The organism is Streptomyces sp. MBT53 (genome assembly GCF_016654115.1).
In the GTDB taxonomy this organism is placed as follows: domain Bacteria; phylum Actinomycetota; class Actinomycetes; order Streptomycetales; family Streptomycetaceae; genus Streptomyces.
The window spans coordinates 57,672-169,775 of record NZ_JAEQAZ010000001.1; the positions used below are offsets into that span (position 1 = coordinate 57,672).

General features: G+C 70.1%; 116 protein-coding genes (2 of these 116 running past the window's edge). 73 read left to right on the forward strand and 43 right to left on the reverse strand.

Annotated elements, in window-relative coordinates; all coding sequences use genetic code 11:
* The 5 genes from glgB to JHN45_RS00255 all read right to left on the reverse strand — a co-directional run.
* Positions 1–351: the start of a 1,4-alpha-glucan branching enzyme gene (gene glgB, locus JHN45_RS00235; protein WP_200709053.1), read on the reverse strand. 1,845 nt of this gene lie to the left of the window's left edge; the window shows 351 of its 2,196 coding nt (coding positions 1–351); its start codon is at positions 349–351; its stop codon lies off the left edge, out of view.
* A gap of 5 nt (positions 352–356) precedes the next feature.
* On the reverse strand, positions 357–1,718 hold the full coding sequence (locus JHN45_RS00240) for a maltokinase (RefSeq protein WP_200709054.1): 1,362 nt from the start codon (positions 1,716–1,718) through the stop codon (positions 357–359).
* A 28-nt stretch (positions 1,719–1,746) separates the two neighbouring features.
* On the reverse strand, positions 1,747–3,465 hold the full coding sequence (gene treS, locus JHN45_RS00245; RefSeq protein WP_201047506.1) for a maltose alpha-D-glucosyltransferase: 1,719 nt from the start codon (positions 3,463–3,465) through the stop codon (positions 1,747–1,749).
* Positions 3,462–5,453 (reverse strand): alpha-1,4-glucan--maltose-1-phosphate maltosyltransferase, encoded by a 1,992-nt coding sequence (locus tag JHN45_RS00250; RefSeq protein WP_201047507.1) that lies wholly within the window; start codon positions 5,451–5,453, stop codon positions 3,462–3,464. The genes treS and JHN45_RS00250 overlap by 4 nt, the downstream gene beginning before the upstream one ends.
* A gap of 72 nt (positions 5,454–5,525) precedes the next feature.
* Positions 5,526–5,840: a DUF5133 domain-containing protein gene (locus tag JHN45_RS00255; RefSeq protein WP_201047508.1), complete on the reverse strand. Its 315-nt coding sequence runs from the start codon at positions 5,838–5,840 to the stop codon at positions 5,526–5,528.
* A gap of 298 nt (positions 5,841–6,138) precedes the next feature.
* Here JHN45_RS00255 and JHN45_RS00260 point away from each other — a divergent pair, with 298 nt between their 5' ends.
* Both JHN45_RS00260 and glgX read left to right on the forward strand, forming a co-directional pair.
* Entirely contained in the window at positions 6,139–6,642 is a 504-nt protein-coding gene (locus tag JHN45_RS00260; protein ID WP_201047509.1) for a pep a2, read from the forward strand.
* 23 nt (positions 6,643–6,665) lie between these two features.
* Complete coding sequence (glgX, locus tag JHN45_RS00265; protein WP_201047599.1) at positions 6,666–8,774, forward strand: glycogen debranching protein GlgX; 2,109 nt, start codon at positions 6,666–6,668, stop codon at positions 8,772–8,774.
* A 3-nt stretch (positions 8,775–8,777) separates the two neighbouring features.
* On the opposite strand, the gene JHN45_RS00270 is transcribed toward glgX, so the two are convergent.
* Complete coding sequence (locus tag JHN45_RS00270; protein WP_200716728.1) at positions 8,778–9,581, reverse strand: VOC family protein; 804 nt, start codon at positions 9,579–9,581, stop codon at positions 8,778–8,780.
* A gap of 144 nt (positions 9,582–9,725) precedes the next feature.
* On the opposite strand from JHN45_RS00270, the gene JHN45_RS00275 reads away from it, so the two are divergent.
* The 4 genes from JHN45_RS00275 to JHN45_RS00290 all read left to right on the forward strand — a co-directional run bounded on the left by JHN45_RS00275 (position 9,726) and on the right by JHN45_RS00290 (position 12,569).
* Complete coding sequence (locus JHN45_RS00275) at positions 9,726–10,181, forward strand: MarR family transcriptional regulator (protein ID WP_200716729.1); 456 nt, start codon at positions 9,726–9,728, stop codon at positions 10,179–10,181.
* Entirely contained in the window at positions 10,178–11,044 is an 867-nt protein-coding gene (locus tag JHN45_RS00280) for an ATP-binding cassette domain-containing protein (protein WP_200716730.1), read from the forward strand. The genes JHN45_RS00275 and JHN45_RS00280 overlap by 4 nt, the downstream gene beginning before the upstream one ends.
* The gene (locus JHN45_RS00285) at positions 11,004–11,864 is read left to right on the forward strand and encodes an ABC transporter permease (RefSeq protein ID WP_201047510.1); all 861 of its coding nucleotides are present in this window, start codon (positions 11,004–11,006) and stop codon (positions 11,862–11,864) included. Before JHN45_RS00280 ends, JHN45_RS00285 begins: the two co-directional genes overlap by 41 nt.
* A 189-nt stretch (positions 11,865–12,053) precedes the next feature.
* Positions 12,054–12,569 (forward strand): hypothetical protein, encoded by a 516-nt coding sequence (locus JHN45_RS00290; protein WP_200716717.1) that lies wholly within the window; start codon positions 12,054–12,056, stop codon positions 12,567–12,569.
* 25 nt (positions 12,570–12,594) lie between these two features.
* Here the strand turns inward: JHN45_RS00290 and hemC are convergent, their stop codons facing one another.
* The 10 genes from hemC to JHN45_RS00340 all read right to left on the reverse strand — a co-directional run bounded on the left by hemC (position 12,595) and on the right by JHN45_RS00340 (position 24,712).
* Complete coding sequence (hemC, locus tag JHN45_RS00295) at positions 12,595–13,530, reverse strand: hydroxymethylbilane synthase (protein WP_200716718.1); 936 nt, start codon at positions 13,528–13,530, stop codon at positions 12,595–12,597.
* A gap of 73 nt (positions 13,531–13,603) precedes the next feature.
* Positions 13,604–14,611, reverse strand: a complete 1,008-nt coding sequence (locus JHN45_RS00300) for a questin oxidase family protein (RefSeq protein WP_200716719.1) — start codon at positions 14,609–14,611, stop codon at positions 13,604–13,606.
* Positions 14,612–14,728: 117 nt separating this feature from the next.
* Positions 14,729–16,291 carry a glycosyl hydrolase family 65 protein gene (locus tag JHN45_RS00305; protein WP_200716720.1) on the reverse strand — a complete coding sequence of 521 codons (1,563 nt, stop codon included), beginning with the start codon at positions 16,289–16,291 and terminating at the stop codon, positions 14,729–14,731.
* 77 nt (positions 16,292–16,368) lie between these two features.
* Positions 16,369–17,145: an NPP1 family protein gene (locus JHN45_RS00310; protein ID WP_200716721.1), complete on the reverse strand. Its 777-nt coding sequence runs from the start codon at positions 17,143–17,145 to the stop codon at positions 16,369–16,371.
* A gap of 136 nt (positions 17,146–17,281) precedes the next feature.
* Positions 17,282–18,256 carry an ATP-dependent DNA ligase gene (locus JHN45_RS00315; RefSeq protein WP_201047511.1) on the reverse strand — a complete coding sequence of 325 codons (975 nt, stop codon included), beginning with the start codon at positions 18,254–18,256 and terminating at the stop codon, positions 17,282–17,284.
* Between the two features lie 226 nt (positions 18,257–18,482).
* Positions 18,483–19,172, reverse strand: coding sequence for a response regulator transcription factor (locus tag JHN45_RS00320; RefSeq protein WP_201047512.1), 690 nt, complete (start codon positions 19,170–19,172; stop codon positions 18,483–18,485).
* Positions 19,169–20,380: a sensor histidine kinase gene (locus JHN45_RS00325; protein WP_201047513.1), complete on the reverse strand. Its 1,212-nt coding sequence runs from the start codon at positions 20,378–20,380 to the stop codon at positions 19,169–19,171. The genes JHN45_RS00320 and JHN45_RS00325 overlap by 4 nt, the downstream gene beginning before the upstream one ends.
* A gap of 145 nt (positions 20,381–20,525) precedes the next feature.
* On the reverse strand, positions 20,526–22,730 hold the full coding sequence (locus tag JHN45_RS00330) for an MMPL family transporter (protein WP_201047514.1): 2,205 nt from the start codon (positions 22,728–22,730) through the stop codon (positions 20,526–20,528).
* 154 nt (positions 22,731–22,884) lie between these two features.
* Positions 22,885–23,529 (reverse strand): response regulator transcription factor, encoded by a 645-nt coding sequence (locus JHN45_RS00335; RefSeq protein WP_026178736.1) that lies wholly within the window; start codon positions 23,527–23,529, stop codon positions 22,885–22,887.
* Between the two features lie 22 nt (positions 23,530–23,551).
* Positions 23,552–24,712, reverse strand: a complete 1,161-nt coding sequence (locus JHN45_RS00340) for a sensor histidine kinase (protein WP_200716357.1) — start codon at positions 24,710–24,712, stop codon at positions 23,552–23,554.
* 202 nt (positions 24,713–24,914) lie between these two features.
* Between JHN45_RS00340 and JHN45_RS00345 the strand changes: the two genes are divergently transcribed.
* The 4 genes from JHN45_RS00345 (at position 24,915) to JHN45_RS00360 (ending at position 27,545) form a co-directional block, all read left to right on the forward strand.
* Positions 24,915–25,097, forward strand: coding sequence for a hypothetical protein (locus tag JHN45_RS00345; protein ID WP_200716356.1), 183 nt, complete (start codon positions 24,915–24,917; stop codon positions 25,095–25,097).
* Between the two features lie 294 nt (positions 25,098–25,391).
* Positions 25,392–26,108, forward strand: coding sequence for a response regulator transcription factor (locus JHN45_RS00350; RefSeq protein WP_200716355.1), 717 nt, complete (start codon positions 25,392–25,394; stop codon positions 26,106–26,108).
* A gap of 127 nt (positions 26,109–26,235) precedes the next feature.
* Positions 26,236–26,979: a DUF6082 family protein gene (locus JHN45_RS00355; protein ID WP_201047515.1), complete on the forward strand. Its 744-nt coding sequence runs from the start codon at positions 26,236–26,238 to the stop codon at positions 26,977–26,979.
* A 260-nt stretch (positions 26,980–27,239) separates the two neighbouring features.
* Entirely contained in the window at positions 27,240–27,545 is a 306-nt protein-coding gene (locus JHN45_RS00360) for a hypothetical protein (protein ID WP_201047606.1), read from the forward strand.
* A 26-nt stretch (positions 27,546–27,571) separates the two neighbouring features.
* Here the strand turns inward: JHN45_RS00360 and JHN45_RS00365 are convergent, their stop codons facing one another.
* The gene (locus JHN45_RS00365) at positions 27,572–28,471 is read right to left on the reverse strand and encodes a DMT family transporter (RefSeq protein ID WP_236583017.1); all 900 of its coding nucleotides are present in this window, start codon (positions 28,469–28,471) and stop codon (positions 27,572–27,574) included.
* Between the two features lie 68 nt (positions 28,472–28,539).
* Here JHN45_RS00365 and JHN45_RS00370 point away from each other — a divergent pair, with 68 nt between their 5' ends.
* The 9 genes from JHN45_RS00370 to JHN45_RS00410 all read left to right on the forward strand — a co-directional run bounded on the left by JHN45_RS00370 (position 28,540) and on the right by JHN45_RS00410 (position 36,372).
* Positions 28,540–29,394: a LysR family transcriptional regulator gene (locus JHN45_RS00370; RefSeq protein WP_201047516.1), complete on the forward strand. Its 855-nt coding sequence runs from the start codon at positions 28,540–28,542 to the stop codon at positions 29,392–29,394.
* Between the two features lie 85 nt (positions 29,395–29,479).
* The gene (locus tag JHN45_RS00375; protein ID WP_200712658.1) at positions 29,480–30,130 is read left to right on the forward strand and encodes a GntR family transcriptional regulator; all 651 of its coding nucleotides are present in this window, start codon (positions 29,480–29,482) and stop codon (positions 30,128–30,130) included.
* Positions 30,131–30,191: 61 nt separating this feature from the next.
* Complete coding sequence (locus JHN45_RS00380) at positions 30,192–30,977, forward strand: PIG-L deacetylase family protein (protein ID WP_201047517.1); 786 nt, start codon at positions 30,192–30,194, stop codon at positions 30,975–30,977.
* A gap of 2 nt (positions 30,978–30,979) precedes the next feature.
* On the forward strand, positions 30,980–31,684 hold the full coding sequence (locus tag JHN45_RS00385; protein WP_200712660.1) for a 4-carboxy-4-hydroxy-2-oxoadipate aldolase/oxaloacetate decarboxylase: 705 nt from the start codon (positions 30,980–30,982) through the stop codon (positions 31,682–31,684).
* On the forward strand, positions 31,681–32,814 hold the full coding sequence (locus JHN45_RS00390; protein WP_201047518.1) for a 4-oxalomesaconate tautomerase: 1,134 nt from the start codon (positions 31,681–31,683) through the stop codon (positions 32,812–32,814). The genes JHN45_RS00385 and JHN45_RS00390 overlap by 4 nt, the downstream gene beginning before the upstream one ends.
* Complete coding sequence (locus JHN45_RS00395) at positions 32,795–33,745, forward strand: catechol 2,3-dioxygenase (RefSeq protein WP_201047519.1); 951 nt, start codon at positions 32,795–32,797, stop codon at positions 33,743–33,745. Before JHN45_RS00390 ends, JHN45_RS00395 begins: the two co-directional genes overlap by 20 nt.
* Before the next feature lie 125 nt (positions 33,746–33,870).
* Positions 33,871–35,208, forward strand: a complete 1,338-nt coding sequence (locus JHN45_RS00400) for an aromatic acid/H+ symport family MFS transporter (protein ID WP_200712663.1) — start codon at positions 33,871–33,873, stop codon at positions 35,206–35,208.
* Between the two features lie 167 nt (positions 35,209–35,375).
* On the forward strand, positions 35,376–35,945 hold the full coding sequence (locus JHN45_RS00405; RefSeq protein ID WP_200712664.1) for a hypothetical protein: 570 nt from the start codon (positions 35,376–35,378) through the stop codon (positions 35,943–35,945).
* Between the two features lie 49 nt (positions 35,946–35,994).
* A complete protein-coding gene (locus tag JHN45_RS00410; RefSeq protein ID WP_307783011.1) occupies positions 35,995–36,372 on the forward strand; it encodes a hypothetical protein in 378 nt (125 codons plus the stop codon).
* Positions 36,373–36,379: 7 nt separating this feature from the next.
* On the opposite strand, the gene JHN45_RS00415 is transcribed toward JHN45_RS00410, so the two are convergent.
* Positions 36,380–37,209 (reverse strand): IS5 family transposase gene (locus tag JHN45_RS00415; RefSeq protein WP_374195583.1). Its coding sequence is split into 2 segments (ribosomal slippage): positions 36,380–36,880 and positions 36,883–37,209, totalling 828 coding nucleotides; the frame shifts between segments, so codons are not numbered across the junction.
* Between the two features lie 67 nt (positions 37,210–37,276).
* Complete coding sequence (locus JHN45_RS00420; protein ID WP_200712665.1) at positions 37,277–37,690, reverse strand: cupin domain-containing protein; 414 nt, start codon at positions 37,688–37,690, stop codon at positions 37,277–37,279.
* A 233-nt stretch (positions 37,691–37,923) separates the two neighbouring features.
* Here JHN45_RS00420 and JHN45_RS00425 point away from each other — a divergent pair, with 233 nt between their 5' ends.
* The 12 genes from JHN45_RS00425 (at position 37,924) to JHN45_RS00480 (ending at position 49,063) form a co-directional block, all read left to right on the forward strand.
* A complete protein-coding gene (locus JHN45_RS00425; RefSeq protein WP_201047601.1) occupies positions 37,924–38,496 on the forward strand; it encodes a carboxymuconolactone decarboxylase family protein in 573 nt (190 codons plus the stop codon).
* A complete protein-coding gene (locus tag JHN45_RS00430) occupies positions 38,493–39,995 on the forward strand; it encodes a sugar ABC transporter ATP-binding protein (protein ID WP_201047521.1) in 1,503 nt (500 codons plus the stop codon). The genes JHN45_RS00425 and JHN45_RS00430 overlap by 4 nt, the downstream gene beginning before the upstream one ends.
* Complete coding sequence (locus JHN45_RS00435; protein ID WP_201047522.1) at positions 39,992–41,005, forward strand: ABC transporter permease; 1,014 nt, start codon at positions 39,992–39,994, stop codon at positions 41,003–41,005. The genes JHN45_RS00430 and JHN45_RS00435 overlap by 4 nt, the downstream gene beginning before the upstream one ends.
* 38 nt (positions 41,006–41,043) lie before the next feature.
* Complete coding sequence (locus JHN45_RS00440; RefSeq protein WP_201047523.1) at positions 41,044–41,994, forward strand: sugar ABC transporter substrate-binding protein; 951 nt, start codon at positions 41,044–41,046, stop codon at positions 41,992–41,994.
* Between the two features lie 179 nt (positions 41,995–42,173).
* On the forward strand, positions 42,174–43,085 hold the full coding sequence (locus JHN45_RS00445; protein WP_200712669.1) for a LysR family transcriptional regulator: 912 nt from the start codon (positions 42,174–42,176) through the stop codon (positions 43,083–43,085).
* A 98-nt stretch (positions 43,086–43,183) separates the two neighbouring features.
* Complete coding sequence (locus JHN45_RS00450) at positions 43,184–44,101, forward strand: VOC family protein (protein WP_201047524.1); 918 nt, start codon at positions 43,184–43,186, stop codon at positions 44,099–44,101.
* 39 nt (positions 44,102–44,140) lie between these two features.
* Positions 44,141–45,589, forward strand: coding sequence for an NAD-dependent succinate-semialdehyde dehydrogenase (locus tag JHN45_RS00455; protein WP_201047525.1), 1,449 nt, complete (start codon positions 44,141–44,143; stop codon positions 45,587–45,589).
* A 6-nt stretch (positions 45,590–45,595) separates the two neighbouring features.
* Positions 45,596–46,366, forward strand: a complete 771-nt coding sequence (locus tag JHN45_RS00460) for a fumarylacetoacetate hydrolase family protein (RefSeq protein ID WP_200712672.1) — start codon at positions 45,596–45,598, stop codon at positions 46,364–46,366.
* Positions 46,363–46,734 (forward strand): VOC family protein, encoded by a 372-nt coding sequence (locus JHN45_RS00465; protein ID WP_200712673.1) that lies wholly within the window; start codon positions 46,363–46,365, stop codon positions 46,732–46,734. The genes JHN45_RS00460 and JHN45_RS00465 overlap by 4 nt, the downstream gene beginning before the upstream one ends.
* A 26-nt stretch (positions 46,735–46,760) precedes the next feature.
* The gene (locus tag JHN45_RS00470) at positions 46,761–47,546 is read left to right on the forward strand and encodes an alpha/beta fold hydrolase (RefSeq protein WP_200712674.1); all 786 of its coding nucleotides are present in this window, start codon (positions 46,761–46,763) and stop codon (positions 47,544–47,546) included.
* Entirely contained in the window at positions 47,543–48,031 is a 489-nt protein-coding gene (locus JHN45_RS00475; RefSeq protein WP_201047526.1) for a heme-binding protein, read from the forward strand. The genes JHN45_RS00470 and JHN45_RS00475 overlap by 4 nt, the downstream gene beginning before the upstream one ends.
* A gap of 3 nt (positions 48,032–48,034) precedes the next feature.
* A complete protein-coding gene (locus tag JHN45_RS00480; RefSeq protein ID WP_201047527.1) occupies positions 48,035–49,063 on the forward strand; it encodes a methionine synthase II (cobalamin-independent)-like protein in 1,029 nt (342 codons plus the stop codon).
* Positions 49,064–49,108: 45 nt separating this feature from the next.
* Here the strand turns inward: JHN45_RS00480 and JHN45_RS00485 are convergent, their stop codons facing one another.
* Complete coding sequence (locus JHN45_RS00485; protein ID WP_200712677.1) at positions 49,109–49,396, reverse strand: putative quinol monooxygenase; 288 nt, start codon at positions 49,394–49,396, stop codon at positions 49,109–49,111.
* A gap of 257 nt (positions 49,397–49,653) precedes the next feature.
* Between JHN45_RS00485 and JHN45_RS00490 the strand changes: the two genes are divergently transcribed.
* The 5 genes from JHN45_RS00490 to JHN45_RS00510 all read left to right on the forward strand — a co-directional run bounded on the left by JHN45_RS00490 (position 49,654) and on the right by JHN45_RS00510 (position 56,153).
* Positions 49,654–51,102 carry an aldehyde dehydrogenase gene (locus JHN45_RS00490; protein WP_201047528.1) on the forward strand — a complete coding sequence of 483 codons (1,449 nt, stop codon included), beginning with the start codon at positions 49,654–49,656 and terminating at the stop codon, positions 51,100–51,102.
* Positions 51,103–51,135: 33 nt separating this feature from the next.
* Entirely contained in the window at positions 51,136–52,344 is a 1,209-nt protein-coding gene (gene lhgO / locus JHN45_RS00495) for an L-2-hydroxyglutarate oxidase (protein WP_201047529.1), read from the forward strand.
* A gap of 121 nt (positions 52,345–52,465) precedes the next feature.
* A complete protein-coding gene (locus JHN45_RS00500; RefSeq protein ID WP_019069943.1) occupies positions 52,466–53,326 on the forward strand; it encodes an amidohydrolase in 861 nt (286 codons plus the stop codon).
* Between the two features lie 13 nt (positions 53,327–53,339).
* A complete protein-coding gene (locus tag JHN45_RS00505) occupies positions 53,340–55,052 on the forward strand; it encodes a thiamine pyrophosphate-dependent enzyme (protein WP_201047530.1) in 1,713 nt (570 codons plus the stop codon).
* Between the two features lie 21 nt (positions 55,053–55,073).
* Positions 55,074–56,153: an Ldh family oxidoreductase gene (locus tag JHN45_RS00510; RefSeq protein ID WP_201047531.1), complete on the forward strand. Its 1,080-nt coding sequence runs from the start codon at positions 55,074–55,076 to the stop codon at positions 56,151–56,153.
* Between the two features lie 68 nt (positions 56,154–56,221).
* Here JHN45_RS00510 and JHN45_RS00515 read toward each other — a convergent pair whose 3' ends face one another.
* The 3 genes from JHN45_RS00515 to JHN45_RS00525 form a co-directional block, all read right to left on the reverse strand.
* Positions 56,222–57,157, reverse strand: a complete 936-nt coding sequence (locus JHN45_RS00515; RefSeq protein WP_201047532.1) for an alpha/beta hydrolase fold domain-containing protein — start codon at positions 57,155–57,157, stop codon at positions 56,222–56,224.
* A 230-nt stretch (positions 57,158–57,387) separates the two neighbouring features.
* Positions 57,388–58,395, reverse strand: a complete 1,008-nt coding sequence (locus JHN45_RS00520) for a M56 family metallopeptidase (protein WP_201047533.1) — start codon at positions 58,393–58,395, stop codon at positions 57,388–57,390.
* Positions 58,396–58,399: 4 nt separating this feature from the next.
* Positions 58,400–58,825: a BlaI/MecI/CopY family transcriptional regulator gene (locus tag JHN45_RS00525; RefSeq protein WP_201047534.1), complete on the reverse strand. Its 426-nt coding sequence runs from the start codon at positions 58,823–58,825 to the stop codon at positions 58,400–58,402.
* Positions 58,826–58,954: 129 nt separating this feature from the next.
* On the opposite strand from JHN45_RS00525, the gene JHN45_RS00530 reads away from it, so the two are divergent.
* The 4 genes from JHN45_RS00530 (at position 58,955) to JHN45_RS00545 (ending at position 62,838) form a co-directional block, all read left to right on the forward strand.
* Positions 58,955–60,463, forward strand: a complete 1,509-nt coding sequence (locus tag JHN45_RS00530) for a glycosyltransferase (protein WP_236583018.1) — start codon at positions 58,955–58,957, stop codon at positions 60,461–60,463.
* On the forward strand, positions 60,460–61,203 hold the full coding sequence (locus tag JHN45_RS00535; RefSeq protein WP_201047535.1) for a polysaccharide deacetylase family protein: 744 nt from the start codon (positions 60,460–60,462) through the stop codon (positions 61,201–61,203). Before JHN45_RS00530 ends, JHN45_RS00535 begins: the two co-directional genes overlap by 4 nt.
* Positions 61,204–61,622: 419 nt before the next feature.
* Complete coding sequence (locus tag JHN45_RS52685) at positions 61,623–62,207, forward strand: hypothetical protein (protein ID WP_236583055.1); 585 nt, start codon at positions 61,623–61,625, stop codon at positions 62,205–62,207.
* Between the two features lie 109 nt (positions 62,208–62,316).
* Positions 62,317–62,838 carry a MarR family winged helix-turn-helix transcriptional regulator gene (locus tag JHN45_RS00545; protein WP_200711180.1) on the forward strand — a complete coding sequence of 174 codons (522 nt, stop codon included), beginning with the start codon at positions 62,317–62,319 and terminating at the stop codon, positions 62,836–62,838.
* Between the two features lie 34 nt (positions 62,839–62,872).
* Here the strand turns inward: JHN45_RS00545 and JHN45_RS00550 are convergent, their stop codons facing one another.
* Entirely contained in the window at positions 62,873–63,934 is a 1,062-nt protein-coding gene (locus JHN45_RS00550; RefSeq protein ID WP_201047536.1) for a dihydrodipicolinate reductase, read from the reverse strand.
* A gap of 94 nt (positions 63,935–64,028) precedes the next feature.
* Positions 64,029–64,694: a TetR/AcrR family transcriptional regulator gene (locus tag JHN45_RS00555; RefSeq protein ID WP_201047537.1), complete on the reverse strand. Its 666-nt coding sequence runs from the start codon at positions 64,692–64,694 to the stop codon at positions 64,029–64,031.
* Between the two features lie 145 nt (positions 64,695–64,839).
* Here JHN45_RS00555 and JHN45_RS00560 point away from each other — a divergent pair, with 145 nt between their 5' ends.
* From JHN45_RS00560 to JHN45_RS00585, 6 genes are read left to right on the forward strand one after another with little or no spacing between them, the layout of a single operon-like run.
* Positions 64,840–66,120, forward strand: coding sequence for an acyl-CoA dehydrogenase family protein (locus JHN45_RS00560; protein ID WP_200711182.1), 1,281 nt, complete (start codon positions 64,840–64,842; stop codon positions 66,118–66,120).
* Entirely contained in the window at positions 66,117–67,139 is a 1,023-nt protein-coding gene (locus JHN45_RS00565) for a phosphotransferase family protein (protein ID WP_201047538.1), read from the forward strand. The genes JHN45_RS00560 and JHN45_RS00565 overlap by 4 nt, the downstream gene beginning before the upstream one ends.
* Complete coding sequence (locus JHN45_RS00570; protein WP_201047539.1) at positions 67,136–68,107, forward strand: NADPH:quinone oxidoreductase family protein; 972 nt, start codon at positions 67,136–67,138, stop codon at positions 68,105–68,107. Before JHN45_RS00565 ends, JHN45_RS00570 begins: the two co-directional genes overlap by 4 nt.
* Positions 68,097–68,948 carry an acyl-CoA dehydrogenase family protein gene (locus JHN45_RS00575; RefSeq protein WP_201047540.1) on the forward strand — a complete coding sequence of 284 codons (852 nt, stop codon included), beginning with the start codon at positions 68,097–68,099 and terminating at the stop codon, positions 68,946–68,948. The genes JHN45_RS00570 and JHN45_RS00575 overlap by 11 nt, the downstream gene beginning before the upstream one ends.
* On the forward strand, positions 68,945–70,093 hold the full coding sequence (locus tag JHN45_RS00580; protein ID WP_201047541.1) for an acyl-CoA dehydrogenase family protein: 1,149 nt from the start codon (positions 68,945–68,947) through the stop codon (positions 70,091–70,093). Before JHN45_RS00575 ends, JHN45_RS00580 begins: the two co-directional genes overlap by 4 nt.
* Before the next feature lie 21 nt (positions 70,094–70,114).
* Positions 70,115–70,933 (forward strand): enoyl-CoA hydratase, encoded by an 819-nt coding sequence (locus JHN45_RS00585; protein ID WP_200711187.1) that lies wholly within the window; start codon positions 70,115–70,117, stop codon positions 70,931–70,933.
* 22 nt (positions 70,934–70,955) lie between these two features.
* On the opposite strand, the gene JHN45_RS00590 is transcribed toward JHN45_RS00585, so the two are convergent.
* The 4 genes from JHN45_RS00590 to JHN45_RS00605 are packed head-to-tail and all read right to left on the reverse strand — an operon-like array spanning position 70,956 to position 74,155.
* The gene (locus tag JHN45_RS00590) at positions 70,956–71,756 is read right to left on the reverse strand and encodes an SDR family oxidoreductase (protein WP_201047542.1); all 801 of its coding nucleotides are present in this window, start codon (positions 71,754–71,756) and stop codon (positions 70,956–70,958) included.
* Between the two features lie 24 nt (positions 71,757–71,780).
* Entirely contained in the window at positions 71,781–72,602 is an 822-nt protein-coding gene (locus JHN45_RS00595) for an NAD(P)-dependent oxidoreductase (RefSeq protein WP_201047543.1), read from the reverse strand.
* Complete coding sequence (locus tag JHN45_RS00600) at positions 72,599–73,126, reverse strand: nuclear transport factor 2 family protein (protein ID WP_201047544.1); 528 nt, start codon at positions 73,124–73,126, stop codon at positions 72,599–72,601. The genes JHN45_RS00595 and JHN45_RS00600 overlap by 4 nt, the downstream gene beginning before the upstream one ends.
* Before the next feature lie 6 nt (positions 73,127–73,132).
* Complete coding sequence (locus JHN45_RS00605) at positions 73,133–74,155, reverse strand: zinc-binding dehydrogenase (protein WP_201047545.1); 1,023 nt, start codon at positions 74,153–74,155, stop codon at positions 73,133–73,135.
* 128 nt (positions 74,156–74,283) lie between these two features.
* On the opposite strand from JHN45_RS00605, the gene JHN45_RS00610 reads away from it, so the two are divergent.
* The gene (locus JHN45_RS00610) at positions 74,284–74,880 is read left to right on the forward strand and encodes a TetR/AcrR family transcriptional regulator (protein WP_200711192.1); all 597 of its coding nucleotides are present in this window, start codon (positions 74,284–74,286) and stop codon (positions 74,878–74,880) included.
* A 31-nt stretch (positions 74,881–74,911) separates the two neighbouring features.
* On the opposite strand, the gene JHN45_RS00615 is transcribed toward JHN45_RS00610, so the two are convergent.
* Genes JHN45_RS00615 through JHN45_RS00635 form a run of 5 tightly spaced genes read right to left on the reverse strand, consistent with a single transcriptional unit; the run spans position 74,912 to position 79,043 of the window.
* Positions 74,912–76,141, reverse strand: a complete 1,230-nt coding sequence (locus JHN45_RS00615) for an amidohydrolase family protein (RefSeq protein ID WP_201047546.1) — start codon at positions 76,139–76,141, stop codon at positions 74,912–74,914.
* Between the two features lie 6 nt (positions 76,142–76,147).
* The gene (locus tag JHN45_RS00620) at positions 76,148–76,468 is read right to left on the reverse strand and encodes a hypothetical protein (protein WP_200711194.1); all 321 of its coding nucleotides are present in this window, start codon (positions 76,466–76,468) and stop codon (positions 76,148–76,150) included.
* Entirely contained in the window at positions 76,455–77,720 is a 1,266-nt protein-coding gene (locus JHN45_RS00625; protein ID WP_200711195.1) for an aromatic ring-hydroxylating dioxygenase subunit alpha, read from the reverse strand. The genes JHN45_RS00620 and JHN45_RS00625 overlap by 14 nt, the downstream gene beginning before the upstream one ends.
* A 4-nt stretch (positions 77,721–77,724) precedes the next feature.
* On the reverse strand, positions 77,725–78,342 hold the full coding sequence (locus JHN45_RS00630) for a carboxymuconolactone decarboxylase family protein (RefSeq protein WP_200711196.1): 618 nt from the start codon (positions 78,340–78,342) through the stop codon (positions 77,725–77,727).
* The gene (locus JHN45_RS00635) at positions 78,339–79,043 is read right to left on the reverse strand and encodes an SDR family NAD(P)-dependent oxidoreductase (protein WP_200711197.1); all 705 of its coding nucleotides are present in this window, start codon (positions 79,041–79,043) and stop codon (positions 78,339–78,341) included. Before JHN45_RS00635 ends, JHN45_RS00630 begins: the two co-directional genes overlap by 4 nt.
* A gap of 236 nt (positions 79,044–79,279) precedes the next feature.
* On the opposite strand from JHN45_RS00635, the gene JHN45_RS00640 reads away from it, so the two are divergent.
* The 14 genes from JHN45_RS00640 to JHN45_RS00705 all read left to right on the forward strand — a co-directional run bounded on the left by JHN45_RS00640 (position 79,280) and on the right by JHN45_RS00705 (position 92,266).
* Positions 79,280–80,011 (forward strand): SDR family oxidoreductase, encoded by a 732-nt coding sequence (locus tag JHN45_RS00640; protein ID WP_201047547.1) that lies wholly within the window; start codon positions 79,280–79,282, stop codon positions 80,009–80,011.
* The gene (locus JHN45_RS00645) at positions 80,008–81,447 is read left to right on the forward strand and encodes an aldehyde dehydrogenase family protein (protein ID WP_201047548.1); all 1,440 of its coding nucleotides are present in this window, start codon (positions 80,008–80,010) and stop codon (positions 81,445–81,447) included. Before JHN45_RS00640 ends, JHN45_RS00645 begins: the two co-directional genes overlap by 4 nt.
* The gene (locus tag JHN45_RS00650) at positions 81,444–82,649 is read left to right on the forward strand and encodes a CaiB/BaiF CoA-transferase family protein (RefSeq protein ID WP_234468144.1); all 1,206 of its coding nucleotides are present in this window, start codon (positions 81,444–81,446) and stop codon (positions 82,647–82,649) included. The genes JHN45_RS00645 and JHN45_RS00650 overlap by 4 nt, the downstream gene beginning before the upstream one ends.
* A gap of 41 nt (positions 82,650–82,690) precedes the next feature.
* The gene (locus JHN45_RS00655) at positions 82,691–84,055 is read left to right on the forward strand and encodes an ABC transporter substrate-binding protein (protein ID WP_200711200.1); all 1,365 of its coding nucleotides are present in this window, start codon (positions 82,691–82,693) and stop codon (positions 84,053–84,055) included.
* Between the two features lie 59 nt (positions 84,056–84,114).
* The gene (locus tag JHN45_RS00660) at positions 84,115–84,309 is read left to right on the forward strand and encodes a ferredoxin (protein ID WP_200711201.1); all 195 of its coding nucleotides are present in this window, start codon (positions 84,115–84,117) and stop codon (positions 84,307–84,309) included.
* Between the two features lie 35 nt (positions 84,310–84,344).
* Positions 84,345–85,721: a cytochrome P450 gene (locus JHN45_RS00665; RefSeq protein ID WP_201047549.1), complete on the forward strand. Its 1,377-nt coding sequence runs from the start codon at positions 84,345–84,347 to the stop codon at positions 85,719–85,721.
* Positions 85,718–87,379: an OB-fold domain-containing protein gene (locus JHN45_RS00670; protein WP_200711203.1), complete on the forward strand. Its 1,662-nt coding sequence runs from the start codon at positions 85,718–85,720 to the stop codon at positions 87,377–87,379. Before JHN45_RS00665 ends, JHN45_RS00670 begins: the two co-directional genes overlap by 4 nt.
* Positions 87,376–88,293, forward strand: coding sequence for an alpha/beta hydrolase (locus JHN45_RS00675; protein ID WP_201047550.1), 918 nt, complete (start codon positions 87,376–87,378; stop codon positions 88,291–88,293). The genes JHN45_RS00670 and JHN45_RS00675 overlap by 4 nt, the downstream gene beginning before the upstream one ends.
* Positions 88,290–88,856, forward strand: coding sequence for a DoxX family protein (locus JHN45_RS00680; RefSeq protein WP_200711205.1), 567 nt, complete (start codon positions 88,290–88,292; stop codon positions 88,854–88,856). Before JHN45_RS00675 ends, JHN45_RS00680 begins: the two co-directional genes overlap by 4 nt.
* Entirely contained in the window at positions 88,856–89,707 is an 852-nt protein-coding gene (locus JHN45_RS00685) for an NAD(P)-dependent oxidoreductase (protein ID WP_201047551.1), read from the forward strand. The genes JHN45_RS00680 and JHN45_RS00685 overlap by 1 nt, the downstream gene beginning before the upstream one ends.
* A 70-nt stretch (positions 89,708–89,777) precedes the next feature.
* Positions 89,778–91,073: a cytochrome P450 gene (locus JHN45_RS00690; RefSeq protein WP_201047552.1), complete on the forward strand. Its 1,296-nt coding sequence runs from the start codon at positions 89,778–89,780 to the stop codon at positions 91,071–91,073.
* Positions 91,070–91,258 (forward strand): ferredoxin, encoded by a 189-nt coding sequence (locus JHN45_RS00695; protein WP_200711208.1) that lies wholly within the window; start codon positions 91,070–91,072, stop codon positions 91,256–91,258. Before JHN45_RS00690 ends, JHN45_RS00695 begins: the two co-directional genes overlap by 4 nt.
* 30 nt (positions 91,259–91,288) lie before the next feature.
* Positions 91,289–91,600, forward strand: a complete 312-nt coding sequence (locus JHN45_RS00700; protein WP_201047553.1) for a DUF1330 domain-containing protein — start codon at positions 91,289–91,291, stop codon at positions 91,598–91,600.
* A gap of 93 nt (positions 91,601–91,693) precedes the next feature.
* Entirely contained in the window at positions 91,694–92,266 is a 573-nt protein-coding gene (locus JHN45_RS00705) for a TetR/AcrR family transcriptional regulator (RefSeq protein ID WP_201047554.1), read from the forward strand.
* Here the strand turns inward: JHN45_RS00705 and JHN45_RS00710 are convergent.
* Genes JHN45_RS00710 through JHN45_RS00720 form a run of 3 tightly spaced genes read right to left on the reverse strand, consistent with a single transcriptional unit; the run spans position 92,232 to position 94,760 of the window.
* Positions 92,232–93,029, reverse strand: a complete 798-nt coding sequence (locus JHN45_RS00710; protein WP_307783012.1) for an alpha/beta hydrolase fold domain-containing protein — start codon at positions 93,027–93,029, stop codon at positions 92,232–92,234. The two genes, JHN45_RS00705 and JHN45_RS00710, sit on opposite strands and share 35 nt — an antisense overlap.
* Positions 93,022–93,741 (reverse strand): enoyl-CoA hydratase/isomerase family protein, encoded by a 720-nt coding sequence (locus tag JHN45_RS00715; protein WP_200711211.1) that lies wholly within the window; start codon positions 93,739–93,741, stop codon positions 93,022–93,024. Before JHN45_RS00715 ends, JHN45_RS00710 begins: the two co-directional genes overlap by 8 nt.
* A 5-nt stretch (positions 93,742–93,746) precedes the next feature.
* Positions 93,747–94,760 (reverse strand): ferredoxin--NADP reductase, encoded by a 1,014-nt coding sequence (locus JHN45_RS00720; RefSeq protein ID WP_201047555.1) that lies wholly within the window; start codon positions 94,758–94,760, stop codon positions 93,747–93,749.
* 64 nt (positions 94,761–94,824) lie between these two features.
* Between JHN45_RS00720 and JHN45_RS00725 the strand changes: the two genes are divergently transcribed.
* Genes JHN45_RS00725 through JHN45_RS00765 form a run of 9 tightly spaced genes read left to right on the forward strand, consistent with a single transcriptional unit; the run spans position 94,825 to position 104,307 of the window.
* Positions 94,825–96,363, forward strand: coding sequence for an AMP-binding protein (locus JHN45_RS00725; protein ID WP_201047556.1), 1,539 nt, complete (start codon positions 94,825–94,827; stop codon positions 96,361–96,363).
* Between the two features lie 35 nt (positions 96,364–96,398).
* On the forward strand, positions 96,399–97,577 hold the full coding sequence (locus tag JHN45_RS00730; RefSeq protein WP_201047557.1) for an amidohydrolase family protein: 1,179 nt from the start codon (positions 96,399–96,401) through the stop codon (positions 97,575–97,577).
* Entirely contained in the window at positions 97,574–99,001 is a 1,428-nt protein-coding gene (locus JHN45_RS00735; protein WP_200711214.1) for a FadD3 family acyl-CoA ligase, read from the forward strand. The genes JHN45_RS00730 and JHN45_RS00735 overlap by 4 nt, the downstream gene beginning before the upstream one ends.
* Positions 98,998–100,599 carry a methylmalonyl-CoA mutase family protein gene (locus JHN45_RS00740; RefSeq protein ID WP_201047558.1) on the forward strand — a complete coding sequence of 534 codons (1,602 nt, stop codon included), beginning with the start codon at positions 98,998–99,000 and terminating at the stop codon, positions 100,597–100,599. Before JHN45_RS00735 ends, JHN45_RS00740 begins: the two co-directional genes overlap by 4 nt.
* Entirely contained in the window at positions 100,599–100,997 is a 399-nt protein-coding gene (locus tag JHN45_RS00745; RefSeq protein ID WP_200711216.1) for a cobalamin B12-binding domain-containing protein, read from the forward strand. Before JHN45_RS00740 ends, JHN45_RS00745 begins: the two co-directional genes overlap by 1 nt.
* A 31-nt stretch (positions 100,998–101,028) precedes the next feature.
* Positions 101,029–101,985 carry an LLM class F420-dependent oxidoreductase gene (locus JHN45_RS00750; RefSeq protein WP_201047559.1) on the forward strand — a complete coding sequence of 319 codons (957 nt, stop codon included), beginning with the start codon at positions 101,029–101,031 and terminating at the stop codon, positions 101,983–101,985.
* Positions 101,982–103,040, forward strand: a complete 1,059-nt coding sequence (locus JHN45_RS00755; RefSeq protein WP_201047560.1) for a CaiB/BaiF CoA-transferase family protein — start codon at positions 101,982–101,984, stop codon at positions 103,038–103,040. Before JHN45_RS00750 ends, JHN45_RS00755 begins: the two co-directional genes overlap by 4 nt.
* A complete protein-coding gene (locus JHN45_RS00760) occupies positions 103,037–103,492 on the forward strand; it encodes a VOC family protein (protein WP_201047561.1) in 456 nt (151 codons plus the stop codon). Before JHN45_RS00755 ends, JHN45_RS00760 begins: the two co-directional genes overlap by 4 nt.
* Positions 103,489–104,307 (forward strand): SDR family oxidoreductase, encoded by an 819-nt coding sequence (locus JHN45_RS00765; protein ID WP_200711220.1) that lies wholly within the window; start codon positions 103,489–103,491, stop codon positions 104,305–104,307. Before JHN45_RS00760 ends, JHN45_RS00765 begins: the two co-directional genes overlap by 4 nt.
* A 12-nt stretch (positions 104,308–104,319) precedes the next feature.
* Here the strand turns inward: JHN45_RS00765 and JHN45_RS00770 are convergent, their stop codons facing one another.
* From JHN45_RS00770 to JHN45_RS00780, 3 genes are all read right to left on the reverse strand, one after another.
* Positions 104,320–104,490 (reverse strand): hypothetical protein, encoded by a 171-nt coding sequence (locus JHN45_RS00770; RefSeq protein WP_374192752.1) that lies wholly within the window; start codon positions 104,488–104,490, stop codon positions 104,320–104,322.
* Between the two features lie 137 nt (positions 104,491–104,627).
* Entirely contained in the window at positions 104,628–105,380 is a 753-nt protein-coding gene (locus tag JHN45_RS00775; RefSeq protein ID WP_201047562.1) for an SDR family NAD(P)-dependent oxidoreductase, read from the reverse strand.
* Positions 105,381–105,385: 5 nt separating this feature from the next.
* Positions 105,386–106,147: an SDR family NAD(P)-dependent oxidoreductase gene (locus tag JHN45_RS00780; protein ID WP_200711223.1), complete on the reverse strand. Its 762-nt coding sequence runs from the start codon at positions 106,145–106,147 to the stop codon at positions 105,386–105,388.
* A gap of 66 nt (positions 106,148–106,213) precedes the next feature.
* On the opposite strand from JHN45_RS00780, the gene JHN45_RS00785 reads away from it, so the two are divergent.
* From JHN45_RS00785 to JHN45_RS00795, 3 genes are read left to right on the forward strand one after another with little or no spacing between them, the layout of a single operon-like run.
* Positions 106,214–107,635, forward strand: a complete 1,422-nt coding sequence (locus tag JHN45_RS00785) for a class I adenylate-forming enzyme family protein (protein WP_201047563.1) — start codon at positions 106,214–106,216, stop codon at positions 107,633–107,635.
* A complete protein-coding gene (locus JHN45_RS00790; RefSeq protein WP_201047564.1) occupies positions 107,628–108,776 on the forward strand; it encodes a thiolase family protein in 1,149 nt (382 codons plus the stop codon). The genes JHN45_RS00785 and JHN45_RS00790 overlap by 8 nt, the downstream gene beginning before the upstream one ends.
* A gap of 48 nt (positions 108,777–108,824) precedes the next feature.
* Positions 108,825–109,586 (forward strand): SDR family NAD(P)-dependent oxidoreductase, encoded by a 762-nt coding sequence (locus JHN45_RS00795; protein ID WP_201047565.1) that lies wholly within the window; start codon positions 108,825–108,827, stop codon positions 109,584–109,586.
* Between the two features lie 9 nt (positions 109,587–109,595).
* Here JHN45_RS00795 and JHN45_RS00800 read toward each other — a convergent pair whose 3' ends face one another.
* The 3 genes in view from JHN45_RS00800 to JHN45_RS00810 are tightly spaced (at most 42 nt apart) and all read right to left on the reverse strand, a layout consistent with a single transcriptional unit that may run on beyond the window.
* Positions 109,596–110,399 (reverse strand): acyl-CoA thioesterase II, encoded by an 804-nt coding sequence (locus tag JHN45_RS00800; RefSeq protein WP_201047566.1) that lies wholly within the window; start codon positions 110,397–110,399, stop codon positions 109,596–109,598.
* A 42-nt stretch (positions 110,400–110,441) separates the two neighbouring features.
* Positions 110,442–111,227 (reverse strand): acyl-CoA dehydrogenase family protein, encoded by a 786-nt coding sequence (locus JHN45_RS00805; protein WP_201047567.1) that lies wholly within the window; start codon positions 111,225–111,227, stop codon positions 110,442–110,444.
* A gap of 2 nt (positions 111,228–111,229) precedes the next feature.
* Positions 111,230–112,104, reverse strand: the 3' portion of a protein-coding gene (locus JHN45_RS00810) for an acyl-CoA dehydrogenase family protein (RefSeq protein WP_201047568.1). Its footprint extends 241 nt past the window's final position; only the last 875 of its 1,116 coding nucleotides appear in the window; its start codon lies beyond the right edge, outside the window — the gene reads right to left on this strand; the stop codon is at positions 111,230–111,232.

A 112,104-nucleotide genomic window follows, 5' to 3' on the forward strand; every position in this document is an offset into this window, starting at 1 on the left:
GCCGAGCGCGGGGAGGAAGCGGTACGGGTCGTCCACCTCGTCTTCCTCGCCCTCCGCGTACGACACCAGCAGCGTGTACGCCGGGATCGCGTCGAGCGGCAGCACGCCGGAGAAGAGACCGCTCCCTTCCGAGGCGAGCGCGTTGCGCATGCCGTCGATCACGACACTCACGGCCCGGGCGTACGGCCGTAGGGCCCGGAAGGCGATCCCACCCGGAACCGGACGCGCGCCGAGCAGCGCGTGCGGGTCGTGGTGGGCGCCCGAGAGCAGGCGCTCGCGGTCGGCCTGGTCCAGCGGAAGGGACACGGCGGGGCCGCCCGCCTCCGAAGGTGAAGTGTCGCGCAGGGCCACGGAGTTCAGCCTCCTCGGACGGCGAGTCGCTCGATCGCCGCCATGGGTACGGGAAGCCAGTCCGGGCGGTGTCTGGCCTCGTACAGCACTTCGTAGACCGCGCGATCCGTCTCGTAGGCGCGCAGCAGAGCATGCTTGGTGCGGGGGTCCCAGCCGGCCCGGGCCGCGTAGCCCGCACAATAGGCCTCCCGGCAGCGGCGCGCCCACTCGGGCCGCCAGGGACGGCGCTGGCGGGCCGCGTAGTCGAAGGACCGCAGCATCCCGGCGATGTCCCGTACCGGGGACTGCGCGCTGCGCCGCTCCGCCAGCGGCTTGGACGGCTCGCCCTCGAAGTCGATGACGAACCAGTCGTGGCCGGCCCGCAGCACCTGTCCGAGATGCAGATCGCCGTGGATGCGCTGGGCGGGCGGCCCGGCGTCCCGGCCGACCAGCGCGCCGAACGCGGTCCGCAGCCCCGGCGCGAACGGCCGCAGCGCGGGAACGGAGTGCGCGGCGGCCTCCAGACGCTCGGTCATCGCGGCGGCCGTTCGGTCGTTGTCCCCACAGGCGCCGGACGGAAAGGCCGCGGCCAGCGCCAGATGGACATCCGCCGTGGCCTGTCCCAACTCATGGGCCTCGGTGGTGAATTCGTCACCGACGGAGAGTGCGCGCAGCGCCAGCGCCCAGCCGTCGGAGGCGTCCGGCAGGAAGGGCTGGAGCACACCGAGCGTCGCGGCCCGCGGCTCGACCGTCCCGAACCACGCCACCGGCGCCGGGACCCGGGTGCAGCCCTGCGCGGCCAGGGCCCCCGGCAGTTCCAGGTCCGGGTTGATACCGGGCTGGATACGCCGGAACACCTTCAGGATGAACCGATCGCCGTACACCAGCGAGGAGTTGGACTGCTCTGCGTCCAGCAACCGGGGCGCGAGTCCGGCGGGCACCGACACCGACGGGTCCGCCTCGAAGCGCAGGGGACCCGCCGTACCGGGGTGCCGCAACCGCTCCAGCAGCAGTTCGGCCGACCGAGGGTCCTGCAAGGCGTCGTACACCGCGAGTCCGGCCAACGGGCCCTCGTGCACACGGCCGATGAAGGCCCGGGCGAGCCGCGGCGAGACGTGTTCCCTTACGCCGAGCAGGAGTTGATAGCAGTCGCCGGGCGGGGGAGTGCCGCCCGGCGTGGGAACCGCCGTGTGGGACGCGTGGACCAGCAGATGGAGGCAGCCGGGGAACAGTTCCGTGGTGGACAGCACGTCGAGGTCGGCCACCGGCCGGTCCTTGCCCGCGAACCAGCGCTGCCCGGGCAGCCATTCGCGCAGCAGCCCGGTGAGCGTGGCCGGAGGCCGGTCGACGCCGGGGCTGCTCGGTCGGAGGGGTGCGGTCTTCGGCATGGTGACGCGTCCTTTCGCGGGCACATCCTCAAAGTCGTCGGCCGTTGCGGGGAGCGGCCCGGGAGAGCCGGAACCAGTAGAAGCCGTGCCCCGCGAGTGTCAGCAGATACGGCAGTTCACCGATCGCGGGGAACCGCACCCCGCCGATCAGCTCCACGGGATGCCGTCCGTCGAACTCCCGCAGATCCAGCATGGTCGGCTGCGCGAACCGGGAGAAGTTGTGCACACAGAGCACGAGGTCGTCCTCGTACTCGCGCAGGAACGCGATCACCGCCGGGTTCGTCGACTGGAGCTCCGTGTAGGTGCCGAGGCCGAACGCCGGGTTCTGCTTGCGGATCTCGATCATGCGGCGCGTCCAGTGCAGCAGCGAGGAGGGCGACGACATCGACGCCTCGACGTTGGTGACCTGGTAGCCGTAGACGGGATCCATGATCGTCGGCAGGAAGAGGCGCCCCGGATCGCAGGAGGAGAAGCCCGCGTTGCGGTCGGGCGTCCACTGCATGGGGGTGCGGACGGCGTCGCGGTCGCCGAGCCAGATGTTGTCGCCCATGCCGATCTCGTCGCCGTAGTAGAGGATCGGCGAGCCGGGGAGGGAGAGCAGCAGGGCGGTGAACAGCTCGATCTGGTTGCGGTCGTTGTCCAGCAGGGTCGCCAGGCGCCTGCGGATCCCGATGTTGGCGCGCATGCGCGGGTCTTTCGCGTACTCGGCCCACATGTAGTCGCGTTCCTCGTCGGTGACCATCTCCAGGGTCAGCTCGTCGTGGTTGCGCAGGAAGATGCCCCACTGGCAACTCGACGGGATCGCGGGGGTCTTGGCGAGAATTTCCGAGACGGGATACCTGGACTCGCGGCGAACGGCCATGAAGATGCGGGGCATGACGGGGAAGTGGAACGCCATGTGGCATTCGTCGCCGCCGCTCTGGAAGTCGCCGAAGTAGTCGACGACGTCCTCGGGCCACTGGTTCGCCTCCGCCAGCAGCACCGTGTCCGGATACATCGCGTCGATCTCACGGCGGACGCGCTTCAGGAAGTCGTGACTGGCGGGCAGGTTCTCGCAGTTGGTGCCTTCGGCCGCGAAGAGGTACGGCACGGCGTCGAGGCGGAAGCCGTCGATGCCCAGGTCCAGCCAGAAGCGGAGGGCGGCCAGGATCTCTTCCTGCACGGCCGGGTTCTCGTAGTTGAGGTCCGGCTGGTGGGAGAAGAAGCGGTGCCAGAAGTACTGCTTGCGGACGGGGTCGAAGGTCCAGTTGGAGGCTTCGGTGTCGACGAAGATGATGCGGGCGTCGGGGTACTGCTTGTCGTCGTCGGCCCACATGTAGTAGTCGCCGTAGGGGCCTTCGGGGTCTTTTCTGGACTCCTGGAACCACGGGTGCTGGTCGCTGGTGTGGTTCATGACGAAGTCGATGATGACCCGCATGCCCCGCTGGTGCGCGGAGTCCACGAACTCGACGAAGTCCGCGAGGTCCCCGAATTCGGGGAGGACGGCGGTGTAGTCGGAGACGTCGTAACCGCCGTCGCGGAGCGGGGATTTGAAGAACGGCGGGAGCCAGAGGCAGTCGATGCCGAGCCACTGGAGGTAGTCGAGTTTGGCGGTGATGCCCTTGAGGTCACCGATGCCGTCGCCGTTGCTGTCCTGGAAGGAGCGGACCAGGACCTCGTAGAAGACGGCGCGTTTGAACCACTCGGGGTCCCGGTCCTTGGCGGGAGTGTCCTCGAAGGTGTCGTGGACCGGTTCGTTGACAGTCATGAAGCTCTTGACCCTCCGCTCTGTGTGGACCGCCGGACGTGGAACACGTGCGCCGGAGCCCGGCCGGGTTCCAGACGCACATAGTTGGTCCTGCCCCACTGATAGGACTCACCCGTCAGTTCGTCGTGCACCGACATGGATTCGTGTGATTCCAGGCCGAGTTGCGGCATGTCCAACGAGACCGTGGCCTCCTGGGTGTGGTGCGGATCGAGGTTGACGACCACCAGAACCGTGTCCACGCCCGTCGTCTTGCTGTACGCGATCACCGCGTCGTTGTCCGTCCGGTGGAAGCGGAGATTCCTGAGCCGGCGCAGTGACGGGTGGCGACGCCGGATCGCGTTGAGCGACGAGATGAGGGGAGCGATGCTACGGCCCTCACGCTCGGCGGACTCCCAGTCGCGGGGCCGGAGTTGGTACTTCTCGGAATCGAGATACTCCTCGCTGCCCGGCCGGAGAGCGGAGTTCTCGCAGAGTTCGTAGCCGCTGTAGACACCCCAAGTTGGGGAGAGGGTGGCGGCCAGGACGGCCCGCAGTTCGAAGGCGGGCCGGCCGCCGTGCTGGAGGAACTCGTGGAGGATGTCGGGGGTGTTGACGAAGAAGTTGGGCCGCATGTAGGCGGCCGCCTCGCCCGACAACTCGCTCAGGTACTCGGTGAGTTCCTGTTTGGTGTTGCGCCAGGTGAAGTAGGTGTACGACTGCTGGAAGCCGACCTGGGCGAGGGTGGCCATCATCGCGGGGCGGGTGAACGCCTCGGCCAGGAAGATCACGTCCGGGTCGGTGGCGTTGATGTCGGTGATGACCCGCTCCCAGAACACGACCGGTTTGGTGTGCGGGTTGTCCACGCGGAAGATCCGCACGCCGTGGTCCATCCAGTGCCGCAGCACCCGCACGGTCTCCGCGACCAGGCCGTCCAGGTCCCGGTCGAAGGCGATGGGGTAGATGTCCTGGTACTTCTTCGGCGGGTTCTCCGCGTACGCGATCGTCCCGTCGGGGCGGTGGTGGAACCACTCCGGGTGCTTGTCCACCCACGGGTGGTCCGGCGAGCACTGCAACGCGAAGTCCAGCGCGATCTCCAGGCCCAGCTCACCGGCGCGCGCGACGAAGGCGTCGAAGTCCTCCAGCGTGCCCAGTCGCGGGTGGATCGCGTCGTGGCCGCCCTCGGGGGAGCCGATCGCCCAGGGCACACCGACGTCCTCGGGCCCGGCGGACAGCGTGTTGTTCGGCCCCTTGCGGAAAGCCGTTCCGATGGGATGGATCGGCGGCAGATACACCACGTCGAAGCCCATCGCCGCGATCGCGTCGAGTCGCCGCGCTGCCGTGCGGAACGTGCCGTGGGGCTCGGCGGCCGTGCCCTCGGAGCGCGGAAAGAACTCGTACCAGGAGCCGTAGAGCGCCCGCTCCCGCTCCACCAGCAACGCGCGCGGCTCGGAGGCCGTCACCAACTCCCGTAGCGGATACCGCTCCAGCGCCCCCTCCACCTCCGGCGTCAGCGCGGCCACGAACCGTGTCCCCACCGGCAGTGAGTCGTCGCGGAGCGTCTCCGCGGCGGCCAGTACCGCAGCCCGTGCCGGTCCCTCGGGCACCCCGGTGGCGGCGCGCGCGTGCAGTTCCGCGCCCTCCTCCAGCATCAGACCGACGTCGATGCCGGCCGGGATCTTGATGCGGGCGGCCCGGCGCCAGGTGGCGATGGGATCGCCCCAGGCCTCCACGACGTAGGACCAACGGCCTGTCGTGGCCGGGGTGACCTCGGCACCCCAGCGGTCGCTGCCGGGGGCGAGTTCGCGCATCGGGGTCCACGGGCCGGGGCGGCCGTCGGGGTCGTGGAGAACGACGTTCGCGCCGATCGTGTCGTGGCCCTCGCGGAACACGGTGGCGGTGACCTGGAACAGCTCGCCGACCACCGCCTTGGCCGGGCGCGCGCCGCTGTCCACGGCCGGGCGTACGTCGCGTACCGGAATGCGGCCGATCGGTGCCGGGGTCGCGTTCATGGGTCTCACCTCCGCCGTGCTCGTGGTCGGGCTGTTCACCCGGTGGGGGGCCAAGCTGCGCCGGAAGGGGGACTACCTTCCGGCCGGGGAACGCCGGTCGACGGTGACGGCGGCGGTGACGGGTGGCCCGCGGTGCACGACAGGCGTCGTACGGGGGCGTCCGTTCTGCTCCTGGAGGTACGAGCCCACGCTGCTGCTCAGATAGCGTTCGGCGGCTTCCGAGGCCTCGCGCGCGCAGCGCTTCCCCATCAGCACGCACAGGGTGTAGCCCGAGTCCTCGAAGGTGGCCCGCGCTGTCCGGTCGCCCGGCGACGCGAGCATCACGCGTTCCCACACCCGGTAGCGCCGCAGTTGGCGGGCCACTTCGGCTTTGGCGGGTAGCAGCATGGCGCTGTTCACCTTCCGCCTCGGCGGACCGCGTTTCCCGACCATCGGGGTGCGGCCGTGCGCGGAGCGGCATGGCTCCGGCACGGCAGTCGAGGCTTTCACTCATGGTGCACAGGTGATGACCAAGCGTCTTGTTGGATCTTCAACTACCTCATGGGTCGCTCGTGTTGCACGAATGGACTAACGCTCGCACTCTGGAGCTGACTCAGAAGCGATCAGTGCTCACGCTTCGTGTTCGGGGCCCCGGCCCCGCAGGGCGAGGGGAAGCGCGAGCTTCGCCGGTAGGGAGCCAACGAAGATGAAGACCGCAGTGCCCTGCTACTACCACCTCGACGTGGAAGTCAGTCCGGAACGGGTCGGGCAGGTCGGGCGCATCCTGGCCGCCCATCTCCGCCTCTGGGACCTGGACGTTCTCGTGGACCCCGTCTGTCGCGGCGCCGAGCTGCTGCTGCGGGCCATCGACGAGCACGCCACGGACAAGGACACGTCGATCGAGCTCTGGTGGAACGGCCAGCACCTGATCACCGCCATCGGCGACAACGACCCCGATCTGCGCCCGGACCAGGATCTGCGTGCCTGTCTCGCCCGGATCGCCGCGATGAGCGACGGCTGGGGCTGCTGCGCCACCGACACCGGAAGCAAGGTCATCTGGTTCTCGCAACGCGCCCCCAGCGGCGAACGCGTCCCGCGCGTCCCCACGACTCCCGCGCCGCGCCTGCGGGAGATGCTCCGGCTGCCCCGCGCGCTGCCGGCCGCGCTGCCGGCCCGCCCGGCGCGTGGCGTCCTGGAGGACGCCCGGTGACCGCGAGCCCGCGCCGGAAAGGGGTGTCCGTGTGGAGCGGGCACCCCTCTCCATTGGGTGCCTCCTACGACGGGAAGGGCACCAACTTCGCCCTCTTCAGCGAGGTCGCCGAACGCGTCGACCTCGTCCTCGTCGAGGACGACGGCAGCCACCGGAACATCCGGCTGACCGAGGCGGACGGCTTCGTGTGGCACTGCTATCTGCCGGGCATCGGTCCCGGGCAGCGCTACGGCTACCGGGTGCACGGTCCGTGGGCTCCGGCCGCCGGACACCGCTGCAACCCGGCGAAGCTGCTCCTCGATCCGTACGCCCGGGCGGTGGACGGACAGATCGACAACGACCCCTCGCTGTACGAGCGTTCGGCCGGACCCGCCCCCGGCGACAGCGCCGGGCACGGCATGCTCGGCGTGGTCACCGACCCCGCCTTCGACTGGGGCGACGACCGCCCGCCCCGCCGCCCGTACGCCGACACCGTGATCTACGAGGCCCATGTGAAGGGGCTGACCCGCACCCACCCGGAAGTCCCGGAAGAACTCCGGGGCACCTACGCGGGACTCGCGCACCCGGCTGTCGTCGACCATCTCGTCTCGCTCGGGGTGACCGCCGTCGAGCTGATGCCGGTGCACCAGTTCGTGCAGGACGGGGTGCTCCAGGACCGCGGCCTGTCCAACTACTGGGGCTACAACACGATCGGCTTCTTCGCGCCCCACAACGCCTATGCCGCACACCGCGAACGAGGCGGGCAGGTGACCGAGTTCAAGGCGATGGTGAAGGCCCTGCACGCCGCCGGGCTCGAAGTCATCCTCGACGTCGTCTACAACCACACCGCCGAGGGCAACGAGAAGGGCCCCACCCTTTCCTTCCGGGGCATCGACAATGCCTCCTACTACCGCTTGGTGGACGGCGATTGGGGCCACTACTACGACACGACGGGCACCGGGAACAGTCTGCTGATGCGGCACCCGTACGTGCTTCAGCTCATCATGGACTCGCTGCGCCACTGGGTCACCGAGATGCATGTGGACGGCTTCCGCTTCGACCTCGCGGCCACGCTGGCACGGCAGTTCCACGAGGTGGACCGGCTGTCGGCGTTCTTCGACCTGATCCAGCAGGACCCGGTGATCAGCCGCGTCAAACTCATCGCCGAGCCGTGGGACGTGGGGGAGGGCGGCTACCAGGTCGGCAACTTCCCGCCGCTGTGGTCGGAGTGGAACGGCAAGTACCGGGACGCCGTACGGGACTTCTGGCGCGGCGGCGAGCACACGCTCGGCGAGTTCGCGTCCCGGCTCACCGGCTCCTCCGACCTGTACCAGCACAGCCGGCGCCGACCGCGCGCCAGCGTCAACTTCGTCACCGCGCACGACGGGTTCACCCTGCGCGACCTGGTCTCGTACAACGACAAGCACAACGAGGCCAACGGGGAAGGGAATCGGGACGGCGAGAGCGGCAACCGGTCCTGGAACTGCGGCGCGGAGGGGGAGACGGACAACCCCGCCGTGCTGGAACTGCGCGCCCGCCAGCAGCGCAACTTCCTTGCCACGCTGATCCTTTCGCAGGGCATCCCGATGCTCGGCCACGGCGACGAACTGGGCCGCAGTCAGCGCGGCAACAACAACGCCTACTGCCAGGACAACGAAGTCTCCTGGATCGACTGGGAGTTGACCGACGAGCAGCGTGAACTCGCCGCGTTCACGCGGTATGTCATCGGGCTGCGCGCCGCCCATCCCGTGCTGCGCCGCAGACGCTTCTTCCGCGGCGAGACCGCCGTGCACCCCGGACAGCCGCTCCCCGACCTGGTGTGGCTGCTGCCCGACGCCCGCGAGATGACCGACCGCGACTGGCAGCGCTCCGACGCGCACTCGGTGGGTGTCTTCCTCAATGGTGACGCCATCGCCGAACGCGATCCGCACGGCGGACCCGTCGTCGACGACTCCTTCCTGCTCCTGCTCAACAGCTACTGGGAGCCCGTCGACTTCCGTCTCCCGGACCTCACCTACGGCGAGCGCTGGACGACCCTCATCGACACCGCCGAGCCGCAGGGCACCCCGGACGAGACGGAACACAAGGCCGACACGGAGATGGTGGTCGAGGCCCGGAGTCTCGTGCTGCTCTCACGGCCCGCCCGGCGCTGAGCGTCAGGGGGCGCCGCGCGAGGTCACCGTGAACTGGGCGCCGTCCGGGTCGCGCAGCACGGCCTCGTGGTCGTTCTCGCGCAGGATGCTCCCGCCGTACGAGGCCGCGACCCGCGCGCACGAGCGGATGTCCGAGACCGCGAAGTGGACCTGCCAGTGCGGGCGGACCGTCGGGTCGGGTGCCGCCTCCAGCGCGCCGGACTCGATCCGCGCCACGACGTTGCCGCCGCTGCGCAGGACGACCTCGCCGCCCTCGTACCGGACCTCGCAGCTCGCCGGGTCCGCCGACGCCCAGTCGAGGATCTCGCCGTAGAAGATCGCCGCGTCGAAGGCGTCCCGGGTGTGCAGGCGGACGAAGGCCGGGGCCGAGCGGCGCCAGGTCTCCCAGCCGCCCATGAGGTCGCCCTCCCAGATGCCGAAGGTCGCGCCGTCCCGGTCGGCGAGGAGGGCCGCGCGGCCGGGCGGGAAGGAGAGCGGGCCGACGGCGACCGTGGCGCCGCGCTCGCGGACCCGGGCCGCGGCCACATCCGCGTCGGGCACGGCGAAGTACGGCGTCCAGGCCACCGGGATCTGCCACATGGAGGCCACCGCGCCCAGGCCGGCCACCGGAATGTCGTTCGCCGTGGCGATCCGGAACTGGTCGCCGAGCCGGGCCGAGCGCCACTTCCAGCCGAACACGGCCTCGTAGAAGGCCTCGGTGGTCTCCACGTCGCGGCTCGTGAGACTCACCCAGCAGGGGGCGCCGAACATCGAACGGGTGGAGACGGCGTCCGGCTCGCCGAGGGACGGATTCCTGTCGTGGTTCATGGCAGTCGCGTTCCGATCTCCTGGACCGGCGGCCACCGGTCTCCTTCTCAGTGTCCAACCGGAATCGGTCCCGCTGCCTCCCGAGCGGGGGTCTTGACCATCCTTTTGGGTTAGTTACCTCTGCTAAAGAGGTAATCTCTGGGTGTGGAGACGGAGAACTTCCCGGAAGAGCTGGCCGACGCGCTCGTCGGTGTCCAGCGGCTGATCCGCAGGCGACTGCGCAGCGAGATGACCATGCCGCGCCTGCGCGGCGCCGATGTGGAGCTGCTGCGCCTGGTCGAGGTCCGGCCCGGCATCGGCATCTCGGAGGCGGCCAAGGAGCTGTTCCTCGCGAGCAACTCGGTGTCGACCCTCGTCAACCAGCTCGTCCGGGACGGCTTCATGATCCGCGAGACGGACCCCGCCGACCGGCGCGCCGCCCGGCTCCAGCTCACCGAGACGGCCAAGACCCGCCTCGGCGACTGGCACGCACGGCGCGCCGCTCTCGTCCGCACCCAGGTCGACCGTCTCGACCAGGCGGACCGGGACGCGCTGCGCGCGGCCATCCCGGCCCTGCACCAACTGGCCGTCAATCTGCACGAGGAGGCCGAGGACTCATGACGCAGTCCGTCGACACCGCCACCGAGCGGTCCGCAGCCGTCAGCTGCACCCGGCTCGCCTATTCCTTCGGCGAGACCACCGCGGTGGACGGGCTCGACCTGTCCGTGGGGGAGGGCGAGGTCTTCGGACTGCTCGGTCCCAACGGAGCCGGGAAGACCACGGCCATCCGCTGTATCACCACCCTGCTCCCGGTCCCGGCGGGCATGGTCCACGTCTTCGGCCACGACACGGCCAAGGAACAGATGTCGGTGCGCCGCATGCTCGGCTACGTCCCGCAGCAGCTGTCCGCCGACAGCGGGCTCACCGGTCGCGAGAACGTCGCTCTCTTCGCCCGCGTCTTCGACGTCCCGCGCAGAGAACGCGCCGCCCGCGTCGCCCAGGCACTGCGGGCCGTCGACCTCACCGACGCCGCCGACCGGCTCGCCAACACCTACTCCGGCGGCATGGTCCGCCGGCTCGAACTCGCGCAGGCGCTGGTCAGCGCGCCCCGCCTGCTCATCCTCGACGAGCCCACCATCGGCCTCGACCCGATCGCCCGCACCAGCGTGTGGGAGCACATCAACGCCGTGCGCGAGGCCACCGGCATGACCGTCCTGGTCACCACCCACTACATGGACGAGGCCGACCAGTACTGCGACCGCGTCGGCCTGATGCACCGCGGCCGTATCCGCGCCCTGGGCACCCCGGTCCAGCTCCGCGAGGGCCTCGGCGAACGCCGCCGCGCCGACGGCGCCCCCGCCACCGATCCGCTGCCCACCCTCGAGGACGTCTTCCGGGACATCGCCGGCAGCGGTCTCGAAGACTCGTCAGGAGGTTTCCGCGATGTCCGAAGCACCCGCCGCACCGCGAACCGCGTCGGCTGACCCCGCCCGCGAATACGACCTGAATCTGCTGCTCACCCCGCCCCAACCCCGGTCCGGTTGGCGCCTGTTGCCCGCCCGCGTGATCGCGATGTGCGCGGTCGAACTCCAGAAACTCCGCCACGACCGCACCGAGTTGTACACCCGAGCCGTCCAACCGGCGCTCTGGCTGCTGATCTTCGGCCAGACCTTCACCCGCATCAAGGCGATCCCCACCGGCGGCATCCCCTACATCGACTACCTGGCCCCGGGCATCATCGCCCAGTCCGCGATGTTCATCGCCATCTTCTACGGCATCCAGATCATCTGGGAACGCGACGCCGGCATCCTCAACAAGCTTCTCGTCACGCCCACCCCGCGCTCGGCGCTGATCACCGGCAAGGCCTTCGCGGCCGGAGTGAAGTCGCTCATCCAGGCCGTCGTCGTGGTCGTCATCGCGGCCGTTCTCGGAGTCGCGCTGACCTGGAACCCGCTGAAGCTGATCGGTGTCGGGGCGATCGTGATCCTCGGCTCGGCCTTCTTCTCCTGTCTGTCGATGACCATCGCCGGCATCGTGCTCAGCAGGGACCGGCTGATGGGTTTCGGACAGGCGATCACCATGCCGCTGTTCTTCGGTTCCAACGCCCTCTACCCGGTGGCGATCATGCCCGGGTGGCTGCAGGCGGTGAGCAAGGCGAACCCGCTCAGCTACGAAGTGGACGCCCTGCGCGGGCTGCTGCTCGGCACCCCGTCGCATGTCGGCACCGACTTCGCGGTCCTGCTGGTGGCCGCCGCGCTCGGTATCGCCGCCGCCTCCTCGCTCCTCGGACGGCTGGCCCGCTGATCTTGCCGGGGACGTGATGTGCGGCACGCCCCCGACCGCGGTTCGGTGGCCGAAAAGCGGATTGTTCCTGCGCACGGCTTGATCAGTGATCAAGCGGGCGAAAACGCTGGCCACAGCGCATTCTGCTCATTTGACAGTGCGCTGAGCACACAGATAGGAAGCAGCTCTCTGAGGTCGAGAGGGTGCATTGTGTACGAGCCGAACGTGGTCGGGGACTGGCACGAGTACGACGAACATGCCGGTCTGCGTGTCCGCGTCCACAGCCTGGCGGCAGCCGAGCCGCCGCGCGGACGCGACGACGCCGCCGAAGGGCTGACGTATTTCACTCTCCGTGTCACCGTCGAGAACCGCGGCTCCCGGCATCTCGGCATCCATCTGGAGGACGGGCAGATCGACATCCGGGTCGGCCCGGACGGCGAGAGCGCCTTCATCGACTGGCGCAGCTCGCAGTTCATCGAGGGCTTCGACGTCTATCCGCTGCGCCGCGCCACCGCTGTGCTGTACGCGGCCGGCCCGGAGGCATCGCTGACCCAGGTCGACGTACAGGTGCAGCTGCGGGTCGAGGAGGAGTGGACCGAGCGGCGCCTGTGGGCGGGCGGGATCGGTCTGTGCGAGGAGGCCGTCGCGGCCGGTGCCGGGCGGGACGGCCTGGCGCACCAGGTGAGCAAGTTCCTTCGCGACCAGGCGGAGCCCGGCACCCCCTGAGACCCGCGGGGCCGGGCTCTTCCGCTCAGTGCGGGATGCCGTCGATGATCTCGCGGGCGCCCTGCCGCAGCAGCGCCACCGCCACCGAGGTGCCGAGCGTCGCCGGGTCCAGCCGGCCCGCCCACTCGTGGGCGTTGAGCCGGGTCTTGCCGTCCGGGGTGAACACACAGGCGCGCAGCGACAGTTCACCGCTCCGGTCGACCTGGGCGTATCCGGCGATCGGGCTGTTGCAGTGCCCCTGGAGGACATGGAGGAACATGCGCTCCGCCGTCGCCTCACGATGCGTCTCGGGGTGACCGAGACCGCTGATCGTGTCGATGACGTCGGTGTCGCCCTCACGGCACTGCAGGGCGAGGATCCCCGCGCCGATCGGCGGCATCATCGCCTCGGCGGACAGCACCTCGGTGGCCACGTCCGTCCGGTCGATGCGCTCCAGGCCCGACATCGCGACCAGCAGCGCGTCCGCCTCGCCGGCCGCGAGCTTCTCCAGCCGCCGGTTCACGTTGCCGCGGAACGGCACGCACTGCAACTCCGGGTGCGTGGCGGCCAGTTGCGCGACCCGGCGGACCGACGAGGTGCCGATCCGGGTACCGGCGGGCAGCTCGTCGAGGGTCAGCCCGCCCGGGTGGACCAGGGCGTCGCGGATGTCGTCCCGCTTGAGGAACGCGGCGAACGTCGTCCCGGCGGGCAGTGGCCGGTCGGCGGGCACGTCCTTCATGCAGTGCACCGCGAGATCCGCCTCACCCGCGAGCAGCGCGGCGTCCACCTCCTTGGTGAACGCCCCCTTGCCCTCGACGGCGGACAGATCGCCCATCCACTTGTCGCCGGTCGTCTTCACCGGCACGACCTCGGTGCGCACCTGTGGATGAAGGACGGCCAACTCGGCGCGGACACGCTCCACTTGGGCCAGCGCCATGGGCGAGTCGCGGGAGACGATTCGGATCAGTTCGGGCACGGACATGCGAACACGATAGACCTTCCGACACGTCCCCCGACGCAGCACCGGTCAACTCAAACCCCTCGTACCCCCCGAATCAGACAAGGGGCTCGCTGATCTCCACGGCCCGCACCGCGGCGACCAGCGCCGTTTCGTCCCCCACGTCCAGGGCGGTGTCCGTGAACTTGATGACGTGTTCGTCGCCATGGGCGACAGCCCGTTCGAGCACCTCCTCGGCGGTGAGGCGCCGTGACGTCGTGTACCCGATCGGCTCACTCGGGGTGTACATCGCGGTGACCGCGGCCGACGCCGTCCACGCCGCCCGCAGGCTCGGTGCCCACAGCTCCCGGGGCAGCGCGTCGAGGGTCCGCAGCACCGCGTTGGGCGCTGTCGCCGCGTGCACCAGCATGGTCGGCTCGCCGTGCCCGTGCGTGGCGTAGCGGTGCGTGGCCGCACGCACCAACTCCGTGAGCCGCTCCCGCGCCGCGTCCGGATCGCTCACCTCGCCCGCCCAGAGAGGCAGTTGGCGTACGGCGTCCAGCCTGGCCCGGAAGCCGGCCGGCCCCTGGACGATCGGCGGCACGGCGTCGAGGGAGTCGGCGGCGCTGCGGCCACCGGGCAACGGCGCGATGCCCGACACGGGCTGGTACCGCGCGGCCCAGTAGCCCAGACCGTGCGCGAGCTCCGTGAGCCGGGGCTCGTTCTCGTCCGCACCGAGGGCCCGTACGGCATGACCGACCCGGATGACGGGATGGGTGGCGCCCGCGGAGATCCCGGGCAGCAGACGCGGCCACCACACGGCGAGGACGCTCCGCCAGGGGTGTTCGGCGAGGGAGCGGGAGAAGTGGTCGATCCAGTCGGCGGCCCGGCGCGGATCACCCAGCGCCGAGGGCCAGTTGTCGTCCGTGACGGCGTCCACCGGATCGGGGAAGTCCTCCAGCTTGTCCCGGTAGAGATCCAGCCAGTGGTGGACGGCCCCGGCCCGCCCGTGCGCGGCGAGCGCCTCGGCGACCATCGGGGCGTGATTGCTGAGCCAGCCGTTGCGCTCGGGTCCGGTGGAGTGCAGTCGTTGTAAGGCCTCTTCCAGCGTTCCGCTCGTGTCCATGCCCAGCACGCTAGGTGCCACGGCGCGTGGGCAGATCGGACCGGAGACGGAGGAAGCTCCCACCTGTGGTCCTACACCTGAGGACCCATCACGGCCCGACCGGCGGGGTGCCCACGCTCACTCGGTCAGCACGATCGAGATCGCCCGGTGCCCTCGCCCGTCGGCGGCCACGACGGGTTCCCCCGGCCGCCCGTCCACCGTGCACGACCCCACCCGGCTCCCGCCGCCGCTCAGCGTGACATCCAACGTCATGCCCCGATAGCGCAGCCCGCGCAGACTCACCGCGCCCCAGGCCGGGGGGAGACACGGGCGCAGCCGCAGCGAGCCGTCCGTGAACGTCAGTCCGAACAGACCGTCGTGGACCAGCCGCAGATACGCCGTCGCCGACCAGGTCTGGTCGGGCTGCGACACGAAGTGGTTCGCGTGGCCGCTGGCACCGCCCTGCCAGCCGCCGTCCACGGCACCGGTCACCGAGTCGTACAGCTCGTAGAAGCCACCGCTCGTGGCGACCAGACCGGCGAGGGTGTCGACGGCGCGGGCGAACGGTTCGGCGCGGCCCGCGTCGGCCGCGGCCTGGCCGTACAGCCCGTGGACCATCGGCCACACCATCACGTTGTGCCGCCCGGGACGCCGGTCGTCGAAGCGCGGGAAGTGCGGCCAGACGTTGACGATGCCGTACGGCTGCCAGTGCGTGGCGTCGAGGATCCGGCCGGCGCGTTCGGTGTCGGCGACGCCGAGGAGGACGGCGAGGGCCAGTCCCGCGCCCTCCTGCGAGGTGTCGAGATGCCCGGCGAGGGGGCCCGCGCCGTGGACGAGGTAGCCGTAGGTGCCGGCGTCCGCGCGCCACAGGTGCCGGTCGATCGCCGTGCGCAGCTGCTCCGCGTCCGAGCGCAGCGAGGCGGCCTGTACGGGGCGGCCGAGGGCCTCGGACATGGCGGCGAGGGCGAGATGGGCGCCGTAGTAGAGGCAGTTGGTCGACAGGCACATCAGGTTTTTGGCGTGCGGGTGGTCCAGGACGAAGGACGAGTGGACGGAGGCCGAGGCGGGTGGGCTGGGGTAGCCGGAGATGCCGTCGTTCATGAAGCCCGGGCCCTCGAAGAGGCCGAACGTCGGGTTGAGGTGCTGGGCGCGGCGGGCCGCGAGGGTGCGCGCGGAGGTGCCGTGGGCCTGGGTGAGGAAGTCGCGGTCGCCGGTGACCAGGTAGTGGTGGTGGGCGGCCAGGACCCACACGATCTGGTCCCACCACTGGTTGTCCTGCTGGACGACGAGCCCGTCCCGCGCGCGGTCGACCACCGACCACAGGGTGTTGCGGGCGACCTCCGGCGCGAGCAGGCTGACCCCGCTCCACGCGTTGACGGCCGCGTCCCGCGTCCAGCGCTGGGGCGCGGGATAGCCGCCGCCCGCCCGGACGACCGTGCCGGGCGGATAGCTGAGCAGACCGGCCTTGTCGTACACCGAGCGGTCCGCGCCGATGGTGTTGGCGCCGGACACGGACCTGAGCGCGGACGAGTACAGGGCGCCGAGCCGGTGCTGGGTGGCCGGGTCGTCGAAGGCGAGGCTGGGCATGGTGTATCCGTTCCCGGGGTCCGGGCCCTGCGCACCCGCGGGGATGGCCGTCGCTCCGGCGATGCCCAGCGCGATCAGGAGAGCCCGCCGCGAGACCCTGCGTTCAGCTGCCACGTTCCGTCCTCTCGGGCTCCCGGGGTCGAGATGGTCCCGGGAGCCCTGAGAACGATGGTGCCCTGTGGACGGTACCGTCAGGCGGCGGGGTCGAACGTTATTCCGGAAGGCTTCGCCGAGGTGAGGTGGGCCACGAAGTTGGCGTCCTTGAGCCCGAAGTTCGCGCTGCCGAAGTCGTAGGCGCTCAACTTGTCGCGCAGGCCCGCCGGGTAGCCGTTCCAGCCGACGAGCGGCGGGTACTGCCAGGTGTGCTTGTCGTTCTCCGGCGGCTCGTCGCCCGCGTCCGCGAGGCGGAAGTCGTGCGTGCCGATGCCGTCCTTGTGGTAGACGATCTTGGCGTGCGTGCCGTCGAAGCGGACGTCGGAGGCCGCGTGCACGGTGAACGAACCGTGGTTGGACGTCGACACGTACTGGATCGTGCCGTTCTGCACCCACACCACGACGTGTTCCCAGTCGTTGCGGTGCCCGCCGATGCTGGAGTTGGCGACGGCCTGGTCCTTCTCGAAGTACAGGCCGTACATGTACGCGCACCAGCCGTTGTTGCACTTGTAGCGCGAGTAGCTGTTGGTGTTGTCGAGGTCCGAGGCGTCGTGGCACTCGCCGCTCAGCGATCCCGTGGGGTTGAGTCCGCCGTTGATGGTGCCGTCGGGGCCGATCGCGGGCGTCGGGTAGCAGCCGTCCGTGTCGTAGTCGAAGGCGGGCAGATACGTCTTCTCCGCCGTCTCGGCGTTCGCGGGCAGCGCCGCGGGCGGGGCGGCGAAGGCAGCGGAGGGGAAGGCGACGACGAGCACGGCGGCACCGCCGAGACCGGCGAGCCACCTTCGGCGGCGGGTCCGGGACTTCTGGGACGACACTGCGTTCTCCTCTTCGGGCGCAGCCCGGCGGCTGTGGGGTGGAAAGGGCTTTCAGAGTCCCTACTTTTCATGTACGCGCCAAGGGGGTGAGGTGTCACGATGGTGACACGCCGCCCAATACTTGATCTACGCAAGTTCATTCGTCCTCCGGCAGATCGGCGGCCGACTCCTCCGGCGCCAGGTCGGGGCGCAGTCGCAGCCAGGACGGCTGCCGCAGCATCCCGGCCCGGGTACGGGTGCTGTAGCGGACCTCGCCGACCAGCCGGGGTACCACCCAGCGCGCCCCGGCCACCGCCGGCACCGGATCGAAGGGGCAGGTGTCGGTCGCGGCGGCCCGCAACAGCGCGGCGAGTTCGGCGCGTTCGGCCTCGCTCCAGCCCGTCCCCACATTGCCGACGTACCGCAGCCGCCCGCCCGCGCGCTGCCCCACCAGCACCGCGCCCGGCAACCCCGACAGCCGCCCCTTGCCCGGCACCCACCCGCCGACCAGCACGTCCTCGCTGCGCAGATTGCGGATCTTGATCCAGGCCCGGGAACGCACCCCCGGTTCGTACACCGAGTCCAGCCGCTTGCAGACCAGCCCCTCCAGCCCGTGCTCACGCGTGGCCCGCAGCGCCTCGGCGCCATGTCCCGTGAGCGCGGCGGGAGTCGACCAGTTCGGGCCTTGGAGACCCAGTCGCTCCAACTCGGCGCGGCGGTCGGAGTAAGGGAGGGTCAGGAGCGGCCCGTTGAGGTACGGGACGTCGAACAGCACCAGATGGACAGGGGTGTTCGCGGCTCGGTGTGCCGCGAGCGCGGGCGATGCGGCCAGGCCCATCCGGTTCTGCAGCAACTGGAAGTCGGCGCGCCCCTGTTCGTCCAGGGCCAGCACCTCACCGTCCAGGATCGCCCGCGTGCTGCCCAACTCTCGTCCCAGGGGCAGGAGTTCGGGATAGGCGCCGGTGATGTCCGCACCGGAACGGGCACGCAGCAGGACGCTGCCGTCGCCCGGGAGGTACACCAGCACGCGCTGGCCGTCCTGCTTGGTCTCGTAGGCCCAGCGAGCGTCCTGCCCGGCGGGCGGGAGGGCGCCGGGGGTGGCGAGCATGGGTGCGATGCGGGGGAGGGGCACGCCACAGGTGTCGACGGCGAGCGGGGGCGGCACGCCTTTTCGGCGGGGGGTTCGCCTGAACGGGCGCCAGGCCGTGTCCGCGAAGTCCCGTCGTCCGCCCGGGGGTGGGCCTTGCCGCGTCGGGTGCGTGCCCTGGGGCGAGAGGGGCACCTCTTACGCCCCCAGGCCAGTGGGGGAGCGTGTCGGGCGTCGCCAGGCGGGCCGGACTCTGCGGATGCGGCGTGGGTCAGAACGCGGAGTCGGACGGCGGCGGTGCCTGCACCAGCCCCGACTGGTAGGCCATCACGACGAGTTGGGCCCGGTCGCGGGCGTCCAGCTTGGTCATCGCGCGGTGCACATGGGTGCGGACGGTCAGCGGGCTGACGTAGAGCTGCTCGGCGATCTCGTCGTTCGAGCGGCCCTCGGCCGCCATGGCCATGATCTCGCGTTCCCGGGCGGTGAGGACGCCGAGCCGGTCGGGCGTCGCCAGTCGGGCGCTCGGCGCGGGCGTGGCCAGGAAACGGCTGATCAGGGTGCGGGTGGCGAGCGGGGAGAGCAGGGACTCGCCGGACGCGACCGTGCGGATGCCCGCGAGCAGCGACTCGGCGGTGACGTCCTTGCCGAGGAAACCGCTTGCGCCCGCCCGTAGCGCCTGTGCCACGTACTCGTCGACCTCGAAGGTGGTGAGGATCAGGACGCGGGTGCCGGACAGTGCCGGGTCGGCGCAGATGGCGGTGGTGGCGGTCAGGCCGTCGGTGCCGGGCATGCGGATGTCCATGAGGACGAGATCGGGGCGGTGTTCCCCGGCCAGCGCGATCGCCTCGGCGCCGTCGGCCGCCTCGCCGACCACCTCCATGCCCTCGCAGGTGTCGATCAGGATCCGGAAGGTGGCCCGCAGCAGGGCCTGGTCGTCGGCGAGCAGTACGCGGATGGTCATGGGGTTCTTTCTTCCGGTTCCAGGACGCTGGGATACAGCGGCAGTTCGGTGGTGACCTCGAAGCCGCCCTCGACCCGGTGCCCGGCCCGCAGGGCACCGCCGACCGAACGGGCGCGCTCCCGCATCCCGATCAGCCCGAAACCCTGGCCCGGGGGCGGCGCCGGGAGGGTCGTCGCCCCCGGGCCGTCGTCGGACACGGTGACGGTCAGCCGGTCGTGGGAGTAGCGCAGGCGCACCTGCGCCGACCCGGTCGTGGCGTGCTTGCTGACGTTGGTGAGCGCCTCCTGCACGATCCGGTACGCCGTCAGGTCCACCCCGGCCGACAGCGGGCGCCGTTCGCCCTCCGTGGTGACGGTGACCGCGAGTCCTGCGGTGGCGAACGCGCCGGTCAGCTCGGCGAGTTGGGCCAGCCCCGGGCTCGGGGCCAGCGGCGCGCCGGGATCGTCGGCCCGGCGCAGCAGGCCCACCGTGCCCTTCATCTCACGCAGCGCGGAGGACGTCGTGCCGGCGAGCTCGGTCAGGATCTTCTGCGCGTGGTCGGGGTGGGTGCGCGCAAGGTGGGCGGCGGTGCCTGCCTGGGCGTGGGCCAGGGCCAGGTGGTGGGCGACGACATCGTGCAACTCCCTCGCGATGCGCATGCGTTCCTCGGCCACCCGGTGCCGGGCCTCCTCCTCCCGGCTGCGCTCGGCGTACTCGGCCCGTGCCTGCACCGCCTCCAGATAGGCGTCCCGCAGCCGGAGCGCGTTCCCGGCGACGACCGGCAGCAGCAGCCAGGCGGCCGGGCCGACGGTCTTGAACGGCCAGGGGTGATGCACCGGGTCGGCCAGTGTCGCCGTGGTCACCACCAGCACGACCGACGCGAGGAAGTAGCGGCGGGCCGTCCTGCGGCGGGTGAGGACGGCCAGCCGGTACAGGGCCAGCATCAGCGGCCCCAGCATCAGCGGGGTGAGCAGACAGCCCAGCGCGGCGGCCCCGGCGGCGGCGACCGCCGTCACGGCGACGACCGCACGGGGGTGGGTCCGCTGCCAGAACAGGGCCGCGCAGGAGACCGTGGCGAGCGCGATCGTGGGGGCCACCGCGTCGGGCCCGGGACCGCGCGGCACGTTCAGTTCGCTGCCGAAGAGGAACATGGCGAACAGCAGCACGGCCGACATGGTGTCGACGGTGCGGATGTGCTCGTCCGCATAGCGCTGCCAGCTGTGGTGCATCGGTGTCTCCGGTGGGTCTCCTGTGACCATGGTCGGCGATGCCCCGTCCTGACCTGGGGCCGGGTCCCGCCGGTGGGGTCCGGGGACAGGCGGCGGGGCCGCCCGCGTCGTGCTCTGCGGGCGGCCCTTCGCGGGAGGGGCGGGGTCAGGCACGGGTGATCGGCACCGGTTCGGGCACGGCGGGGGCCGCGGGTTCCCTGCGGGTGAGCGCCTCGCCCTCGACGTCGATGTTCGGCAGCAGCCGGTCCAGCCACCCCGGCAGCCACCAGGCGGCCCGGCCCAGCAGCGCCAGTACGGCGGGCACGATCGCCATCCGGACGACGAAGGCGTCGAGCAGTACGGCCGCCGCGAGCCCGAAGCCGATCATCTTGATCATCGACTCACCGGCCCCGATGAAGCCCGAGAACACCGCCATCATGATCAGCGCGGCGGCCACGACCACCCGGGCGCTGTAGCGGAACCCGGTCGCGATCGCCTGCGCCGGCCGGTCCCCGTGGACGTAGGCCTCCCGCATGCGGGCGACGAGGAACACCTCGTAGTCCATGGCGAGTCCGAAGACGATGCCCACCAGGAAGATCGGCATCATGCTCATGATCGGGCCGGTCTGTTCCACGCCCAACAGGCTTGCGCCGTGGCCCCATTGGAAGACCGCGACGACCGAGCCGAGCGAGGCGAGCACCGACAGGAGAAAGCCGAGGGCCGCCTTCAGGGGGACCAGGATCGAGCGGAAGACCAGGAGCAGCAGGACGACGGCCAGGCCGACGACCACCGCGAGATAGGGGATCAGCGCGTTCTGCACCTTCTGGGCCACATCGATGTTGACCGCGGTCGTGCCCGTGACCAGGAACGTCGTCCCGGTCGCGGACTCGATCGCCGGGCGTTCGGCGCGGATGGTGTGGACGAGGTCCTTGGTCTTCTCGTCGCTGGGTCCGGTCGACGGGACGGCCGAGAAGACGGCGGTGTCGCCCGCCGGGTTGAAGCGAGCCGGGGAGACGGAGACCACGCCCTTCGTCGCCGCGATCCGCTTCGAGATCGTCGACACGGCGGCCTTCGTGCCGCCCGCCGACTTCGCGTCGACCACGACGGTCAACGGCCCGTTGAAACCGGGCCCGAAGCCCTTGGCGAGGTCGTCGTAGGCACGGCGTTCGGTGGTGGCCGTGGACTTCACCTCGTCGCCGGGCATGCCCAGTTGGAGGTCCGCCACCGGGAGCGCGAGCGCCCCGAGACCCACCACGCCGAGCAGCAGGACGGTGACCGGACGGCGCAGCACGAACCGTGCCCAGCGGCTGCCGCCGTTGTTCTCGCCGTTCTCCTCGAGGCACCCCTTCTTGCGGGCGGAGCGGGACAGCACGGCGTTCGGCCAGAACCCGAGCAGTGCCGGGACCAGCGTCAGCGCGATGAGGACGGAGACGACGACGGCACCGGCGGCGGCCAGTCCCATCTTGGTGAGCGTCGGGATACCGACCACCGACAAACCGGCCAGTGCGATGACAACGGTCAGTCCGGCGAACACAACTGCCGAACCCGCCGTGCCGGCCGCGAGTCCGGCCGCTTCGCGAGGCGCGTGACCCTTGGCGCGCTCCTCGCGGTAGCGGGAGACGACGAACATGGCGTAGTCGATGCCGACCGCGAGACCCAGCATGGTGGCCAACGTGCCTGTCGTGGAGGACAGGTTGAGGGCCTTGGACAGGGCCAGGATCGAGGACATGGCGATGCCCACGCCGACGATCGCGGTCAGCAGCGGCAGTCCGGCCGCCGCGAGTGAACCGAAGGTGATCAGGAGCACCAGGGCGGCGATCGCGATGCCGATCGCCTCGGCGCTGCCGCCCGCCGAGGGCTGGGTCGCGAGCGCGGTGCCGCCGACCTCGACGGTCAGGCCGGAGGTGCGGGCCGTGTCGATTGCCTTCTGGAGATGGGACTTCGCGGTGTCGGTGAGGTCGTGCGCCTTCACCTTGAAGGTGACGGTCGCGTACGCGGTCGTCGCGTCCTCGCTCACCGCCTTCGCGGTGAACGGGTCGACGGCGCTTGCGACTTGGGAGCCGTCGGCCGCCTCGGTCACCAGCTTCTCGACGACCGCCTTGTTCGCGGTCGCGGTGATCTTCCCGCCGTGCGGGGCCACGAACACGATCCGTGCGTTCGCGCCGTCCGCGACCGAACCCGGGAAGCGCTGCCCCAGCAGGTCGAAGGCCTTCTGGGACTCGATCCCCGGCATGGACGACCCCTCGTCGGGGGCCTCGGGAGCCCTGACGGCGGCGAAGCCGACGGCGGCCAGCACGGCCACCCAGAGCAGGGTGACCAACCAGCGCCGCCGGAAAGCGAGTTGGCCCAGTCGATGGAGAAAAGTAGCCACGGGACGGAGTGCTCCACATCTGCTCTCGGGGACCGTCCCAGACTCGCGGCCGGACCCCCGTCCCGTCGTCGTGCGGCTGCCGACACTCGCGGCTACTGAGAACGCAGTACGCGCCGCCGGCCGTGTCATACCCGGGTACGAGCGGCGGCGCGTGTCACACGTTCTGCAGATACGCCAGCACGGCCAGTACCCGGCGGTGCCCGCTGTCGCTCGGCGGCAGGCTCAGCTTCAGGAACACATTGCCGATGTGCTTGCTGACCGCGCGCTCCGTGACGACCAGGGTCTTGGCGATCGTCGTGTTGTCGTGACCCTCCGCCATCAGCTTCAGCACCTCGCGCTCACGCGGGGTCAGCGAGTCCAGCGGTGAATTACGGCGCCGGGTCAGCAACTCGGTCACCACTTCGGGGTCGAGCGCCGTACCGCCGGCCGCGACCCGGTCCAGCGCGTCGAGGAACTCGTCCACGCGGCCGATCCGGTCCTTGAGCAGATAGCCCACCCCGCTCGCCCCGACGCCCAACAGCTCGGCGGCGTACGACTCTTCCACGTACTGCGAGAGCACCAGCACCGGCAGCCCAGGGATCTTCTCCCGTGCCTCCAGCGCGGCCCGCAGCCCCTCGTCGCGGAAGCCGGGCGGCATCCGCACGTCCAACACGGCCACGTCCGGCCGGTGTTGGAGCAGCGCGGGCAGCACCTCGGGCCCGCTGCCCGCGACGGCCACGACCTCGTGCCCGGCCGACGTCAGCAGGAGGACCAGGCCCTCTCTCAGCAGGGCGTTGTCCTCGGCGATCACGACTCTCATGACAGTCCCGCCTCAACTACGCTCACCAGACGCACGGCAGCTCCACTTCGATCACGGTAGGTCCCCCCACGGGGCTGGTCACAGTCACACTGCCGTCGAGCGCGGCGACCCGGCGCTGCATGCCGAGCAGCCCCGATCCGCCCGCCTCGTCGGCGCCGCCCCTGCCCTCGTCGCGCACCTGGACGCGCAGTCCGGTGCGGGCGCGGGCGAGATGGACCTCGGCGCGGTCGGCGCCGCTGTACTTGGCCGCGTTGGTCAGCGACTCGGCGATCACGAAGTACGCCGCCGCCTCCACCGCCGCCGGGGCACGCGGCCCGTCGTGGCCGTCGGTCAGCCCGTCCACGATCACACTCACCCCGAGCGCGCTGCTGGCGGCGAGCGCGCGCACCGCGCCGACCAGGCCGCGGTCGGTGAGGATCGGCGGATGGATCGCGCGGACGACGTGCCGCAGATCCGTCAGCGCCTCCTCGGCCAGCGTCTGCGCCTCGTCGAGCATCCGGCGGGCCGCCGTCGGGTCCTGGTCGTAGGCCCGCTTGGCGAGCCCGATCCGCATCGACAGCGACACCAGCCGGGCCTGCGTGCCGTCGTGCAGGTCGCGCTCGATCCGGCGCAGTTCGGCCCCGTGCGCGGCGATCGCGCCCGCCCGGGTCTGCACCAACTCCTCGACCCGTACCGCCAGTTGGGCCTTCGGTGAGGGCTTCAGCAGGGCGGTCGACCACTCGGCGTCCAGGTCCGCGAGCCGGCTGATCAACGGCAGGACGACGGCCTCGCGGCGCAGCAGCCCGCACCACACGCCGTCGACGACAAGACCCAGCGGCCACAACGGCAGCATCAGCACGGGCAGGGCGCCGTAGGCGTAGTAGGCGACCATCCAGCGGAAGTCGGTCAGCGTGCTCGGATCACGGACCGCCGTGCGCAGCCGCTCGCGGACCGTGCCGTTCAGCGGTTGGTACGCCTCGGGGATCTTCCGCCCGGTCCAGGCACCCGCCTGCTGCCGCTTGGCCCCGGCGATCCGCCGTATCAGCAGCACGGTCTCGGGCAGCATGAACGCGCCGACCACCGAGGCCGTGAGGATCGCGGTGATCAGGAGCACGGTGATGAAGATGTACGACCCGAAGGCCATCGCGGCGGAGATGACCAGGTGGAGTGTCGCCCGGCCCGCCTGCCGCAGGGTTGCGCGCATGGAGATCAGGTTAGGCGCAGGGGGCCGCCGGTGCGGGCGCGGACCGCGCGGCAGTGGTGCAGCCCACTCCACCACGGGATCGGGAGACCGTTCCACCGAGGGTCCGGGAGATCGCTCCCTCGTGTCGTCGGGCGGACGACGGAATCGTTGAAGCACCACGTCAGCCAAGATCCAAGTCTGCTCGATCCGGAGGAAACCATTCATGAAGCCGCTGCTCGCGTCGAGACCCGTGCTGTGGTTCCTGTTCCTGTTCAATCTGGTCGTCGCCGTCGCCGCGCCCTTCGTGGCCGACGGGCCACAGGCCGTCCTGACCGCCGTCGGCATGGGGGCGGTCTCGCTCGGGGCGGGCGTCAGCCTGTTCCGGACCCGCCGGAAAACGGTCTGACGCCCCCGCGCGAGGCAATGTGTCCACGGACCCGGCGCCGATCTGGGGGAGTGGCCGACGACCGGGTCCGGGACAGCGCCGACCCCCGTCCCCACGGGTTCGGCGCGGGGGCCGCCTTCCGCTCAAGGCGGCCCCGGCTCTGGTGAGCGAGGGCTCAGTTGTGTGCTCCTGCTTTCCGCTGCCCGGCCGCACGGTCGGGCTTCCTTGAGTTAGGCAAGCATATGTGACTTACTTGAGTCAAGCAATCGAATGGATATTGCTTGAGTCAGGCAAGCAGGACGGTAGGCTGAGCGCATGTCCACGTACGGCAGCATCAGTGAGACACGATCACTCGCCCGCGGTGGCGGGCAACACCTGCTCGTCGCCGTGGGCGAGCCGGACAACGCCGAACTCCTCTCCACCACGCTGGAGTTGGCCGGCTACCGGATCGGGACGGCCGGCAGCGGCACCGAGGTGGTGTCACGGCTGGCGGAGCAACGGTTCGAACTCGTCGTCATCGACGCGGAGTTGCCGGAGATGGACGCCCTTGAGCAGGGCGGCCGACTCGTCACGCACCGCCCGCCCGTCCTGCTGCTCACCGCCTGGGACGCCCTGGACAAGCTGCTGCCCGAACTGGGCGCGGGGGAGCGGGACTACGTCACCAAGCCGTTCCGGATCGCCGAAGTGCTCGCCCGTATCCAGGTGTTGCTGCGTACCAGGGGTGGCGGCCGGGACGGCGCGCTGCACTACGCCGACCTGGTCCTGGACGACACCACCTGCCAGGCGCGGCGCGGCCGGCGCACGCTCGATCTCACACCGGCGGAGTACCGGCTGCTGCGCCACCTCCTCGTCAACGCGCACAAGGTGCTGTCCAAGGAACAGATCAGCCGGTACGTCTGGGGCGACTTCCGCGGCGACAACGCGATGGAGCAGCTGATCTCCCGCCTTCGGCGCAAGGTCGACCAGGAGGGGGCGGCGCTGATCCACACCCGCCGGGGCTTCGGCTACTGGCTCGGGAGGGCGGCGGGGTAGGGGTTGTCGAGGTCGTGCAGGTGGGCGCTGTCGAGCCGGTCGGCCCCAAGTAGGCTGCCCCAGGCTCGGCTTGATCACCGGTGCAGGTTCGCCTGGGGGGATTGACCTGATGGTTCGTCATGGGTCCATGGCTGCGGGGGCGGCGCGTCGCGCGGGCAGAATTCTGGGACTGGTCGCTGCCGCGGCACTCGCGCTGACGGTCGTGCTCCTGTCGCCCTTCGCGCTGGAGGAGTTCTCCGACTCCAAGGGCGTGGACTGGAACAGGCTCAGCCAGGTCGGCGCCGCGTACGGCTTCACCTCGGCGATCGTCTCGGCGCTGGCGCTGGCCGGAGTCGCCGTCTCCCTGGGTGTCCAGAACCGGCAGGCCAGGGCGGACCAGGTCCAGGGGATCCGCAGCTACTACCTCGAACTGGTCCGCCTGGAACTCGACGACATGGCGCTGTACCAGCCCGTCTGGGGCGACACGGACTTCGTCGATCCGCATGAGCGCAAGCGGCACGTCTATGCCGACCTCATGATGAATTACGCCTGGATGGGCTTCGAGATCGGGACCATCCGCGAGAGCCTGCTGCGGGACATGCTCGCGGGGATGTTCACCGGCGAGGCCGGGCGGCGCTACTGGATCCGGGCCCACACCTCGTGGATCGCCGGCTCGTCGGGAAGCCGTACCGGTCGCCGCTTCCTGGCGATCGTCGGCGAGGAGCACGCACGGGCGGCGGCCTCCGGACCTCCGACCCGCTCGCCCATTCCCTCCCGTCCACCTGCCGTGCCCGTCGTGAGGGCGTCGCCGGCGTGGCGGGCATCGGCCGGCGCCCTGGCCGGGCTGGGTGCGGGACTGGCGCTCGGGTCGCTGCTGCGGAGTCGGCGGTAGGAGATTTTGCACAGCAAATATGGACAGTCCGTGCGGTGGGCTGCGGGGTGGGGCCACGGTGACGTGACGCCACCCTTTTCGCGTTGCTGCCGCGGGTTGCCGTCGTCATGCCTCCGTCCGTCAACTCACGGTTAATTCCACCGAGTTCACCCTCTCTGGCATCCCTGTCCGGTGCATGGCAACATCACTGATGGGTGATCTGGATCACGTCAGGCCGATGTCAGGCAACTGACCGGACGCCGTCAGTCCGCTCTGTTTGCATGTGCTCATCGAGGCCTCGTTCGCACCACCCCGGCGTCCCGCCCCACGCGGAGCCCCCCACCACCGAGGAGAGACATGGCCGACACCCTGACCGGCACCGCACCCGACACGGCAACCGCAGCCCCCGAGTACCCGATGCAGCGGGACGCGCGCTGCCCGCTCGCCCCGCCGCCGGCCGTGCACGGGGCGAGATCGCCGACGCGGTCGCCTTCCTCACCGGCCCGCAGGCCCACTTCATCACCGGAACCGATCTGCTCGTCGACGGCGGGCAGGCCGCGTGGGTCCGCCGGCACATGCGCCACTGACGGCGGAAGGGCGGGCCTCGGTCGGTTCAGTCCCGTGACGTGAGAATGCTCAGCGCGTTCGCCGCCACGATGGCTCCGATGCCCGCCCACTCCGCCCAGTCCAGCCGCTGACCGAGGCCGATCCACCCGACCACGGCGGCGAGCACCGGGTTGACGCTCATGAACAGCCCGAAGGCCGGAGCCGGCACCCGGCGAAGCGTGAACAGATCCGCCAGATACGGCACCGTCGACGACAACACCCCGGCCGCCACCGCACACCCGGCCGCCATGAGCGTCGGCGGATGCCGGACGGCGACGACGATCCCGACCGGCAGGAACATCAGCGCGGACACCCCGGCCGCGGCTGCCGAACCCTGCGCCCCGGGGATGCGGCTGCCGACGGTCCGGTTGAGCAGGATGTACGAGGCCCAGCACGCGGCGGCGAGCAGCCCGAGCCCCATGCCCAGATAGTCGGCCGAGGGGCGGGGCCGCATCAGCGTCACCACGCCCGCCGCCGCGATCAGTGCCCAGCAGACGTCCACGCGCCGTCTGGTCGCGGCCAGCGCTATGGACAGCGGTCCCAGGAATTCCAGCGTTACCGCCAGCCCCAGACCGACCCGGTCGATCGCGGTGTACAGGGACAGGTTTATCGTCCCGAACACCACCGCCAGCAGCAGGACCGGCCACCACTGCCGCCAGGTGAACTCCCGCAGTCGCGGCCTGCCCACGGCGATGAGCACGGCGGCGGCGACGTACTGGCGTACCGCGACGACCCCCACCGGCCCGATGACGGGGAAGGCGAGGGAGCCGAGCGCGGCACCGGTCTGGTTGGACAGCCCGCTGCCGGCCATGGTGGCCAGCCCGGCGAGGCCCACCCGGGAAGACGGCCGCGGGGTGCCGTGTGACGTGCCGGTCAACGGAGTTGTCGCTGCGGAGGCTCCAGGCATACTCCGATCGTGCGCCTCGCTCGTACTTGCGCAAAATGCAACAGCCGGACGATCTATACGCTGGAGTCATGGATCTGGAGCTGAGGCAGTTGCGATGTCTCGTCGCGATCGTCGACGAGGGCACCTTCACCGACGCCGCCCACGCGCTCGGCGTCTCCCAGGCCGCCGTCTCCCGCACCGTCGCCTCCCTCGAACAGGCCCTGGGTGTAAGGCTGTTGAGGCGCACCTCCCGTTCGGTGACCCCGACGAGCACCGGACTGCGGGTGGTCGCGCACGCCCGGCGGGTCCTCGCCGAGGTCGACGACCTGGTCCTGGACGCCACCTCGGGCCACGCCCATCTGCGCGTCGGCTACGCCTGGTCGGCGCTCGGCCGCCACACGCTCCCCTTCCAGCGCCGCTGGAGCCGGGCGCACCCGGAGACCGACCTGCACCTGATCCGCGTCAACTCGGCCACCTCGGGACTCGGGGAGGGCGCCTGCGACCTGGCCGTGGTCCGCAGACCGCTCGACGACCGGCGGTTCGAGTCGGCCATCGTCGGTCTGGAGCGACGGCTGTGCGCCATGGCCTCCGACGACCCCCTCGCGCGCCGCCGCTCGGTCCGGCTGGCCGACTTGGCCGGACGCACCCTCCTCGTCGACCGCCGTACCGGCACCACCACCGCCGACCTGTGGCCGCCCGACTCACGCCCGGTCACCGAGGACATCCACGACGTGGACGACTGGCTCACCGTGATCGCCACCGGCCGCAGCGTCGGCATGACCGCGGAATCGACCGCGAACCAGTACCCGCGTCCCGGAGTCGTCTACCGCCCGGTGCGCGACGGCGAGCCCATCGCCGTACGCCTCGCCTGGTGGAAGGACGACCCGCACCCCGCCACCCAGGCCGTGCTGGAACTGCTCACGGCGCTCTACCGCGAGCCGTAACGCCTGCAATACGGCGGACAAAATTGTTGACAATCTTGTTTGGCTAGATTTAGGTTCGACAGGCACTCACTCAGGGAGGGCAACGATGCCGAAAGAAGCCCGTCCGAGCACCGGGGAGCAGGCCAAGCAGCATGCGCTCACGCAGCTGCGGCAGGCGATCCTGCACGGCGACATGGCACCGGCACAGCGGCTGGTGGAGAACGAGCTCGCCGAGCAACTCGATGTGACGCGGGCCAGCATCCGCGCGGCGTTGATCGATCTGGCGGCCGAAGGACTGGTCGAGCGGATCCGCAACCGGGGCTCCCGGGTGCGGGTGGTGACCGTGGACGAAGCGGTCGCCATCACGGAGTGCCGCATGGTCCTGGAGGGACTGTGCGCGGCCAAGGCGGCCGTCGCGGCCAGCGACGAGCAGCTGACCGAACTGGCGGACCTGGGCCGGGCCATGACCAAGGCCGTGGCCGACGGCGAGCCGGTGACGTACTCCGAGCTCAACCACGAACTGCACGACAAGGTCCGGGAGTTCTCCGGCCAGCAGACGGCGTTGGCCCTGCTGGAGCGGCTCAACGCCCAACTGGTGCGTCACCGCTTCCAGTTGGCGCTGCGGCCGGGGCGTCCGCAGCAGTCCCTGAACGAGCATCTGGCCATGATCGAGGCGATCACGGCCAGGGACCCGCAGGCGGCCGAGGCGGCCGTCCGCGCCCATCTCGCCAGTGTGATCGAGGCGTTGCGCGACTGAGGCGCGGCGGCTCGGCACGCCTGGGGCGGGCGCACACCTGTCCACCAAGGAGATTGACGCAATGACGCACGGCAACGCGCCCGCCTCCCCCACGCTCGACGACGCTCGCGCGGGGGGACCCCCATCTCGATCGACACTCGTCGTCACGGCGCACGCCGGGGACTTCGTGTGGCGGGCGGGCGGAGCCATCGCCCTGGCCGCCGCCCGTGGCGAGAAGGTCACCATCGCCTGTCTGACCTTCGGCGAGCGCGGCGAGTCCGCCAAAGCCTGGCGCGAGGGCAGGCAGCTGGACGAGATCAAGGCGATACGGAGGGACGAGGCCGAGCGAGCCGCGGCCACCCTCGGCGCCGAGGTCCGTTTCTACGACGCCGGCGACTACCCCCTGGTCGCCACCGCCGAGTTGACCGACCAGCTCGTCGCCGTCTACCGCGAGACACAGCCGGACGTCGTCCTCACCCACCCCACCGAGGACCCGTACAACGGCGACCACCCGGCCGCCAACCGGATGGCGCTGGAGGCCCGCGTCCTCGCGCAGGCCATCGGTTACCCCGGTGAGGGCGAGATCATCGGCGCCCCGCCGGTCTTCTACTTCGAGCCGCACCAGCCCGAGATGAGCGGCTTCAAGCCCGAAGTCCTCCTCGACATCACCGAGGTGTGGGACACCAAGCGCAAGGCGATGGAGTGCCTCGGCGCCCAGCAGCACCTGTGGGACTACTACACGGACCTGGCCGTTCGCCGGGGCGTCCAGCTCAAGCGCAACGCCGGCCCGAACCTGGGCCTGGCCCACAAGACGATGGCCGAGGCGTACATGCGCCCGTACCCGCAGATCGCGAAGGAGCTGGCATAACCATGGGCGGCGTCATTGTCACCAACCCGCCGAAGGCGGTCGCGAAGGACGTCGAGGCGCTGGCCGCCTTCGGCGTGGCCACCGTCAGCGAGGCCATGGGCCGCACCGGCCTGCTGGGTCCGTCAATCCGCCCTGTGCAGCAGGGAGTTCGGGTCGCCGGCACCGCCGTCACCGTGCTCAGCTGGCCCGGCGACAACCTCATGATCCACGCGGCCGTGGAGCAGTGCGGCGAGGGCGACATCCTCGTCGTCACCACCACCTCCCCGTGCACGGACGGCCTGTTCGGCGAGTTGTTCGCCACCGCGCTCCAGCAGCGCGGGGTGCGCGGAGTCGTCCTCAACACCGGCATCCGCGACACCCAGGAACTGCGCGACATGGGCTTCGCCGCCTGGTCCCGCGCCGTCTCCTCGCAAGGCACCGTCAAGGCCACCGGCGGTTCGGTCAACGTGCCCATCGCCATCGACGGCCAGGTCGTCCGCCCCGGTGACGTGATCGTCGCCGACGACGACGGCGTGGTGGTCGTACCGCGCGAGAAGGCCCGCGAGACCGCCGAGAAGTCGGAGGCCCGCGAGGCCAAGGAGGCGGCCACCCGTGCCGCCTTCCTTGAGGGTCAACTCGGCCTGGACCGCTACGGGTTGCGCGACACCCTCAAGCAACTCGGCGTCGAGTACCGGTCGTACGGGGAGTACACCGGAGCCGGGTCGTGACCGGGCCCGCGGAGGTGCGCTGCATGCTGATGCGCGGCGGCACCTCCAAGGGCGCCTACTTCCTGGCCGAGGACCTCCCCGCCGACCCCGCCGAACGCGACGACCTGCTGCTGCGCGTCATGGGCAGCCCCGACCCGCGCCAGATCGACGGCCTGGGCGGCGCCCACCCGCTCACCAGCAAGGTCGGAGTCGTCTCCGTCTCGGCCGACCCCGAGGCCGACGTCGACTACCTGTTCCTGCAAGTCGCCGTGGACCGCGCCGAGGTGACGGATCGTCAGAACTGCGGGAACATCCTCGCCGGAATAGGCCCGTTCGCCGTGGAGCGGGGGCTCGTGGCCCCCGGTGACGACGAGACGTCCGTCCGCATCCGCATGCTCAACACCGGGGAACTCGCGATCGCCAGCTTCCCCACACCGGGCGGCCGGGTCGACTACACGGGCATCGCCGAGATCTCCGGCGTACCCGGCACCGCGGCCCCCGTGGTCATCGAATTCCCGCAGGGCACAAGCCCGTTGCTGCCGACGGGCCGGATCCGGGACGTCATCGCCGGCACCGAGGTGACATGCGTCGACAACGGCATGCCGGTCGTCCTGATCCCGGCCACCGCGCTGGACGTCACCGGCTACGAGAGCCCCGAGGAGCTGGAGGAGAGCCTCACGCTCGCCGACCGCCTCCGGGAGATCCGCCTGGAGGCCGGCAAGCTGATGGGCCTCGGTGACGTCGAGAACACCACGGTGCCCAAGCTCAGCCTGCTGGCTCCGCCCCGGGACGGCGGAGCGGTGACGACCCGCACCTTCATCCCCGTCCGCTGCCACACCTCGATCGGCGTCCTCGGCGCCGCGAGCGTGGCGGCGGGGCTGCTCCTGCCCGGCGCGGTGGGGGAGGGCATCGCGGACGTCACGCGACAAAGTGACCGAATTCGCATCGAGCATCCCAGCGGATTCCTAGACATCGAAACTAGCGTGGCCCCCGCATCCGGCGAGTCCGCTCCCGTGGTCCGCAGAACCGCCGTGGTGCGCACCGCCCGCAAGATCTTCGACGGCACCGTCTTCCCCCGGCCCGCCGACACCACCCCCACACCCGCACCCGTACGACCCCTTGGAGGCAACGATGGCTCCGCCGCTCGGTGACATCGCCCATATCGGCCACGCCCAGCTCTTCACCCCGGACCTGGACGCCAGCGTCGCCTTCTTCACCGACTACCTCGGGCTGACCGTCAACGGGCAGCACGGCGACACCGTCTACCTGCGCACTTACGACGACTACGAGCACCACAGCCTGGTCCTCACCGCCCGAGAACAGCCCGGTCTCGGCCGCCTCGCCCTGCGCACCTCCAGTGAGGAGGCCCTTCAGCGCCGTATCAAGGCGATCGAGGACGCGGGCGGCACCGGCAGGTGGGTCGAGGACGAGCCAGGGCTCGGCAAGCTGTACGTCACCACCGACCCGGACGGTCACGAGCACGCCCTCTACTGGGAGAGCGAGCACTACCGGGCCCCCGACGAGTTGAAACCGGCCCTGAAGAACCAGCCGCAGGCCAAGCCCAACCGGGGCGTGGGAGTTCGGCGGCTGGATCACATCAACTTCCTTGCCGCGGACGTGCTGTCGAGTGCCGAGTTCCAGCAACACGTGCTGGGTGCGCGGCCGACGGAGCAGATCCAGCTCAACAGCGGGCGGATCGCGGCGCGTTGGCTGACGTACACCAACAAGTCGTACGACGTCGTCTACACCGAGGACTGGACCGGCTCGACCGGGCGGCTGCATCACATCGCCTTCGCCACCGACACCCGTGAGGACATCCTGCGCGCGGCCGATCTCGCCATCGACACAGGCGTGTTCATCGAGACGGGACCGCACAAGCACGCCATCCAGCAGACGTTCTTCCTCTACGTCTACGAACCCGGCGGCAACCGCATCGAGTTGTGCAACCCGCTCACTCGACTCGTCCTGGCGCCCGACTGGCCGCTGATCACCTGGACCGAGGAGGAGCGGAAGAAAGGGCAGGCCTGGGGCCTGAAGACCATCGAGTCCTTCCATACGCACGGGACTCCGCCGGTCGCCTGAGCGACCCGCGAGAGCCGTCGGAGTCACCCTCACGCGATTGTCGATGAGATTGTTGACAAAAACGTTGACTATCCAGGGGGTGACTCCTTAGCGTCTGGCGCACCAAGCACGAGAGGTAACCAACGATGTCTTCCTCCCCCTCCCCGTCCCCCGCTCTGTCCGCCCGCGGCAGCCGACTGGCCCTCCTGGTCATCGGCCTGTGCTGGCTGGCCGTCCTCTTCGACGGCCTCGACATGTTCATCTACGGCTCGGTGCTCCCGCACCTGCTGGAGACGAAGACCTTCGGTCTCACCGCGGACCAGGCCGGCGACCTCGGTAGCTACGCCACGTTCGGCATGCTGGTGGGCGCCCTCACCGCGGGCACGGTCGCGGACCGGATCGGCCGCAAGCAGCTGATGATCGCCTGCGTGACGCTGTTCTCGCTGGCCTCCGGGATCTGCGCGGTCTCCGGCAGCGTCGAGGTCTTCGGCCTCGGCCGCACCCTCGCCGGCGTCGGCCTCGGCGGGCTGCTGCCCACCGCGATCAGCATGGTCTCCGACTACGCCCCGCGCGGCCGGACCGCCCTCACCATCGGCATGCTGATGACCGCCCACCACGCCGGCGGCATCCTCTCCGCCTACGTGGCCAAGTGGCTGGTGGACCCGGTCGGCTGGCGCGCCGCCTTCTGGGTCTGCGTCCTCCCGCTGCTCTTCGTCCCGGTGCTGCTGAAGTTCCTGCCCGAGTCGCTGAGCTTCCTGGTCGCCAAGGGCCGCACCGACGAGGCCACCGCCCTCGCCGAACGCTTCGAGGTCGAACTCCCCGCCGCCACCGGCAAGAAGACCGCGGCCGACCGCTGGGACGCCCTGCGCAACCTCTTCAGCGGCGGCCAGTGGATCCAGACCCTGCTGTACTGGTTCGCCTCCTTCGGCGGCCTGCTCCTCGTCTACGGTGTCGCCACCTGGCTGCCCACCCTGATGCGCGCCGAGGGCTACGCACTCGCCGACGCCCTCACCTTCGTCGTCGTCTTCAACCTCGGCGGCATCGTGGGCATGCTCGCGGCGGGCCGCGCCGCCGACCGCTTCGGCGCCCCGCGCATCTCGTCGATCTGGTTCGCGCTGACCGCCGTGGGCGTCTTCCTGCTCGGCGTCCACATGAACCAGGCCGTCACGATGCTGGTCGTCTTCCTCACCGGCGTCTTCCTCAACAGCGCCCAGACGATGATCTACGCGACGGTCTCCATCCGCTCCACCCCCGACAACCGCGCCACCGCGGTCGGCTGGACCTCCGGCATGGGCCGCTTCGGCGCCGTCTTCGGCCCCTGGCTCGGCGGCCAGCTGCTCGCCTCCGGCAACGGCGACTGGGGCTTCACGTCCTTCGCCATCGCCGGTCTGTCGTCCATGGTGTTCATCGGGATCGCCGCCCTGCGCAGCGCGAAGCAGGCCGCGCAGGCCGACGCCCCGCAGGAACTGGTCGGCACGCACTGACCCTGACGGGCGCACACGGACACGACCGGACGCCGGCCACCGCAGGGGATGCGGGGGCCGGCGTCGGTCTGTACGGCGTGCCCGGTGCCGGTGATCTCCGGGGGCTCGCACGGAGTCAGGTCGGAACCCGCTCGCTCCGGTGGGTGAGCCCCGTCTAGGGTTCCGGGATGAGCAACTCCCTTGCGGCCGCTGTTCTCACGACCGCCGACCTGTCCGAAGCGCTACGCGCCGTGCGTACCTTGCTGGGCAGGGCGGACATCGGCCAGGGGGAGGTCGACTTCGAAGCCGTGATCAGGTCGCCGGATGTTCTGGCGCGCGTACGTCAGGTACTGCCCGACCTCGCATGGTGGGCGTCGGCCGGCAAGGAGCACGGTTCGTCGGAGGCCGGCGACAATCCTGCGGACTGCCTGCCGATCCGAGTGTTCGACTGGGGCCGTCCGTTGGACCGTGCCGAGCCCTTCATCGCCGCTCTGGGGCCGGATCCCGCGGCTGTCCGGTGGGATCTGGACGAGTGGTCCGCGGTTCCCGAAGCGGGACTGGAGGCGATCTCGCAGAAGTACGCGTACCTCACGTTGACCGTGAATTCCCGGGACCTCTACCAGGACGAGCCGTCGCGGGACCACACCGTCCACGTACACGTCCGGAACCGGAACGGCTTCCAGCTCGCCCGCGCCCATTGGCTCGCCGATCAGGTGGGCGGCCGATTCACCGGCAGGGTGGAGCCGGCCTATCTGTGACCCGAGCTAGGCACTGTCTCTTAGATCCGTCCGTGAGATTGTCGTGCTCGTGATCGAGTCCTGGGTGATCAATGACGACAGTTCTGTCCCGGTGTCGTCCGGGGTGGTGCTGGAGGCTCTTCGGTCGAGGATCGACAGGGGACAGCTTGAGACGTGGCTGATCAGCTCGTCCGGACGGTTGCTGGCCTTCACGACGAACACCGAGCGCGCGATGGTGATGCTGCTCGAAGAGGAGGGCGATCCCGGCGAGCATGCCGTGGACCCGGAATCCGAGGGGTCGAGCGACGGGTTTGTCCTGTCCAACGGGCAGCAAGACGAGTATCCGGACCAGGACACCGTGCCTATCGGTGAGGCATTCAGACTCGTGGAGCACATCGTCGGCACGGGCTCGTGGCCCGCGGACGCGCATTGGGTCGTCGATCGCTGACAGCGGTCTATCGCCGGGCCCAGATGAGGATGGCGGCGAGGTGGAGTGCGGCCTGGTAGACGATGGCGAGCTTGTCCGTTCGCATGGCCAGGCCGCGCCATTGCTTGAGCCGGTTGATGCACCGTTCGACCGTGTTGCGCTGCTTGTACGCCTCGGCGTCGAAGGCAGGCGGGCGGCCGCCGACGCGACCTCGCCGCAGACGGTGGCCGATCTGGTCGGAGGGCTGGGGGATGACAGCGCGGATCCCGCGTCGGCGGAGGTGACTTCGGATCGAGCGGGATGAGTACGCACGGTCCGCCAGGACGGTGTCCGGCCGGGTCCTTGGTCGTCCGGGCCGACCTCTCGGAACACGGATGGCAGCCATGACGGCCTCGAAGACCGGAGCATCGCCAGCTTGACCTGCGGTGACGCGGAGAGCCAGCGGCCGTGCATGGCCGTCGCTGGCGAGGTGGACCTTCGTGCTCAAGCCGCCTCGGGACCGTCCGAGCGCGTGATCGTCGGGCTCGGCCCGGCCTGGAGCCCTTTTTTCCTGGCCCCAGCGGAATGCTGGTGAGCCCGGCAGACGGTGGAATCCACCGACACGGTCCAGCCGACATCATCGCTGCCGTCCGCTGCTGACAGGAGTGCGGCGAGGATTCGCTCCCAGGTACCGTCCATGGCCCACCTGATCAGGCGTTTGTGGGCGGTCTGGAACGAGCCGAGCTCGTCTGGCAGGTCCCGCCAGGGAGAGCAGGTGCGGTACTTCCAGGCGATGGCCTCCAAGGTTCGGCGGTGATCGGCCCACCGCCGACCGCGGACCGGATCGGCCGGCATCAGCGGCTCGATCCGGCCCCACATCGCATCAGTGATCACTAATCGGACAGGCACATCCGATCAACTGACGAACCGATCAAGGAGACACGCTCTAGTCGTCCGAGCCCATCTGGTCCTCCGCCGACAGGTGTTCCACCGTCTTGCCCGTCTCCGTGAACGTCCGGGTGACGTACCCCGACGAGTACACCCACAGGATGCGCAGCGGGGTGTCGCCCACGTTCCGGAACAGGTGCGGGATCGGTGAGGGGACGTACGTGGTGTCGTACTGCTCCAGCTTCGTCACCTCGCCGTCGACCACGACCTCCGCCTCGCCCTCCAGGATCGTCACGTGCTCGTCGCAGTTGTGCGAGTGCAACGGCGCCCCGGAGCCGACCGGATACACGCTCATCCCACTGGTGATGAGGTTCTCCCCGCTCGCCGACGGCGTCGTGACGAGAGGCGTCGTGACGACGGCACCGCCCCGGTCGAGCACGGGCACGGACGCGACCTTGATGATCGTGGTCATCCGGAGTTCCTTTCCACTTACACACTTCTGCGTCGAACGACGTTAGGCCTCGCGCGGGGGAATGGGTGCCCTCTGGCGTGCAGCTTTACCTTGCATTTCCAGAGGGGTGAGCTTTCCGGACCCGGCTGTAGCGTCGGCACGCATCGCACGGCCGCACGAACCGTGCACGTAACGCGCCGGAAAGAAAAGGCAGGTATCGGCCCATGAGGCTCCCCGTTCTCACCGAAGAGGAAATGGACCCGCGCCAGCAGGAACTGGCCGCCCGCATCGCCGGCCGGCGCGGTGCCGTCCGCGGCCCCTTCCGGGTCTGGCTGCACAGCCCGGAGATGTGCGAACGGGCGGAATCCCTCGGCGCGTTCGCCCGCTTCGACAGCAGCCTCCCCAAGCACCTCAGCGAACTCACGCTGCTGATGGCCGCCCGTAACTGGGACGCGCAGTACTCCTGGAACGCCCATGTGCACCAGGCGATCGAGGCCGGTATTCCGGAGGCCGCCGTCAAGGCGATCGCGGAGAAGCGCGAGGCGGTCTTCGACAACGAAGTGGACCAGGCCTTCTACCAGTTCTGCCGCGAGATCCTCGACGACCACTTCGTCACCGACGCGACCTTCGCCGCCGCACTGGAGCACTTCGGTTCCAAGGGCCTGGTCGACACGATCGGCGCGCTCGGCAACTTCACCATGCTCGGCATGTGCCTCAACACCTTCCAGGTGGACCTCCAGGCCGACAAGGAACCCCCGTTCCCGGACATCCGAGGCTACGTCCGTGTCGCCCCGGACGGCCCCGACGGCACCGAACCACGCCCGTGACAACCCCGGGGGGAGACGCGGTACTTCGCGTCCGGGGCGTCACCAAGAGCTTCGGCGGAGCCGCCGCGCTGAAGGGCGTGGACCTCGACCTCCACCCGGGCGAGGTCCACGCGCTGATGGGCATGAACGGAGCCGGCAAGTCGACGCTGGTGCAGGTCCTTTCGGGCGTCCACCAGCCCGACGGCGGCACCATCGAGGTCAACGGCCGGGCACAGCACGGACTTACGGTCCGCAAGGCGCGCCGGCTCGGCATCGCCTCGGTGCCGCAGCGCCGCGAGCTGGCGATGGGGCTCACCGTCGCCGAGAACGTCCTGCTGGGCGACCTGCCGACCCGGGCCGGTGCCGTGCGCTGGAAAGCCGTCGGCTCCGAGGCCCGCACGGCACTCGAGGCCCTCGGCATCGACATCGACGTGACCCGCACCGCGGGCTCGCTCACCGTCGCCGAACAGACCATGGTCGAGGTGGCCCGCGAGGTCCGCCGCGGCGGACGCATCCTGATCCTCGACGAACCTACCGCCTGTCTCAGCGCCGAAGCGGCCCACCGGATAAGGGAGTTGGTGCGCACCCTGCGCGACGAGGGCGTGGCCGTCGTCTACATCTCGCACTACATCGACGAGGTGCTGGCCGTCGCCGACCGCGTGACGGTACTGCGGGACGGAGCGGTCGTACGCAGCGCGCCCGCCGCCGAGTTCGACGCCGCCGCACTCGTACGGAGCATGGTGGGAAGGGATGTCGTGTCCCGGCGGTCCCAACGGCCCGCTCCCAAGGACGAGATCGGGCTGACCGTGCGCGGTCTCACCGACGGGCGGGCCGTGCGGGACTTCACCGTCGAGGTGCACAAGGGCGAGATCGTCGCCGTGCTCGGCCCGGCCGGGGACGCGCAGTCACGCCTCTTCGACCTGCTCTCCGGGCGCCGCCGACCCGATACGGGCGACCTCGCGGTGGACGGAACTCCCGTGCCGTTCGGCCGAGTTCAGGCCTCCCTCGCCAGCGGCCTGCGCTGCGTCACCGGCGACCGCCGGGCCCTGGGTCTCGTCCCCGAACTCTCCCTGGACGAGAACCTGATGCTGGCCGGCGACCGCTTCGCCCGCCGCCGCACCCACCGACGTGCCCAACTCGCCCGCCGCGCCGCCCCGTTGCGCCGCAGCTACGGCGTGGTCGCCCTCGCCGGAAACCCGCCGGTGGGCGCACTGTCCGGCGGCAACCAGCAGAAGGTGCTGCTCGCCAAGTGGCTCCAGACCGAGCCGGTCGCCTGCTTCCTGGAGGACCCCACCAACGGGGTCGACATCGCGGCCATGGCCGACATCCACGCCCTCCTCGACGACCTCGCCTCGCGCGGAGTCGCCGTACTGCTCGCCTCCTCCTCCGCCGAGGAGGTCATGCGCCTCGCCGACCGGGTCGTCGTCGTCAGCGCCGGCCGGACGGTCGCCGAGCACGACATCGACGCCATCACCCACGACGAACTCGTCGCCACCGCCCTCGGAGGTCAACCGCAGTGAGCGTCAAGACACTTGCCGACGCCCCCGGCGTCTCCGAACGGCCCGGGAAGGCGCGCCCCAGGCTCTCGCTCGCCGCGCTGCGCGGTGCCCCGCATACCGGTCTGATCGCCGTCCTGATCGTCGTGATCGTGGCCACCTCGCTGCGGACCGACTCGTTCGCCACCGACACGAACGTCATCAACATCCTGCGCCAGGTCAGCGTCGTCGCCGTGATCGCGGCGGGACTCACGCTGCTGATGACGGCGGGCGGCATGGACTTCTCCATGGGCAGCAACGTCGCCGTGACGACCGCGGTCGGGGCGCAGCTGCTGGCGCACGGCCACTCCACGGTGTTCGCGGTCGTCGCCTGTCTGGTGCTGGCCACGCTGATCGGGCTGGTCAACGGGGTGGTCGTGACGTTCACCAACGTCGCCCCCTTCGTCGCGACCCTGGCCACGGCGACCCTCCTGGACGGTGTCGCCCTGCTCGTGCTCGACAGCGTCAGCGTCTCCATCGGCACCAAGATGTTCGCCCTCGGCAACAACAAGATCCTCGGGGTGCCGTACCTGCTGGTCGTGGCGATCCTCGTGCTGGTGGCGACCGCCCTGGTCATGCGGTTCACCGTGTTCGGCCGTGACGCCTTCGCGATCGGCGGCAACGAGCACGTCGCCCACCTCAGCGGCATCAACGTCACCGCCCGCAAGCTCTCCCTCTACGCCCTCACCGGCGCCCTGTCCGGACTGGCCGGCCTGATGCTGCTGTCCCGGCTCAGCGGCAGCAGCCCCGGCACCGGCGGACTCTCCCTCCAGCTCCAGGCCGTCGCCGCGGTCGTCATCGGCGGCACCGCCCTGGCAGGGGGTTACGGCACCGTCGTAGGAACCGCACTTGGGGTGGTGCTCCTCGGTGTGGTCGCCAACGCGCTGAACCTGCTCCAGGTCTCCAGCAACTACCAGTCGGTCTCCGTCGGGGGAGTGCTGCTCGTCGCGGCCATCGCCAACGAGATGCACAAGGCACGTTCCGCACGTCATTGACCGGCGCTCCTCACTTCACTCATGAATGGCGGTTCCCTATGAGAATTTCGGTCCGTTCCCGCAGAACCGTGCTCGCCGCGTTCGCCGGCGGCACCCTCGTACTGAGCGGTTGTGGCAGCAGTGACGACAGCGGGAGTTCCGGCGATGTCACCCTCGGGTTCGTCAACGGCGGTGACACCGAGTTCCACAGCTGTCTCCAGAAAGCGGTCGAGCAGACGGCGAAGACGGAGAACGCCAAGGTCTTCACCGCCAACTCGCACCAGAATTCCACCACCGAGCTGTCCAACATCGAGGACATGACCTCGCGCAGCGTCAGCGCGCTGATAGTGCAGACCGTCAATGTCGACGCGCTCAAGGGCGACATCGCCAAGGCGAAGGCCGCGAACATACCGATCTATCTGACGTCCGTGGCCACCAGCGACGTGAACGACATCCTCGGCGCGGCCGTCGTGGACCTCGGCAAGCTCGGCGCTCTGGACGCCGGCTGGATCGCGCAGGACGCGGGCGGCAAGAGCGTGCAGGTCGGCGTGATCGCGGGGGCGCCCGGCGCGGCCTCCGACCTGATGGTGGGCGGCTTCACGAAGGCGCTGCCGAGCACCGCGAAGGTGGTCACGAACCAGCCGGGCATGTTCAATCCGGTGAAGGCACAGGACGTGGCCGAGAACATGATCCAGGCACACCCCGACCTGCAGTACGCGTTCGTCGCCTCGGAGGACATGGCGCTGGCCGCCCGCAAGGCGTTCGACGCGGCCGGCAAGAAGGACGTGAAGATCGTGACCGCCAACGGCACCGACGAGGGCCTGGCCGCCGTCAAGGACGGACGGCTCTCCGCCACCGTCGCGAACTCGGCCACGTCGATCGGGCAGACCGCGGTCGAGAACGCCGTCGGCCTCCTGGCCAAGAAGAAGGTTGACAAGATTGCCAACATTCCTCTTTTGTTGGTCACCAAGGACAACCTGAACAAGGCACCCCAGTACTGCCCCGAGTAGCACAGCCGCGTGGGCAGCGATGCCTGTCCCCGCACTGTCCCGAGCCGCCCGTCCGGCACACCGCTGGAATGTCCTGATAGAGCCGCTATAAGGACATTCCGGATCCTGCCGGACCCCAACGCACGACCGGCACCGCCGCCGGGGCCCACCCCTGGCACACGTGGGCCTCCGGAGGAATCATGGACCGACTGCTCCTCATGCACAGCTTCGTCACCGTCGCCCAGGCCGGCAGTTTCAGCGGCGCCGCCAAGAAGCTGGGCTCGTCGGGCTCACTCGTGTCGCGCCACGTGGCCGAGCTGGAGCGACAGGTGGGCGTCCGCCTCGTCAACCGCACCGCCCGCTCGGTGAGCCTCACCGAACCCGGGCTCCGGTACGCCGAGTTCGCGGCCCGCATCCTCGACGAGATCGAGGCCGAGGACGCCGTCATCTCGCACCTCCACGACCGCGCCGAGGGCACCCTGAGCATCATCTGTCCGAAGTGGATAGGCAGCCTGGACCTGGGCGACGCGATCGCCGCGTTCTCCGCCGCCCACCCCAAGATCCACGTCCGCTTCGAACTGGGCGGCATGTCGGACCGCACGTACGACTTCCTGGACAGCGGCTTCGACGTGGCCTTCCACACGAGGGATCTACGGGACTCCAGCGTCCGCCTGAAGAAGATCGCCTCCCTGCCCTTCGTGCTCTGCGCCTCCGAGAAGTACCTGGAGCGCGGCGGGCCGCTCACCGAGCCCAACGGCCTCGCCCACCACGAGTGCCTCGTCCACGTCAACGACCCGGTCTGGCGCATCGGCCACGGACACACCAGCACCCTGCACAAGATCCGCAACGTGGCGTTCTCCTCCAACTCCTACCTCGCGCTCCAGAAGGCCGCCGTCCACGGCCGCGGCATCGCCCTGCTCCCGCAGCGCCCCGCCTACGACGACCTCCTCTCCGGCGCCCTCAAGGTCCTGCTGCCCGAACTCGCCGTACCCGACCGCCCGCTCTTCGCGATCTACGGCCCCGGCCAGGCCACCCCGCGCAAGGTCAGCGTCTTCCTGGACTTCCTCGCCGAATGGTTCTCGCAGAACCCCATTCCGGCCATCCGCGCGTAGCTGCAAGAAACGATTGCGAATTCGGGCGAGCTCGGACCATTGAGGCCTTCACGCCCTGAAATCTAGGCTCGCCGGGCGACCCGCGAAACGAGGCATCCATGGGAATCCAGAGAATCGAATCGGTCACCTACGGCATCGACGACGTAGACGAATGTGTCCGTTTCTTCGGCGACTTCGGGCTGTTCCTGCTGGAGCGCACCGAGGAGCACGCGGTGTTCGAGACGCTCGCCGGGCAGACCCTCCACCTGGACACCGTGCCCGGCCCCCTGCTGCCGCCGCCGGTGGAGGCCGGGCCGACGATCCGCGAGGTCGTCTGGGGCGTCGACACTCCCGAGGAACTGGCCCGGCTGGTCGCCGCCGCCGGCCGTGACCGCAAGGTCCACGAGCGCGCCGACGGGGTCTTCCACACCGTGGACGAGAGCGGCTTCGGCGTCGGACTCACCCTCGCCCGCCCGAAGATCACGGACGTCGACCCCCGCCCCGCCAACGCGACGGGCAGCGTCGACCGCTGGAACACCGCGCTGGAACCGCTCACCCGGGCCTTCCCGCTGCGCATGTGCCATGTCGCGCTGAACATCGTCAAGGAGGGCCGCGAGGAGGCCGTCGCGTTCTACACCGAGCGGCTCGGCTTCCGGCCCACCGACATCGTCGAACCGATGGGCGTCTTCATGCAGGCACCGGGCGACGACGACCAGCACACCATGCTGCTGTGCCACCGCCCCGACCGCGCCGGCGTCAACCACATCGCCTACGAGGTCCCAGGCTTCGACGACGTCATCGAGGGCGGCAACCACATGATCGAGCGTGGCTGGCGGGAGGCCCGCAAACTCGGCCGCCACACGGTCGGCTCGAACGTCTTCCGGTTCGTCCACGCCCCCTGCGGCGGCCGCGTCGAGTACGCGGCCGACATGGACCGCGTCGACGACACCTACGAGACCCGCGTCCACGAGACCACCCCGCCGCACCACATCTGGGCACTGCGCTCCAACCGCGACCAGGACGCCCCCGCCACCTGACTCTCCTCCCGCCTTTCCAGCCTGAGAGGGCACCCACTCATGACCTCCGACCACGGCTACCCCGCCGTCCGCATGTACATCGCGGGCGAGTGGTGCCAGGGCGGCACCGGACGGACCGCCCCGATCGTGAACCCGGCCACCGAGAAGGTGATCGGCGACGTACCCCTCGCCACCACCGCCGACCTCGACCGCGCCCTCGACGCGGCCACCGAGGGCTTCCGCACCTGGCGCGCCACCCCGATCGCCAGGCGCTCCGCGATCCTGCACGCCGCCGCCGACCTCATCACCGAACGCGCCCCGGAGATCGGCCGGATCATGGCCCAGGAGCAGGGCAAGCCGCTGCGCGAGGGCACCACCGAGGCCCTGCGCACCGCCGACACCCTGCGCTGGCACATCGAGGACGCCCGCCGGGCCTACGGCCGGATCATCCCGTCCGCACCCGGCACCGTCCTCACCGTCCGCCGCGAACCCGTCGGCCCCGTGGCCGCGTTCGTGCCGTGGAACTTCCCCGTCGGCGGCCCCAACCGCAAGCTCTCCTCCGCCCTGTCCGCAGGCTGCTCGATCGTCATCAAGGCGTCCGAGGAGACCCCGGGTACGGCCGCCGCCCTGGTCGCCTGCTACGCCGACGCCGGACTCCCGGCCGGTGTCCTCAACCTCGTCTTCGGTGAACCGGCCGAGGTCTCCGCCCACTTGATCCCCTCGCCGCAGATCCGCCTGGTCGCCTTCACCGGCTCGGTCCCCGTCGGCAAGCTCCTCGCGGCCCAGGCGGGCGAGGTCATGAAGCCGACGCTGATGGAGCTCGGCGGCCACGCCCCGGTCATCGTCTGCGCCGACGCCGACCCGGTGAAGTCCGCCCGCAAGGCAGCCCAGGCGAAGTTCTTCAACGCCGGCCAGGTGTGCACTTCGCCGAGCCGCTTCTTCGTCCACGAGAGCATCGTCGAGGCGTTCACCGCCGAGTTCGTGAAGGCCGCCCAATCGATCACCGTAGGAGACGGCCTCGACGCGGACATCACCATGGGCCCGCTTGCCAACGAGCGCCGACTGCAGGCCATGGAGGACTTGGTCGCCGATGCCGTCTCTCGTGGTGCCAAGGTGCTCACCGGAGGCCAACGCCTCGCGCGCGACGGCTACTTCTACGCCCCGACCGTCCTCACCGACGTACCGGCCGACGCGAAGCTGATGCACGAGGAGCCCTTCGGCCCGCTCGCGCCGATCGTCCCGTTCACCGATCTCGACGAGACCCTGGCGCTCGCCAACGCCCTGCCGTACGGCCTCGCCGCTTACGGGTTCACCGAGTCGGCCGCCACCGCCGAGAAGCTCTCGGACGCGCTGGAGGCCGGCATCCTCTCCATCAACCACTGCGGCGGCTCGGTCGCCGAGGCCCCCTCCGGCGGTGTCAAGGAGAGCGGCTACGGCAGGGAGGGCGGCCCCGAGGCCCTCGACGCCTACCTGATCACCAAGCGCGTCTCCCACCTGCTGGCGGGCTGAACCGCCATGAGGTACACGCGTGTTGCGGTCGGCGGCCGGGCGGTCTGGGGCCGCGTGGGGGAGGAGGGCATCGAACTGCTGTCCGAGTCCCCTCTGGAAGGCGATCCGTCCGTCATCGGCTCGGTGCCGGTCGCCGACGCCCAGTGGCTGCCCGTCGTCGTTCCGCCCGTGTTCTACGCCGTCGGCATGAACTACCCGCGCCACATCGCGCACGCCGGCGCCGAGACCCCGGACCGTCCCGAGGTCGGCTACCGGGCCAACAACGCGCTCACCGGCCACCGTTCGCCCATCGTCAAGCCGTCCGAGGTCGAGGGCCGCTTCGAGGCCGAGCCCGAACTCGTCGCCGTCATCGGCCGCACGCTCCGGCATGCGACCTACGACGAGGCCAGGAAGTCGGTCTTCGGCTGGACCATCGGCAACGACGTCAGCGCCCGCACCTGGCAGCACCAGGACCGCTCCTTCTGGCGCAGCAAGAACAGCGACACCTTCAAGCCGATGGGCCCGTGGATGGAGACCGACGTCGACGCCCTCGCGCAGACCACGACTCTCCGTGTGAACGGGGAGGTTCGCGCCTCGTTCGCCACCGGCGACATGGTCTTCGACCCGTTCGACCACATCGTCGAGCTCACCAAGCACATCACCATGCACCCGGGGGACGTGCTGTGGATGGGCGCCGAGTCCACCTGCCAACTCGAACCCGGGGACACCGTGGACATCGAGATCAGCGGCATCGGCGTCCTGTCCAACCCCGTACACAGTGAAGGGAATCCGTCATGAGCAGCGCACCCCGCTACATCCACCACGTCAACTTCCCCACCACCGACCCCGACCGGACCGCCGAGTGGTACACGAAGGTCTTCGGGATGAAGCGGATCATGCCCAAGTCCAACACCCGTGTGGTGCTGATGACCCGGGGCAACTTCGACCTCCACTTCACCCCCGTCGAGGAGATGGAGCGCATGGCGCCCTATCACTTCGCCGTCGAGGTCGACGACTGGGACGAGTTCCTCGCCCACATCACGGACCTGGGCATCCGGCACACCCGGCCGATCGAACGGCCCGAGAACCAGTCGAAGTTCTGCTACATCCACGACCCCGACCACACCATGATCGAGCTCGTCTTCCACGGCCGTCGCCCCAACTGACCCCGCGCGTACAGGAGTTCACCCCCATGCCCCTCGCCGACTCCGACGGCACCTCCATCTACTACGAGCGCCACGGCAGCGGTCCGGCGATCCTGTTCGTGCACGGCAGCGGCGGTCACCACGCCGCCTGGTGGCAGCAAGTGGCCGCGCTGCGCGATGAGTTCACGGTCGTCACCGTGGACCTGCGCGGCTTCGGCAAGTCCGATTCGTCCATGCCCGAGTTCGACGGCCAGGACTTTCCCGGTGACGTAGTCGCCGTACTTGACCAGGAGAACCTGACCGACGCCATGCTGGTCGGCCAGTCCATCGGCTCCGTCGCCGCCCTGCGCGCCGGACTGCTGCGGCCCGAACGGGTCGGCTCCGTCGTGCTCGGCCACTCCCTCGGCGGCATCAGCCACCCCGAGTTGAAGGAACTGGCCGCCGCCGACCGCGCCGAGGCCGTCAAACTGCCGGTCATCGACCGCCTGTTGACGAAGCGGTTCCAGGAGGAGCGGGCCGACCTCACCTTCCTGTTCCAGCAGATGGGCACGTTCAACGTGGCCAAGATGCAGGATCTGCGGAACCTCGACACCAACGGCCCGTCCCTGGACGACATTCAGGCCTCGGGCGTCAAGGTCGCGTTCCTCGCGGGCGAGAAGGACGCGGTGCTGAGCGTGAAGACCGTGACCCGCGCCCATGAACTGCTGGCCGGCTCGCACCTGGAGATCGTCCCGGACGCCCCGCACTCCATGTACTGGGAGACGCCCGCCGAGTACAACGCCGCCGTCGCCCACCTGCGCCGCACCCTCACCGCACCGAAGGAAGCAGCATGAGCAGCCTCACCCTGGACGCCGCCGAGGAGATCATCGACGCCGCCCACAAGCGCGCCCAGTCGCTGGGGAAGGCGGTGAGCGTGGCCGTCGTGGACTCGGGCGGCTTCCCCATCGCCATCCGCCGCCCGGACGGCGCCCGCCCGCTCACCCCGGACATCGCCCGCGCCAAGGCGTACACGGCGGCCATCATGCAGCGGCCCGGCAAGATGCTGAAGAAGTGGCAGGAGAGCCAGCCGGTCTTCTTCTCCCAGCTCTCCCAACTCCCCGGCGCCTCAATGCCGATCATGGCCACCGAAGGCAGCCTCACCATCAAGAAGGACGGCGAGATCATCGGCGGCCTCGGCATCGCGGGCGGCACGGCGGACGAGGACCAGCAGATCGCCGAGGAGGTGCTCGCCTCGCTCGGCTACGAACTGGAGTTCGCCGCCTGGGGAGTTGCGGGCAAGGCCGCCCCGTCCTCGCCCTCGTCCGGAAAGGACGCATAACCCATGGCGGATACGTTCAACTACCGCATCGACCACCACGGCAGCCTGGTCCGCCCGGTCGAACTGACCGCGGCCCGCGCGGCCGGCGACCCCGAGGCGCTGAAGGAGGCGGAGCTCCAGGCGGTCAAGGAGGCCGTCGTCCTCCAGCGCAAGCTGCGCTCCACCGTCGTCACCGACGGCGACTACCCGCGAGAAGACTTCCGCAGCGCGGTCCTTGACGGAGTATCAGGTTTCCGGCGCACGGACGAGACCGACGCCGACGGCCTGGTCCGCTGGGTCGCGGAGTCCCTGCCGAAGGCCAACGGCCCCCTGCTCGCGGACTGGGTGGCCCGCCTCACCGAACTGACGGTGATCGCCCCGAAGGCCGTGCTGCCCTCACCCGCGTATCTCGCCGCCACCACCTTCCAGCCCGGCCACGGCCCGTCCTCCGCACGGGAGTTGGGGGAGGCGCTGGCCGAGATCGTCCTCGCGGAGATCGAGTCGCTGGTCGCCAAGGGCGTACGCCTGATCCAGCTCGACAACCCGCTGCTGCTCGGCCAGTTGGCCAACGACCCGGGCGCCCCCGGCGCGCTCTCCTTCGAGGACGCCCTCGCCGTGGACGCCTTGGCGGTACGCCTGGACGAGCGCCCCGAGGGCGTACGCATCGCGGTGGCCCCCGGCCCGGTCGCCCCCGCCGCGCTCGACCTGTCCCGCGCCGAGCGGCTCTACGGCGGGATCGGCGCCGACCGCTGGATCCTGCCCTTCGACCAGGGCACCCAGGCCGAACTCGCCCTGGTCAAAGCCCTGCCGGACGACCGTGACTTCTGCCTGGGCGTCGTCGACGCGACCGTGCCCGCGCTGGAGGACATCGACACGGTGATGGCGAGGCTCGACGCGGTCGGTGAGTTCAAGGATCTGGAGGACGGGGCCGTAGCGCCGTCCCGGGGCTTCGCCGATGTGGCGAGCCGGCCGCTGCTGACCGCCGAGGAGCAGCGCCGGAAGATCGAGCTGGTGGAGACGATCGCCCGGTACGTCTGGGGCAACGAGTTCTGACGCACGAGCCGGGAAGCGCGACACCGCGCTTCCCGGCGGAATCCGTCAGAGGACCTCGGCGAACGTCACCCTGCGGTCGGTCAGCAGCGGCCAGATGGTCTGCACGATCAGCTCGTCGAAGTGGTCGGCCGCCTTGTGCGCCTCGAAACCGGCCCGGTCGGCGTACTGCTCGTACAGCACGAAACTCCCCGGCACCTCCGCCTCGGCGTGCACCTCGTACGCCAGATTCCCCGGCTCGGCACGGGTCTGCTCACGCACCTTCAGCAACGCGGCCCGCACAGCGTCCTCGTCGGCGGGCTCGCAGAAGTAGCGGGCGATGACTGCGTAGGCCATGTCGTGTCTCTCCTCATCGAATCCTCGGTCGATCCGCGGCGGATCCTCGGCTCCCGGCGGCGTGGCACAAGCCGTCCGGCCTGCCGATTCCAGCACGGATCAACCCTCCGCCGACCTGCGCACGGCGCAAGCAATGCCTGCCCGCGCGGGGCTGGTGGCACCGCCCTCACATGGTGTGTTGTCGCATTCGGCCCACTGCGGCCGCTGACTGTGCAGACCGCGGACCCGCACCGCGGCGGACGAAGGAAGTGATCTTCATGCGAAGCCTGGAAACCCTCTCCGGTGGAGAGTGGGTGGCGACCGGCGAGTGGATCGAGGTGCACAACCCCGCCGACGTCCGCACCCCCCTCGCGCGCATCCCCGCCCTCGCCGCCAAGGACGTCACCCGCGCCTACGACCACGCCGAGCGCGGCTTCGCGGTATGGAAGCGCACCAGCCCCTTCGAGCGGGCCCGGATCTTCACCGAGGCGGCGAAGCTGATCCGCGAGCGGCTCGACGAGATCGCCGCCGACGTCACCGCCGAGAACGGCAAGACCGGCGCCGAGGCCCGCGGCGAGACCCTCAAGGCCGCCGACTTCCTCGACTACTACGCGGGCCTGGCCCGCCAGGGCTACGGCACCCTCCTGCACGACGCCCGCCCCGACACCCGCGTCCACACGCAGCGCGAACCGATCGGCGTGATCCTCGTGATCAGCCCCTGGAACGACCCGCTGATCACCCCGGCCCGCAAGCTCGCCCCGCTGCTCGCCACCGGCAACGCGGCCGTGTTCAAGCCGGCCACCGAGACACCGTTGTCGGGCCTGCACTTCGCCCGCGCCCTGCACGACGCCGGCCTGCCCGCCGGAGTCCTGAACGTGGTCACGGGCCGCACGGCCGAGATCGAGGAGGCGCTCCTCGACGACCCGCGCATCGTCGGCATCACCTTCACCGGCTCGAACGAGGTCGGAGGCCGCATCCGCCGCCGCCTCGCCGACCGCAACGTCCGCTTCCAGGGCGAACTCGGCGGCAAGAACGCCTCGGTCGTTCTGGCGGACGCCGACCTGCCGTTCGCCGCGAAGACCGTCGTAGCAGCGTCTTTCGGCCAGGCCGGGCAGCGGTGCACCGCCACGAGTCGTGTCGTCGTCGAGCGGTCCGTGTACGACGAGTTCACCCGGCTCCTGGTCGCCGAGGTCGAGGCGCTGAAGGTCGGCCCGGGCAGCGACCCGGCGACCACCCTGTGCCCACTGTCCAGCCCGAAGCAGCGCGACAGCGTCCTCGCGCACCTCAAGGGTGCCGTCGACCAGGGCGCGACGGTCCTTACCGGAGGCGCGGCCGACGTCGAGGGCGACCACGCGCACGGCTGCTTCGTGCAGCCGACGGTCCTCGCCGATGTCACCGCAGAGACGGCGATCTGGCGCGAGGAGGTCTTCGGACCGGTCCTCGCGGTCCGCGCAGTGGACGACTTCGCGCAGGCCGTCGACGCGGTCAACGACTCCCCGTTCGGCCTGGCCGCAGCGGTGTTCACCCGCGACCTCGCCTCCGCGTACCGCTTCGCCGACGACGCCGAGTGCGGGCAGATCGCGGTCAACGCGACCACCCCCGGCTGGGACGTGCACCTGCCCTTCGGCGGCTTCCACGACTCCGGTACGGGCTACAAGGAGCAGGGCGACGAGGTCCTGCGCTTCTCCACCCGGGTCAAGACCGTCGCCGTCCACATCGGCGCGTGAGCGGGCGCACAGCACAGAGAGAGGAGGATGCCGATGGCTGACGAGACGATCGGCATCGTCGGCGCGGGCATCGTGGGCCTGGCCACCGCCCGCGAGATCGCCCTGTGCCGCCCCGGCACCCGGGTCGTGGTCATGGAGAAGGAACCCGAGGTCGCCGTCCACCAGACCGGCCACAACTCCGGTGTCGTGCACGCCGGCATCTACTACGCGCCGGGCAGCCTCAAGGCCGACCTGTGCGTCCGGGGCGTGTCGATCCTGCGCGAGTACTGCCAGGACCGCGGGCTGCCGTACGAGGAGATCGGCAAGCTCGTCGTGGCCGTACGGCCGGACGAGCTGGGCCGGATGGAGAGCCTGTACGAGCGGGCCAGGAACAACCATGTGCCCGAGCTGCGCAAGATCTCCCGGGAGGAGATCAAGGAGCTGGAGCCGCATGTCGGCGGGATCGCCGCCCTGCACTCCCCGCGCACCGCGATCACCGACTACCCGGCGATCGCCCGCGAGTTCGCGAAGGACATCGAGGCGTCCGAGGGAGAGGTGCGGCTCGGTTTCCCGGTCACGTCCATCGCCACCGTGCCGGGCGGTATCGAGGTCGCGTCGGGGGAGGAACGGGTCCGGGTCGACCGGCTGGTCCTCTGCGCGGGGCTTCACTCGGATGCCGTGGCAAAGCTGGCGCAGGACAAGAAGGCGCCGAAGATCATCCCGTTCCGGGGCGAGTACATGCTCCTCAAGCCGGAGCGCACCCATCTGGTGCGCGGGCTCATCTACCCGGTGCCGGACCCCCGTTACCCCTTCCTCGGCGTGCACTTCACCCCGCGGGTCGACGGCAGCGTCGAGGTCGGCCCGAACGCCGTCCTCGCCCTGGCCCGGGAGGGCTACAAGCTCGGCCGCTTCTCCCTGAAGGACCTGGCCGGACTCGCCGCCTACCCCGGCACCTGGCGGATGGCCGCCCAGCACTGGCGGACCGGCATCAAGGAGTACCGCGGCTCGCTGTCCGCGAAGGCCTTCATGAAGGACGCGAAGCTGTACGTCCCCGGTGTCGGCGTCGCCGACGTCGTACGCGGCGGGGCGGGCGTCCGCGCCCAGGCACTGGACCCCGACGGCACGCTCGTGGACGACTTCCGCATCCACCGGGTCGGCCGGATCACCGCCGTACGCAACGCGCCCTCGCCGGCCGCCACCGCCTCCATGGCGATCGCCGAGCACATCGTCGAGGCCGTGTTCGGCGCTACGTCCGCAACTTGAGAATGCCCTGCGTACAGCGGTGTTTCGCGCAACTACTGCTTGCACTCCCAGCGCTCGGCAAGGCCCGATCTCCCGCCTAGCGTTCCTTCCGTAAAGACCTTCGAGAGAAAGAGTTCCGGACATGTTCGTTGTCGACACGCAGATCCACATCTGGAAGGAAGAGAGCCCGGACCGCCCCTGGGTCCCGGGAGCGCGGGAGCGCATCCGCCTCAACGGACACCGCGAGGACCCCTTCTCCTACGAGGAGGCCCTGGAACTGATGGACGAGGCCGGTGTCAACCGGGCCCTGATCCTGCCGCCGTCCTGGGAGGGCGACCGTATCGACTACGCCCTGGAGGCCTGCGAGGCGCACCCGGACCGCTTCGGGATCATGGCGCGCATCCCGCAGAACAAGCCCGAAGAGGGCAAGGCGATGCTCAAGGACTTCGCGCAGAACCCGCATGTGAAGGGCACCCGCCTCACCTTCCACCGGCCGCAGGACCGGAACTGGATGATCGACGGCACCAACGACTGGTACTGGCCGATCGCCGAGGAGCTGCGCATCCCGACGATGGTCCACGCGCCCATCTGGAAGCGGGAGTTGGGCGAGATCGCGGCCAAGCACCCCGAGCTGAAGATCATCATCGACCACATGGGCATCATGGCCCGCTGCGTCGACGACGCGATCGGCTACTGGGTCTCGGAGACCGCAGACCTGGCCGCCCACCCCAACATCTACGTGAAGGTCTCGGCGCTCCCCGGCTACTCCACCCAGCCCTTCCCGAACAACAACATCCAGAAGTACGTGCGCGAGATGGTCGACAAGATGGGCCCGCAGCGCTGCTTCTACGGCACCGACATCACCCGGCTGCTCGGGCACGGCATCACCTACACCGACACGATCGAGCAGTTCACCAAGCACTGGGACTTCACGCCCGAGGAGCTTGAATGGATCATGGGCCGCGGAATCTCCGAGGTTCTGAACTGGCCGATCGAGGGCTGAGGAAGCACGAGAGATGACCGACACCACCAACACTCCGGGCGCCGACGGCGGCGATGCTCTCGTTACCGCCTTCAACGCCGTCGGCGCCGACTACATCTTCTGCTCGTCGGGCTCCGAATGGGCCCCCGTCTGGGAGTCCCTGGCCCGCCGCCACCGCGACGGACTGCCCTGCCCGCAGTACCTGGACCTGACACACGAGACCGTCGCGGTCGGCATGGCCACCGGCTACGGACTCGTCAAGCGCCGGCCGCAGGGCGTACTCCTCCACGCGGCCCCCGGCCTGCTCCAGGGCTCGATGGCCGTGCACGGCGCGCTGCTCGCGGGCGTCCCGATGGTGGTCAGCTCCTCGGAGTCCACCACGTACGGCGACGGCCCCGGCCAGGACCCGGGCGGCCAGTGGTACCGCAACCTGTCCATCGTGGGCGGCCCGCACCAGATCGCCCAGCCCTTCACCAAGTGGTCCAACGAGGCCGCCAGCGTCCACACCCTTCCTACGATGGTGACGCGCGCGGCGGAACTGGCGTGGCGCGCCCCGGCGGGGCCGGCGTACCTCAACGTCCCGCTGGAGATCCTTCTTGAGGAGTGGGACGGCCGCGAGGCCAAGCCGATCGTGGCACCGGGTTCCACGCACAGCTCGCCCGAAGAGGTCGACCCGGTCGCCCAGTTGATCCGCGAGGCCTCGAATCCCGTCATCGTCACGGAGACGGCGGGGCGCGAGGCGGGCGGCTTCGAGGCGCTCGTCGCCTTCGCCGAGGCGTGGAACATCCCCGTCGTCGAGCCCGACTCGGCGGTGTGCGGCAACTTCCCGCGCACCCACCCGCTGCACGCCGGCAGCGACATCGGCCCATGGATGGACGAGGCGGACCTGATCCTCCTCGTCAACTGCCGCGCCCCCTTCTACCCGCCCTCACGCCGCCCCTCCAAGGCGACCGTCGTCGTCATCGACGAGGTGCCACAGCGTCCGCACGTCGTCTACCAAGTCCTGTTCGCCGACAAGTACTTGGAAGGCAACGTCGCCAACACCCTGCGCCAGCTGGCCAAGCGGGCGAAGGATCTGGACGCGGAGGCGGTCACCGCGCGCCGTGCCGCGCAGGAGCAGCGGCACGCCGACGAGCAGGCCGCGATCGCCGCGGCCGAGGCGAAGGCCGCCCAGGCCACCGAGGGCATCGACCCGGTGCTCGTCGCCGCGACCCTGCGCAAACTGCTGGAGGGCCGGGACGGGATCGTCGTCGACGAGACCATCACCCACAGCCGCGTCGTCAAACGCCATGTCCAGACCGCCGACCCCGACTCGTACTTCTACGTCCAGGGCGGCCTCGGCCAGGGCATCGCGGTCGCACTCGGCGTCAAACTCGCCGCGAAGGAACGCCCGGTGGTCCTCACCATCGGCGACGGCGCGTTCACCTACAACCCCGTCATCCAGTCGTACGACGCCTCGAACGCCTACGAACTCCCTTTGCTGATCGTGGTGTTCAACAACCGCGTCTACAAGTCGATGAACCTCAACCACCGCAGGTTCTACCCCGAGGGCGCCGCCGCCGACACCGGCGAGTGGCTCGGCACCGATCTGCACCGGCTGCCCCGGCTCGCCGCGTTCGCCGAGCCCTTCGGGATGCACACCGAGACGGTCGACGCGCCCGAGGCCCTTGCCCCCGCGCTGGAGCGTGCGCTCAAGGCCGTGGCGGAGGGCACCACCGCCGTCGTCGACGTCCTCGTCACCCGCTGAACCAGGAAGGCATCCGCCACCATGTCCGACACCGCAACGCCCAAGCCGGGCAAGGTACTTGTCGCCGCAGACGACCTGCGCACCTTCTCCGCCGCCCTCCTTGAGAAGGGCGGCCTCAACGCCGAGCAGGCGCGCACCACCGCCGACGTGTTCGTGTGGGCCGCGCTGCGGGGCGTCGACTCGCACGGCATCGCCCGCGTCCCCGCCTACCTGGAGCTGCTGGCCAAGGGCGTGGCCAACGCCGATGCCGACATCAAGATCGAGTCCACCGCACCGGCCGCCGCCGTCCTGGACGCCGACCGCGCTCCCGGCCCGGTCGCCCTCAGCGCAGCCGCCGACGAGGCGGTGACCCGGGCCAGGGTCAGTGGAGTTGCCGCCGTCGGAGTCCGCCGGACCGTGCACACCGGCGCCATCGGCTACTACGTGTCGAAGATCGCCGAGCAGGGGCTCGTCGGCATCGGCTACGTCGCCGGCATGCCCAACATGGGCTACACCGGCGTCAAGGGCGCCGCCGTGGCGACCAGCCCGCTCGCCATCGCCGTACCGGCCCAGGCGCACGCCCCGCTGCTGCTCGACATGGCGACCGCCACCATCGCCCTGGGCAAGATCCGCCAGGCGAAGGCGAGCGGCACCCCGCTGCCCGAGGGCGCCGCCGCCACCGCCGACGGCATCCCGACCACCGATCCCGAACTGGCCGTCATGCCACTGCCGTTGGGCGGCGCCAAGGGCTCCGGGATGTCCCTCGCCTTCGAACTGCTCACGAGTGTGCTGGTCGGCGCGCCCATCTTCGCCGCGTTCCACTCGGACGACCCGCAGGGCCGCAAGCACCGCCAGAACGCGCTGCTCATCGCCCTGGACCCGGCGGCCTTCGGTGACCCGGCCGCCTTCACCGAGGCGGTCGACGCGACGCTGGCCACCCTCAAGCAACTGCCTCCGGCGGACGGCGTCGAGGGTGTCTTCTACCCCGGCGAGCGCAGCGCGGCCGTCGCCGAGGCACGCGGTGCGAAGGGCATTCCCGTCGCGCCCAAGGTGTGGCGTGAACTGACCGAGGCGGCAGGGAAGTTCGGCCTCACCCCGCCGGAGCCGGTGCCGTCGGTGTGACCAGGCAGCACTTCGCCGACCGCCCTTGAGAGGGACGGTCGGCGAAGTGCGTTGTCTGCGGGGGTGGTTCAGCCGGTGCCCACGGCCTGCTGCACCTGACGGGCGATCAAGGCATAGGTCTCCAGGGCCCGTTCGTCGTCCGTGCCGTCGTAGCCGTGGTCGGCTCCGGCGACGTCGACGTGCTCCACCAGGGCGCCCGCCGTACGCAACCGGTCGGCGTAGCGCACGCCCTCGGCCTTGAGCAGGTCGTACTCCGCCGTGACGACCAGCGCCGGCGCGATCCCCTTGAGGTCCGCGGTGTCCGAGGGATGGGCGGGTGACACCAGCCGGTCGGCGCGCACCTTCGGATCCGGGACGTACGACGTGTCGAAGACCTCGGCCATCCAGGGCCGCAGCACCGGCTTGGCGATGGCGGCCCGCTTGTCCTTCGCGCTGGTCGCGAGGTCCAGCGGCGGATAGTGCAGCACCTGGAGCGCGATCGAGGGGCCGCCCTCCTCCAGTGCCTGCCGGGCCACCGCCGCCGCGAGTCCGCCCCCGGCGCTCTGCCCGCCGACGGTGAGCCGGTCGCCGTCCCAGCCCTGTTCGGCGCCGTGCTCCGCGATCCACCGGACCACCTCGAAGGCCTGCCGGGGTGGCGCGGGGAACGGATGCTGCGGCGCGACGACGTAGTCGACGTTGACCACCACGACACCCGCTTCCGCCGCGAGGAAACGGCACAGCGGGTCGTCCAGTTCGGTCAGCGGCACGACATAACCACCACCGTGGAAGTTCACGTGCACCGGCGGAGGCGGACCTTCACCGGCCGGCAGATACACCGTGGCGCGCGCCGGGGCGACCGTGGTCGGAATCGTCAACTCCCGTGTGGTGCGCGGGAAGTGCGGGAACCGCTGATGCGAGGCGGCGGCGGAGCCGCGCCCGCTCGGACGCCGGTCCGCCATCAGGGAGAGGCGCTGCAGGGACTTGGCGGCGAAGGCGGCCACCGTCGGCCGGGCCAGAACAGACATACCGCTCCATTCATGGAGTGCGCGCGACGGGGGAGTGCGGTCCGGTCGCCCGGGATCGATCGACAGGATTCCTGGCGATGGCTAGGGCGACGATAACACGGGCGCATTCCGGACGGATGCGGTGATCAGCGCTGTTGAGGGGGGTGGGTGGGTATCTGAAAAAGTGTGTCACTTACTCGTGGCAGTGTCACACTTTTCCAAGACACCCCCCAGAGGGAGCCCCACACCGGTCAGTGGTGTTGGGCAGGTCCGTCCAAGTGCCCGTGTTCACAGCACAGCCCGTGCTGCGGGACCGCCGGAGCAGTCGGCGGGGCCGCCGCCTGAGCCGTCACACACGCCGCGTGCTGCGCGGTCTCGATCATCTGCTCGCTGTCGGTCGCGGCATCGACGAGGCTCGCACAGCACATGACGAGCAGCGCCGCGCTCGCGACGAACGGCAGCGCCCGGCGCGGGGGAGGCGGCGCCAACAGTGCCCGCACCCGCTGCGGCACCGCCCCGCCGGTCGCGGCCAGCACCGGGCGGGACCGGTTCGCCGAGGTGGCGAGCGCCGCCCGGCCCACGGCACGGGCGACGACCGTACGATCGCCGACGCGCACCGCGGCCTCCTCGTCGGCCCAGCGCTCCAGCACGAAGCCGCCGGCCGCGGACAGTGGCCGTAGCAGCGGATTCACGGCGGCGGACAGGCGCCAGAGAGTCTGGAAGAGATGGTGCCGGCCGCGCAGGTGGGCCCGCTCGTGCGCGAGCAGTGCCTCGCGCTCGCGATCGCCCAGGCAGCGCAGCATCCCGCGCGACACCACGATCCGCCCCGGATTGCCCGGAAGCGCGAAGGCCTCCGGTGTCGCCATGTCGAGAACGGCCAACTCCGTGTCACCGGGCAGCTGTTGGCACTCGCGGCGGGCCCAGCGCAGGTGCCGTAGCTGACGTGTGGCGGCGACGGCGAGGCCTGCCACGGACGCGAGGAGGGCGAGTGAGGCGGTCCCGGCGACCGTGAGGTAGACGGGGTCGGAAGCCCGTACGGCGGCGACCGACCACTGCCCCTCCTCGGCGACCTCGGGGATCTGTACGAGGCCCGCGAACGCCAGCAGTCCCAGGGAGCCGAGCCAGCCCAGTGACGCCACCAGCGCGGCGGAGGCCAGTGACCAGGCAGCCGGGCGCGGGGCCAGCAGCGGGGCGGCGCGGGGTGCGAACACCGCGATCACCATGGTGATCAGCAGGGGGACGTAGACACTGATCAGCACCGGCTCACGGTCCTTCGTCGGCGCGGCCGGTGTGCTGCGGCCCCTCGTGCCCGGCGAGCAGGCGCTGCAGCAACTGCTCGTCCTCCTCGGAGAGTTCGGAGACGAAGCGGGTGAGCACGGCCTCACGGTCGGCGCCGTGCTCCAGCAGGGAACGCATCCGCTCCGCCGTGTGCGTGGCCTCGTCGCGGGCGGGCGCGTACGCGTAGCCGCGGCCCGCGCGATGCCGGACGAGCATCCCCTTGTCGTAGAGGCGCGACAGGATCGTCAGCACGGTGGTGTAGGCCAGATCGCCCGGCAGTCCGTCCCTCACCTGGCGTGCGGTCAGCGGCTGGTCGGCCCCGTAGAGCGCGGCGAGGACACCGCTCTCCAGCTCCCCGCGCGCCCGCCTGCCGGACGTCGCGCCGGGCTCGTCGCTCTTCGGATCGTGCACTGTTCACCCCACCGCCTTCCACCGCTCGGCACCCCAGCCTACCCGCCGACCTACTACATGTTGTACGACGTCACCTACTACATGTTGTAGAGTTTCGCCGCTCCACTCCACCTGCGGAGGAAAAAGCCCATGCCCCACCTCGGAAGTACGGTGCATCTGCGTGCCCTCGCGGTCGCCACCCTGCGCCCCCGACAGGCGATCCCGCCCCACCGCCCGGCGGCGGCCGACCGGGTCGTGATCGTCTCGGCGAGCGTCGGAGCCGGTCACGACGGCGCCGCCGCCGAGCTGGAACGGCGCCTGGTCGCGGCCGGATTCGCGGTCGACCGGTTCGACCTGCTGGACGTGCTGCCCGCCCGGCTCGGCCGACTCGTCCGGGACGGCTACCACCGCATGCTCGTCCGGACGCCCTGGCTCTACCAGCGGATCTACAGCAGCACCGAACGCGCCGGAGGCGGCGGCCCCGTCGCACGCGCCCTGCTGCGCTCCGCCGAGGCACGGCTGCTGCGCACCCTGCCCGCCGACACGGGCGCCGTCGTCTCGACCTACCCGGGCGCGAGCCGGGTCCTGGGCAGCCTCCGCCTCGCCGGCCGGCTCACCGTGCCCGTCCTCACCTACCTCACCGACTTCTCCGTCCACCCGCTGTGGGTGGCCGACGGCGTCGACGTCCACCTCGCCCTGCACGCCGTGCCCGCCGCCCAGGCCAGGGCCGCCGGCGCGCGCGACGTCCGGGTGTGCGGCCCGGTCGCCGACCCGCGCTTCCATCCCGTGGACGCGACGGAGCGCACCGCGGCCCGCACCCGTTTCGGCCTGCCCGCGAACGCCCCGCTCGCCCTGCTGGTCGCCGGCTCCTGGGGCGTGGGCCCGGTCCGGCAGGTCGCCCGCGAACTGCGCGACTGCGGCGCGGCCGTACCCGTCGTGGTCTGCGGCCGCAACGAGGCGCTGGCCGAACAGCTCCGCGCGGACGGTATCGAGCACGTCCACGGCTGGGTCGACGACATGCCCGGCCTGATGCACGCCTCCGACGTCCTGGTCCAGAACGCCGGCGGACTGACCTCGCTGGAGGCCTTCGCGGCCGGCCTGCCCGTCGCCAGCTACGGCTGCATACCCGGCCACGGACTGACCAACGCGTCCGCCCTCGACCAGGCCGGCGTCGCCGCGTGGATCCGGGACCCGGCCCAACTCAAGCACGTGCTGGGCGAGTTGATAGACGGCCCGCGCGGGCTGCTGCAGCGGGAGGCAGGGCTCGCACTGTTCGCGGCCGAGGCTGCGGACAGCGGAACCCGCACTGAAACACACCAGGACGCAAACCGGGGCCCCGCCGCCGAGACCGTACGGGTCTGCCGGGCCGGCGTCGGGCCCGCCACCCCCATCGCCGTCCGCCGGACCCGTGGGGTCCGTCCGGCCGCCCTGCGGCTCGCGATCACCACCGCCCTGGCCTGCACCGTCTGGGCGGGCGCGGTCGGCACGGCCGTCGCCACGACCGACGGCGGACCGCGCCTCATACACGCCATAGGGCAGGATCTCGACCTCGACGACGCACCCCACGCGCACCACGGCGGACACGAAGGCCACGAAGCCCACGAAGGCCGCGACCACCACGGTGATCACGATGGCCACGCGGAGGGACGCCGCTCATGACCGCCACCCGCCTCCTCCGCACCGCCACCCGCGCCGCGCTCCCCGCACTTCCCCTCCTCGCCGCCGCCTACGCAGCCCCCGTCCTCTCCACCTACGGCCCCCTCCGCAACCGCGTCATGCCCCGCCTCGCGGGCCGCGGCCGGCCCGACCACGTGGCGCTCACCTTCGACGACGGACCGGACCCGCTCTCCACTCCACTGTTCCTGCGCCTGCTCGACGAGCGCCGGGTCCGCGCCACCTTCTTCCTCCTCGGCAACCAGGCGGTACGCGCCCCCGGCCTGGTCCGCGAGATCGCCGCCGCCGGACACGAGATCGCCGTCCACGGCTGGCTCCACCGCCCCCTCCTGCTGCGCGGCCCCCGCGCCACCCACGACGACCTGGCCCGCGCCCGCGACACGGTCGGCGACCTCACCGGCCGCACACCACGGCTCTTCCGCCCGCCCTACGGTGTGATGTCGACCGCCGCCCACCTCGCGGCCCGCCGCCTGGACCTCACGCCGGTGCTGTGGACGGCGTGGGGCGAGGACTGGCGGGCGCGTGCCACACCGGAGTCGGTCCACCGCACGGTCACCGCGGACCTGCGCGGCGGCGGCACGATCCTGCTGCACGACTCCGACTGCACCTCGGCCCCCGGCTCCTGGCGCGCCACGCTCGGCGCCGTGCCCCGCATCCTCGACACCTGCGCGATGCGCGGGCTGTCCGTGGGCCCGCTGCGGGAGCATGCTGTGGATCCGCTGTGAAGTTGACAATATTGTTGGCGCTCCCGGTCCAGGGAATTTACGTTCGCAAGTACCCGGACCAGGGAGCCGCCACATGCTTTCGAACGCCCTGAGCCGCCGGACCTTCCTCAACGGGACGCCGACCGCCGCCGCGACGCCCGCACTCTCCGGCACCGCGACCGGCGCCGACGCGGCGGACGCGACAGCCGCTGGCGCCCGCCGCAGTGGGCCAACTTCTGCACGGGCGTGCGCATCGCGGACACCTTCGGGGACATCTGCCCGCAGCGGACGATGAGTTCGGCCTCGGTCACGATGAGCGAGGACTGCCTCAACCTCAACTCCCCGCTCGCAGCGTCGCACCGCACTCTGGAGACGGCCGAGAGCCAGGGCACCGCAACGCCGCCGCACTCGGCGCCACCTCGCTCGAGGCTCTCCGGGCCGTGGCGGGCGACAAGTTGATGTCGGGTCAGAACGCGAACGACACCACGGTCCGCGGGCCGGTGAACGGCAACCCGGCGGAGTTCCGCCCGGTCCTCGACGGCCGGGTCAAGCCGTGGACGTACGAACAGGCCCTGGCGGGCGGCCACTTGAACGACGTACCGGTACTGGCGGGCGGCAACAAGGACCAGAACGGCGCCTCCCCGAGCCCGGCCGTGAAGCTCGCCGACTGCCTTGCCACCGCCCAGAAGGAATACGGCACTCTCGCCGACGAGTTCCTGACGCTCTACCCCGCCACCACCGACACGGAGGCGGGCCAGGCTCGCAACGCCTCCGCCCGCAACGCCTCCGCCCGCGAGGGCTCGCGCGTCTCCGCGAACCTGTGGGCGGCCGAGTGGTCCGACTACGTGGTGAACTTCGCGACCCACGGCGACCCCAACGGCCATGGCCCGACGCGCCGGCCCGTGGCGAACCGCCGTCTCCCGATCGCGATGGAACGCGGCGACCACGTCGGCCCGCTAGCCCTGGCGGACGCGGCCAAGGCGGACTTCTTCGGGCGATTCTTCGCGAGCCAGAAGCGCTGGTGACGTCGGTGTCGATGTCGGCCTGCGGGTGACGTACTCTCTCCGCCGTAGACGGGGTAAACGCACGCCGTAACTTACTTGAGTTACGCAACAATATGGTAAAGTGGGTCTCATGTCCACACCTCCGGTCCCCACCGCCCCCGCCTCCCCGGAGGTGACCGAGATCGAGCGAGCCCTCACTCGGATCACCTACCTGAGTACGCGCGCCCGCCAGCACGACCGGCTCATGTCCCTCGCCGGTGTGCCCCTGGACCGTGCGGCGGTGGCGTTGCTGCGGCAGGTCGCCGACTCCGAACCGCTGCGCCCGGGGGAGCTGGCGAACCGCCTCGGTGTCGAGGCCTCACATGTGACCCGCACGGTGCAGCAGCTGCAGAAGTCCGGTTACGTCACCCGCGTGCCCGACCCCGACGACCGCCGCGCCCAGCGGATCGAGCTGACCGAGGCCGGCGAGCAGGCCGTCGCCAGCGTCCGGGACGCCGGTGCGCGCGGAATGCAGATGGCGCTCTCCGAGTGGTCGACGGACGAACTCCAGCAACTGGCAACGCTGTTCCACCGCATGGTCGACGACTTCCTGAACTACGCGATCGACGATGAGAGCGAGCCGGAGGCCGCCGCACCGGCGACCACCGCCTGAGCACGTTCAGCACTGGCGGGGGATTGCGCCGGCCTCAACCGAGGTCGGCGACGATCTGCGGCAGGTCGGCCGTGGTGCGGATTCCGGGGGCCGCCGCGCAGACGAAGGGGACGGCGTTGACCGCGCGGTTCGCGGTGTAGGAAGGGGACATCGCGGCCATCCGGTCGAGGGGCACGGGAAAGCGCAGGTCGATGTCGAGCGGCGCGTCCCCCTCGACCGAGACGTGCCAGCCCGTGGAGCGGAGATCCCAGGCGGGGTCGAGGTCGGTGGTGCAGTACCAGTTGGCGCGGAACCGCAGCAGGGGCCGGCCTTCGCGCAGACCGGAAACCGTGATCCGCTGCGCGGCCACCGTCCCTTCCGCCAGGGTGCCCGCCGCGATCGTGGTCGAGCGCCGGGCGAGCGCGACCTCGCCGGTCGCCTCCACCGAGTCGAGCGGTGTCCCGAGCGCCTCGGCCAGCAGTCGCAACGACGGGCCGAAGCTGTCGCGCAGTCCGGTCAGGCGCTGTTCGCCAAAATCGGCAGGGGGCTGCCCGAAGCCCATCACCTCGAACAGCAGCCCGGGGGAGTCCCGTTGGGAGAGATCCGCGAACTCGTCGATCGTCAGCGCGTCGAGCCGCCGCTGGATCGAGGTGAGGACGATCGGCAGGGCCTCGGTGATGAATCCCGGGCTGCTGCCCGTGCTGTGGACGGAGGTCCCGCCCTCCGCGCACGCGTCCTCGATCCGCTTCCGCACGACCGGGTCGAGGCTGGGCGCGTGATGGAACTCGCCGCGCGTCGACACGACGTTCACACCTGACGAGAGCAGCGCGCATACCTCGTCGAAGTCGCAGGTGCGTGGCGTGTAGAGGACGCAGTCGGCGTCGAGCGCCAGGATCTCGTCGATGTCGTGCGTGGCGCGGATCCCGGTCGCGCCGAACTCCCCGCCGGTCAACTCACCAGCGTCCAGGCCCGACTTGGCCGGCGTGTGGACATACACACCGGCCAGAGTCAGACGCGGATGCTCCAGTACGGCACGCATCGTGCGGGCACCGATGTTCCCCGTGGCCCACTGCACGACCCGGTAGCGCTGCACTCCATGCCGTAGCGGCTCGGTCATCGCCCACCTCCCGTTCGGTGGGCGAGAACCGTACTCTCCACTATGGAGAGCGTCAATCACGCATGGAAGGCGGTCAGTTGTGCCTGAGGAACCGTCAATTTCGTACGGGGACGCCCGAGAGGCCGCCGAGGCAGAACTGCCAGACCTCCTCGGCGCTGACCGCCGCGGCATGGCTGCCTGCCGGAACGCCGTTGCCCTGCGCGACGAACATCACCGTCTGCATCAGGATCGAGGCCTGACGGCGAGGTTTCCCAGCGGGGATGACACCGGCGTCCTCGGCCTGCTCGACCAACTCCGTGAACACCTGGTGCAGGGGGAGATGAGCGGTCGCCACCTGCGCGGGGTGCTTCACGAGGAGTTGCAGCGCGAAGTCGCTGAACAGCGGGCGCTCCACACCGGGGTTGGAGAGTGACTGCTCGAACAGCATCTCCACCGCGAGCCGCAGCGCCTGGAGCGGATCCGACTCGGCGCCGGCGGTCTCACGGATCTCGGCGGCCGACTTGGACAACGCGTCCTCGAACAGGGCGAGCAGCAGCTCGTGTTTGCCGTCGAAGTGCTGGTAGAAGCTGCGCAGTGACTGTTTGGAGCGGTCCACGACCTCCTGGACGGTGAAGTCCGTCGTCCGCTTCTCCGCGATCAGTTCCTGTGCCGCGTCCAGGAAGCGTTGAACGCGTTGTTCGGCGCGGAGCTTGGCGGCACGGGTGGAACGCTCAACGGCGCGCTGGCGCCAGGCTGGTTGCTCTTCGGGGACAGCTGTCACATGAAGAACGATACTCCACTTCAGCGGTAACACCCCGGCTTCCCCTACCGAAGACCGCACTGCAAGTTTCGAGACTCTTACTTGCGTGAGATGAGAATGATATTCTCACCGGCATCAGTCCGGGTTGGCAGGAGGTTCGTCTGACATGGCATGGGACTTTTCCACCGAGCCGGAGTTCGAGGAGAAGCTGGAGTGGATCAGGCGGTTCCGCACCGAGCGCGTGGAACCCCTGGACCTCCTGTATCCGGACCGGGCGTACCACCCGCTCGACGACGAACTCGGCCCCGTCGTCAGGACGTTGAAGCAACAGGTCCGCGACGAGGGCCTGTGGGCACCGCACTTGGGCCCCGAGCTCGGCGGGCGCGGCTTCGGCCAGGTCAAGCTGGCGCTCATCAACGAGATCCTGGGCCAGTCCAGTTGGGCCCCCGTCATCTTCGGCACGGCCGCCCCCGACACCGGGAACGCCGAGATCATCGCCCGCTACGGCACCGACGAACAGAAGGAGCGCTACCTCCAGCCATTGCTGGAGGGCGAGTGCTTCTCCTGCTTCTCCATGACCGAACCCCAGGCCGGCGCCGACCCCACGATGTTCACCACCCGAGCCGAACGCGACGGCGACGACTGGGTCATCACCGGCCGAAAGTTCTTCTCCTCCAACGCCCGCACCTCGAAGTTCGTCATCGTGATGGCCGTGACGAACCCCGACGTCAGCCCCTACAAGGGCATGTCGATGTTCCTCGTGCCCAGCGACACCCCCGGCGTCCGCATCGAGCGCCACCTCGGCATCATGGGCGAGGCCACCGACGAGGGCATGCACGCACTCATCGCCTACGACGGCGTCCGCGTCCCCGCCGACGCACTGCTCGGCGGCGAGGGCCAGGCCTTCGCGATCGCCCAGACCCGGCTCGGCGGTGGCCGCGTCCACCACGCGATGCGGGTCGTCGGCCAGAGCCAGAAGGCCCTCGACATGATGGCCGAGCGGGCACTGTCCCGCGAGACCCAGGGCGAGCGGCTCGCGGACAAGCAGCTCGTGCGGGCCGACCTCGCCGACTCCTACGCCCAACTCGCCCAGTTCCGGCTGTTCGTGCTCTACACCGCCTGGCAGATCGACCAGTACCAGGACTACAAGCGGGTCCGTAAGGACATCGCCGCCATCAAGTTCCTCACCCCGAAGGTGCTGCACGACATCGTGTACCGCTCGATGCATCTGCACGGCGCCCTCGGTGTGTCGAACGAGATGCCGTTCTCGGAGATGTGGAACGGCGCCGCCGTCATGGCCGTCGTCGACGGCCCCACCGAGGTCCACAAGATCACGGTCGCCCGTGACGTCCTGCGCGGCTACGAAGCCGCCCCCGGCCTGTGGCCCACCCAGCACCTGCCCACCCGCCGCGAATGGGCCCGGAAGCAGTTGGAGGACCTGCTGTGACGCTCGCCAACACCGAATCCCTCGCCCGCTGGCTGGACGACCAGGGCATCGCCCCCGGCGAACCCGTCGAGACGTCGTACATCTCCGGAGGCACCTCCAACGACATCTACGGCATCCGGCGCGGCGAGGTGAGCATGGTGCTGCGCAAGCCGCCGGAGAAGGTTCCGCCGGGGCGCAACGAGACCATGCTGCGCGAATACCGCGTCCTCAAGGCGCTCAACGGCACGGACGTCCCGCACCCCGAGGCCATCGCCGTGTGCGACGACACCAGCGTGCTCGGCTCCTGCTTCTACCTCATGGCACATGTCGACGGCTGGTCGCCGATGAACTCCGGCGGCTGGCCCGAGCCGTTCCTCAGCGACCTGTCGTTGAGGCCAGGCCTCGCGTACCAACTCGTCGAGGGCATCGCCAAGTTGGGCAACGTGGACTGGCGGGCCCAGGGGCTTGAGGGCTTCGGCCGCCCCGACGGCTTCCACGACCGGCAGGTCGACCGCTGGCTCGCCCACCTCGCCAAGTTCAAGTTCCGCGAGATACCCGGCCTGGAGAAGGCCGCCGCCTGGCTGCGGGAACACCGTCCCGCCCACTGGACACCGGGCATCATCCACGGCGACTACCAGTTCGCCAACGTCATGTTCCGGCACGGCGCCCCCGCCGAACTCGCGGCCCTGGTCGACTTCGAAATGGCCACCGTGGGCGACCCGTTGCTCGACCTCGGCTGGGTGATCATGGGCTGGCCGGACGCCGACGAGGACCGCACCCAGAAGGGCTACGTCGACTACACCGGCATGCCCGACCGCGCCGACCTGCTGGAGCACTACGCCAAGGTCAGCGGACGCGATGTCAGCGAGATCGACTACTACGTCATCCTCGCCCGCTTCAAGATGGCCGTCGTCCTGGAGGGCGGCTACGCCAGGCATGTGAAGGGCGAGGGCGGCAACCCCAAGATGGCCCACTACGGCGACGTCGTCCTGCAGATGGCCGCCCAGGCGGCCGAACTCGCCGCCACGACCCGGCTATGAGAGCCGCCCGCTGCAACGCCGTCGGCGGCCCGGTCGTCGTCGAGGACATTCCTGAACCACCCTTCCCCGAAGGGGAGTTGGCCGGACCGGACGGCGGCATCCCGGTCGACGTCCACTACGCCGCCGTCAACTTCGCCGACGTCCTCGTGATCGACGGCGCCTATCAGGTGAAGGCGGAGCCGCCCTTCACCCCGGGCAGCGAGTTCGCCGGCGTGGTCGCCGCCTCCGTGCACGGATTCGAGAAGGGCGAGCGGGTCTTCGGCTCGATGTTCGTCGGCGCCTTCGCCGAACGCGTCACCGCCCGCCCCGCCGGCCTCAGCCGCATCCCGGAGGGCATCCCCACCGAACGCGCGGCGGCCTTCGGGGTCAGCCACGCCACCGCCTTCGACGCGCTCCGCCTGGTCGCCGACGTACAGCACGGAGAGCGGGTGGCCGTCCTCGGCGCGGCCGGCGGGGTGGGCCTCGCCACCGTCGAACTCGCCGCGCTGCTGGGCGCGGAGGTTGTCGCCGTCGCCTCGACGGAGGAGAAGCGCGCGGTGTGCGCCGAGCAGGGCGCGCACGTCACCTTGCCGTACGACGATCTGAAGCGGAGTCTGCGGGACGCGGGCGGCGCCGATGTCGTGATCGACCCGGTCGGCGGGCCGTACGCGGAGGAGGCGTTGCGGGCGATGCGCTGGGGCGGACGGTTCGTGAGCGTGGGGTTCGCGAGCGGGGAGATCCCGCGTATCCCGCTCAACCTCCCGATGCTCAAGGGCGTCAGCGTCCACGGCTTCGACCTCGGCGGCTGGGCGCGGCACCAGCGGGACGACCTGGTCGCCGCCCGCACCGAACTCCACGGACTGTTCGCCGCCGGACGGATCCGGCCCCGCGTCCACGCCGTGTATCCGCTCGCCGAAGTCGCCGACGCCCTCAGCCTGGGGCGCCGCGCCATCGGCAAGGTCCTTCTGGAGGTCGCGCATGGAGTTTGAGTTCGACGACGAGCAGCGGCTGCTCCAGCGAGTGGTCCGCGAAACGGTCACCAGGTCGCGATCACTGCCCGAGGACCAACTCTGGGACACCTACCGGGAGTTGGGGTGGCTGGAGGCCCCGCCGGTGGAACTCGCCATCGTCCTGGAGGAGTTGGGCTACGCCGCCGACCCGACGCCCTTCCTCGCCACCGCCACCTGGTTCGCGCCGCTGGCCGGACGGCTGCCGCGCGGCTCGGGCACCGGAGTCTTCGACGGCGGGGGCCGGTTCGTCCTCGACGCCGACCGCGCGGACGAGATCGCCCTTCTCACTTCCGAGGGCGTGGTCGTACGGGACGGAAAGGAGCTGGCGGCAGAGCGGTTGTCGGTGTTCGACCCGACCCTCCATGTCGCCCGGGTGGACGCCCCGGACCTGGTCGCCGACGTACCGGACCTGGCCCTGATGGGCCTGGCGGTGAGCACGGTCGGCAGTTGCCGGCGCATCCTCGACCTGGTCGTCGCCCATGTGAAGGAGCGGCACCAATTCGGCGTGCCCATCGGCTCGTTCCAGGCCGTCAAGCACAAGGCCGCCGACATGTACGTCGCCATCGAACGAGCGAAGGTGCTCGCCTACTTCTCCGCGCTCACCATCGCCGAGGACGACCCGCGCCGCGGCCGGGCCGCCGCGATGGCCAAGGCCGCCGCCGGAGACTGCCAACGGGTCTGTTTCCGCAACGGGTTCCAGCTCTTCGGCGCCATGGGCTACACGTGGGAGAACGAACTGCAGATCCATCTCAAGCGGGCCAAGGCCGGGGACCTGCTCCTCGGTACGGCGTCCGAGCACAGGAAGGCGCTGCTGGTATGAGGCTGGCCCCCGACCCCGAGGTCGAGAAGTTCCGCGCCGATTTCAGCGCCTTCCTCGACACTCACCTGCCCACCCCCGAAGAGGCCACCGTCCGCTCCAAGTCCAGCGCGGACATACCCGATTGGGCCCGGCGCTGGCAGCGCACCCTCTTCGACGAGGGCTGGCTGCTGCCCGCCCAGCCGCCCGAGTACGGCGGGCGCAACGCCACCCTGCCCCAAGTCGTCGCCCACCTGGAGGAGTTGTCCCGGCGGCGGATCTACCACAGCTTCAACCCGCAGGGCCTCAACATCATCGCGGCCTCCCTGCTCACCTTCGGGACGGAGCAGCAGAAACGCGACTGGGCCGTACCGCTGCTGCGCGCCGAGGTCACCGCCTCGCTCGGCATGAGCGAGCCCGGAGCCGGCTCCGACCTGGCCGGACTGCGCACCCGCGCGGTCCTCGACGGAGACCACTTCGTCGTCAACGGGCAGAAGGTGTGGACCTCCGGCGCCCACGACGCCGACCTCCTGCTCACCTTCGTCCGCACCGACCCCGACGCCCCCAAGCACAAGGGCATCAGTGTCCTGCTCATCCCCACCGACTCCGAAGGCCTGGTCCGGCGACCGTTCGGATCGATCGCCGCCCCCGACGACCTCGACTTCAACGAGGTGTTCTTCACCGACGTCCGCGTCCCCAAGGAGAACCTCGTCGGCCCCCTCAACGAGGGCTGGCGCGTGGCCAACGGCTCGCTCGGCCACGAACGGACCCTGCTCTGGGTGCACTACGCCGAGCGCATGGACGGCCTGATCCAGGACTCGCCCTGCGACGAGGAGTGGTACGCGACGCTCCAAATGGACGTCCAGGCACTGCGGTTGCTCGGCTACCGGCTGCTCGGGGCCGACCGGAACCCGGTGGAGATCTCGGTGCTCAAGCTGCTCGGTTCCGAGGCCGCGCAGAGCGCCGAACTGCACGCCCTCGAACACCACGGGACCGAGGCGCTGCTGCATCCGGTGCAGACCGGGCCGTACACCCATATGAACATCGAGGCGTTCACCGCGAGTTGGTTCGAGCGGTACGCGCGCAGCTTCGGCGGGACGATCGCCGGCGGCACCTCCGAGATCCAGCGCAACATCATCGCCGAGCGCATCCTCGGCCTGCCCCGATAGAGCCGACGGAAGACGGGACCCATGACAGACACAGCGGACACGGTGGACACGGACGTGATCCTCTACGAGGTCGACGACAAGGTCGCGGTCATCACGCTGAACCGGCCCGAGGTCGCCAACGCCCAGAACTCGGTGCTCCTCGACGCGCTGGACGCCGCCTGGCGCAGGGCCGCCGCCGACGAGGAGGTCAAGGTGATCCTCCTGCGGGGCAACGGCAGGCACTTCTCCTCCGGCCATGACCTCAAGGACCGCTGGCCGGCTCCGACCGAGATCACCCTGGAGTGGATCTACGCCGCCGAGTCCCGCCGGTACCTGGAATACACGCTGCGCTGGCGCAACGTCCCCAAGCCGTCGATCGCTGCGGTCCAGGGCAAGTGCATCGCCGGCGGACTGATGCTCTGCTGGCCCTGCGACCTCATCGTGGCCGCCGAGAACGCCGAATTCTCCGACCCCGTAGTGCACATGGGCATCGGGGGGGTCGAATACCACGGCCACACCTGGGAGTTGGGACCGCGCAAGGCGAAGGAGATCCTCTTCACCGGACGGGCCGTCACAGCCGAGGAGGCGGAGAAGGTCGGCATGGTGAACAAGGTCGTCCCCCTCGACCAACTGGACACCGAGGCAATGGAGTTGGCCCGCCAGATCGCCCGCATGCCGTCCTTCGGCCTTCGCCAGGCCAAGCGCGCCGTCAACCAGAGCCTCGACGTCCAGGGCTTTTACGCGGCCATCCAGTCGGTGTTCGACATCCACGAGACGGGACACGGAAACGCGCTGAGCGTCTCCGGATATCCCATCCTCACGAAGCTCGACGGCATGAAGGAACGCCTGAAGGGTCAGTAGGCGGTGGCCGCCCGACCGCGCATCACTCGCGATGCGCGGTCGCGCCCCGGCTCATCGCGAGAACCGCGTCACGGCGGCTCAGCGCCCCGAACGGCGAACCGCCGGTCGGGGTCGGGCTGCCGCAGATCCAGCTCGGGCCGTCGGAGAGATGGGCGAGCGCCTCGGCGGCCACGTCGTCCGGGTCGGCCAAGTCGCCGCCGTACGAGCCCCCTTGGGCCTCCTGGGTCCGCCGCAGGGAGGGGGTGTCGGTCCTGCCGAGCACCAGCCCCAGGACGTCCACACCGCTGCCCCGCCACTCCGCCCACAGGCTCTCCGCGAGGATGAGGTCGAACGCCTTCGACGCGCCGTAGGCGGCGAGCGTGGCGCCACCGGCCCACGCGGCGCCCGAGGTCACCAGGACCACGGCTCCCCGTTTGCGCGCCACCATGGGGCCGCCGAAACGGTAGGCCGCTTCGAGTACGGCCGTGCAGTTGCGCCGCACCAGCCCCAGGTGGACGTCGAGATCCTTGTCGAGGAACGGGACACTGCGGTCGTCGCTGCCCGCGTTGTACACGAACAGACCGACCTCAAGACCGGCGGTCGCCTGCTCCAACTCCGAGAGTGCGGTGGGGGAGCTGAGGTCGAGCGCGACGGCGCGGACCTCGACGCCGTACCGGGCGCGGATCTCGTCGGCGGACTCCTCCAGCACAGGCAGCCGCCGGGCCACCAGCACGACGTTCATCCCATCGGCGGCCATCCGGTGGGCGAACGCGGCACCCACCCCGTCCGACCCACCGGCGACGACACCCCACGGCCCGTACTTGGCGGCGAGCGATTCAGTCACTTCGTTACTCCTCGACAAGTTCATCTAGGACGACCGGAGAACCTTCTTCTCGACCGCGTCGGACGACAGCACCGTTCCGATGATCCCCAGGTCCGCTCCCGCGCTGTGCGCCACCTCGCGCACCACGCGGACGTCCTTGCTCATCAGGTCCGCCAACCGCTCCGCGACCGAATCGACCGAGCCCCCACTGGCGACGACACCGAGCGCGCGACTGGCACCACTGCCGTGCTGGAGCGCGGTGAGAATCGCCTTTTCGTCGATGCCCAGCGAACCCGCGACCCGTACGGCATCGACCACGAGCCCGACCTGGGCCACGAACAGGGCGTTGTTGACGAGCTTGACCCGCTGACCGTTGCCGGCCGGCCCGACGAACATGACCGGCGAGGCGTACGTCTCCAACAGCGGGCGCAGCTCCTCCAGTTGGGCCGCCTCGCCGCCGACCCACAGCGTGAGGCGGCCCGCGGCGATGTCGTGCGGGCCGCCGGAGAGCGCGGCGTCCAGGACTCCGACACCGCGCTCCGCGCCCGCCTCGGCGAGCAGTTGCGCGGTGGCGGGATCGGAGGTGGTGTGCTGGACGAGCGTCGACCCCGGCTTCATGGCAGAGAGGGCGCCGTCCGCGCCGAGGCAGACGGCTCGTACCTGCTCGTCCTTCAGTACGGTGACCAACACCGCGTCGGCGTCTCGGACCGTCGCCCGGACCGTGTCGGCCGACGCGAGCCCGCTCTCCTGGGCAGCCGCCCGGGCCTCCGGACGACGTACAAGGACCGTGACGTCATGCCCGGCGACCGTCAGCCGGTCGACGATCGGTCGTCCCATCCGCCCCCAGCCGATGAACCCGATCCTCAACTCTCCTCCAGGTGCAGCGAGTTGGAAGACGGCGCCAGCATCGCGCGCGGCCCCTCGGTGCCGTCGAGATTGGCGTTGACCCGCTCGGCGATGCGCCAGCCCTCCGAAGTACGCACCCAGCGCCACGTGTTCGCGGAGACCTGGAACACCCAGAACCGGCCGGCGTCCGCGTCCCAGCGCAGATGTAGCGCGTGGCTGCGGCCGGTGGCCCGGTCGCCGTCGACGACGACGTGCGGCGCGGTCAGCACGTGACCGCAGCCGTTGTGGATCACGCTCTGGTGGTTCGGGCCGTGGACCATACCGACGATGCCGTCCCGGCCCTCCATCCGCAGATGGGGGACTGCGTCGAAGACACCGTCCTCGGTCCACAGCGCCGCCGCGGCCTCGCCCGAACCGCTGTCGACCGCGGGCCCGTACTGGGCGACGAGCTGCGTGATCTCGACCTGGTCCTCCAAAGCGCGCACTTTCGCCGCCAACGACTCGACGGTGGCGCGGAGTTGGGCAAGTTCGTCGGTCTCGCTCATGAGTGTTCAGCTCCCTGGTACGACGATGATGCGGGCCGGCCCGTTGGCGTCCCGTGCGGCATCCAGCGCGGCCGGTACCCCGTCGAGCGCGACGGTGTGGCCGAGCATCGGCCCTACGTCGAGGCTGCCGGAGCAGACCGCCCGGAACGCCTCGTCCCAGTGATCCATCGACGGGCCGCCCCCGAACTGGATGTTGAGCCCTTTCCGTTTGGCGGTCAGGGTGTGCAGATGGTCGCCCTCGGGCGGGCCGCCGACGGAGAAGATCCGGGTGTCGCGCTCACACCCCTTGATGATCGAGTCGAGGACTCCCGGCACGCCGACGCACTCGAACACGACACAACTCGCCTGTGGACCGGCGGCGTTGCGCCATGCCTCGTACGGCGAGACCTCGGCCGGGTCGACGACCACATCGGCGCCCATGGCCAGTGCGGTCGCACGACGCGACGCGACCAGGTCGGCCGCCACGATGGGGCCGACACCGAGGTTCTTGAGCCGACCGATCGCCGACAGGGCGATGGCACCGCAGCCGATGACCAATGGCGCTTCCCGCGCGGCGAGTCGGGCGCGGGACGCGGTTGACCAGCCCACCGAGATAGCGTCGGCGACACACACGATCTCGCTCGGGAGATCCGAGACCACGACCCGGGTGATGGCCTCGGTCAACAAGAACAACTCGCCGAACCCGCCCGGCGATTCGGGATTCTGGCCGATGATCCTGCGGCCGGCGGGGGTGGCCAGTACAGGCAGCGAACTCACCCGCGTCCCGACCGGGATCCGTCGTTCGGTGCCGGGGCCGTAGTCCACGACCTCGGCGCAGTATTCGTGACCCATCACGATGTCGACGTCCTGGTCGTACGTCGACATCCCGCTGTCGTCGTCGGCGCCCGCCTCCGGATGGTCCATGAAGTGCAGATCCGACGCGCAGATCCCGCACGCCAGCGAGCGCACGAGTAGCTGGCCCGGCCCGGGCGCCGGATCATCGACGATCCGTGCCTGGACCGTCCCGCCACGCAGCACAGCAGCACGCATCAGGCTCTCCTCCGATCCACGAAGTTCTCCGAAGCCCGTCTCCTTCGGACTGTAGCCACACAGCGGTAATTACAGAAGACCGTCTCCTATAATTGGCGGGACATGGCCCGGTCACTACAATCACCGGCATGGCAGAACCGCGCCGCGCCCCGGGCCGTCCACGTGACACGAGCATCAATGAACGGGCGCTCGCGGCAACGCGCGAACTGCTGGTCCAGCGCGGCTTCGAGGCGACGACGATCCAGGCGGTGGCCGAGCACTCGGGCGTGCACGCCTCGGCCATCTACCGCCGCTGGCCGTCCCGGATCGAGCTGATCGAGGAGGCCACGTTCCCGGGACTCAGCCCGCTGAGCGTCCGGCCGACGGGGGACCTCCGCCGTGATCTACGACGGTTCATCCGCGCCTACTTGGCGGCCTTCGGAGCACCCGCCGCCCGCGCCGCTGCGGCCGGGCTCTTCGCGCACTCCCAGACGTCGAACCGTCCCCGGCCGCCGGAGATGCTGCTGCGCGTGTCGGCGCGACCGCAGTTCCAGGACATCCTGCGCGCCGCGCCGACCGGGACCGTCGACCCCGCCGTGGACCCGGACGACGTCTTCGACATGCTCCTCGGCGCCGTGCTGACCCGCACCCTCCTGTCCACGGTCACGGCCCGCGAGCGCCCCGTCGAGCGCACGGTGGAGATGGTCCTGCGGATGCTACGACCGCTCGACGGGCCGCCGAGCTGATCAACTCGGCCCATGCGAAAGGGCGTTGGTGTCAGCGGCGTTCGTCGCGGAACACCTTTCCGCCCTTCATCACGAACCGGACGTCCGCCATCACGGAGATGTCCTCCAGCGGATTGCCCGGCACCGCGATCAGGTCGGCGAGCAGGCCTTCCGCGATATGGCCCCGGTCGTCGGCGTCGATCAGCTCCGCCGCGTTGACGGTCGCCGCCTGGAGCGCCTCCAGGGGAGTCATCCCACGGTCGACCAGGGCGATCAGCTCCTGCGCGCCGCGGCCGTGCGGAATCGCCGGCGCGTCCGTGCCCAGCGCCATCCGGACACCCGCCTTCCCGGCCCTGGACACCACGGTCTTCGCCCGGGGGAAGATCTCGGCGGCCTTCTCCACCAGTTCGGGCGCGGAGTGGGACATGTCCATCCCATCGATGAGAGCGGTGGTAGGCACCAGGAAAGTGCCCCTCTCCGCCATCAGCGCGATGGTGTCGTCGTCGAGCAGGAAGCCGTGCTCGATGCAGTCGATGCCCGCCTCCACCGCCGAGCGGACGGCGTCGGCCCCATGGGTGTGGGCCGCCACCTTCAGTCCGCGCCGGTGTGCCTCGTCGACGATGGCGCGCAGTTCCTCGTCGGAGTAGTGCTGCGCACCGGGGGTGCCGGTGTGCGACATCACGCCCCCGGACGCGCAGACCTTGATGAGCCGGGCCCCGTGCTTGATCTGGTAGCGGACCGCCTTGCGCACCTCGTCGACTCCGTTGGCGATGCCCTCCTCCAGGGAGAGGGGCATGATTCCGGGGGCGTACGCGGCGAACATCGTGGGGTCGAGATGCCCGCCGGTCGGTGTGATGGCGTGTCCGGCCGGCACGATGCGCGGGCCGTCGATCCAGCCGGCGTCGATGGCCTTCGCCAGCGCGACGTCGAGCAGATAGCCGCCCGTCTTCACGAACAGGCCGAGATTCCGGACGGTCGTGAACCCCGCGCGCAGGGTCCGCCGGGCGTTGCCCACCGCGCGGAGCATCCGCAGCGGGGGATCGTCCTGGACGGGGGAGAACGCGAGCGTCTCTCCCCGGCCGCCCATCAGAAGGTTGACCTCCATGTCCATGAGACCGGGTAGGAGGGTGACGTCACCGAGATCGAGAACCTCGTTCTCGGCGCCGACGTCACCGTTGTCGCCGCCGCGCGTGATGCGGTCGCCCTCGACCGTCACCAGGCCCGGCGACTCCAACTCGCCCGTCTCCACGTGCAGTACACGCGCCGCTCTGAGCGTGAGCACGACCTGTCACACCTTCGGCTCGACGACGAGGTCCATATAGGCCGCCCCGCTGTCCGGCACCCGGGCCTGCTTCCAGACCTCGACCGGGAACGACACGTTCACCAGCGAGAACATCAGGAGCAGCAAGTTGCGCTCCTGCTCCGGGAGTTCGGAGAGCGGGAACTTGTCGAGGTGGTCGGAGGCCTGTTCCAGGAGCGGGAACGCGGCGTCGTAGAAGGCCTGCATCTCCTCCATGGAGCTGGCCAGGCGCTTGCTGTACCGGTCGCGCTCGGACTCCAGGACCCACTCGCTGAACGGTTCGAGCACCGCGAACTCACTGGGCAGCATCGGTGTGCTCCTTGACGTAGTCGGCGACCGTCTTGTGCAGATGGCGGAGCAGCAACTCCTGGTCGCAGAGCGGGAATTCGGTGACGACCCGGCTCTTGAGCATTGTCTGGGTGGCCTCCAGCGTGTTGCCGTCCTGGAGGGCGTACTCCTTGAACGTCACCGCCGCCAGCTCCTGCTTGAGCCGCTCGCGCGCCGTCTTGGCGGGCACGAAGTACAGGTTGGCCTCGAAGATGTGCTTGTCCACGGCGGTCGGCCAGTAGTGGTACGTCAGGTACCAGCCGGGCTTCCAGATCAGCAGGGTCATGTTGGGGAAGAACTCGAAGGAGTCGTTGCCCCACGCGCGGTGCCCGCCCGGATTGAGACCGGGGGGAAGTGGGTCCAAGCCCTCGATGTCGGGTGCCTCCCACGGCCCGAACAGGCCGCTGCGCAGGACGCGTTCGATGGGCTTGACGATGGTCAGGTCCTTGGGCGGGGACATGCCTCCCCAGGAGGAGATCATCGAGTGCGGGGGGTGGATCTCGTAGTGCAGCGCCTCGTACCCGACGTTGAAGAGCTTGTCGGCCTCGTCCTTGACGGCCTGCTTCATGTGCAGGACGGGCGCGTGGTAGAACTCCGCGAACGCGTCGATGAACAGCTTCCAGTTGCTGCCGATCTCCGCCTTGTAGGTGAAGACCTCGGTCATCTCGTGGAAGGGATAGCCCTCGAGTCCCTTGGCGAACTCGCCCAGATACTCCTTGAGCGGCTGGGCGTCGGGATCGAGGTTGACGAAGATGAACCCCTCCCAGACCTCGCAGCGGACCAGCTTGAGGCCGTAGTCCGCCTTGTCCAGGTCGAAGAACTCCTTCTCCTGCTGGACGAAGGTCAGATCGCCGTCGAGGCTGTAGCGCCAGGCGTGGTACTTGCAGGTGAACTGGCGGCAGGTGCCCTTGACCTCCTCGCCCGGGTAGTCGTTCCACACGAGCTTGTTGCCGCGGTGGCGGCAGACGTTGTGGAAGGCGCGGATCTCCTTGTCCTTGCCCCGCACGATCACCAGTGAGGTGTCGGCGACGGCCAGCTCCTTCGTGAAGTAGCTGCCGACCTTGGGGACCTGCTCGACCCGGCCGACGTTCAGCCAGGTCTTCTTGAAGATCGCCTCCTTCTCCGCCTCGTAGTACGCGGGGTCGATGGAGTCCTCGTAGTTCACCGGGCTCGTGCCCAGCTCGGGGTAGTTCTCGGTCCAGCTCCCGGCCGCCGGCTTGGCGAAGTGTGGCATGGGATCACCCCTCTCGCTTGTGAGAATACCATTCTCGTTTTGGGAAACTGAAGTTCTCTTCCGAGATCACTGGGTCGAGTTCCACGCCGAAGGTGTTGAGGGCCATCGTGAGCATCGTGTAGGCGCCGATGGTGAAGACCAGGTCCATGAGCTGGTGTTCGTCCAGGTCGACGGCGAGCGCCGCGTAGGTCGCGTCCGACAGGCCCGAGTCGGTGTCCAGTTCGTCAACCGTCCGGTTGAGCAAGGTGTCGGCGCCGGTGCGGACCTCCTCGATCTCGGCCTCGGTCACCCCGTACTTCCGGCCGATCAGGACGTGACTCGCCCACTCGTACCTGCTGCCCCGCCGCCACGCCACCCGCATCACGGCCAGCTCGCGGACGCGCACCGGCAGGGTCGTGGTGTTGAGGTGCATGTTGAACGTCAGGAACGCCCGGGCCAGGGCCGGATGCCGCTGGAAGATCCCCAGGACGTTGGCCTCCGGCAGCTTCTTGTGGGGGTTGATGACCGAGAACAGGTCGTGGTCCCACTCGTCGTACGGCACCGGGGAGATGCGGACGCCGGAGTCACCGGCCGGCTCGCCGTTCTCGCTGGAGCCATCGGTCGGCTGGCCGTTCTCGCTCATGTGTTCCGCCCGCCGTTCACGCCCAGGATCTGGCCGGTGATGTAGCCGGCCTCCTCGGAGGCGAGGAAGGCGCAGGCCGCGGCGATGTCCTCGGGGCGCCCGACGCGTCGTACCGGAGTGCGCTGGATGTGCTCCTCGACCGTCCCGCCGAGCAGTTGGCGCTCCTCGGAGCGGCGCAGCATGGGTGTGTCGATGAAACCGGGCGGCACCGCGTTCACGGTGATGCCCTGCGGGCCCAGCTCCAGGGCGAGCGCCTTGGTCAGCCCGTTGACCGCCGACTTGGCCGCCACGTAGTGCGTCATGAACGGCTGGCCGGACTGCGCGCTGGACGAGGAGATGTTGACGATCCGGCCCCAGCCGGCCTCCACCATGTCGGGCAGCACCGCCTGGACGCAGTGGAAGACGCCGTTGAGGTTGACGTCGATGACTCGCTGCCAGGCCTCGAAGGTGAGGTTGGCGAAGCGCTTGTAGCCCTCCATTCCCGCCGCGTTGACCAGCACCGTGACCGGGCCGAGCTGCTCGCGGATCTCGGTGAGTGCCTCGTCCACCTGGGCCCGGTCGGAGACGTCGGCCTTTCGGGAGAAGCCCCTGTCGGACGGATTGAGGTCGAGGGTGGCGACCTGGAGACCGTCGGCCTCCAGGCGCTGTGCGATGGCCAGTCCGATGCCGGAGCCGCCGCCTGTGACGAGGGCTGTCCTCATGCCGGAACCCCCTTCGTCTCGATCATGAAAATCTCCCTTCCAGATCTGAGAAGCGTATTCTCGTCTCCGGTGCTTCCGGAAGTCCCGCGCAGGCCGGGGCTGTTCGCCGCGCTCCGTGCACCTGTCAGCCATCGGTCAGGATGACATTCTCGCTTCCGGATGGTTGATTCGCGTATAAGGAGAATGTAGTTTCCGCTTCATTGGAGCAAGCCGCCCATCCATGCGAGGAGAACAGGATGCGGTTCCAGGACAAGGTGGCGATCGTCACCGGAGCGGGACAGGGAATCGGCGAGGACTACGCCCGGGCGCTGGCCGCCGAGGGCGCACGGGTCGTGGTCGCGGACATCAACGAGGAGCAGGGACAGCGGGTCGCCAAGGACATCGACTCCGCGCTCTTCGTCAAGGTCGACGTCGGAGACCCCGCCTCGGCCGACGCGCTGGCCGCCGCCACCGTCGCCGAGTTCGGCCGCATCGACTACCTGATCAACAACGCGGCGATCTACCACAGCATGCGGCGCGAGGGCCTGACCACCGTCGACCTCGACTACCTCAACCGCTTCATCCAGGTGAACCTGATGGGCGCCCTGTACGTCACCAGGGCCGTCGTCCCGCACCTGAGCGAGGGCGCCGCGATCGTCAACCAGTCGTCCGCCGCTGCCTACATGGCGAGCGGCTACTACGGTCTGGCCAAGATCGGCATCAACCACCTCACCGCGTCGCTGGCCGCCGAACTCGGCGGCCGGGGCATCCGCGTCAACGGCATCGCGCCCGGTCCCACCGACACCGAGGCCACGGCCACCGTCGTACCGGTCGAGTTCCAGGAGCGGATGACCCAGGCCCTGGCCATCAAACGGATGGGCACCCCCGGCGACCTGACCCCCACCGTGCTGTTCCTGCTCTCCGACGACGCCGGCTGGCTGACCGGACAGACCATCAGCGTGGACGGCGGACAGGTGGTGCGGCTGTGACCCGCCTGCTCATCAACGGCCAACTGGTCGACGGGGAGCGGACGTTCCCCTCCCTCAACCCCGCCACCGGCGAGGTCTACGGCCACGCCCCCGAGGCCACCACCGCCCAGGCCGAGGCCGCCGTAGCAGCAGCGCGGACCGCCTTCGACACCACCGCCTGGTCCACCGACGTACAGCTGCGCATCCGCTGTCTCGACCAGCTGCACCAGGCGCTCCTCGACCACGTCGAGGAGCTGCGCGAGCTGACGATCGCCGAGGTCGGCGCGCCCCGCATGCTCACCTACGGCCCCCAACTCGACGACCCCGTCAAGCTGGTGAGGTTCTACGCGGACCTGCTGCGCAAGTACCCGCTCACCGAGGAGCTGGGCGAAGTCGAGATCCGCGGCCAGCGTCACCGCCGTTGGGTGGAGAAGGAGGCCGCCGGGGTCGTCACCGCGATCATCGCGTACAACTACCCGAACCAACTGGCCCTCGCCAAGCTCGCCCCCGCGCTCGCGGCCGGCTGCACGGTCGTCCTCAAGGGCGCGCCGGACACCCCGCTGACCACCCTGTTCCTCGGCCAACTCATCGCCGAGCACACGGACTTCCCGCCCGGCGTGGTCAACGTCCTCACGTCCTCCAGTGCCGACGTCGGCGAGACGCTCACCACGCACCCCGACGTCGACATGATCACGTTCACCGGCTCCACCGCGACCGGCAGGCGGATCATGGAGGCGGCCAGCCGCACGGTGAAGAAGGTCTTCCTGGAACTCGGCGGCAAGTCCGCCATGATCGTCCTGGACGACGCCGACTTCACCACCGCCGCGATGTTCGCGGCCGGCACCATCTGCTCGCATTCCGGGCAGGGTTGCGCGCTCACCTCCCGGCTGCTCGTGCCCCGGGAGCACCACGACGAGCTCGTCGAGAAGGTGGCCGCGGGTCTCGCCCGCATCCCGCTCGGCGACCCCGCCGACCCCAAGACCTTCGCGGGCCCGCTCATCAGCGAGCGCCAGCGCGAGAAGGTCGACGGGATGGTGCAGCGGGCCGTGGCCGCCGGCGCGAACCTGGTCACCGGTGGGGAGAAGGTCGATCCCGGCTTCTTCTACAGGCCGACGCTCCTCAGCAACGTCGACCCGGACAGCGAGATCGCCCAGGACGAGGTCTTCGGCCCGGTCCTCGTGGTGATTCCGTACGACGACGATGACGACGCCGTCCGCATCGCCAACAACTCCGTCTTCGGTCTCTCCGGCGGGATCCAGAGCGGCGACGACGAGCGGGCCATCGCGCTGGCCCGCCGGATCCGCACCGGCACCTTCAGCATCAACGGCGGCAACTACTTCGCGGCGGACGTGCCGTTCGGCGGCTACAAGCAGTCGGGCATCGGCCGGGAGAGCGGAGTGCCCGGCCTGGAGGAGTTCCTGGAGTACAAGTCCTTCGCGGTCGTGGTCCGGTCATGATGCCGCTCGACGGAATCCGCGTCCTCGAAGTCGCCATGTACGGCTTCGTGCCCTCGGCGGGCGCCGTCCTCGCCGACTGGGGAGCGGACGTCATCAAGGTCGAGCACGCCGTCACCGGCGACCCGCAGCGCGGTCTCCGCCAGACCGGCACGATGCGCGTCGAGGGCGACCCCAACCCCAACGTCGAGCACGCCAACCGCGGCAAGCGCAGCCTCGGTCTCGACATCTCCCGGCCCGAGGGCAAGGAGGTCCTGTACGAACTCGCGCGGCACGCCGACGTGTTCCTGACCAGCTTCCTTCCCGGCCACCGGGACAAGTTCGGCATCGACGTCGACGACATCCGTACCGTCAACCCCCGCATCGTCTACGCCCGGGGCAGTGCCTTCGGGCCGCGCGGACCGGAAGCGGGGAAGGGTGGCTACGACATGACGGCGTTCTGGGCCCGCGCCGGCACCGCCGCGAGCATCACCCCAGAGGGCACGGACGGCATCATCAACCCGCCGTCACCGGCCTACGGAGACACGATCTCCGGCACCAACCTCGCCGGCGGCATCGCGGCGGCGCTCCTGAAGCGCGAGCGCACCGGCGAGCCCTCGGTCGTGGACGTCTCCCTGCTCGGCAGCGGACTGTGGGCGATGGGTCACGCCACCGCGCTCTCCCTGCACCTCGGCAAGCCCTGGATCCCGCCGCCCGTCGGCACCCACGGCTCGGTCACCAACCCCCTGTCCGGGCTGTACGAGACCTCCGACGGCCACCACCTGGCGTTCGTCATGATGCAGCCCGGCAAGTTCTGGGCCGATGTGTGCCGGCACATCGACCGCCCCGAACTCGCCGACGACCCCCGCTTCGCCACGACCGAGAACCTCGTGGCCAACACGGCGGAGGCCGTCAAGATCCTGCGCGAAGTCCTCGCCACCCGCACCCTCGCGGAGTGGAGCCGGCGCTTCGCCACCCTGGCCGGGCCGTGGGCCCCGGTGCAGGACTCCCTGCAAGTGGGCGACGACCCGCAGATCAGAGCCAACGAGTACCTGCTCCAGGCAGGAGAACTCGAACTGGTCAGCAGCCCCGTGCAGTTCGACGTGCAAGCCCCACAACTCGGGCCCGCACCCGAGTTCGCCGCCCAGACCGAGGAGATCCTCCTCGAACTGGGCCTGGACTGGGACCGCATCATCGCGCTCAAGGCGGCGGGCGCGGTCACCTGATCACCCGACAGCGGGACTCACATTCTCAACGAGGAGAACCGATGAGACGCTTGCTCATCCCCGCACTGGTCCTGGCCCTCGCGGCCGCGGCCGGATGTTCCGGCCGCACCAAGTCCGCGGACACCACCAGCCCTTCGACCACCGGAGCCGCCGACACGGCGACCGCGGACTTCGGCACGCTGAAGTCCGTCTGCGGCAAGGGCACGGCCAAGACCGTCAGCAGCCAGGGCGTCACCAGCTCCGAGATAAAGGTCGGCGTCTTCAGCGACGTCGGGTTCACCAAGAACCCGGAGTTCGTGAACGCGGCGAAGGTCTTCACCTCCTGGTGCAACGCGGCCGGCGGCATCAACGGCCGCAAGATCACACCCGAGACGCACGACTCCGCGCTCATGCAGGTCAACCAGAAGATGATCGAGGCCTGCCGCACCGACTTCTTCGAGGTGGGCGGCGGCGCCGCCCTCGACGGCCTGGGCGTCAAGACCCGGCTGAAGTGCCTGCTCCCCGAGTTCCCGGCGCAGGTCACCTCCGAGATCGGCGCGGACCTCCAGGTCATGGCCATGGGAGCCTCGACGGGCTATTCGCCCTACGCCGGTTACTTCTCCTGGCTGCTCAAGGAGGCGTACCCGTCGTCCGCGAGCGGCGTCGGCATCATCACCGGAGACGTGCCCATCACCAAGCTCCTCGCGGGCCAGGACAAGGAAGTCCTCACCGCGATGGGCGGCAAGGTCACCTACTCCGACCTCTACCCCGCGCAGGGTGTCTCCGACTGGACGCCGTACGCCCAGTCCATCAAGACGAAGAAGGTCAAGGGACTCGTCTTCCTGGGGGACTTCACCCAGCTGGCGAAGCTGGAGCAGGCGCTCACCAACATCGACTACAAGCTCGACTGGATCGACGCGAACAGCAACGCCTACGGCCCCGCCTTCGTCAAGCTGGCCGGTCCCGCGCTCGGCACGCAGACCAACTTCGCCTCCATCAACGGATACCCGCTGGAGAAGGCCGACGACAACCCGGCGACGAAGGAGATGGTCGCCCTGTTCAAGAAGTACGCGCCCGACGCGCAGCTCACCCTGCCCGCCATGCAGGCCTTCTCCAGCTGGCTGCTGTTCGCCACCTCGGCCCGCGACTGCGCCGAGCTGACCCGCAGCTGTGTCCTTGAGAACGCCCAGAAGCAGACCGACTGGACCGGGGGCGGGCTCCACGCCTCGGTCAATCTCTCCTCGCCCGACGAGCCCCTGAAGTGCTTCAACGTCGAGAAGGCCACCAGCAGCGGCTGGGTCCCGGCCGACTTCAAGCCCACCGAGGGCGTCTACCGCTGCGACGCGCCCGCCTACAAGTTCAAGGGCAACTACGGCAAGCCGCCGACCCTGGCGGACGTCGGCAAGTCGCTCGCCGACCTCAAGTAGCCAGCACGGCGCGCCACTTGTGGCGCGCCACCCACCGACCGCGGCAGGAAGGAAGGACCGTGAAGGTACGAGTCGACCCGGAGCGCTGTCAGGGCCACACGCTCTGCGCGATGCGCGCTCCGGACACCTTCGAACTCAGCGAGATCGACGGGCACTCCTCGGTCGTCGAGGAAGAAGTCCCCGCCGACCAGGAGGAGGCCGTCCGTGAGGCGGTCCTGTCCTGCCCGGAACGGGCGATCTCCCTCATCTCCTGACCCCACCTCAGCCACCGAGCGGGAGAGGACTCCGCATGACCACGGAAGAAGCGGCCGTCGACGACGACGGTGGCCGCAAGCACCACCTGGTGCACTTCGACCGGCACACCCCCGACTACCGCGACCGGTTCGAGGACATCACCCACGAACTGCACGGGCAGTGCCCGATCGCCTGGACGGAGGCCCACGGCGGCCACTGGGTCGCCAGCGGCAACCGCGAGGTGTTCGAACTCGCGCGGTCCGCCGAGTTCCTCTCCAACGACCATGACGTGAAGGGGGAGCGGCGCGGATACAACGGGATCTCCATCCCCGCGCCACCCCCTGAGCGGAAGGGCCGGGGCGGCTTCCTGGAGATGGACCCGCCGGACCAACGGCACTACCGGCAGACCCTCAACCCGTATCTGTCGCCGGCCGCGATCCAGCGCTGGATCCCGTTCGTCGACGAGGTCGTCCGCGCCAGCATCGACGAGAAGATCGAGTCCGGATACATCGACTTCGTCGACGACCTCGCCAACATCGTCCCCGCCGTGCTCACCCTGGCGATGATGGGCATCCCGCTGGAGCACTGGACGATCTACAACGAACCGGCCCACGCCTCCGTCTACACACCCCCCAACTCGCCGGACATGCCACGGGTGTTGGACCTGAGCCGCAAGATGGGCATGGATCTCATGGCCCAGCTCGCGGAGATCCGGAAGAACCCCCGCCCGGGCCTGGTGGACGCGCTGGTCCGCGCCGACATCAACGGCCGCAACCCCGACGACGGCGAACTCCTCGGCGTGTGCGCCCTGTTGATCGGCGGCGGCTTCGACACCACGACCGCGCTCACCGCCCACTCCCTCGAATGGCTCTCCCAACACCCGGAGGAACGCTCCCGGTTGAGCCGCGACCGCAAGATCCTGCTGGACTCCGCCACTGAGGAGTTCCTGCGCTTCTACACCCCGGCACCCGGAGACGGCCGCACCATCACCGCCGACTGCGAGATCGCCGGCACCCAGTTCAAGGAGGGCGAACGCCTCTGGCTCTCCTGGGCGATGGCCAACCGGGATCCGTCGGTCTTCCCCGACCCGGACCGCATCGACATGGAACGCAAGGGCAACCGCCACAGCAGCTTCGGCCTCGGCATCCACCGCTGCATCGGCTCCAACGTGGCCCGCACCGTGTTCAAGCGGATGGTGACCGCCGTACTCGACCGCATGCCCGACTACGAGTGCGACCCCGAAGGCGCCGTGCACTACGAGACCATCGGCGTCATCCAGGGCATGCGCCACCTCCCCGCGACCTTCACCCCGGGCAAGCGGCTGGGCATCGGACTCGACGAGACCCTCGCCGAACTCCAGAAGCTCTGCGACGAACAACGGCTCGCCGAGCCCGTCACCGTCCGCAAGTCCACGGCACGGATCGACACATGACGGACAGTCAACGCCCCGGTCCGGTGGTCACGGAGGAGAACGAGTTCTTCTGGACCTCCGGCGCGGACGGCCGGCTGCGGCTGACGGAGTGCGGGTCCTGCCAGGCCCTCATCCACCCGCCGCAGCCGGTCTGCCGGTACTGCCACGGCCACGACATGGGCGTCCGCGCGGTCTCCGGCCGTGCGACGCTGATCGGCTTCACGGTCAACCACCGCTTCGCCCTGCCCGGCCTGCCCGCGCCCTACGTCGTGGCCCAGGTCGCCCTGGAGGAGGACCCCCGCGTCCGCCTCACCACCAACGCCGTCCAGTGCACCCCGGACGAGCTGGAGTTGGGCATGCGGATGGAGGTCGTCTTCGAACAGGTCGAGGACGCCTGGCTGCCCCTGTTCCGCCCGGCACCCGAACGCCCGGCCCCCGACCCGCTGCCGCTCGCCGAGGTGGACACCCGCCAACTCGCCCGCCGCGTACGGCCGATGGTCTCGACCGACAAGTTCGAGGACAAGGTCGCGATCACCGGCATCGGCATGTCGGGGATCGGCCGCCGCCTCCTGGTCCCACCGGTGTCCCTGACCGTCCAGGCCTGCCAACAGGCCATCGCCGACGCCGGGTTGACCGTCGACGACATCGACGGACTGGCCACCTACCCGGGCGCAGGCACCGCGTACGGCGGCTTCGGCGAAGGCGGGATCACCGCCCTGGAATCCGCCCTCGGCCTCGAACCCACCTGGTACAACGGCGGCAGCGAGACCTTCGGCCCCTGCGGCTCGCTCATCTCCGCGATGCTCGCCGTCGCGGGCGGACTCGCCCGGCACGTCCTGTGCTTCCGCACGGTCTGGGAGGCGTCGTACGGCGAACTCGTGCGCCGCGGCCGGATCGCGCAGGACCCGCCGCGCAAACTCGACGGCTGGATGAAGCCGTTCGGAGCGACCTCGGCCGCGCACACCCTCGCCCAGAACGCCCAACGCCACTTCCACCGCTACGGCACCACCCGCGAGACCCTCGGCTGGATCGCCCTCAACCAGCGGGCCAACGCGGCACTCAACCCCACGGCGGTCTACCGCGACCCGCTCACCATGGACGACTATCTCAACGCCCGCCCGATCACCACCCCGTTCGGCCTCTACGACTGCGATGTCCCCTGCGACGGAGCGGTCGCCGTGATCGTGTCGGCCGTGGACGCGGCCCGGGACCTCGCCCAACCCCCCGTCCTGGTCGAGGCGGTGGGCACCCAGATCCTGGAACGCCTGGAATGGGACCAGAGCACACTCACCCACGAACCCCAAGTCCTGGGCCAGTCGGCCCACTTGTGGTCCCGTACCTCGCTGCGCCCCGAGGACGTCGACGTCGCCGAACTCTACGACGGCTTCACCTTCAACTGCCTTTCCTGGCTGGAGGGGTTGGGGTTCTGCGGCATCGGCGAGTCCAAGGACTTCCTGGACGGAGGCAAGAACATCGCACGGGACGGCGTACTGCCGCTGAACACCCACGGCGGACAGCTCTCCCACGGCCGCACCCATGGCATGGGGCTGGTCCACGAGGCCATCACCCAGCTGCGCGGCGCGGCGGGGCCGCGGCAGGTGTCCGGCGCCCGGGTGGCGGTGGCGAGCAGCGGCGGACTCACCCCGAGCGGCGTGATCCTGTTTCGGGCGGACGGATGAACTCAGGTACCACGGAGGTCGTTTCGCGCGTCGTCGACGTCGACGGCATCCCCATGTCCGCGCTGCTGTGCGAGGCCCGCGAACCGCGCGCGGTCCTCGTCGCGCTGCACGGGGGAGCGGTGACCTCCCGCTACTTCGACTACCCCGACCAGCCCCGTCTGTCCCTCCTGCGCACGGCGGCGGCACTCGGCTTCACCACCGTCGCCATCGACCGTCCCGGATACGGGAGTTCGGCTCCGTACGGCGACAGCATGGCTTCCCCCGCGCGACGCGTCGACCTCGCCTACGGAGTGGTGGACCGACTGCTCGCCTCGCGTCCGCGCGGAGCGGGCCTGTTCCTGTGGGCGCACTCGATCGGCTGCGCCCTGGGCGTGCGCATGGCCGGCGACGAACGGCGCAACGACCTTCTCGGTCTGGAGATCGCCGGTACCGGACGCCACCACGCACCCGCCGCCGTCGAGATCCTGGACTTCAGGCGGCGCGACCCGGCCGAGCCGCGACGGCCCGGACCCGGACTGCGCGACCTGCTGTGGGAACCGTCGCACCTGTATCCCGCCGAAGTCGTCGGTGCCGCCCGCATCCAGTCGTCGGGCCCGCCGTACGAAGGCACCGTGGCCCGCCGCTGGCCGCTGGAGTTCGCCGAAGTCGCCGCCCACGTGAGGATTCCCGTGCACTACACGCTCGGCGACCACGAACGCGTGTGGAGTTCCGGGCCGGAGGCCATGGCCGACATCGCGGGCCTGTTCACCGCCTCCCCGCGGGTCGTCACCGACGAACAGGCCGACAGCGGCCACAACTTGAGCATCGGGCGCACCGCGACCGGATACCACCTGAAGATCCTCTCGTTCGTCGAGGAATGTGTTCTCGGCCGGGAGAACGACGGGATCGACCGTCTGCCGAGGAGGGCCGGATGAGCGACGCCGACAACGCGGTACTGCTGCTCGTACGAGTGGTCGTAGGACTGATCATGATCATGCACGGGCTGAATCACTGGCGCGGCGGCGGTCGGATCGAGGGCACCGCGCGCTGGTTCACCGGACTCGGCCTGAGACAGGGTGTGCTGCAGGCCTGGATGAGTGTGCTCACGGAGGTCGGAGCGGGCATCCTGCTCGTTCTCGGACTGCTCACACCACTGGCCTGCGCCGCCGTGATCTCCGTGATGCTGGTCGCGGGACTGCTCGCCCACCGGCCCAACGGGTTCTTCGTCTTCAAGGACGGCTACGAGTACGTCCTCACCCTCGCCGTCGTCGCCCTGGCCCTCGCGGTGCTGGGCCCCGGCCGCTGGTCCCTCGACCACGCTGCGGGCATCGACCCGACCGGCTGGACCGGCGGCGCGATCGCGCTCGGCGCGGCCGTGGCGGCGACCGGGGGACTGCTGGGCACGTTCTGGCGACCGGAGCCCAAGACGGAAGCGGAGCCCGCCGCGGAAGCGGTGGCCGAGAACACCCCCGAGCAAGTCGACCAGGAGGCCCGCTGATGCGCGTCGGATTCATCGGGCTGGGCAGTCAGGGCGCACCCATGGCCCGCCGGATCGTCGAGGCGGGCTTCGAGACCACGCTCTGGGCGCGTCGCCCGGCCACCCTCGCCGCGTTCGCGGACACCGCCGCCCGGCGGGCCGCGTCCCCCGTCGAACTGGCCGCGGCCAGCGACCTGGTGTGCGTCTGTGTCGTCGACGACGCCGACGTCGAGCAGGTCGTCACCGGCGAACAGGGCGTGCTCACCGGCCTGCGCCGGGGCGGAGTCATCGCCGTGCACAGCACCATCCATCCCGACACCGTCCGGCGGCTGGCCGAACAGGCCAAGGTGCACGGCGTGTCCGTGGTCGACGCACCGGTCAGCGGCGGCGGACGAGCCGCCGCGCAGGGCCGGCTGCTGGTGATGACAGGCGGCGAGTCCGGCACCGTCGCCTACTGCCGCAAGGTGTTCGAGACCTTCGGCGACCCCGTGCTGCACATGGGTCCGCTCGGCTCGGGACAGATCGCCAAACTTCTCAACAACCTATTGTTCACTGCCAACTTGGCGACCGCGGCCGATACGCTGGCGCTGGCACCGGAGTTCGGCATCGACCGCGGTGCTCTAGCCGCTGCCGTGCTCCACGGCAGCGGAGCGAGCTTCGCCCTCGACCGCGTGAAGTCCGCCGGCGGCACACTCGACCCCCTCGCGGACCGCGCGGGACCGCTGCTCCGCAAGGACGTGAGACTGCTGGCCGGCCTCGCCGAGACGGCGCACGTCACGGCGGGCACCGCACTCGCGGCGGCCGACGCGGCCCTCGACCGCATGGGCCAAGGGCGCCTGGCGGCATCCCCAACCCCCGCTCCACGAAAGTGAAAACGAGCTTCTCGCCAGTGGAGAAGATTGATATCGTCGCTCGTCGTCAGACTGGTGACGGAAGGGAACCGTGCACACCGTGAAGGACTTCGAGGCGATCGACTTCTTCCAGGACGACGAGGTCGTCGCGGATCCGTACCCCTACTTGGCGGCCCTGCGCGGGAAATGCCCGGTGCAGCGCGAGAGCCACCACGACGTGACGATGGTGACGGGATACGACGAGGCGATCCAGGTCCTCAACGACGCCGACACCTACTCGTCCTGCCTCTCGGTGACCGGCCCCTTCCCCGGGTTCCCGGTTCCGCTGGACGGCGACGTCGACGTCAGCGCGCTGATCGAGCAGTACCGCGACCAGCTCCCGTTCAGCGACCAGCTGCCGACGCTGGACGCGCCGCTGCACACGGACCACCGCGGACTGCTGATGCGGCTGATCACCCCGCGCCGCCTCAAGGAGAACGAGGCGTCGATGTGGCACCTCGCCGACGCCCAGCTCGACGCGTATCTCGCGGCCGGCGAGGGCGATTTCATCAGCGGGTTCGCCGGCCCCTTCACCCTGCGGGTCATCGCCGACCTGCTCGGTGTGCCCGACGAGGACCGCAACTCGTTCGTGGAGGGCCTCGAACACCAGCCGCGGGGAGGCATCGGGAGCACCGACGGCGCAGTCGCGCACTCACCGCTGGAATACCTGTACGAGCAGTTCTCGGCCTATGTCGAGGAGCGCCGCCGCGAACCCCGCGAGGACGTGATCACGGGCCTCGCCACCGCGAAGTTCCCCGACGGCTCGACCCCCGACGTCGCCGACGTGGCCCGCGTCGCCACCAACCTCTTCGCAGCCGGCCAGGAGACCACCGTCCGGCTGCTGAGCAACGCCCTCAAGCTGATCGCCGAAGACCCCGATCTGCAGCACCTGCTGCGCACCGAGCGCGATCGCATCCCGAACTTCATCGAGGAGACGCTGCGCACGGAGAGCCCGATCAAGGGCGACTTCCGGCTGTCGCGCGCGGCGTCCACGGTGGGCGGCGTCGACATCCCCGCCGGCACCACCCTCATGGTCCTCAACGGCGCCGCCAACCGCGACCCGCGCCACTTCGAGGACCCCGAGACCTTCGACCCGGCCCGCGCCAACGCCCGCCACCACCTCGCCTTCGGCCGCGGCCCGCACACCTGCCCCGGTGCCCCGCTGGCCCGCGCCGAGGCCCGGGTGGGCATCGAGCGCATCCTCGACCGTACGACGGACATCAGGATCTCGGAGAGCGCGCACGGCCCCGCCGACGCGCGGAACTACCGTTACCTGCCGACGTACATCCTGCGCGGCCTCACCCATCTGAACCTGGAGTTCACGCTCGCCGAGGAGTCCGCCCGATGAAAGCCGTCATCGACACGGACCGCTGCCGGGGCCACGGCATCTGCTGGTCGATCTGCCCCGAGGTCTTCGACCTCACCGACGACGGCTACGCCGAGGTTCTGACCCCGGAAGTCCCCACCGAGTACGAGGCCCAGGTCCGCGAGGCGACCAGCAGCTGCCCCGAGCGCGCCATCACGGTCAACTAGCCTGCACGAGCAGTGAGTTGAGGAGAACGCATGCCCAAGGGGTACGTCATCCTGACCGAGTCCATCAAGGACCCGGCCGGAATGGACGCCTACAGCCGTGCCGCCGGACCGTCGATCGCACAGGGCGGCGCGTCCGTCCTCGCGGCCGACGGCCGGCCGCAGCTCCTCGAGGGCGAGTGGCACGGCGACCGGACCGTCGTTCTCGAATTCGATTCGGTGGAGGCGGCACGCGCCTGGTACGACTCGGAGGCGTACGGGCGCGCGAAGCCCCTGCGGCAGGCCGCCGCCGACACCAACGCCGTGATCGTCTCCGGCTTCGACCTGCCGCCCCGGGGCGCATGACGGGCAAGGGATCGGCAATGGCCGGAAGGGTCGCCCTATCGCCACGGCAACCGTAGTGTCACATCGGTGTTGCCGCGGTGAAAGGGGTCCCCAATGACGTCGGCCCGATACGAGGAGATCCTTGCCGCCGCGCTGGCGGTGTTCGCCGAGCGCGGCTACAAGAAGGCGTCCATCGACGCCGTGGCGGAGCGTGCCGGTCTGACCAGACAGGGCGTCCTGCACTACTTCCCCAGCAAGAAACGGCTGCTCCTGGCCCTCGTCCAGCTCCGCGAGGACCTGGCCCGCGAACACCTGGCCGCCCTCCAGGCCGACCCCGGTGAGGACCTCCCGGGGCTGCTCGCCGAGGTCATCACCTACGACCACAAGAACCCCGGTCTCGCCCAGATCCACAGCGTTCTCGTGGCCGAGGGCGTCACCGGCAGCGACGAGGCACTGCGCTTCTGCCACGACTACTACCGCGCGATCCAGGAGCACACCGTCGAGCACCTCACCGCGCTCTACGGCGACCGCGTACCCAGCGGTCTGACCCCGCGAGCGGCCGCCACCGCCGTGGTGGCGATGCTCGACGGGGTCCAGCAGCAGTGGATGCTCGACGAGGAGCAGACCGACTATCCCGAGATCATCCGCGAGGTCATGGGCGTGCTGCTCGGGCCCACGCCTGTATGAAATCGGCCATCGCCGTCACGCTCTCCGGATGCAGACTCACCGCGTCCGGCCGTACCCGGAGATCCACCGTGACACCGGAGCGGGCCGCGCGGGCGGCGAACGACAGCGAGTCGTCCAGCAGCGGATCGGTCCCCGCCACCAGGAGTTGGATCGGCGGCAGTCCGTGCAGGTTGGCGTGCAGCGGACTGAGCAGCGGGTTGGTCCGGTCGGCGCCGGCCGCGAACCGGGCCGCGTGCAGCCGGAGTTCGTCGATGTCGAAGCCCGGATCGGCCGCCGCGTTGAACAGCAGACTCGGCGCGTCCAGCGTCAGATCGAGCAGCGCCGAACTCAGCACCGCGCAGTCCGGCTCCGGCGCTCCCATGTCCCGCAGCCGCACCAGCAGCGAGGCGGCGAGCCCGGCCCCGAGCCGCTCACCGGCCAGCGCCACCGGACCACGGGCCTGGCACGAGCTGTACACGGCGTGCACATCGTCCAGCGCCCCCGGGAACGACGAACGGTAGCGCGGGCACACCACAACCGCCCCCGTGCGCAGGGCGAGTCGCTCCGCGAGGTCGACCGCCGACTCCGGTGAACCCGACAACTGCCGGTCCCCGTGCAGATACAGGATCACCAGATCGCTCGCGTCCGGCGGCCGTACGATCGGCCCGACCGGGCTCGACTCGACCCGCACCCGCCCGTCGCCGGCCCCCGCCCGAGCCGAATGCGCTCGTACGTCGGCCAGGTCCGCGCTCGCTCCGGTCGCCCCAACTCGTGTGTCACCCACGGGACATCACCCTCTCCGCTGCCTGCCAGTGCTCGTCGGACACCCAGAGGCGGGCGAAGGCGCGGGCCGCCTCCTCCTCCGGGACGGCTCCGCTCATCACGCGCTTGATCTCCCGCGCCGGATTGGTCGCCAGCGATCTGGCCAGGGTCCGCCAGCCGTCGGCGAACTCGGCGCGGGGCAGCACCAGATCGAGCAGCCCGACCCGCTGAGCCTCGGCCGCGCCGAGTACGGTCCCGGCCCCGGCGAGCATCAACGCGCGCCCCTTGCCCACGAGTTGGGCAAGTCGCTCGGCGCCGCCCCACGCCGGCATGATGGCCAGCGCCACCTGGTTGAAGCCGATCCTGATGTCGTCGGCGGCGACCCGGATGTCGGCGGCCACCGCGACCTCGGCGCCGCCGCCGAACGCGTGCCCGTTCAACGCGGCGATCACCGGTCCCGGGAAGTCCGCGATGCGATCGCAGATCCCCCGCATCCGCAGGGCCATGGCCATCGCGTCCTCCTCGGTCCGGACCGCACTGAGCTGCTTGAGATCCCCGCCGGAGACGAACGCCCGGTCGCCGGCACCCGTGACGACCAGCGCCTTGGCGCCGGAGGCCGCGTCGAGCGCCTTGTCGAGCTCGTCCATGGTGGCCTGGGCGATGGCGTTGCGGGCATGAGGACGGTCGATGGTGATGACCGCCAGGCCCTCGTCGAGTTCGAGATCTACGTCCATGGGCCTCAGTCCTCGTATACGACAGTGACGTGCGGCGTTCTCGGCTCGCCCTGGCAGGTCAGGACCCAGCCCTCGGCGATCTCGTCCTCGTCGAGCGCGTTGTTGACCCGCATCTTGGCCTCGCCTTCGGTGACTTGGGCGATACAGGTGGCGCAGTTGCCCGCCTCGCAGGAGAACGGCGGGGCCAGACCTGCCCGACGCGCGCTCTCCAGAAACGTCTCGCCGGAACGCTGCGCGAGCGTGTGCCGCCTGCCGGAGAGCACGAGCGTCAGGGTCCCCTCCTGCTCAGGGGTGTCCTCGGGTGGTGGATCGGCGGTCTGCGCGAACCGTTCGACGAAGATCCGCTCAGGGGCGACTCCATGGGCGAGAAGCGCGTTCTCCACCAGCTCCATGAAGGGCGCGGGCCCGCAGAGGTAGAAGTCCGCGTCCGTGTCGCCGCCCGCGAACTCCCGTACCTGGTCCGCCGTGACGAAGCCCTCCCAGTCGTCGAGATGGTGCCGGATCTCGAACCGTCCGGGGTACCGCCGCTCCAACTCGCCCAGTGCGGTGGCGAAGATGACGGCACCCGCGTCCCGGTTGGCCGACAGCACCCGCACCGGGCGCCCGGTGCCGGCCAGCGCGGACTTGGCGAGCGAGAGGACCGGGGTGATCCCGCTGCCCCCGCAGAACGCCACCACCGGAGCGGCGAACTCGTGGGCGGAGCCCGCCTGTTCGTCCTCCCGCAGACAGAACACCCCTGCGGGCAGCGTTGTTTCGACGACATCGCCGGGTGCCAGGTGGTCGTGCATCCAGTTGGACACCAGACCCCCCGGAACCCGCTTCACCGTCGTCATCAACTCGGCGTCCGTCTCCGGCGAACTGGACATCGAGTAACTGCGCAGCGTGCCGCAGGCCTTGATCGTGACGAACTGGCCCGCCCGGTACGGGAAGGGCGCGTCGAGTACGTACGTCCGGGTGTCGGGCGTCTCCTGGATGATCCGGGTGATCCGGACCGGGTGGAACCCGTGGTCTCGTCCCATGTATGGAATTTACCTTCTCGCTCTGAGAGAGTGCAATTCTCAATGACGAGAGGAAGTTCCTGTCGTGCGAACTGTCCCCGCTGAACTGGTCAGGCGCTACGAGGCGGAGGGGTGGTGGACCGGGGAGACGATCGGTGACCTGCTGGCACGGGGGCTGGAGGCCGCCCCGGGCGCCGCGTTCCGCGTGCACTCGGCGGTACGGCCCTGGGAAGGCACCTTCGCCGAGGTCGAACTGACGGCCCGCCGACTGGCCGCAGGACTGAGCGAGTTGGGCGTCGTCCCCGGCGACGTGGTGGCACTCCAACTGCCCAACTGGATGGAGGCCGCCGCCGTCTTCTGGGCCTCGGCGTTCCTCGGCGCGGTCGTGGTGCCGATCGTGCACTTCTACGGTCGCAAGGAAGTCGGCTACATCCTGGACACGGTCGAACCCAAGGTCTTCGTCACCGCCGAACGGTTCGGGCATCTCTCCTACGACCCCGAACTGAGCGCGAAGATCCCGGTGGTCGGCGTCGTCGGGCGGGACTTCGACGACCTGCTCGCCGACGAACCACTGTCCGGCGTCCTGCCCACGGACCCCTCCGGCCCCGCGCTGATCGCCTTCACCTCCGGAACGACCCGCGACCCCAAGGGGGTTGTGCACAGCCACAACACCCTGGGCTTCGAGACCCGCCAACTGGCCGGCCGCTACCCGCCCGACCGCGGCCACCAGCTCACCTCCGCGCCCGTCGGCCACTTCATCGGCATGGTGAACGCCTTCCTGATCCCCGTCCTCGACGGCTCTCCGGTGAACCTCGCCGACACCTGGGACCCGGGCCTCGCCCTGGAGTTGATGGCCCGAGACGGACTCACCGTCGGAGGCGGCGCCGCCTACTACATGACGAGCCTGCTCGACCACCCCGACTTCACGCCCGCCCACCTCACGCGCATGAAGTACGCGGGCCTCGGCGGCGCGGCCGTACCGAACGCGGTGACCAGACGGCTCGCGGACCTCGGCATCACGGTCTTCCGGGCCTACGGCAGCACGGAGCACCCCTCGATCACGGCCTCGGCTCACACCGCACCCGAGGACAAACGCCTCTACACGGACGGAGACGTACTCGACGGGGTGGAGATCCGCCTCGCCGAGGACGGCGAGATCCTCAGCCGCGGCCCCGACCTGTGCCTCGGCTACACCGACGACGCCCTCACCGAGCGCGCCTTCGACGCGGACGGCTGGTACCGCACCGGCGACATCGGCCGTCTCGACGAGGACGGCTACCTCACCATCACCGACCGCAAGGCGGACATCATCATCCGCGGCGGCGAGAACATCGGCGCGCTGGAGGTGGAGGAGGTTCTCCTCGCCCTGCCGGCCGTCGCCGAGGCCGCGGTCGTGGCCGCCCCCGACGCCCGCCTCGGCGAGCACGCGGCAGCCGTCGTACGACTGCGGACCGGCCACCCCGAACCCACCCTCGACGATCTCCGTGCCCACTTCGCCGCGGTGGGTCTGGCCCGGCAGAAGTGGCCGGAGGAACTGCACGTCGTCGAGGACTTCCCGCGTACCGCAAGCGGCAAGGTTCAGAAGTTCGTTCTCCGCAAGGACATTGCCGCCCATCAAGAGTGAGAATATGATTCTCGCAATCTGCGAAGGAGGATCTCATGCCATCGCGTGTGCCGCCGTATCCGCTGTTCGACGCGGACAACCACCTGTACGAGACCGAGGACGCGCTCACCCGGTACCTGCCCAAGCAGTACGCGAGCGCCATCCAGTACGTGCAGGTGAAGGGGCGTACGAAGATCGCCATCCGCGGTCAGATCAGTGACTACATCCCCAACCCCACGTTCGAGGTCGTCGCCCGTCCAGGGGCCTGGGAGGACTACTTCCGCGAGGGCAACCCCGAAGGCAAGTCCCACCGGGAGCTGTTCGGCGAGCCGATGCGGTCGATCCCCGCGTTCCGCGAACCCGCTCCGCGCCTGGCCCTCATGGACGACCTGGGCATCCAGCAGACCCTGATGTTCCCGACCCTCGCCAGCCTGGTCGAGGAACGGATGCGGGACGACCCGGAGCTGATCCACGTCGTCGTGCACGCCCTCAACCAATGGCTGCACGAGACCTGGCAGTTCAACTACAAGAACCGCATCTTCACCACCCCGGTGATCAGCCTGCCGATCCTGGACAAGGCGATCGCCGAACTGGAGTGGTGCCTGGAGCGCGGAGCGCGGGCGATCCTCGTCCGGCCCGCACCCGTCCCCGGCTACGGCGGCTCGCGGTCCTTCGCGCTGCCGGAGTTCGACCCGTTCTGGAAGCGCGTCGAGGAGGCGGGCGTACTGGTCGCCATGCACTCCTCCGACAGCGGCTACTCGCGCTACTCCAGCGACTGGGAGGGCAAGAGCCAGGAGATGACGCCCTTCCAGGCGCAGGTCTTCCGGATGATGTCCGAGTGGCGCCCGGTCACCGACGCGGTCGCGTCCTGGGTCTGCCACGGAGCCCTGTTCCGCTTCCCGGAACTCAAGGTCTCGGTCATCGAGAACGGCTCCTCGTGGCTGCTGCCGCTGCTCGACCAGCTCGCCAGCACCTACAAGAAGCAGCCCAAGGGCTTCCTGGGCGATCCGGTCGAAGAGGTCAGGAACCGTATCCACATCAGCCCGTTCTGGGAGGAGGACATGGCCGCCCTCTCCGAGGTCGTCGGCGTCGAGCGCGTCCTGTTCGGCTCCGACTACCCCCACCCCGAGGGACTGGCCGACCCGGTCTCCTACATCGACGCCATCCAGGGCATGAAACAGGTCGACCAGGCCAAGATCATGGGCGGCAACCTCGCCCGCCTGATCGGCGTATGACCTGGGAGAGCATCCCGCAGATGGTGCTGAGCGCGGCCGACCGCTTCGGTGACGCCGAAGCCGTGGTGGACGGCCCGCTCCGCCTCACGTTCACCGAGCTGGTCGATCGGGTGCGTGTGGCTGCGGGAGCGTTCGCGTCGGCCGGGGTGGAGCAGGGCGACCGGGTCGCGATCTGGGCGCCCAACTCCGCCGAGTGGATCGTCGCCGCCTTCGGTCTCATGACCGCGGGCGGTGTGGTCGTGCCCGTCAACACCCGCTTCAAGGCGGACGAGGCGCACGACATCATCGTCCGCAGCGGGGCGAAGGCCGTTCTCGTCCAGGAGGGCTTCCTCGGCCTGGACTTCAAGGCACCGCCCGGTGTGCCGGTCATCGACCTCAAGTCCGGCTTCCTGGCGAGCGGTTCACCCTTCGAGCGGAAGGTGACCGGCGACCAGGTCAGCGACATCGTCTTCACCTCCGGCACCACCGGCCGGCCCAAGGGCGTCCTGATGACCCACGCCCAGACGCTCCGCCTGTACGCGGAATGGTGCGACCTGGCCGGGGTCAGGGAGGGCGACCGCTATCTGATCGTCAACCCGTTCTTCCACATCTTCGGCTTCAAGGCGGGCATGGTCGCCTCGCTCATCCGCGGCATGACCATCCTCCCTGTGCCCGTCTTCGACGTGGACCACGTCCTCGACCTGGTCGAGCGCGAGAAGGTGACGGTCCTGCCCGGCCCGCCCACGCTCTACCACTCCCTGCTCACCGACCGCGGCTCAAGGGACCTGTCCTCACTGCGAGTTGCGGTCACCGGAGCAGCCGACATCCCCGTCGAACTGATCCGCCGGGTGATGACCGAACTCCCCTTCACCTCGATCATGACCGGCTACGGCCTGACCGAGGCGGGCACCGCCACCGCCACCCGCCCCGGCGACTCCTTCGAGGACATCGCCACCACCGTGGGCACTGCGTGCGACGGCGTCGAGATCCACATCGCCGACGACGGCGAGGTGTTGGTCCGCGGCTACAGCGTCATGCGCGGCTACTTCAACGACCCCGAGGCGACCGCCGAAGCCATCGACGAGGACGGCTGGTTGCACACCGGGGACCTCGGCACGCTCGACGAGCGCGGCTATCTGAGGATCGTCGGCCGCAAGAAGGACATGTTCATCGTCGGCGGCTTCAACGCCTACCCGGCCGAGATCGAGGGCTTCCTGATGGAACACCCGGCGGTCGCCCAGGCCGCCGTGATCGGCGTCCCCGACGAACGGATGGGACAGGTCGGCAAGGCCTTCGTCGTCCTCCGACAGCCGCTGACCGCCGACGAGTTGATCGAGTGGAGCCGGCGCCGGATGGCCGGGTTCAAGGTGCCCCGGTCGGTGGAGTTCCTGACGGAACTGCCGCTGAACGCCACAGGAAAGGTGATGAAGGACCTCCTGCGATGACGCCTCCCACACCGCCCCAGGGCGACGAACCCGTCCGGACCGCGTCCGGCCTGCCCCTCAAACCGGTCTACGGCCCCGACGACGTCAAGGCCGAACCGCCCGCGCCCGGCAACTTCCCCTTCACGCGCGGCAATTACGCCACCGGCTACCGGGGACGGCTGTGGACACTGCGCCAGTACTCCGGCTTCGGCACCGCCGAATCGTCGAACCGCCGCTACCACTACCTCCTCCAACAGGGCGGCACCGGACTCTCGGTGGCGCTCGACCTGCCCACCCAGTGCGGCTACGACTCCGACGACCCCGAAGTCGGCGAGGAGGTGGGCCGGGTCGGCGTCGCCGTCGACACGCTCGCCGACGCCGAAGTCCTCTTCGAGGGCATCCCGTTGGACAGGATCAGCACCAGCTTCACCATCAACGGCACCGCCGCGATCCTGCTCGCCTTCTACGTCGCCGCCGCCGAACGGGCGGGCGTGCCCCGGGCGAAACTCACCGGGACGATCCAGAACGACATCCTCAAGGAGTACGCGTCCAGGGGCACTTGGATCTGGCCGGCCGAGCCGTCCCTCCGGCTCATCGCCGACACCATCGAGTTCTGCGCCGCCGAAGTGCCGCGCTTCAACGCCATCTCGGTCGCCGGCTCGCACTTCCGCGACGCCGGCGCCAACGCCGTACAGGAAATGGCGTTCACCCTCGCGGACGGGGTCACCTACTGCGACACGGTGCTCGCCCGGGGCCGTATGACGATCGATCAGTTCGCCCCGCAGGTCTCCTTCTTCTTCTACACACATGGCGACTTCTTCGAGGAGATCGCCAAGTACCGTGCCGGACGCAGGCGTTGGGCGACCATCGTGCGCGAGCGGTACGGCGCGGACAGCGACAAGGCGGCCATGTTCCGCTTCGGCTGCGTCGCCGGAGGGGCCTCGCTCTACGCACCCCAGGCCCAGAACAACACGGTCCGCGTGGCCTACGAGGCACTCGCCTCGGTCCTCGGCGGGGTCCAGTCCATGTTCACGGCCGCCTGGGACGAACCGTTCGCCCTGCCCAGCGAGGAGTCGGCGACGCTCGCGCTGCGCACGCAGCAGATCCTCGCCCACGAGACGGGCGTTGCCAGGGTCGCGGACCCGCTCGGCGGCTCGTACTTCGTGGAGGCGCTCACCGACGCCACCGAGGAACGCATCGTCGAGATCATGGAGGATCTGGAGCGCTACGGCGGCATGGTCCGGGCCATCGAGGACGGCTATCTGCAGACCCTCATCGCCGACGAGGCCTACCAGCTGCACCGCGAGGTGGAGGCCGGCACCCGTCCTGTCGTCGGAGTCAACCGTTTCGTCTCCGACGAGCCGCCGCCCGACCTCGCCACGTACGAACTGGACGCGGAGGGCCGTGACCGGCAGCTGAAACGGCTCGCCGACGTCAAGGCCACCCGAGACGCAGCACTCGTACGGCAACGCCTCGCCGAACTGGCCCGCGCCGCGGAAGGTACCGACAACCTCATGCCCATCCTGGTCGACTGCGCCAACGCCTACTGCACGGTCGGCGAGATGGTGGCCGCGCTCAAGGCGGTCTGGGGCGAGTTCCAGCAGCCGGTGGTGTTCTGATGAACTCCCGTGTACTGGTGGCCAAACCGGGGCTCGACGGACACGACCGCGGAGCCAAGATCGTCGCGCGGACCCTGCGCGACGCGGGCTTCGAAGTCATCTTCACCGGGATCCGGCAGCGCGTCGACGACATCGTGGCCGTCGCCGTCCAGGAGGACGTCGCCGTCGTCGGACTCAGCATTCTCTCCGGCGCACATCTCGCTCTCACCACCCGCGTGATCGAGGCGCTGCGCGCCACGGGCGCCGAGGACATCGCCGTCGTGGTGGGCGGCACCATCCCGCCCGCCGACGTACCGAAACTGCTCTCGGCCGGAGCCGCCGCGGTCTTCCCCACGGGCACACCGCTCGACGCCCTCGTCACCGAGATGCGCGCCCTGACATCCGTCACCTCGCCATGACCCGGCGGCAACCCGAAAACCTGGAGGCAGCGTGCGCATCGGAGTGATGATCGGGCCCGAGCGCGGGGACTCGGTCCGCAAGGTCACGCGCATGATCGACGACGTGAAATGGGCCGAGAAGGCGGGTTTCGACACCGTGTGGGTGCCGCAGATCCCGACCGACTTCGACGCCCTCACCGCGATCGCGCTCATGGGCGCGCGCACCGAGCGGATCGAACTGGGCACCGCAGTCGTGCCGTTGCAGGCCCAGCACCCCATCGCCCTTGCCCGGCAGGCGATTTCGGCCCAGGCAGCGGCAGGAGGACGGCTCGCTCTCGGCCTCGGGCCGTCCCACCACTGGATCGTCCAGGACATGCTCGGACTGCCGTACGAGAAACCGGCCGCGCTCACCCGTGACTACCTGGACGTCCTGGACGCCGCGTTCGGCGGAACGGACATGGTCGACGTCGAGAACGACACCTTCACCGTCCACAACCCGCTCACCCTCGCCCCCGTCTCGCGGCTGCCGGTCCTGCTCGCGGCCCTCGGCCCGGTCATGCTGCGCATCGCCGGGGAACGGGCCGACGGGACCGTGCTGTGGATGGCCGACGAACGCGCGGTCGCCGAACACGTCGTGCCCCGCATCACCAAGGCCGCCGAGAGCGCCGGACGGCCGGCGCCCCGGATCGTCGCGGGCATCCCGGTCTGCCTGTGCAGCCCCGACCGCGTCGACGAGGCCCGCGAGCGCGCCAACCGCATCCTCGGCGAGGCCGAGATCTCGCCCAACTACCAGCGCCTGCTGGACTACGGCGACGCCCGCGACGTCGGCGACCTGTGCGCGGCCGGCGACGAGAACGCCATCGCCGCCCGCTTCCAGCGGTTCGCGGACGCGGGGGTGACCGACCTGTCCGTACGACTGCTGCCCATCGGCGACAACCGCGACGAACTCGTCGCCTCCAAGTACCGCACCCGCGACATGCTCGCCAGCCTCGCCGCGGACCTGCGATGACCGCCGGACCGCTGTACGGCATCCGCGTCCTGGAGGTCGGCCACATGCTGGCGGGCCCCTACGCCACGATGATGCTCGCCGACCTCGGCGCCGAGGTCACCAAGATCGAGCCGCCCGGCGGGGACATCTCGCGCCAGGTGAGCGACGCCTACTTCGCCAGCCTCAACCGCGGCAAGCGCAGCGTCCGCCTCGACCTCACGACCGCCGAGGGACAGGCCGGACTCGGTGAACTCGTCGCCGACGCCCACGCGTTGCTCGTCAACCTCAAACCGTCGGCGATCCACCGGCTGGGGCTGACCTACGACGTACTGCGGAAGTGGAACGAGCGGATCGTGTGCGTCGCACTCACCGGATACGGGCTCGCGGCGGGCGACGAACCCGCCTTCGACTACGTGGTCCAGGCGGCCACCGGCGTCGCCGCCCTCACCGGCGACCCGGACGGTCCGCCGACCCTCCCCGGCTACTCCTCCGCCGACAACTCATCAGGCCTTACGGCCGCGTTGGGACTCCTCGCCCACATCGTCTCCGGGCGCGGCGGCCAAGTGGAGGTGTCCCTGCGGGATGTGATGCTGTCTCAGCTCAACTACCGCGCCTCCGCCTACCTCAACGAGGGCGCCGAACCACGCCGACTGCCGCTCGGGGCGCACTCCTTCTACGTACCGGCCCAGCTCTTCCCCACGGCCGAGGGCTACTTGGCGCTCTTCATCACCCACGACGGCTTCTGGAAGTCCTTCGCCGCCGAGGCCGGACTCCAGGGTTTTCCCACCATGGCGGAACGGGCGGAGCGCCGGGAGGAAGTACTCGCCGCCGTCACGGACGCCCTGGCCGGCGACACGGCCGCGTCCTGGGAGGCGCGACTGCGTCCGCTCGGGGTGCCGGCCGCCGCCGTACGGACGCTGCCGCAGGCGCTCGCAGCCACGCCGGAGGCCGTGGTGACGGCCGGGGACTTCCGATTGGTCCGCAGTCCTGTCCGGGTCGCCGGGTACGAGCCCGACTACGGGCCGCCGCCCCGCCTCGGCGAGCACGACGTTTCCGAGGCGGTGGTGGAGTCATGAGGGCCGAGGATCAATTTCATCTCGGGCTTGTCGTCGAGGACTTCGAAGCGACCCTGGCCGAGTTCTCGGATGCCTTCGGGTACGAGTGGTGCGCCGAGATCGGGGGAGCGGTTCCGCTGGCGCTGCCGACCGGAGACGCTGTTCTCGACATCAGCTGCGCCTACTCCCGGACACTCCCCCGACTGGAGATCATCCGACGGGTGCCGGGCACCTTGTGGGAGCCGGTGGCCGGTGGGGGAGTGCACCACGTCGGCTACTGGTCCGACGACGTCGCCGCCGACGCGGCCGAACTCACCGCGCAGGGCTTCGTGACCGAGGCGCGCCGGGTCGGCTCCGGGGGCGCGCCCTTCGCCTTTCTGCGCGGGCCCAGCGGTCTGCTCGTGGAACTCGTGGACCGGGTGGCGCGGCCGGGCCTGGAGAAGTACTGGAGCCACGGAGGAGGGACCGCATGACGACCGTGGGCATCGCGACCGGGGCCGGGCGCGGCATGGGACTGGCCTGCGCACGACGTCTCGCCGACCTCGTGGACACACTGCTGCTGGTGGACCGCGACGAACCGGCCGTCACCGCCGCCGCGAAGGAACTGTCCGCCGCGGACACGGAGGTGAGGATCGAACCCTTCGTCCTCGACATCACCGACCCGGCCGGACTCGCCCAACTCGCCTCCCTCACAGCCGAATTGGGCACCCTCAGGGCCGTCTCCCACGCCGCCGGGATCTCGCCCACCATGGCCGACTGGCGGCGCATCTTCGAGGTCGACCTCGTCGGCACCGCGCGCCTCGCGGAGGCCCTCCGTCCGCTCGCCACCGAGGGAACGGCACTGGTGTGCTTCGCCTCGATGGCCCCGCTGCTCGGCAACCTGGACGCCGATCCCGCCGTAGCGGCGATCCTCGACGACCCGCTCCAGGACGACTTCCTCGACCGGCTCCGGGACGCCCTCGGGCCCGCCGTAGAGGACTCCGGGCTCGCCTACGCGTGGGCGAAGCACGGGGTGCACCGGTTCGTGCGACGGGAGGCGGTGCGGCTGGGGCCGTACGGTGCCCGCGCGTGTTCCGTGTCGCCGGGTGTCATCGACACCCCTCAGGGGCGGCAGGAGGCGGAAGCCCAGCCCGCGATGGCCGCGCTCGTGGAACGGACACCGCTCGGCCGGACGGGGCGGGCCGAGGATGTCGCGGCGGCGGTGGCGTTCCTGCTGTCGGACGAGGCCGCTTTCGTCTCCGGGATCGACCTTCTCGTCGACGGTGGGGTGTGCGCGGCGGTCCGGTGACGCCTTGCCGTGTCAGCGCCGACGTCCGCTGCGGCGTGCGGACCAGCCCGTCCCCAGGCCGGCCGAGTGCGCGGCGAGGAAGGCCAGTCCGAGGAGCATGAGGCTCGTCGGGGTGAAGGCCAGCTGGGTCGATGTCTCGGTGACACGGATGAGGAAGGCGATGACGAAGAGCGCGGCAGCCACAAAGGCAAGCATCTGAGAACCCCTACGAATGGACGACGAGCCACCGGAGATCCCGGCGGCTCGTCGTTCCGTGTGCCCCCGATGGCGCCGATCAGTCGTGCCCACCGCGACTCGCGTACTCAGGCCCAACTCGTCGTTCAGGCAAGGGATTCCGAGCGCTGCACGGTACCCGTGAGGCCCGTGGCGTCCTGGCCCGCGAGGAGGACCGCGGCCCTCGCCATCGCCTCCGGCGGCTCCACCATCTCCGGCGGGATCTCCCGGCCCCCGCCCCCGGCCTGCCATCCCTCCGTCAGCACCACCCGTGACGGAGCGAGGCAGTTGACCGCGATGTTGTCTTTCCGCAGGTCGGCGGCGAGCCCCAGATAGAGGCGCTCGACCGCCGCCTTGGACACCCAGTACGCGTTGGCGCCCCGGTCCGTCATGCCCACTCCGCCGGTCGTCACGGCCACCAACGACCCACCGCCACGCGCGCGTACGTGGGGAATCACGGCCCGGGTCACCAGGAACACCCCGGTCAGATTGACGTCCAGACACAGCTGCCAGCGCTTCAGCGGCGTCGACTCGACCGGACCGAGCCACAGCACCCCGGCATTGGCGACGAGAATGTCGATCCCGCCGAACTCCGCGACCGTGGCGGCGACGGCCGCGTCGACCGAGGCCTCGTCGCTCACATCACAGGGCACCGGCAGCGCGCGCCCGCCCGCCGCCGTGATCCGGTCCGCGACCGAGTGGATCGTGCCGGGCAGCCGGCCCTCCCGCTCGGAGCGCGCGGCGACCGCGACCGACGCGCCCGCCTCGGCGAGCGCCAGCGCGACCGTACGGCCGATGCCACGGCTGGCGCCCGCGACGAACGCGACCTTGCCCTTCAACGGGCCGCTCACGTCGGTCACTTCCCCTACTTCGGCGGGAAGCGGAGGGCGCCGTCGAGGCGGACGACCTCGCCGTTGAGGTAGTCGTTCTCGACGATGTGCTGGACCAGCGACGCGTACTCCGGTGACTGGCCCATGCGCTTCGGGTACGGCACCTGCGGCCCCCAGTAGGCCTCCAGTTGGGGGCCCGCCTTGCCGTAGGCCGGCGTGTTGAAGGTGCCCGGCGCGATGGTGACGACCCGGATGCCGAGCGGGGAGAGGTCGCGGGCGGCGACCAGGGTCATACTGACGACTCCGCCCTTGGCTGCCGCGTAAGGGAGTTGGCCGATCTGGCCCTCGTACGCGGCGATCGACGCCGTGCTGACGATGACACCCCGGCCGCCGTCCAGCGGCTCCTGACGGGCCATCGCGGCGGCGGCCAGGCGCAGCACGTTGAACACGCCGGTGAGATACACGTCGATCGTCGTGCGGAAACCCGCGAGGTCAAGGGGGGAGCCGTCCTTGCCGACCAGCCGGCCCCCGCTCGCCGGGCCGCCGTGCGCGTCCACCGAGATCCTGAGCGGTCCCGCCGACTCCGCCTCGGCCAGGGCGGCTTGGACGTCGTCCTCGGAGGTGGCGTCGGTGCGCACATAGCGCACACCCAACTCCTGCTCCAGGGCCTTGCCCTTCTCGTCGGCCAGATCGGCTACGACGACCTTCGCTCCCGCCGCGTGCAGCCGACGGACGGTGGCCTCGCCCAGGCCGCCCGCCCCGCCGACGACAACCGCGGAGCTCCCACTGATCTGCATCAAGGATTTCCTCTCTTGCGAACAGCGCTCTAGTGAGACGAGAATAGCATTCTCATGAATATAACCATGATTCTCGAGATGGTGGCCTCGGGCGGCGACCGACCGGTGGTCACGGCGAACGGCCGCTCCCTGACCGCCTCGGACCTGCTCGCCCGCGCCCGCGCCGCCGCGCACCGCTTCCAGGGCCACCCGGCCGTGCTCTATCTGAGCCCCAGTCACCTCGCCTACCCGGTGGCCCTGTTCGGCGCCGCCCTGGCGGGCATCCCGTTCATCCCCCTCAACTACCGCCTCGGCGAACACCAGTTGAACCGCCTCCTGGCCCGCCACCCCGGCGCCCTCGTCCTGCGCCCCGCCGACCTCGACGCCCTGCTGATCGCCGAAAAGGACACCGACGTAACGGAGTTGGCCCAGGTCCAGGATCAGGACTCGGTCGCCGTGGTCCTCTACACCAGCGGCACGACCGCCGAACCCAAGGCGGCCCTGCTGCGCCACCGCCACCTGCTGGCCTATGTGCTGAACACCCAGGAGTTCGCCTCCGCCGAGGAGGGCGACGCGTCGCTGGTGGCGGTCCCGCCGTACCACGTGGCCGGGTTGATGAACCTGCTGACGAACCTCTACTCGGGCCGCCGCCTCGTGTACCTCTCCGCCTTCGACGCGGAGGAGTGGCTGGCGACCGCGCGCCGCGAACAGGTCACCCACGCACTCGTCGTGCCCACCATGCTGGCCCGCATCGTCGCCGAGGTCCCGGCGGACGACGCCGGAACGCCCACACTCCGCAGCCTGGCCTACGGCGGCGCCAGGACCCCGCTGCCCGTCGTGGAGCGGGCGCTGCGGATCTTCCCCGGGACGGGGTTCGTCAACGCGTACGGCCTGACCGAGACGGCCTCTTCGGTCGCGGTGCTGGGGCCCGACGACCACCGCGAGGCGCTGGCATCCGCCGACCCGGCAGTACGGGACCGACTCGGCTCCGTGGGGCGGCCGTTGCCCGGAGTCGAGATCGAGATCCGCGGAGAGGACGGGAAACCGGTCGGGACCGGGGAGACCGGGCTGGTCTTCCTGCGCGGTGATCAGGTCTCCGGCGAATACGGCGGACGTACGGCCCTCGACGCAGACGGCTGGTTCCCCACGCGGGACCGGGGGCGCCTGGACGTCAACGGCTATCTGTTCATCGAGGGCCGCGCCGACGACACCATCATCCGCGGCGGCGAGAACATCGCTCCCGCCGAGATAGAGGACGTTCTCGTCGCCCACCCCGGAATCGTGGAGGCCGCGGTGATCGGCGTGCCCGACCCCGAGTGGGGGCAACGGATCGTCGCCGTCGTGGTCGGCGAGGGCGATCCGGCGGAGGTCCGCCAGTGGGTCAGGGACCGGCTGCGCTCCTCCAAGACCCCCGACACGATCGTCTTCCGCGCCGAACTGCCCAAGACCGAGACCGGAAAGCTGCTGCGCCGCACCCTGCTGGCCGAGTTGGAGACCACCCATGCCTGAAGCAGTCCTCGTGTCCGCCCTGCGTACCCCCGTCGGCACCGCCGTCAAGGGCACCCTCCGCGACACCACCGCGTTCGACCTGGCCCACCACATCGTCGCCGCCGCTGCCGCCACGGAGGGGCTCGACCCGGACGCCGTCGACGACGTCATCCTCGGTGAGGGCCTGTACGGCGGCGGGGTCGTGGCCCGGCACGCGGCACTCACCGTGGGGCTGACCTCGGTACCGGGCCTCGCCCACAACCGGCACTGCGCCGCCGGTCTCGCGGCCGTGCAGAGCGCGGCGGGCAGCATCCGCGCGGGCATGGACGAACTCGTCATCGCCGGCGGCGTCAACTCGGCTTCAACGTCCCCGAAACTGCGTTTCCGCGTGGACGGTGAGTGGGTCGAGCCGTGGAGTCCGCCCACGCATCCCGACCGCCCCGACACCCCCAACCTGGACATGTCGATCACGGTCGGCTGGAACACCGCCGTACGGGCCGGTCTCAGCCGCGCAGACATGGACGCCTGGGCGCTGCGCTCGCACCAGAACGCGATTCGCGCCATCGACGAAGGCCGTTTCGACGCCGAGCTGGTACCCATCGACACACCGCACGGTCTGTTCTCCGTCGACGAACACCCGCGCCGCACCACGAGCCTGGAGAAGCTGGCCTCGCTCAAGCCGCTGCACCCGGAGATAGACGGCTTCTCCATCACGGCGGGCAACGCGGGCGGCGCCAACGACGGTGCCGCGGCCCTGGTGGTGGCCAGCGACCGGCTCGGCTTGCCCGCACTCGCCGTCGTCCGCTCCTGGGCCTCGGTCGGCGCCGACCCCGCCGAGACCGGCCTCACCCCCGTGAAGGTCATCCCCAAAGCCCTTGCCCGCGCGGGACTTTCGACATCAGACGTCGACCTCTTCGAGATCAACGAGGCCTTCGCCGCCGTGCCCGTCGCCGCGGTGAAACTGCTCGGGCTCGACCCCGACCGCGTGAACGTCAACGGCAGCGGCTGTTCCCTCGGCCACCCGGTCGCCGCGACCGGCGCCCGGATGCTGGTGACGCTGGTGCACGAACTGCGCCGCCGAGGCGGTGGCATCGGCGTCGCCGCGATGTGCGCGGGCGGCGGCATGGGCTCCGCCACGGTCATCGAGGTGCCGGCGCCATAGTGCTCACGTACGGCAAGGGCGGGGAGTCGATGCGATGAGGGGAATGTCGTGGAGGGCTTGAAGGAGAAGGTCGTTCTCGTCGCCGGCGCGGCCACCGGACTGGGTGCCGCGTCGGCACGGCGGCTCGCGGACGAGGGCGCCAGGGTCGTCGTCGCCGACCTCGATGTCGAGGGCGCCCGGCGGACCGCCTCGGCCATCGGTGACGCCGGTGGCGAGGCGGTCGGAGTGGGTTTCGACATCGCCGACGAGGACTCGGTGGGCGATTTGGTGACGACCACTGTGCGGTCGTACGGCGGCCTGGATGCGGTCCACATCAACGCGGGCGACATGGGTGCGGTCTCCAAGGACACCGACGTCGTCGACATGGACCTCGCGGTCTGGGACCGGACCTTCGCCGTCAATCTGCGGGGCCACATGCTCGTCACGCGATACGCCGTTCCCGAACTCCTCGCCCGGGGCGGCGGCGCGCTCGTCTACACCTCGTCCATCGCGGCCTTCACCGGCGAGGCCGCGCGCCCCGCCTACTCGGCGACCAAGGCGGGCATCAACGCCCTCGCCCGCCATGTCGCCTCCCGCTGGGGCAGAGAGGGCATCCGGGCCAACGCGGTCGCCCCCGGTCTGATCCTGACCCCGGCCATCCAGGAGGGCGCCGCCCCGGACCTGCTGGAGGCACTGCTCGCCCGTACCCGCAGCACCCGGCACGGCCGCGCCGACGACATCGCCGCGATGGTCGCCCACCTGATGTCCGACTCGGGAGCCTGGATCAACGGCCAGGTCATCAATGTCGACGGCGGCACCGTGATGCGCTGAGCGGGGGTCCTACTCGACCGTACGGAAGCGGAGCAGGGCCTCTTGCGCGAACGAGGCGACCAAGGACCCCTGCGCGGTGAGGACATCGCCCCGGCCGTAGCAGCGGCCGTGGGCGATGAGCGGGCTCCGGTGGCGCAGGACAAGCCAGTCGTCCGTCGTGAAAGGGCGGTGGAACCACACCGTGTGCGCGGTGACGGCGGACGTGAACGCCGTCCCCGAGTCGTGCTGGGTGACGCCTTCCAGCGGGCGAAGCGCCGTACCGATCAGGCTCAGATCGCTCGCGTACGCCGTCAACGCGGGCGCGAGTTCCGGCGCCACCGCCGGTGTACGCATCCACAGGTCGTACTCGGGCGGTTCCGACTTCGGCGAGTCCACCTCCACGGTGGCCCGGGTGTCCCAAGGGAGCAGGGAGAGGTCCACGTCGTGCTCGGCTCCCGGCACCGACGGCATCGGGAACGCGATCTGCTGATCCGGCCCCTCCTCGTGGGAGTGCAGCGACACGGCAGCGACGGCAGCGACACCCTGCGTCTGACGCGCCACGACCGTCAACGTGGCGAAGGAACCGCCCTCATGATGACGCGTCACCTCGTACCGCACCGGCTCCTGCGGCCGTCCCGCCCGCGCGAACTGCACATGAAGGCTCTTGACCGCCTTGTCGGGGCAGGCCAGTTGGGCGGCCCGGACACTCTGCGCGAGCAACTGCCCGCCGAAGATGCGGTGATAGCCGAGTTGTTGGTTGCGACCCTCGAACACGGCACCGGGCTGGACGTCGAGATCCAGGCAGGAGAGCAGGTCGCTCCAGAGATCGGTCACTGATGTCACTCCTCGGTCGATCACAGGCGGACGAGCTGTCGATCACAGATGGACGAGCCGCGGCGCGGACCCGCCGGCCCGCAGCAGCGCACCGGCCTCGCGCGTCAACTCCCGTGCGCTGCCCAGGAGTCCGTCCAGCACCATGGCCCGCCGCACATGCCGGTGCAGATCGTGCTCAGCGGTGAAGCCGATCCCGCCCAGGACCTGCTGGCAGTGCCGGGCCGCCGTCAGCGCCGCCTGCCCGGCCGCGGCCTTGGCGAGCAGTGCGCCGAGATCGTCGGTGGCGGCCACAAGGGTGGCCTCGGCGCCGTCCAGCGCCACGAGGGTCTCGGCGAGCCGGTGCCGTACGGCCTGGAAGGAGGCGAGCGGGCGGCCGAACTGGACGCGGTCCACGGCGTGTTGGCGGGCCAGCGCGAGCATGGCGCGGCCCGTCCCGAGCAGCCACCAGCCGAGCGCGACCCGACCGGTGGCGAGTGGGACAGGGGCTCCGGCGGGCACGGAACGCAGGGGCAGTTCGGCGTCCAGGGTCGCCCCGGCCGCACTGTCGTCGCGCTCCCAGACGATCCATGCACCGCCCGTGTACGGCAGCGGCAGGGTGCCGCCGAGCGGACGGCCCGCCGCGCCGAGCAGGACGTCGTTGAGGAGGGGCGCGTGGGCGCCGGTCTCGCCGAGCAGGCGGAAGGCGAGCGGGACGGCGATGTCCGGCTGTTCGGCGAGGAGTTCGGCCCAGCCTAGGTCGGCCAGGGCGGTGTCCAGGGCCTGTCCCGAGGCCGCCGTCATCGTCTTGCGGAGCGTCTCGGCGAGCAGGTCCCGTTCGGCTGCGTCCACGGCTACTCCTTCCCCAGGTCGAGCAGTCGGCGCGCGATGATGTTCCGCTGGATCTCGGCCGTACCGCCGTAGATGGTCGCCGCCTTGGAGTACAGGTACTCCGAGCGCCATGGCGTGTCCGCCAACTCCAGTACGCCGGGCAGGAGATCGCGCACGGTCTCGAAGAGGCGTTGCTCGGCGGTGGCCAGCAGCACCTTGTCGACCGAGGTCTCCGCGCCCAGCCGCTCGCCCTCGGCCAGCCGTCGCTGCGTGGCGTGGGAGCGGCAGCGGACGGTGTGCAACGCCAGGTAGGCGGCGCCGAGTTCGGCGTCGTCAGGGATGTTCGTCTCGGCCAGCAGGCGGTCAAGTCGCGTGTAGAGATGGGCGATCCGGTGCCAGAAGCAGGTGGAGCGCTCGTGCGGGAGCAGGTCCATCGCCAGGCGCCAGCCGTCGCCGGGTTGGCCGAGCATCCGGTCGGCGGGCACGATCACGTCGTCGAAGAACACCTCGGCGAACTCGTCCACGCCGTGCATCGTGCGCAGTGGCCGGACGGTGATGCCGGGGGTGTCCATGTCGACGAAGAACGCGGTGATTCCGTTGTGGCCCGGCGCGGTGCGGGTCAACAGGACGCAGCGGGCGGCGAATTGGGCCAGGCTCGTCCACACCTTCTGGCCGCTGATCACCCAGTGGTCGTCGCGCGGAACGGCCCGCGTGGTGAGGGAGGCGAGGTCGCTGCCGGAGCCGGGTTCGGAGAAGCCCTGGCACCACTGCTCACGGCCGCTGAGCAGCCGGGGGACCATCTCTGCGGCGAGCGCGGGCGGGGCGTACGAGATCATCGTCGGGGCGAGGACCTCGACCATCGAGTAGATGCCAGGTTCGGCCAACTCCCTTGTGGCGA

Coding starts and splice junctions, on each gene's coding strand:
- JHN45_RS00280 (WP_200716730.1), top strand. CDS start 10,178: ATGACGCAGTCCGTCGACACCGCCACCGAGCGGTCCGCAGCCGTCAGC.
- JHN45_RS00715 (WP_200711211.1), bottom strand. CDS start 93,741: ATGGACGTAGATCTCGAACTCGACGAGGGCCTGGCGGTCATCACCATC.
- JHN45_RS00450 (WP_201047524.1), top strand. CDS start 43,184: ATGGGAATCCAGAGAATCGAATCGGTCACCTACGGCATCGACGACGTA.
- lhgO (WP_201047529.1), top strand. CDS start 51,136: ATGGCTGACGAGACGATCGGCATCGTCGGCGCGGGCATCGTGGGCCTG.
- JHN45_RS00530 (WP_236583018.1), top strand. CDS start 58,955: ATGCCCCACCTCGGAAGTACGGTGCATCTGCGTGCCCTCGCGGTCGCC.
- JHN45_RS00440 (WP_201047523.1), top strand. CDS start 41,044: ATGAGAATTTCGGTCCGTTCCCGCAGAACCGTGCTCGCCGCGTTCGCC.
- JHN45_RS00270 (WP_200716728.1), bottom strand. CDS start 9,581: ATGAACCACGACAGGAATCCGTCCCTCGGCGAGCCGGACGCCGTCTCC.
- JHN45_RS00560 (WP_200711182.1), top strand. CDS start 64,840: ATGGCATGGGACTTTTCCACCGAGCCGGAGTTCGAGGAGAAGCTGGAG.
- JHN45_RS00255 (WP_201047508.1), bottom strand. CDS start 5,840: ATGCTGCTACCCGCCAAAGCCGAAGTGGCCCGCCAACTGCGGCGCTAC.
- JHN45_RS00755 (WP_201047560.1), top strand. CDS start 101,982: ATGACCGCCGGACCGCTGTACGGCATCCGCGTCCTGGAGGTCGGCCAC.
- JHN45_RS00685 (WP_201047551.1), top strand. CDS start 88,856: ATGCGCGTCGGATTCATCGGGCTGGGCAGTCAGGGCGCACCCATGGCC.
- JHN45_RS00745 (WP_200711216.1), top strand. CDS start 100,599: ATGAACTCCCGTGTACTGGTGGCCAAACCGGGGCTCGACGGACACGAC.
- JHN45_RS00670 (WP_200711203.1), top strand. CDS start 85,718: ATGACGGACAGTCAACGCCCCGGTCCGGTGGTCACGGAGGAGAACGAG.
- treS (WP_201047506.1), bottom strand. CDS start 3,465: ATGACTGTCAACGAACCGGTCCACGACACCTTCGAGGACACTCCCGCC.
- JHN45_RS00260 (WP_201047509.1), top strand. CDS start 6,139: ATGAAGACCGCAGTGCCCTGCTACTACCACCTCGACGTGGAAGTCAGT.
- JHN45_RS00370 (WP_201047516.1), top strand. CDS start 28,540: ATGGATCTGGAGCTGAGGCAGTTGCGATGTCTCGTCGCGATCGTCGAC.
- JHN45_RS00300 (WP_200716719.1), bottom strand. CDS start 14,611: ATGGACACGAGCGGAACGCTGGAAGAGGCCTTACAACGACTGCACTCC.
- JHN45_RS00720 (WP_201047555.1), bottom strand. CDS start 94,760: ATGGGACGAGACCACGGGTTCCACCCGGTCCGGATCACCCGGATCATC.
- JHN45_RS00535 (WP_201047535.1), top strand. CDS start 60,460: ATGACCGCCACCCGCCTCCTCCGCACCGCCACCCGCGCCGCGCTCCCC.
- JHN45_RS00395 (WP_201047519.1), top strand. CDS start 32,795: ATGGCTCCGCCGCTCGGTGACATCGCCCATATCGGCCACGCCCAGCTC.
- JHN45_RS00705 (WP_201047554.1), top strand. CDS start 91,694: ATGACGTCGGCCCGATACGAGGAGATCCTTGCCGCCGCGCTGGCGGTG.
- JHN45_RS00340 (WP_200716357.1), bottom strand. CDS start 24,712: ATGCGCGCAACCCTGCGGCAGGCGGGCCGGGCGACACTCCACCTGGTC.
- JHN45_RS00620 (WP_200711194.1), bottom strand. CDS start 76,468: ATGCTGCCCAGTGAGTTCGCGGTGCTCGAACCGTTCAGCGAGTGGGTC.
- JHN45_RS00445 (WP_200712669.1), top strand. CDS start 42,174: ATGGACCGACTGCTCCTCATGCACAGCTTCGTCACCGTCGCCCAGGCC.
- JHN45_RS00250 (WP_201047507.1), bottom strand. CDS start 5,453: ATGAACGCGACCCCGGCACCGATCGGCCGCATTCCGGTACGCGACGTA.
- JHN45_RS00510 (WP_201047531.1), top strand. CDS start 55,074: ATGTCCGACACCGCAACGCCCAAGCCGGGCAAGGTACTTGTCGCCGCA.
- JHN45_RS00570 (WP_201047539.1), top strand. CDS start 67,136: ATGAGAGCCGCCCGCTGCAACGCCGTCGGCGGCCCGGTCGTCGTCGAG.
- JHN45_RS00325 (WP_201047513.1), bottom strand. CDS start 20,380: ATGCACCACAGCTGGCAGCGCTATGCGGACGAGCACATCCGCACCGTC.
- JHN45_RS00460 (WP_200712672.1), top strand. CDS start 45,596: ATGAGGTACACGCGTGTTGCGGTCGGCGGCCGGGCGGTCTGGGGCCGC.
- JHN45_RS00640 (WP_201047547.1), top strand. CDS start 79,280: ATGCGGTTCCAGGACAAGGTGGCGATCGTCACCGGAGCGGGACAGGGA.
- JHN45_RS00405 (WP_200712664.1), top strand. CDS start 35,376: ATGAGCAACTCCCTTGCGGCCGCTGTTCTCACGACCGCCGACCTGTCC.
- JHN45_RS00375 (WP_200712658.1), top strand. CDS start 29,480: ATGCCGAAAGAAGCCCGTCCGAGCACCGGGGAGCAGGCCAAGCAGCAT.
- JHN45_RS00765 (WP_200711220.1), top strand. CDS start 103,489: ATGACGACCGTGGGCATCGCGACCGGGGCCGGGCGCGGCATGGGACTG.
- JHN45_RS00515 (WP_201047532.1), bottom strand. CDS start 57,157: ATGTCTGTTCTGGCCCGGCCGACGGTGGCCGCCTTCGCCGCCAAGTCC.
- JHN45_RS00355 (WP_201047515.1), top strand. CDS start 26,236: ATGGCTGCGGGGGCGGCGCGTCGCGCGGGCAGAATTCTGGGACTGGTC.
- JHN45_RS00580 (WP_201047541.1), top strand. CDS start 68,945: ATGAGGCTGGCCCCCGACCCCGAGGTCGAGAAGTTCCGCGCCGATTTC.
- JHN45_RS00760 (WP_201047561.1), top strand. CDS start 103,037: ATGAGGGCCGAGGATCAATTTCATCTCGGGCTTGTCGTCGAGGACTTC.
- JHN45_RS00605 (WP_201047545.1), bottom strand. CDS start 74,155: ATGCGTGCTGCTGTGCTGCGTGGCGGGACGGTCCAGGCACGGATCGTC.
- JHN45_RS00240 (WP_200709054.1), bottom strand. CDS start 1,718: ATGCCGAAGACCGCACCCCTCCGACCGAGCAGCCCCGGCGTCGACCGG.
- JHN45_RS00345 (WP_200716356.1), top strand. CDS start 24,915: ATGAAGCCGCTGCTCGCGTCGAGACCCGTGCTGTGGTTCCTGTTCCTG.
- JHN45_RS00455 (WP_201047525.1), top strand. CDS start 44,141: ATGACCTCCGACCACGGCTACCCCGCCGTCCGCATGTACATCGCGGGC.
- JHN45_RS00585 (WP_200711187.1), top strand. CDS start 70,115: ATGACAGACACAGCGGACACGGTGGACACGGACGTGATCCTCTACGAG.
- JHN45_RS00780 (WP_200711223.1), bottom strand. CDS start 106,147: ATGCAGATCAGTGGGAGCTCCGCGGTTGTCGTCGGCGGGGCGGGCGGC.
- JHN45_RS00630 (WP_200711196.1), bottom strand. CDS start 78,342: ATGAGCGAGAACGGCCAGCCGACCGATGGCTCCAGCGAGAACGGCGAG.
- JHN45_RS00400 (WP_200712663.1), top strand. CDS start 33,871: ATGTCTTCCTCCCCCTCCCCGTCCCCCGCTCTGTCCGCCCGCGGCAGC.
- JHN45_RS00680 (WP_200711205.1), top strand. CDS start 88,290: ATGAGCGACGCCGACAACGCGGTACTGCTGCTCGTACGAGTGGTCGTA.
- JHN45_RS00665 (WP_201047549.1), top strand. CDS start 84,345: ATGACCACGGAAGAAGCGGCCGTCGACGACGACGGTGGCCGCAAGCAC.
- JHN45_RS00625 (WP_200711195.1), bottom strand. CDS start 77,720: ATGCCACACTTCGCCAAGCCGGCGGCCGGGAGCTGGACCGAGAACTAC.
- JHN45_RS00785 (WP_201047563.1), top strand. CDS start 106,214: ATGATTCTCGAGATGGTGGCCTCGGGCGGCGACCGACCGGTGGTCACG.
- JHN45_RS00380 (WP_201047517.1), top strand. CDS start 30,192: ATGACGCACGGCAACGCGCCCGCCTCCCCCACGCTCGACGACGCTCGC.
- JHN45_RS00500 (WP_019069943.1), top strand. CDS start 52,466: ATGTTCGTTGTCGACACGCAGATCCACATCTGGAAGGAAGAGAGCCCG.
- JHN45_RS00470 (WP_200712674.1), top strand. CDS start 46,761: ATGCCCCTCGCCGACTCCGACGGCACCTCCATCTACTACGAGCGCCAC.
- JHN45_RS00735 (WP_200711214.1), top strand. CDS start 97,574: ATGACCTGGGAGAGCATCCCGCAGATGGTGCTGAGCGCGGCCGACCGC.
- JHN45_RS00695 (WP_200711208.1), top strand. CDS start 91,070: ATGAAAGCCGTCATCGACACGGACCGCTGCCGGGGCCACGGCATCTGC.
- JHN45_RS00425 (WP_201047601.1), top strand. CDS start 37,924: ATGGACCCGCGCCAGCAGGAACTGGCCGCCCGCATCGCCGGCCGGCGC.
- JHN45_RS00465 (WP_200712673.1), top strand. CDS start 46,363: ATGAGCAGCGCACCCCGCTACATCCACCACGTCAACTTCCCCACCACC.
- JHN45_RS00420 (WP_200712665.1), bottom strand. CDS start 37,690: ATGACCACGATCATCAAGGTCGCGTCCGTGCCCGTGCTCGACCGGGGC.
- JHN45_RS00485 (WP_200712677.1), bottom strand. CDS start 49,396: ATGGCCTACGCAGTCATCGCCCGCTACTTCTGCGAGCCCGCCGACGAG.
- JHN45_RS00650 (WP_234468144.1), top strand. CDS start 81,444: ATGATGCCGCTCGACGGAATCCGCGTCCTCGAAGTCGCCATGTACGGC.
- JHN45_RS00730 (WP_201047557.1), top strand. CDS start 96,399: ATGCCATCGCGTGTGCCGCCGTATCCGCTGTTCGACGCGGACAACCAC.
- JHN45_RS00365 (WP_236583017.1), bottom strand. CDS start 28,471: ATGCCTGGAGCCTCCGCAGCGACAACTCCGTTGACCGGCACGTCACAC.
- JHN45_RS00545 (WP_200711180.1), top strand. CDS start 62,317: ATGTCCACACCTCCGGTCCCCACCGCCCCCGCCTCCCCGGAGGTGACC.
- JHN45_RS00505 (WP_201047530.1), top strand. CDS start 53,340: ATGACCGACACCACCAACACTCCGGGCGCCGACGGCGGCGATGCTCTC.
- JHN45_RS00320 (WP_201047512.1), bottom strand. CDS start 19,172: ATGACCATCCGCGTACTGCTCGCCGACGACCAGGCCCTGCTGCGGGCC.
- JHN45_RS00675 (WP_201047550.1), top strand. CDS start 87,376: ATGAACTCAGGTACCACGGAGGTCGTTTCGCGCGTCGTCGACGTCGAC.
- JHN45_RS00475 (WP_201047526.1), top strand. CDS start 47,543: ATGAGCAGCCTCACCCTGGACGCCGCCGAGGAGATCATCGACGCCGCC.
- JHN45_RS00335 (WP_026178736.1), bottom strand. CDS start 23,529: ATGAGAGTCGTGATCGCCGAGGACAACGCCCTGCTGAGAGAGGGCCTG.
- hemC (WP_200716718.1), bottom strand. CDS start 13,530: ATGTCCGTGCCCGAACTGATCCGAATCGTCTCCCGCGACTCGCCCATG.
- JHN45_RS00385 (WP_200712660.1), top strand. CDS start 30,980: ATGGGCGGCGTCATTGTCACCAACCCGCCGAAGGCGGTCGCGAAGGAC.
- JHN45_RS00575 (WP_201047540.1), top strand. CDS start 68,097: ATGGAGTTTGAGTTCGACGACGAGCAGCGGCTGCTCCAGCGAGTGGTC.
- JHN45_RS00655 (WP_200711200.1), top strand. CDS start 82,691: ATGAGACGCTTGCTCATCCCCGCACTGGTCCTGGCCCTCGCGGCCGCG.
- JHN45_RS00350 (WP_200716355.1), top strand. CDS start 25,392: ATGTCCACGTACGGCAGCATCAGTGAGACACGATCACTCGCCCGCGGT.
- JHN45_RS00790 (WP_201047564.1), top strand. CDS start 107,628: ATGCCTGAAGCAGTCCTCGTGTCCGCCCTGCGTACCCCCGTCGGCACC.
- JHN45_RS00360 (WP_201047606.1), top strand. CDS start 27,240: ATGTGCTCATCGAGGCCTCGTTCGCACCACCCCGGCGTCCCGCCCCAC.
- JHN45_RS00610 (WP_200711192.1), top strand. CDS start 74,284: ATGGCAGAACCGCGCCGCGCCCCGGGCCGTCCACGTGACACGAGCATC.
- JHN45_RS00635 (WP_200711197.1), bottom strand. CDS start 79,043: ATGAGGACAGCCCTCGTCACAGGCGGCGGCTCCGGCATCGGACTGGCC.
- JHN45_RS00490 (WP_201047528.1), top strand. CDS start 49,654: ATGCGAAGCCTGGAAACCCTCTCCGGTGGAGAGTGGGTGGCGACCGGC.
- JHN45_RS00700 (WP_201047553.1), top strand. CDS start 91,289: ATGCCCAAGGGGTACGTCATCCTGACCGAGTCCATCAAGGACCCGGCC.
- JHN45_RS00285 (WP_201047510.1), top strand. CDS start 11,004: ATGTCCGAAGCACCCGCCGCACCGCGAACCGCGTCGGCTGACCCCGCC.
- JHN45_RS00550 (WP_201047536.1), bottom strand. CDS start 63,934: ATGACCGAGCCGCTACGGCATGGAGTGCAGCGCTACCGGGTCGTGCAG.
- JHN45_RS00600 (WP_201047544.1), bottom strand. CDS start 73,126: ATGAGCGAGACCGACGAACTTGCCCAACTCCGCGCCACCGTCGAGTCG.
- JHN45_RS00480 (WP_201047527.1), top strand. CDS start 48,035: ATGGCGGATACGTTCAACTACCGCATCGACCACCACGGCAGCCTGGTC.
- JHN45_RS00740 (WP_201047558.1), top strand. CDS start 98,998: ATGACGCCTCCCACACCGCCCCAGGGCGACGAACCCGTCCGGACCGCG.